This window comes from Stenotrophomonas sp. MMGLT7 (assembly GCF_021168555.1).
Lineage (GTDB): Bacteria > Pseudomonadota > Gammaproteobacteria > Xanthomonadales > Xanthomonadaceae > MMGLT7.
Genome location: NZ_JAJOZS010000002.1, coordinates 390,568 through 485,306, shown reverse-complemented (window position 1 = coordinate 485,306; position 94,739 = coordinate 390,568). Strand labels below are relative to the sequence as shown.

General features: G+C 70.5%; 71 protein-coding genes and 3 pseudogenes. 33 read left to right on the top strand and 41 right to left on the bottom strand.

Going from position 1 to position 94,739, the window contains the following annotated elements; genetic code table 11:
- Window positions 1–97: 97 nt before the first annotated feature.
- Both LRX76_RS04795 and LRX76_RS04790 read right to left on the bottom strand, forming a co-directional pair.
- On the bottom strand, window positions 98–1,609 hold the full coding sequence (locus tag LRX76_RS04795) for a HAMP domain-containing sensor histidine kinase (protein ID WP_231802597.1): 1,512 nt from the start codon (window positions 1,607–1,609) through the stop codon (window positions 98–100).
- Window positions 1,606–2,316, bottom strand: a complete 711-nt coding sequence (locus LRX76_RS04790) for a response regulator (RefSeq protein ID WP_231802595.1) — start codon at window positions 2,314–2,316, stop codon at window positions 1,606–1,608. The genes LRX76_RS04795 and LRX76_RS04790 overlap by 4 nt, the downstream gene beginning before the upstream one ends.
- A gap of 182 nt (window positions 2,317–2,498) precedes the next feature.
- Here LRX76_RS04790 and LRX76_RS04785 point away from each other — a divergent pair, with 182 nt between their 5' ends.
- Window positions 2,499–3,512 (top strand): glycosyltransferase, encoded by a 1,014-nt coding sequence (locus LRX76_RS04785; RefSeq protein ID WP_231802593.1) that lies wholly within the window; start codon window positions 2,499–2,501, stop codon window positions 3,510–3,512.
- Window positions 3,513–3,640: 128 nt separating this feature from the next.
- Window positions 3,641–4,345, top strand: coding sequence for a hypothetical protein (locus tag LRX76_RS04780; RefSeq protein ID WP_231802591.1), 705 nt, complete (start codon window positions 3,641–3,643; stop codon window positions 4,343–4,345).
- Between the two features lie 196 nt (window positions 4,346–4,541).
- On the opposite strand, the gene LRX76_RS04775 is transcribed toward LRX76_RS04780, so the two are convergent.
- The 8 genes and pseudogenes from LRX76_RS04775 to LRX76_RS04740 all read right to left on the bottom strand — a co-directional run bounded on the left by LRX76_RS04775 (window position 4,542) and on the right by LRX76_RS04740 (window position 19,204).
- Window positions 4,542–5,933, bottom strand: a complete 1,392-nt coding sequence (locus tag LRX76_RS04775) for a hypothetical protein (RefSeq protein WP_231802589.1) — start codon at window positions 5,931–5,933, stop codon at window positions 4,542–4,544.
- Between the two features lie 100 nt (window positions 5,934–6,033).
- Complete coding sequence (locus LRX76_RS04770; RefSeq protein ID WP_231802587.1) at window positions 6,034–8,829, bottom strand: TonB-dependent receptor; 2,796 nt, start codon at window positions 8,827–8,829, stop codon at window positions 6,034–6,036.
- 200 nt (window positions 8,830–9,029) lie between these two features.
- Window positions 9,030–11,765, bottom strand: a complete 2,736-nt coding sequence (locus tag LRX76_RS04765) for a TonB-dependent receptor (protein ID WP_231802585.1) — start codon at window positions 11,763–11,765, stop codon at window positions 9,030–9,032.
- Window positions 11,766–11,911: 146 nt separating this feature from the next.
- On the bottom strand, window positions 11,912–12,925 hold the full coding sequence (locus LRX76_RS04760; protein ID WP_231802583.1) for a hypothetical protein: 1,014 nt from the start codon (window positions 12,923–12,925) through the stop codon (window positions 11,912–11,914).
- Between the two features lie 250 nt (window positions 12,926–13,175).
- Window positions 13,176–14,459 (bottom strand): annotated as a pseudogene (locus LRX76_RS04755) (histidine-type phosphatase); the annotation flags it as partial.
- A gap of 141 nt (window positions 14,460–14,600) precedes the next feature.
- Window positions 14,601–17,489: a TonB-dependent receptor gene (locus tag LRX76_RS04750; RefSeq protein ID WP_231802581.1), complete on the bottom strand. Its 2,889-nt coding sequence runs from the start codon at window positions 17,487–17,489 to the stop codon at window positions 14,601–14,603.
- A 165-nt stretch (window positions 17,490–17,654) separates the two neighbouring features.
- Entirely contained in the window at window positions 17,655–18,713 is a 1,059-nt protein-coding gene (locus LRX76_RS04745; protein ID WP_231802579.1) for a FecR domain-containing protein, read from the bottom strand.
- Entirely contained in the window at window positions 18,710–19,204 is a 495-nt protein-coding gene (locus LRX76_RS04740; protein WP_231802577.1) for an RNA polymerase sigma factor, read from the bottom strand. The genes LRX76_RS04745 and LRX76_RS04740 overlap by 4 nt, the downstream gene beginning before the upstream one ends.
- 227 nt (window positions 19,205–19,431) lie before the next feature.
- Between LRX76_RS04740 and LRX76_RS04735 the strand changes: the two genes are divergently transcribed.
- From LRX76_RS04735 to fghA, 4 genes are all read left to right on the top strand, one after another.
- Window positions 19,432–19,707 carry a metal/formaldehyde-sensitive transcriptional repressor gene (locus LRX76_RS04735; protein WP_231802575.1) on the top strand — a complete coding sequence of 92 codons (276 nt, stop codon included), beginning with the start codon at window positions 19,432–19,434 and terminating at the stop codon, window positions 19,705–19,707.
- A 58-nt stretch (window positions 19,708–19,765) separates the two neighbouring features.
- Window positions 19,766–20,875 carry an S-(hydroxymethyl)glutathione dehydrogenase/class III alcohol dehydrogenase gene (locus LRX76_RS04730; RefSeq protein WP_231802573.1) on the top strand — a complete coding sequence of 370 codons (1,110 nt, stop codon included), beginning with the start codon at window positions 19,766–19,768 and terminating at the stop codon, window positions 20,873–20,875.
- 9 nt (window positions 20,876–20,884) lie between these two features.
- Window positions 20,885–21,229, top strand: coding sequence for a YqcC family protein (locus LRX76_RS04725; RefSeq protein ID WP_231802571.1), 345 nt, complete (start codon window positions 20,885–20,887; stop codon window positions 21,227–21,229).
- Between the two features lie 333 nt (window positions 21,230–21,562).
- The gene (gene fghA, locus LRX76_RS04720; protein ID WP_231802667.1) at window positions 21,563–22,390 is read left to right on the top strand and encodes an S-formylglutathione hydrolase; all 828 of its coding nucleotides are present in this window, start codon (window positions 21,563–21,565) and stop codon (window positions 22,388–22,390) included.
- Between the two features lie 427 nt (window positions 22,391–22,817).
- Here fghA and LRX76_RS04715 read toward each other — a convergent pair whose 3' ends face one another.
- A complete protein-coding gene (locus LRX76_RS04715; RefSeq protein ID WP_231802569.1) occupies window positions 22,818–24,221 on the bottom strand; it encodes a PLP-dependent aminotransferase family protein in 1,404 nt (467 codons plus the stop codon).
- Window positions 24,222–24,344: 123 nt separating this feature from the next.
- Here LRX76_RS04715 and LRX76_RS04710 point away from each other — a divergent pair, with 123 nt between their 5' ends.
- Together LRX76_RS04710 and LRX76_RS04705 are read left to right on the top strand one after the other, a co-directional pair.
- Entirely contained in the window at window positions 24,345–25,139 is a 795-nt protein-coding gene (locus tag LRX76_RS04710) for a PhzF family phenazine biosynthesis protein (protein ID WP_231802567.1), read from the top strand.
- A gap of 220 nt (window positions 25,140–25,359) precedes the next feature.
- Entirely contained in the window at window positions 25,360–26,277 is a 918-nt protein-coding gene (locus LRX76_RS04705; protein ID WP_231802565.1) for a DMT family transporter, read from the top strand.
- A 30-nt stretch (window positions 26,278–26,307) separates the two neighbouring features.
- On the opposite strand, the gene LRX76_RS04700 is transcribed toward LRX76_RS04705, so the two are convergent.
- From LRX76_RS04700 to LRX76_RS04680, 5 genes are all read right to left on the bottom strand, one after another.
- A complete protein-coding gene (locus tag LRX76_RS04700; RefSeq protein WP_231802563.1) occupies window positions 26,308–26,646 on the bottom strand; it encodes a hypothetical protein in 339 nt (112 codons plus the stop codon).
- A 77-nt stretch (window positions 26,647–26,723) separates the two neighbouring features.
- On the bottom strand, window positions 26,724–27,665 hold the full coding sequence (locus tag LRX76_RS04695) for a DegV family protein (protein ID WP_231802561.1): 942 nt from the start codon (window positions 27,663–27,665) through the stop codon (window positions 26,724–26,726).
- Window positions 27,666–27,715: 50 nt separating this feature from the next.
- A complete protein-coding gene (locus LRX76_RS04690; protein WP_231802559.1) occupies window positions 27,716–28,342 on the bottom strand; it encodes a DsbA family protein in 627 nt (208 codons plus the stop codon).
- Window positions 28,343–28,622: 280 nt separating this feature from the next.
- Complete coding sequence (locus LRX76_RS04685) at window positions 28,623–29,864, bottom strand: amidohydrolase family protein (RefSeq protein WP_231802557.1); 1,242 nt, start codon at window positions 29,862–29,864, stop codon at window positions 28,623–28,625.
- Between the two features lie 107 nt (window positions 29,865–29,971).
- Window positions 29,972–31,369 carry an amidohydrolase gene (locus LRX76_RS04680; RefSeq protein ID WP_231802555.1) on the bottom strand — a complete coding sequence of 466 codons (1,398 nt, stop codon included), beginning with the start codon at window positions 31,367–31,369 and terminating at the stop codon, window positions 29,972–29,974.
- Between the two features lie 171 nt (window positions 31,370–31,540).
- Between LRX76_RS04680 and LRX76_RS04675 the strand changes: the two genes are divergently transcribed.
- On the top strand, window positions 31,541–32,080 hold the full coding sequence (locus tag LRX76_RS04675) for a DUF924 family protein (RefSeq protein ID WP_231802553.1): 540 nt from the start codon (window positions 31,541–31,543) through the stop codon (window positions 32,078–32,080).
- Window positions 32,081–32,117: 37 nt separating this feature from the next.
- Here the strand turns inward: LRX76_RS04675 and gltS are convergent, their stop codons facing one another.
- Together gltS and grxD are read right to left on the bottom strand one after the other, a co-directional pair.
- Complete coding sequence (gltS, locus tag LRX76_RS04670) at window positions 32,118–33,332, bottom strand: sodium/glutamate symporter (RefSeq protein ID WP_231802551.1); 1,215 nt, start codon at window positions 33,330–33,332, stop codon at window positions 32,118–32,120.
- Between the two features lie 535 nt (window positions 33,333–33,867).
- Window positions 33,868–34,794 carry a Grx4 family monothiol glutaredoxin gene (gene grxD / locus LRX76_RS04665; protein WP_231802549.1) on the bottom strand — a complete coding sequence of 309 codons (927 nt, stop codon included), beginning with the start codon at window positions 34,792–34,794 and terminating at the stop codon, window positions 33,868–33,870.
- 42 nt (window positions 34,795–34,836) lie between these two features.
- Here grxD and LRX76_RS04660 point away from each other — a divergent pair.
- Window positions 34,837–35,604 (top strand): annotated as a pseudogene (locus tag LRX76_RS04660) (polysaccharide deacetylase family protein); the annotation flags it as partial.
- Here LRX76_RS04660 and LRX76_RS04655 read toward each other — a convergent pair.
- The gene (locus LRX76_RS04655) at window positions 35,604–36,389 is read right to left on the bottom strand and encodes an NAD(P)H-dependent oxidoreductase (protein WP_231802547.1); all 786 of its coding nucleotides are present in this window, start codon (window positions 36,387–36,389) and stop codon (window positions 35,604–35,606) included. The pseudogene LRX76_RS04660 and the gene LRX76_RS04655 sit on opposite strands and share 1 nt — an antisense overlap.
- Before the next feature lie 63 nt (window positions 36,390–36,452).
- Between LRX76_RS04655 and LRX76_RS04650 the strand changes: the two genes are divergently transcribed.
- Window positions 36,453–36,899, top strand: a complete 447-nt coding sequence (locus tag LRX76_RS04650) for a helix-turn-helix domain-containing protein (protein WP_231802545.1) — start codon at window positions 36,453–36,455, stop codon at window positions 36,897–36,899.
- A 24-nt stretch (window positions 36,900–36,923) separates the two neighbouring features.
- Here the strand turns inward: LRX76_RS04650 and LRX76_RS04645 are convergent, their stop codons facing one another.
- Genes LRX76_RS04645 through LRX76_RS04635 form a run of 3 tightly spaced genes read right to left on the bottom strand, consistent with a single transcriptional unit; the run spans window position 36,924 to window position 39,543 of the window.
- Window positions 36,924–37,592, bottom strand: coding sequence for a class I SAM-dependent methyltransferase (locus LRX76_RS04645; protein WP_231802543.1), 669 nt, complete (start codon window positions 37,590–37,592; stop codon window positions 36,924–36,926).
- A 50-nt stretch (window positions 37,593–37,642) separates the two neighbouring features.
- Window positions 37,643–38,248, bottom strand: a complete 606-nt coding sequence (locus LRX76_RS04640) for a GDSL-type esterase/lipase family protein (protein ID WP_231802541.1) — start codon at window positions 38,246–38,248, stop codon at window positions 37,643–37,645.
- A 20-nt stretch (window positions 38,249–38,268) separates the two neighbouring features.
- Window positions 38,269–39,543 carry a pyridoxal phosphate-dependent aminotransferase gene (locus LRX76_RS04635; RefSeq protein WP_231802539.1) on the bottom strand — a complete coding sequence of 425 codons (1,275 nt, stop codon included), beginning with the start codon at window positions 39,541–39,543 and terminating at the stop codon, window positions 38,269–38,271.
- Window positions 39,544–39,638: 95 nt separating this feature from the next.
- Between LRX76_RS04635 and rsgA the strand changes: the two genes are divergently transcribed.
- On the top strand, window positions 39,639–40,727 hold the full coding sequence (rsgA, locus tag LRX76_RS04630) for a ribosome small subunit-dependent GTPase A (protein ID WP_231802537.1): 1,089 nt from the start codon (window positions 39,639–39,641) through the stop codon (window positions 40,725–40,727).
- Window positions 40,728–40,871: 144 nt separating this feature from the next.
- Here rsgA and phbB read toward each other — a convergent pair whose 3' ends face one another.
- The 3 genes from phbB to LRX76_RS04615 all read right to left on the bottom strand — a co-directional run bounded on the left by phbB (window position 40,872) and on the right by LRX76_RS04615 (window position 44,368).
- Complete coding sequence (phbB, locus tag LRX76_RS04625) at window positions 40,872–41,612, bottom strand: acetoacetyl-CoA reductase (protein ID WP_231802535.1); 741 nt, start codon at window positions 41,610–41,612, stop codon at window positions 40,872–40,874.
- Window positions 41,613–41,749: 137 nt separating this feature from the next.
- On the bottom strand, window positions 41,750–43,078 hold the full coding sequence (locus tag LRX76_RS04620; RefSeq protein ID WP_231802533.1) for a CitMHS family transporter: 1,329 nt from the start codon (window positions 43,076–43,078) through the stop codon (window positions 41,750–41,752).
- 144 nt (window positions 43,079–43,222) lie between these two features.
- Window positions 43,223–44,368 (bottom strand): porin, encoded by a 1,146-nt coding sequence (locus tag LRX76_RS04615; RefSeq protein WP_231802665.1) that lies wholly within the window; start codon window positions 44,366–44,368, stop codon window positions 43,223–43,225.
- A gap of 237 nt (window positions 44,369–44,605) precedes the next feature.
- Here LRX76_RS04615 and LRX76_RS04610 point away from each other — a divergent pair, with 237 nt between their 5' ends.
- The 4 genes from LRX76_RS04610 (at window position 44,606) to LRX76_RS04595 (ending at window position 48,667) form a co-directional block, all read left to right on the top strand.
- Complete coding sequence (locus LRX76_RS04610) at window positions 44,606–45,295, top strand: response regulator transcription factor (protein ID WP_231802531.1); 690 nt, start codon at window positions 44,606–44,608, stop codon at window positions 45,293–45,295.
- A complete protein-coding gene (locus LRX76_RS04605; protein WP_231802529.1) occupies window positions 45,279–46,670 on the top strand; it encodes a sensor histidine kinase in 1,392 nt (463 codons plus the stop codon). The genes LRX76_RS04610 and LRX76_RS04605 overlap by 17 nt, the downstream gene beginning before the upstream one ends.
- An 8-nt stretch (window positions 46,671–46,678) precedes the next feature.
- On the top strand, window positions 46,679–47,743 hold the full coding sequence (locus LRX76_RS04600; RefSeq protein ID WP_231802663.1) for an ABC transporter substrate-binding protein: 1,065 nt from the start codon (window positions 46,679–46,681) through the stop codon (window positions 47,741–47,743).
- A gap of 267 nt (window positions 47,744–48,010) precedes the next feature.
- Window positions 48,011–48,667, top strand: coding sequence for a response regulator transcription factor (locus tag LRX76_RS04595; protein WP_231802527.1), 657 nt, complete (start codon window positions 48,011–48,013; stop codon window positions 48,665–48,667).
- Window positions 48,668–48,953: 286 nt separating this feature from the next.
- Here the strand turns inward: LRX76_RS04595 and LRX76_RS04590 are convergent, their stop codons facing one another.
- A complete protein-coding gene (locus LRX76_RS04590) occupies window positions 48,954–51,611 on the bottom strand; it encodes a PAS-domain containing protein (RefSeq protein ID WP_231802525.1) in 2,658 nt (885 codons plus the stop codon).
- 482 nt (window positions 51,612–52,093) lie between these two features.
- Complete coding sequence (locus LRX76_RS04585) at window positions 52,094–53,263, bottom strand: porin (protein ID WP_231802523.1); 1,170 nt, start codon at window positions 53,261–53,263, stop codon at window positions 52,094–52,096.
- Between the two features lie 520 nt (window positions 53,264–53,783).
- Between LRX76_RS04585 and LRX76_RS04580 the strand changes: the two genes are divergently transcribed.
- Both LRX76_RS04580 and LRX76_RS04575 read left to right on the top strand, forming a co-directional pair.
- A complete protein-coding gene (locus tag LRX76_RS04580; protein ID WP_231802521.1) occupies window positions 53,784–55,136 on the top strand; it encodes a dicarboxylate/amino acid:cation symporter in 1,353 nt (450 codons plus the stop codon).
- Between the two features lie 152 nt (window positions 55,137–55,288).
- Window positions 55,289–57,580, top strand: a complete 2,292-nt coding sequence (locus LRX76_RS04575; protein WP_231802519.1) for an NADP-dependent malic enzyme — start codon at window positions 55,289–55,291, stop codon at window positions 57,578–57,580.
- 197 nt (window positions 57,581–57,777) lie between these two features.
- On the opposite strand, the gene LRX76_RS04570 is transcribed toward LRX76_RS04575, so the two are convergent.
- A complete protein-coding gene (locus tag LRX76_RS04570; RefSeq protein ID WP_231802517.1) occupies window positions 57,778–59,049 on the bottom strand; it encodes a sugar transporter in 1,272 nt (423 codons plus the stop codon).
- A gap of 200 nt (window positions 59,050–59,249) precedes the next feature.
- Between LRX76_RS04570 and LRX76_RS04565 the strand changes: the two genes are divergently transcribed.
- The 3 genes from LRX76_RS04565 to LRX76_RS04555 all read left to right on the top strand — a co-directional run bounded on the left by LRX76_RS04565 (window position 59,250) and on the right by LRX76_RS04555 (window position 62,360).
- A complete protein-coding gene (locus tag LRX76_RS04565; RefSeq protein ID WP_231802515.1) occupies window positions 59,250–59,447 on the top strand; it encodes a zinc-finger domain-containing protein in 198 nt (65 codons plus the stop codon).
- 476 nt (window positions 59,448–59,923) lie between these two features.
- Window positions 59,924–61,036: a glycosyltransferase gene (locus tag LRX76_RS04560; RefSeq protein ID WP_231802513.1), complete on the top strand. Its 1,113-nt coding sequence runs from the start codon at window positions 59,924–59,926 to the stop codon at window positions 61,034–61,036.
- Window positions 61,017–62,360: an O-antigen ligase family protein gene (locus LRX76_RS04555; protein ID WP_231802511.1), complete on the top strand. Its 1,344-nt coding sequence runs from the start codon at window positions 61,017–61,019 to the stop codon at window positions 62,358–62,360. Before LRX76_RS04560 ends, LRX76_RS04555 begins: the two co-directional genes overlap by 20 nt.
- Before the next feature lie 69 nt (window positions 62,361–62,429).
- On the opposite strand, the gene LRX76_RS04550 is transcribed toward LRX76_RS04555, so the two are convergent.
- Window positions 62,430–63,350, bottom strand: a complete 921-nt coding sequence (locus LRX76_RS04550; RefSeq protein WP_231802509.1) for an LpxL/LpxP family Kdo(2)-lipid IV(A) lauroyl/palmitoleoyl acyltransferase — start codon at window positions 63,348–63,350, stop codon at window positions 62,430–62,432.
- A gap of 66 nt (window positions 63,351–63,416) precedes the next feature.
- On the opposite strand from LRX76_RS04550, the gene waaA reads away from it, so the two are divergent.
- Window positions 63,417–64,733: a lipid IV(A) 3-deoxy-D-manno-octulosonic acid transferase gene (gene waaA / locus LRX76_RS04545; protein WP_231802507.1), complete on the top strand. Its 1,317-nt coding sequence runs from the start codon at window positions 63,417–63,419 to the stop codon at window positions 64,731–64,733.
- Between the two features lie 313 nt (window positions 64,734–65,046).
- Here the strand turns inward: waaA and LRX76_RS04540 are convergent, their stop codons facing one another.
- The 4 genes from LRX76_RS04540 to LRX76_RS04525 all read right to left on the bottom strand — a co-directional run bounded on the left by LRX76_RS04540 (window position 65,047) and on the right by LRX76_RS04525 (window position 68,916).
- On the bottom strand, window positions 65,047–66,426 hold the full coding sequence (locus LRX76_RS04540) for a TolC family outer membrane protein (RefSeq protein WP_231802505.1): 1,380 nt from the start codon (window positions 66,424–66,426) through the stop codon (window positions 65,047–65,049).
- A 17-nt stretch (window positions 66,427–66,443) separates the two neighbouring features.
- Window positions 66,444–67,100: a protein-L-isoaspartate O-methyltransferase gene (locus LRX76_RS04535; RefSeq protein ID WP_231802503.1), complete on the bottom strand. Its 657-nt coding sequence runs from the start codon at window positions 67,098–67,100 to the stop codon at window positions 66,444–66,446.
- 138 nt (window positions 67,101–67,238) lie between these two features.
- On the bottom strand, window positions 67,239–67,898 hold the full coding sequence (locus tag LRX76_RS04530) for a TetR/AcrR family transcriptional regulator (RefSeq protein WP_231802501.1): 660 nt from the start codon (window positions 67,896–67,898) through the stop codon (window positions 67,239–67,241).
- 139 nt (window positions 67,899–68,037) lie between these two features.
- Window positions 68,038–68,916 carry a LysR family transcriptional regulator gene (locus LRX76_RS04525; protein ID WP_231802499.1) on the bottom strand — a complete coding sequence of 293 codons (879 nt, stop codon included), beginning with the start codon at window positions 68,914–68,916 and terminating at the stop codon, window positions 68,038–68,040.
- 142 nt (window positions 68,917–69,058) lie between these two features.
- Here LRX76_RS04525 and leuC point away from each other — a divergent pair, with 142 nt between their 5' ends.
- The 4 genes from leuC to leuB all read left to right on the top strand — a co-directional run bounded on the left by leuC (window position 69,059) and on the right by leuB (window position 73,228).
- A complete protein-coding gene (gene leuC / locus LRX76_RS04520; RefSeq protein ID WP_231802497.1) occupies window positions 69,059–70,507 on the top strand; it encodes a 3-isopropylmalate dehydratase large subunit in 1,449 nt (482 codons plus the stop codon).
- Window positions 70,508–70,575: 68 nt separating this feature from the next.
- Window positions 70,576–71,229: a 3-isopropylmalate dehydratase small subunit gene (leuD, locus tag LRX76_RS04515; protein ID WP_231802495.1), complete on the top strand. Its 654-nt coding sequence runs from the start codon at window positions 70,576–70,578 to the stop codon at window positions 71,227–71,229.
- Window positions 71,226–71,996, top strand: coding sequence for a class I SAM-dependent methyltransferase (locus LRX76_RS04510; RefSeq protein WP_231802493.1), 771 nt, complete (start codon window positions 71,226–71,228; stop codon window positions 71,994–71,996). Before leuD ends, LRX76_RS04510 begins: the two co-directional genes overlap by 4 nt.
- 158 nt (window positions 71,997–72,154) lie before the next feature.
- Window positions 72,155–73,228, top strand: a complete 1,074-nt coding sequence (leuB, locus tag LRX76_RS04505; RefSeq protein ID WP_231802491.1) for a 3-isopropylmalate dehydrogenase — start codon at window positions 72,155–72,157, stop codon at window positions 73,226–73,228.
- A gap of 195 nt (window positions 73,229–73,423) precedes the next feature.
- Here leuB and LRX76_RS04500 read toward each other — a convergent pair whose 3' ends face one another.
- The 5 genes from LRX76_RS04500 to ilvC all read right to left on the bottom strand — a co-directional run bounded on the left by LRX76_RS04500 (window position 73,424) and on the right by ilvC (window position 79,364).
- Window positions 73,424–75,001: a 2-isopropylmalate synthase gene (locus LRX76_RS04500; protein ID WP_231802662.1), complete on the bottom strand. Its 1,578-nt coding sequence runs from the start codon at window positions 74,999–75,001 to the stop codon at window positions 73,424–73,426.
- Window positions 74,995–76,140 carry a threonine dehydratase gene (locus tag LRX76_RS04495; protein WP_231802489.1) on the bottom strand — a complete coding sequence of 382 codons (1,146 nt, stop codon included), beginning with the start codon at window positions 76,138–76,140 and terminating at the stop codon, window positions 74,995–74,997. Before LRX76_RS04495 ends, LRX76_RS04500 begins: the two co-directional genes overlap by 7 nt.
- A 201-nt stretch (window positions 76,141–76,341) precedes the next feature.
- Window positions 76,342–76,611, bottom strand: a complete 270-nt coding sequence (locus LRX76_RS04490; protein ID WP_231802487.1) for an ACT domain-containing protein — start codon at window positions 76,609–76,611, stop codon at window positions 76,342–76,344.
- Window positions 76,595–78,316, bottom strand: coding sequence for an acetolactate synthase 2 catalytic subunit (gene ilvG, locus LRX76_RS04485; protein WP_231802485.1), 1,722 nt, complete (start codon window positions 78,314–78,316; stop codon window positions 76,595–76,597). The genes LRX76_RS04490 and ilvG overlap by 17 nt, the downstream gene beginning before the upstream one ends.
- A gap of 40 nt (window positions 78,317–78,356) precedes the next feature.
- A complete protein-coding gene (gene ilvC, locus LRX76_RS04480; RefSeq protein WP_231802483.1) occupies window positions 78,357–79,364 on the bottom strand; it encodes a ketol-acid reductoisomerase in 1,008 nt (335 codons plus the stop codon).
- A 41-nt stretch (window positions 79,365–79,405) separates the two neighbouring features.
- Here ilvC and LRX76_RS04475 point away from each other — a divergent pair, with 41 nt between their 5' ends.
- Window positions 79,406–79,552 (top strand): hypothetical protein, encoded by a 147-nt coding sequence (locus tag LRX76_RS04475; protein WP_231802481.1) that lies wholly within the window; start codon window positions 79,406–79,408, stop codon window positions 79,550–79,552.
- A gap of 701 nt (window positions 79,553–80,253) precedes the next feature.
- Here LRX76_RS04475 and LRX76_RS04470 read toward each other — a convergent pair.
- On the bottom strand, window positions 80,254–82,872 hold the full coding sequence (locus LRX76_RS04470; protein ID WP_231802479.1) for a TonB-dependent receptor: 2,619 nt from the start codon (window positions 82,870–82,872) through the stop codon (window positions 80,254–80,256).
- Between the two features lie 755 nt (window positions 82,873–83,627).
- On the opposite strand from LRX76_RS04470, the gene LRX76_RS04465 reads away from it, so the two are divergent.
- The 3 genes from LRX76_RS04465 (at window position 83,628) to LRX76_RS04455 (ending at window position 89,811) form a co-directional block, all read left to right on the top strand.
- Window positions 83,628–85,856 carry a winged helix-turn-helix domain-containing protein gene (locus LRX76_RS04465; protein ID WP_231802477.1) on the top strand — a complete coding sequence of 743 codons (2,229 nt, stop codon included), beginning with the start codon at window positions 83,628–83,630 and terminating at the stop codon, window positions 85,854–85,856.
- A 122-nt stretch (window positions 85,857–85,978) separates the two neighbouring features.
- Window positions 85,979–86,881: an AraC family transcriptional regulator gene (locus LRX76_RS04460; protein WP_231802660.1), complete on the top strand. Its 903-nt coding sequence runs from the start codon at window positions 85,979–85,981 to the stop codon at window positions 86,879–86,881.
- Window positions 86,882–86,928: 47 nt separating this feature from the next.
- Window positions 86,929–89,811, top strand: coding sequence for a TonB-dependent receptor (locus tag LRX76_RS04455; protein WP_231802475.1), 2,883 nt, complete (start codon window positions 86,929–86,931; stop codon window positions 89,809–89,811).
- A gap of 296 nt (window positions 89,812–90,107) precedes the next feature.
- Here the strand turns inward: LRX76_RS04455 and LRX76_RS04450 are convergent, their stop codons facing one another.
- Both LRX76_RS04450 and ppa read right to left on the bottom strand, forming a co-directional pair.
- A complete protein-coding gene (locus LRX76_RS04450) occupies window positions 90,108–91,241 on the bottom strand; it encodes an HDOD domain-containing protein (protein ID WP_231802473.1) in 1,134 nt (377 codons plus the stop codon).
- Window positions 91,242–91,383: 142 nt separating this feature from the next.
- Entirely contained in the window at window positions 91,384–91,923 is a 540-nt protein-coding gene (gene ppa, locus LRX76_RS04445) for an inorganic diphosphatase (RefSeq protein WP_231802471.1), read from the bottom strand.
- Between the two features lie 204 nt (window positions 91,924–92,127).
- Here ppa and LRX76_RS18810 point away from each other — a divergent pair.
- The 3 genes and pseudogenes from LRX76_RS18810 (at window position 92,128) to LRX76_RS04430 (ending at window position 94,399) form a co-directional block, all read left to right on the top strand.
- Window positions 92,128–92,601: pseudogene (locus LRX76_RS18810) on the top strand (hypothetical protein).
- A gap of 155 nt (window positions 92,602–92,756) precedes the next feature.
- Window positions 92,757–93,269, top strand: a complete 513-nt coding sequence (locus LRX76_RS04435) for a hypothetical protein (RefSeq protein WP_231802467.1) — start codon at window positions 92,757–92,759, stop codon at window positions 93,267–93,269.
- Window positions 93,270–93,835: 566 nt separating this feature from the next.
- The gene (locus LRX76_RS04430; RefSeq protein ID WP_231802465.1) at window positions 93,836–94,399 is read left to right on the top strand and encodes an adenylate kinase; all 564 of its coding nucleotides are present in this window, start codon (window positions 93,836–93,838) and stop codon (window positions 94,397–94,399) included.
- Window positions 94,400–94,739: the final 340 nt, after the last annotated feature.

Here is a 94,739-nt window from a genome sequence, read left to right as displayed (position 1 = left end):
GGGGCTCTACCGGTAGAGCCCCATCGCGACTGAAGTCGCTCCTACGGACGTTCCTACCTACATGCACGATCGTCCGTGCCCGACAGCCGTGCCGGGCTCACCCCTCGCACGGCAGGCGCACGCTGACGCGCAGCCCGCCTTCGGCGCGGTTGTCCAGTTCGATGGTGCCGCCGTGGGCCAGGGCGACGCCGTGGGCCACCGACAGGCCCAGGCCGATGCCGCCGGTGTCGCGGTTGCGCGAGCTTTCGCCGCGCACGAACGGCAGCAGCAGCTGCTCGCGCTTGGCCGGATCGATGCCCGGGCCGTCGTCGTCCACCCACAGCACCCAGTTGTCGCCTTCGCGCAGCAGCCGCAGGCGCGCGCGCTTGCCGTACTTGAGCGCGTTGTCCACCAGGTTGGCGACCATCCGCCGCAGTCCCAGCGGGTCGCCGACCAGCAGCGCCGATACCGGCTCGGCCAGCACCACGTCCTTGCCGAGGTCGGCCATGTCGTCGACCACGCTTTCCACCAGCAGGCCGAAGTCCAGCCGTTCGCGGCTGCCGGCATGGGACTGGTCGCGCAGGAAATCCAGCGCCGAGGCGATCATCGAGCTCATCTCGGCGATGTCGGCATCGGCCTTGTCGCGCTGTTCCGGCGGCAACGCGTCCAGGCGGAAGCGCAGCCGCGCCAGCGGCGTGCGCAGGTCGTGGGCGATGGCGCCGACGGTCTCGGTGCGTTCCTTCAGCAGGCGGTTGATGCGCGCCTGCATGGCGTTGAACGAATCGATCGCCTGTGCCAGTTCGGCCGGGCCCTCGCGCGAGAGCGGCGGCTCGTCGGGGTTGCGGCCCAGGCGGTCGGCCGCCAGCGAGAAGCGGCGGATCGGTGCGGCCAGCGCCCGCGAGAACCACCACGCCATCGGCAGCATCGCCAGTGCGCCCAGGCCGAACAGCAGCAGCACCTGGGTGCGGATGCCGGCCGCGCCCGGGGCGGTGCGGTGCTCCACCACGCGCCAGTGGCCGTTCGCCGAGCGCATCGCGGCGATGAAGTCGCCGCGCAGCACCGAGTCCGGCTGCAGGTGGAAGCGCGGGCCGAATCCGCCCGGGCCGGGATGCGGGAACGAGGGCCTGCCGGCGCCGGGCTGCGCCCCGGCCGCGGCGGCTTCGGCGGGCGGCACGCCGTCCTGCGGCGGCCGCTGGCGCATCCTCTCCTGCGCTGCCGGCCCGAAGCCCGGCTCGGCAGCCTCCCACGGCCCGCGGGGCTGCGTCTCGGCGCCCTCCGGATGCGCCGGCAGCGGCGGGCCCGGCTCGGTGGTGTAGTAGCGCACCTGCGCCGGATCGATGTTCAGCCACTCGGCCAGGATCCAGCTCATGCCGCGGTCGTCGTAGTAGCCGTCCTTCTCCGGCAGCGGCGGCGGCACCCGGCTGTCGGCGACCGTCAGCCGGGCGTTGGTCGAGGGCGTGCGGCTGGACAGCAGCGCGACCACCTCGGCCAGGGTGAAGCTGGCGTTGCGCAGCGGGGTGCGGGTCAGCAGCAGCGCCAGGCCGATCGCCTGCGCCACCAGCAGGGCCGCGAGCAGCAGGCCGAAGGTGCGCGCGAAGATCGATACGCCGCGGCGCCGCGCCGGCGTCACAGGCGGGTGACCGCCGGCAGCAGCATGTAGCCCTCGTTGCGGACGGTGCGGATCAGCTCGGCGTAGCCGCGGTCGTTGATCTTGCGGCGCAGGCGGCTGATCTGGCTGTCGATGGCGCGGTCGTAGACGTCGGTGTCGCGGCCGCGCGCGTAGTCGAGCAGCTGGTCGCGGCTGAGCACGCGCTGCGGGTGCTCGACGAAGGTGCGCAGCAGCGCGAACTCGCCGTCGGAAAGGTTGATGAACACGCCGGACGGGTCGCGCAGGTCGCGGCGGATGATGTCCAGCCGCCAGCCGCCGAACTCGTAGACGTTGTTGCGGTTCTGTTCCTGCTCGGTGGTGGCCTGGCTGCGGCGCAGCAGGGCGCGGATGCGCGCCAGCAACTCGCGCGGGTTGCACGGCTTGGCCAGGTAGTCGTCGGCGCCCACCTCCAGGCCGATGATGCGGTCGGTGTCGTTGCCCAGCGCGCTGAGCATGATCACCGCCGGCGGATTGCGCTCGCTGGCCAGCTGCCGGGCCGCGCTCAGCCCGTCCTCGCCCGGCATCATCACGTCCAGCACCAGCACGTCGGGACGGCGCTGCGCCATCACCTGGCGCATCTGCACCACGTTCTCGGCGGTCTCGACGTGGTAGCCGTGCTGGCCGAGGAAATCGCCGATCAGGCGACGCAGGTCGGGATCGTCGTCGACCACGAGGACGAAGGGAGTCATCGAACTTTGCGCATCGGTCATGGCAGGGGGGCAATCGCGTGGATAAATGTCGGCACGACATCATAGATCGAACGATTGTCAACGTATGTCGGCACCTGCTGGCACCCGGCAATGACGGGCATCGCGCCGAAAGGCGCGGGGGCGAGGATGGCGCTGTCCCTTCCCGTCCCCATGGAGCCGTCGTGTCCGATTCCCTGCGCATCATCAGCCGCGACAACGGCGTGGGGCTGTCGCGCGACCTGGCGCTGCTGGGCGGGGCGCTGGCCGATGCGGGGCTCGTGGTGGACAGGGTCGGCTTCGGCGGCGACAGGACCGGCGTGCGCCTGCGCGAGGCCGGGCTGTGGGCCCGGCGCGTGCTGCGCGGGAAGGTGGAGACGCAGCTGTTCTGCGAACGGGTCTACCCGCACTGCCTGCCGCTGGCGCGGCGCAACCTGCTGATCCCCAATCCGGAGTGGTTCCTGCCGAAGTGGCTGCCCTGGCTGCCGCGCTTCGAGCAGGTGCTGTGCAAGACCCGGCATGCCGAACGGATCTTCCGCCGGCTCGGCTGCCGCACCCGCTACCTGGGATTCACCAGCGCGGACCGGCTCGACCTGTCGGTGCCGCGGCGCCCGTCCTTCTTCCACCTGGCCGGACGCAGCAGCGCCAAGGGCACGCAGGTCCTGCTGCAGACCTGGCTCCGCCATCCCGAGTGGCCGCTGCTGACCGTGGTGCAGCACCCGCGCAAGGCCGGCACCCCGGTGCGGGCCGGCAACATCGACCACCGTGCCGAGCACGTGGACGATGCCACGCTGCGGCGGCTGCAGAACGAGCACCTGTTCCATGTCTGCCCGTCCGAGACCGAGGGCTTCGGCCACTACCTGATGGAGGCGCTGAGCGTGGGCGCGATCACCCTGGCCACCGCGGCCGAGCCGATGACCGAGCTGGTCACCGCCGCGCGCGGGCTGTTGATCCAGCCGGTACGCCAGGCCGAGGACGGGCTGGCGACGCGCTACTTCGTCGACGCCACGGCGATCGAGCAGGCGGTGGAGCAGGCGCTGGCGCTTTCGGCGGCGCAGCGGTCGCGGCTGTGCATGCAGGCGCGGCATTTCTACGTCGGCAACGACGCCGCGTTCCGCGAACGGCTGGCGAGGCTGCTGGTCGAGGACGGCCGGATCGAGGCGGCCGACGTGGCTGCCGCGGCCGCCATGCATGGATAGGCGGGGCCGGGACGGGCCGGGGGCCTGCCGCCGGTCCTGACCGGTCGGGTTTTTGGTGCGGCCATGCCGGCGCATGTGCCGCGTTGTTGCAATCGGGGATCGTCAACGGGGAAATGGAGATGCAGAACATGACGTCGAAACTGGAACGGGTGCAGGCAAGAGGCCTGCGGCAGGTGGTGGCGAAGGCGGGCAGGCGCGGCATCGCGCTCGGCTGCGCCCTGGTCCTGGCGGGCTGCGCGACGAACGCGTGCCGCGGCGAGTGGGCGGGCCCGGGGCCGCGGGCCCAGGAGCCGCCGCCCGGACCGCCGGGGCCGCCGCCGCACGCGATGCCGCACGATCCGGCCTTCGCCGAGGCGCTGCAGGCCTGCGCGCAGGAACTGGGGCTGCCGCCGCCGCCCGGGCATGGCGAAGGGGAGCGGCCGCAGGCCGCTGCCGACGCCGGCCAGCAGGACCACGGCACGCGGCAGGACCGGACCGGCCCGGAACAGCGGCAGAAGATGGACGCCTGCCTGGCCGGCAAGGGCTTCGAGAAGCCGGCCGGTCCGCCGCCGGGACATCCGCGGCGGCCACCGCACGGGATGCCGCACGACCCGGCCTTCGCCGAGGCGCTGCAGGCCTGCGCGCAGGAGCTGGGACTGCCGCCGCCGCCCGGGCACGACGGCGGGGAACGGCCGCAGGCCGCTGCCGACGCCAGCGGGCAGGGCGCCCGCCCGCGGCAGGACGGGCCCGACCCGGAGCAGCGGCAGAAGATGGACGCCTGCCTGGCCGGCAAGGGCTTCGAAAAGCCGGCCGGTCCGCCGCCGGCGCCTCCGCGGCAGCCGCCGGCCGAGTAGCCGGGCGGCCCGGATCGACCCGGGAAGCCCGGCGCGATGCCGGGTTTCCCGTCCAGGCCGCCCGCGCTGCGAGGCGATCGACAGTGGCGGAGATCCCGTGCCGCGGATACGGCGAGCGGCCGCATCGCGGTGCCGGTCTGCCCCGGTGCGCTGCGCGTGCCCGGGCTACGCGGCTGCCGGCCCCGGCGGCCCGGCTTCAGCCGGCGTCGTCGACATCGACGAAGACCGGATTGGAGTAGAACCACAGGTCCTGCCAGGGATCCTCCCCGGGGACATCGGGCTGCGGCGCGGCTTCGCCGGTGCTGCTGCCGCGGGCACGGACGAAGCCGCCCCCGGCCGGCACCGGCAGTTCCCAGGACACCGCGAGCCACTGGCCGTCGCGGCGCCAGTCGTCGGCGCCGAAGCGCCGGGTCTGCATGTGCGGCGCGCCGGCGTCGCCGGCGCTGCCGACGATCAGTTCCAGGTGATCGAGCGCCGGCCGCTGCCCGTTGTGGTTCGGGGTCGAAGGCTGGCGCACCCGCAGCTGCACCCGCATCGTCGCGTCCGCGGGAACCGCCACGCGCTCGCCCATGCCCGCACCGGGACCGCCGTCGCCGGCCGCGGCGACGGTCAGCTCCATCGCATCGATCAGGTCGCCGGTGACGGCGAACATGCGTCCCTCGCGCAGGCCGTCGAGGATGTCGCCGGCATCGCGGCGCGCCCACACGTAGGTCTTGCTGTACTGGCCGGGGTGGAAGTCGTTGCCGCCCTCGCGCTGGTTCACGTGAGAATCCGACGACGCGGTGATCCACAGGCGGCGGCCCTCCGCCAGCAGCCGGTCCCACACCCCGCCCACCTGCGCGGTCATCTGGTCGAAGCCTCCCAGCGTCGGCGCGGCCGCATTGCGGTAGAGCCCGCGATGGCTGGCTGCGGCCTGGTGGCCGGGGGCGCCCTCGAAGCCCACCATCACCTTCGGCGCGGCATCGTGCCAGGCACGCAGCTCGTCCGGCTCCACGGCGCCCCACTGGCCGATGCCGGTGGCGGTGCGCGCAGGATGGTTGATGAACAGCAGCGGCAGCGGTGCCAGCGTCTTCATGTGCGCCAGCGCGTCGAGCATCAGCTGCCCGTCCTCGCGATCGCCAGGCACCAGGGTCTCGCCGCGGCTGTAGTCGCGTTCGATCCGGACCAGCTGGTCGCGCTCGTCAGGGCCCGGCGCGATGATCAGCGAGGCGTGTTCGCCGGCCGGCACGTTGAACTCCATGCCGTTGAACTGGATCAGTGCCGGGACCTCGCGCCGTGCCTGCACCAGCGCCGGCCAGGCGTTGTCGCGGGTGACCACGGAGTGGCCCGGGCCGCCATGGTCGGTATGCACCATCCAGCTCAGGCCGTGGGCCAGCGCCTGGCGCGCGTTGTCGCTGCGGCTGTACGGCGAATCGCCGCCGCGGATCGGCGTGGGCGGGGTGGTCGAGCGATCCCACTCCACGCTCCATTCGCTGTGGACGTGATGATCGCCGGCCTGCCATTGCCGGCCCTGGTCCTGGTCGGCGGCATGCGCCGGACAGGCCAGGGCCAGCAGCGCCAGCAACGGTGCGGGAAACGTGTTGCGCATCGGGGACCTCGCTTTTCGGAAGGATGGCGGGCACCGGAGGTCCGGGCCGCCGTGGCCCGCCGCGCCATGCGCGCAGCGGGGCGGGGAGTGCCGCCGCGGCTCAGAAATCGGCGCGGATGCCCAGGCTGATGCGGCGGCCGGAGAGCTCGTACATGGTCGGGAACGAGGAATCCATGGTGTAGCCGGTGGTCGCCTCGTTGGTCAGGTTGATGCCCTTCAGGCTGAGCTTGACGTTGTCGGCCAGGCGGTAGCCGAGGGAGAAGTCCACCTGGCCGTAGGCATCGCGATAGATCGGGTACAGGTTGTAGCCGATCGACTCGACGTACTCGCTCTTGTGGTTGTAGGACACGCGGGCGTCGAAGCGGTCGTTCTCGTAGTACAGGGTGAGGTTGTAGGTCTTGTCGGCCAGGCCGGGCATCGGCGTCTTGACGCCGAGGTCGGACTCGCCCGCCAGCGAGCTGTCGAGCATGGTGTAGTTGGCGTTGATGCCGAAGCCCTGCAGCGCCGGGTGCAGCGCGCCCAGCGGCAGCTGCGCGATCAGCTCCACGCCGTCCACCTCGTAGGTTCCCTCGGCGTTGACCGGCTGGTAGACGTCGAAGTCGTAGATGCCGTTGAGGCTGCCGTTGGCGTTGTAGACCGCCACGTCCTCGACCACGCCGGTCAGCGAGCTGACCACCACGCCGTCGATCTTCTTGTGGAAGTACGAGGCGGCCAGCAGCCCGCCGTTCTCCAGGTACTTCTCCAGGCCCACTTCCCACTGCTTGGCGTAGGTGGGCTTGAGGTCGGGATTGCCGTCGGTGTAGCGGAAGGAACTCCAGCTGGCGGTGCGCTTGTAGGCGATGTCGGTCAGCGCCGGGCGCATCATCACCTTGGACGCGGCCGCGCGCAGCAGCAGGTCGCCGGACAGCTCGGCGGTGGCGTTCATGCTCGGCAGCCAGTCCTTGTAGCTGCCGTCCCTGGAGACCGGCGTGTCGGTGAAGCCGGTGCTGCCGTCCGGGTACTGCACGGGGTGGAAGCCGGAGGAGCGCACCGAGGTGTCGACGTAGCGGGTGCCGGCGTTCACCGACACCGGCACCGGGCCGATGTCGAAGCCCAGATCGGCCATGGCGTACAGCGCGGTCACGGTCTCGTCGACCTTGTAGTACTGGCCATCGTCGAACGGCGTCCGGAAGCCGGGGTAGCGGAAGGCGCCGCGCGCGTAGTCGTTGGAGGCCTGCATCCAGTCCAGCCCCTTCAGGCCGTAGCCGCCGCCGGGCACGATGTCGGAGATCGACTGCAACGGGCTGTCCGCCAGCGTGCGCGTGTTGACCCATTCGCTGCTGCCGGCCTCCGGCCCGGTGATCTTGGCCTCGCCGTAGCGGCGCTGCTTGGTCCTGTCGGTGTAGCGGCCGCCGAACTGCAGCGTGTGCAGGGCCGGGAAGAACGCCAGCTCCAGCGACTTGGCGAAGTTCAGCTGCGCGGCGTACTTGTCGTCGTCGACCTTCTCCAGCGTGGTCTCGTACGCCTCGAACAGGTACTTGTCGGGCGCGTCGTACATGTCGATCGTGCCCGGGTCGGCGCTGGGGACGGTCTCGCCGCTGCGCCCGCTCCAGCGGGTGCGCGACGGCGCGTAGGCCACGTGCTTGAGGTTGGACGAATCCAGCGTCTTCCTCGCGCCCGAGTAGCCGGCCATCGCATCCAGCCGCCAGCTGTCGCCCTTCCAGTCCAGGTTGGCGCCGAACTGGCTGTAGTCGGTCTTGCTGATGCTCTCCTTGCCCAGGATCTCGTGCTGGGTGGCCGTGTAGGACACGTCGCGCAGGACCACGATGCCGTAGTCGGACAGGGTCTGCGCGTCGTACTCGTGGATCCGTTCCAGCGTGCTGCGGCTGGACGCCGAGTAGGCCGCCGCGTCGTACTCGTCCTCGGTGCTGTCGTAGCCGCCCAGCATCGCGTCGAAGCTCAGGCTGAAGTTGCTGCTGGGCCGGTACTGGAGCGAGGCGGTGGCGCCCCACTTGTCCTGCTCGTTGAGGTAGACGCGGTCGCCGACCTTATCCTGGAACACCAGCAGGTCGGTCTCGGCGGAGTCCGACGGGTCCTGCACGGTGATCCCGGCGTCGCGCGCCAGCACGTCCACGGCCTGGCTGCTGCGGATGCCGGATGCGCCGAGGAAGCGCGTCAACGGCCGGAAGTTGATGCCGGAGGTCGAATCGGTGCGGTTGCTTCGCCTGGCCTTGGCGAAGGACACCAGCGCGCCCCAGTCGCCCCAGGTGTCGCTGGCCAGGAACGCGAACTTGGGATCGGTCTCCTCGGAGATCGAGTTGTAGGCGCCCTCGGCCGAGGCGACCAGCTTGCGGTCGGGGTAGTCGAACGGGCGCGCGGTGGAGATGTTCACCGAGCCGGCGATGCCGCCTTCCTCGTCGGCCGCGGTCGGCGATTTCTGCACCGTCACCTGCTGGATGATCTCCGAGGCGAAGATGTCGAACTCGACGTCGCGCCCGCCGCTGCCCGACGCGGTGGCCAGGTCGTTGATGGAGACGTGGGTGTATTCGGTCGGCAGGCCGCGCACGTTGACCTTGGTGCCCAGGCCCTTGCTGCGCTCGATGGTGACGCCGGGCATGCGCTGCAGCGCCTCGGCGAGGTTCTGCTCGGGGAAGTCGGCCACGTCGGTGGCGACGATGGAGTCGGAGAAACCGATGTTGGCGCGCTTGATGTCCACCGCCTGCTCCAGGCTGCGGCTGTAGCTGCCGCTGACGGTGATGGTGTCCAGCTGCTGCAGCGCGTCTTGGGACTGGCCGTCCTGGGCCAGCAGCGGCAACGGCGCGCAGACCATCCCGCCGATCAGCAGCTGGTGGATGGCACGGCTCAGCCGGCCGCGCGATAACGCGGGAAGCCGGGCTTCCCGTATGGCATCTCTCATGGTGTGTCCCCAAAAGGAATCGAAGTTGCGGGGGGCATCCATGCCGTCGCGACTGCACGCGCAAGACGCACGGGCGTGGCCACCAGCGGGCCGCGCCCGAAGCTACAGGACGTTTATGGACGTTTTGTTGCGGTGCGGCCGCGGAAGGATGGGGGCGCAGGGACGCCACCCGCGGCGGCGTCCCTGCGCAGGTGCCGGCGCTACAGTTCGAAGCGCACGCCGAGGAAGAACTGGCGTCCGGCCTGGGTGTAGTTGTAGACGCGGTTGCTGCTGTCCACGTACAGGTCCTCGGCCTCGTCGGTGAGGTTGTTGCCCTGCAGCAGCAGCGTCCAGCCGGGGCGGAAGCGGTACTGCAGCGACAGGTCGAGGTAGAGGCTGTCGTTGACGCCGGCCTCGCTGTTGCCGTTGCCGCCGGGCACCGCGGTGACGTAGCGGTCGCGCCAGGTGCCGGACACGCGCGCGCTGAAGCTGTCGTTCTCCCAGTACAGGGTGCCGTTGACGGTGCTGCGCGACAGGCCCGGCAGCAGGGTGCGGGCGATGTCGCCGTCGCCCGTGGTGTCCACGTCGATGCGGGCGTCGGCCCAGGTGTAGTTCATCTGCACGCCGAGGTTGCGCAGCGGGCCGGGCAGGAAGTCGAGCACCTGCTGGTAGGCGATTTCCGCGCCCTTGAGGTGTGTGCCCTCGCCGTTGACCGGGCGGACGAAGCTGAAGGTCTGGTCCGGGGTGACCACTTCCTGGTTGATCAGCGACAGCGGGTAGCCGGAGTCGGTGTAGCTCATCTCGGTGATGGTGGAGACGATGAACGCGTCGATCTTCTTGTAGAAGGCGGCCACCGCCAGCATGCCGCCCTCGTCGAAGTACCACTCCAGCGAGGTGTCGATCGAGTCGGCACGGAACGGGTCGAGGCCGGGATTGCCGGCCGAGACGGTGCGGTTGAGCGAGTTGACGCTGCCGTTGGGCGCCAGCGAGGCCAGCGTGGGGCGGGTGATGTTGCGGTTGGCGCCCAGCCGCCAGACCAGGTCCTGGCGCAGTTCCAGCGCGCTGTTGAACGAGGGCAGCAGGTCGCCGTAGCTGCGATCCAGCGTCACCCACGAGTAGTCCGAGCCGTCGCTGACGAAGCCGCTGCTGGCCAGCCTGGTGCGGCCGTAGCGCAGGCCCAGGTTGCCGCGCCAGCGCTTGCCGCCCAGCTCGCTGTCGAAGTCGAGCTGGGCATACAGGTTCCACGGCTTCTCGTTGACCGACCAGGTGCTGCCGTAGTCCAGTGCCGGACTGTAGCCGGCGGCGCCGAGGGTGGCGAAGGCGTTGTCCAGGTCGGCCACCAGCCAGCCGCGGGGCGCGCCGGAAACTCCGGTGCCGCCGGCGAAGTCGTGGGGCAGCACGGTGGAGATGTCGCCCACCGGGCGGTAGCGCTGGTCGGTGAAGTCGCTGGACCAGTAGGCGCTGGAATAGGTCTGGCTGTGCGCATCGGCGCCGGCCTTCAGGGTCAGCACGTCGGTCAGCGCGTAGCGGGCGTCGAACTTGAACGTGTTGAAGCGGTTGGAGGTCTCGCCATGGCGGATGCGGACGATGTCGAGGAAGTACTGCGACGGATCGGCGATGTCGAAGCCATAGCCCATCACCGGCACGCGGCTGTTGTTGCGGTAGTCGATGCTGAAGTCCTGGTTCTGCGAGAAGAAGAACAGGTTGTTGTCCTTCGGGTTGTCCAGCCGCGAGTCCTGGAAGCCGAGCAGCGCATCCACGTGCAGGCGCTCGCTGACGTCGCTGTCCATCGACAGCACCGCCTGGCGATAGGTGGTGGTGGCCAGGTTCCGGTGGTTGTCCGAGCGGATGTCGACGTTGCCGTAGTCGCCGTAGACGATGCTGTTGCCGGCCACCTCCAGCGCCTTGATGGTGGTCTCGCCGATGCCGCTGTTGTACAGGCCCGGCGCGTTGGCGCGGCTGAAGGAGGAGGCGTCGATGTGGTACTCCTCGCGTTCGCTGCGCATGCGGCCGTAGGCCAGGTCCAGGTTGAACAGGGTGTCGTCGCTGGCCTGGAACTGCAGTGCGCCGGTCAGGCCCATGCGCTTCTGGTCGTAATCGTAGACGTCGTAGCGGTCGAAGCGCGGGTAGAACAGCTTGTCGTCGCCGCTGCCGTTCAGGCGTGCGGCCAGGCCGGCATCGACGCTGTCGGCGACGTTGTCCAGGTTCCAGCCGCCGCTGCCCCAGCGCACGGTGCTGTGGCCGTATTCCACGGTCTGGCGGCGGCTGTAGGCGGCCGAGAACAACGCGCCCAGGCGCCCGTCGGCGAAGGTGTTGGAGAGCAGGACGGCGGCACGCGGGCTGGTCTTCTCGCTGTTCTCCTGGTACAGCCCGCCGGCCGAGGCGGCGAGCTTGAAGCCGGGGAAGTCGAACGGGCGCGGCGTGTGCAGGTCGACGGTGCCGGCCAGCCCGCCTTCGCCGGTCTGGGCGTCGCCGCTCTTGGTGACGTCGATGCGGTTGAACAGTTCGGAGGCGAAGATGTTGAAGTCGAAGCCGCGGCTGCGGTTGGTGCCGCCGCGGGCATCGGTGCTGGTGGAGGTGCTGAGCGCGTCCATGCCGTTCAGGCGCACCCGGGTGAACTCCGGTCCGAGCCCGCGCAGGGAGATCTGCCGGCCCTCGCCGGCGTCGCGGGTGATGGCCACGCCGGGGATGCGCTGCAGCGACTCGGCCAGGTTGGTGTCGGGGAACGAGGCGATGTCGTCGGCGACGATGCTGTCGCGCTGGAGCACCGCATCGCGCTTGAGGTCGGCGGCGCGTTCCACGCTCTGGCGGTAGCCGGAGACCACGACGGTATCCAGGGTGGTGGGATCGGCGGACGTCGTCGACGTGTCCTGCGCCTGCGCGGTGCAGGGCAGGCAGGCCAGTGCGATCAGCAGCGCGCCGGCGAGCGGGCGGCGCTGCAGGGAGGGTCCGGGCATGGAGGAACGGCAGGGGCGGTTCATTGCTCTCTCTGGAAGGAGTGGAAAAGGCGGGGGCAGCCGTGGCGACGGCGGCAGCAGCGGACGCGGGGCCGGACCGGCCGGCCCCGCGAGGCGCCGCACGCGGCATGCCGGTGACGGGACGATCAGGGGATCGCGAAGGAGGCGGGGATGCCGCTGCGTTCCTGGTCGGTACTGACGATGTTGGCGTTGAAGTCCTCGGCCAGCTGGTGCAGCCGCGCGCGGCCGGCGGCGACGTCGGCGCCGGCGCCGCCGGGGGTCTCGTCGTTGACCGAGAGCAGGAAGTTCCGGGCGGCCCAGGCGCGCACCAGCGCCTGCGGGATCTCGCCGCTGTCCAGGCGCCCGGCCTGGATGTCGAATATCACGTTCCACGGCGCGTTGACGCCGTAGTAGTCGGTGCGCGGGTCGCTGGACTGCTTGACCGCGATCGCCGGGAATCCCAGCCGCGCCTTGCCGCTTGCCAGGGCGCTGGCGTAGTCGCGCGGGGCGCCATCGGAGACGGTGCCGGGAATCAGCACGAACATCACCTTGCCACGCAGTTCGCCCAGGGTGGGCCAGTCCTTGTGCGCCAGTGCCTCCTCGGGCGTGGCGTACAGGCTGCCGCAGGCGTCGTCGCGGCACATCAGCTTGAGTGGGGTGAAGATGTCCGCCTCGGGGATGCGCGCACCGGCGCCGCCGCCGGCGATGTCGGCGATCAGGTCGTCCAGGTTCGCCGGCTGGGTGTTGCTGCCGAAGCCGTTCTTGAGCTCCAGCTTGACCAGCAGCAACGGGTGGCCGGGATGGTCGCGGTGGTAGCTGGCGATCGTGTCGATGCACGAGCGCAGGTCCTGGTTGCGTTCGTTGCCGGCCAGTCCGCTCTTGGGGCAGTTGTTGACGTTGGCCAGCGGATTGCTGTGCGAGACGCGCCAGCTGCCGAGGTTGGTCCACACGTCGATCTCGACCATCTGCACGTCGGCGAAGGCGTTGCTGAGGTACTCGTACTCGTCCTTCTTGTCGAAGGTGTTGTGCGAGCCGGCCAGCTGCACGTGGTTGAGCGGGAACAGGTCCAGGTCGCCGCTTTCCGGACGCGTCTGCGCATGGCAGGCGGCGGCGAACGAAAGGCACAGCGACAGCGCGAGTAATGCCGGTTTGGTTTTCATCGGGTCTGCTCGGGTGGTGGGGAAGCGGGACCAGGGCCGGGGACACGCACGAGGCCGACCGGCGCGCAGCCATCGCCGGCATGCGGGGCGAGCGCGACAGGAAGGGACGGGTGACCGCCAGCAGGCGGCACCCGAAGCTATACGACGTTCATGGACGTTTTATTGCCGCCCGGCCCTCATCGCCGTGGCCCGCATCGGCGCTGCCCGCGCGGGGGCGGGCGGCGTCGCCATCGGCCGCGACCGCGTAGGCCGGATCGATGGCGCGATCGAGCGTGCGCGCGAAGTCGGCCAGCGCGCAGTCGAACCGCTCGCTGGCGCTGCCGCAGCCGGGGACGAACACCGTGGCCGAAAGCGGCGGCGCATCCAGGTCCAGCACACGGCGCTCGCGCATCTGCGCCAGGCTCTGCGCGGTGTAGCGCACGCGGACCACGCGGCTGCCGTCGGCGCGGCGCCAGCGCTCGAACACCAGCGCGCCGCCGGGCGCGGTCTGGTCGGGCTGGTAGCCGGGCAGCTGCCAGTGCAGGCCGAGCAGGCCGGCCAGCAGGGTCAGCGTGCCGTCGTGGCCGGACACCACCACCAGCGGCGCGTCGCCGCCGATCGCGGGGTAGGGCGTGGCGGCGGAGGTGCCCTGCAGCAGCGTGGCGAGCAGGCGCGCAGCCAGGTGCGAACTGGCCATGCGCGCCACGTCCGGCGCGCGCAGGCGCAGCGCGAACTCGGCCTGGTGCGGGGCGAACACGCGCAGCAGCATGGCCTCGTCCAGCCCCTGCCAGCCGAGCGCGGCGAAGTCGTGGCCGTCGGCCCAGGCCATCAGCAGGCTCTCGGTGAGGCCGGAGGCGGTGGCGGCGGGGCCTTCGATGCCGGGGATGCCGCGCGGCTGGTCGGACAGTTCCGCCGGCACCGCGTCGAGCCGGCGCTTGCCGGGCGCGGCGTCGGCCGGGCAGGGGCGCTGCGTGCATTGCAGCAGCAGCGCCTGCAGGCTGTCGATCGCATCCTGCTGGGTGGCGTTCCACGCCTGCGCGTCGGCGCCGATGCGCCCGGCCAATGCCGCCCGCGCGAGCGCGGCGGCCTGCGGCGTGTGCAGCGCGGGCGGGCCGTCGAACAGCGGGTCGGAGTCGCCGTCGGCGACGTGGTGCACCCGGGCGTCGCAGCCGGGCGTCAGCGTTTGCGCCAGCGCCTGCGCCGAGGCGATGGTGCGCTGGGTGCGGTTGGCCCAGTAGTAGGCGCGGCCGCAGTCGCCGCGGTCGCCGCGCAGCAGGCCCGATTGCCGGTACAGGGCGTGGTAGTAGTCGCCGAACAGGCGTTCCAGCTGCGCGCCGTTCGCGGTCAGGTGCCCGGCGGGCACGGCGAAGCGCGGCCACGGCCGCAGCGAGAACTCGCCCAGCCGCTCGGGGCTGGACATCGCCGCGCGCACGCCGTGGCGCTTGAGGATGAGCACTTTCTCCAGCGTTTCCTGCGCGGCGGCGGTGCCGGCGAGCGGGAGCAGCAGGGCGAGGGCGAGCAGTGCGCGGGAGAGGGGACGTGAGGGGAAGGGCATCGGTGGGCAGGCTCGGAAGGGAGTGGGCCCCGCAGGAGCGACTTCAGTCGCGATGGGGCTCTACCGGTGAAGCCCATCGCGACTGAAGCCGCTCCTGCGGCGATCAGGCAGCGCTCATGCGGGGATCGGGGGCGTCGTGGCTCAGAAGCGCGCGCGCAGGCCGACCGACCAGGTGCGGCCGTAGTCGGTGTAGCCGCCGAACAGGTGGTTGCCGACGTACTGGCGCTGCACCTCGCCGGTCAGGTTGATCGCGTTGGCGAACAGCGACAGGTTGTCGTTGACCTGCCACGACACGCTGGCATCGAGGCTGCCGAAATCGTCGTTGTCGAGCGTGGCCAGGCCGGCGGTGCCGACCGCGTTGACCACGTCGTCGAGCCAGCTGTAGCTGACGCGCGCGGCGAACGGCCCCTTCTCGTAGAACAGCGTGGCGTTGTAGCTGTTGCTGGCCACGCCCTCGAGCGCGTCGTTGAAGGTGCTGCCGTCGTCGTCGGTGTACAGCGCCTTGCTGTCGGTCCAGGTGTAGTTGAGCTGGATGCCGAGCCCGTCCAGCGGCGCCGGCAGCCCGGCGAACAGCTGCTGGTAGGCCACTTCCGCGCCCTTGACGCTGGCCTTGCTGCCGTTGGTCTTGGAGTTCAGCAGGTAGGTCTGGCCGTTGTACTGGATGTAGGAGTACTGGGTCTGGATGAAGCGCGAGATGTCCTTGTAGAACAGGCCGGCGGTCAGCGCCGAGGTCGTGTCGATGTACCACTCCCAGCTCAGGTCGTACTGCCAGGCCTGGTACGGCTCCAGGTTCGGGTTGCCGCCGCTGGCGGTCAGGATGGTGCCGCTGGAGTTGAAGGTCAGCTTCGACGACAGGTCGGTCAGGTCCGGGCGGGTGATCACCTTGGCCGCGGCGGCGCGCAGCACCATGTCCTCGCGCACGTCCCAGGCGGCGTTGAGCGAGGGCAGCACGTTGCTGTAGCTGCGCTGGTAGTGCACCGGTTCGGCGGCGCTGCTGCCCGACATCGCCGCATGGCCATCGGTGGCCTGGCTGGTGCGGGACAGGCGCACGCCGACGTTGCCGCGCAGCGGGCGTCCGGCCAGGTCGCGCTCGAAGTCGCTCATCACGTAGCCGGCGGCGATCTTCTCCTTGATCGTGTACGAGTTCTGCAGGTCGGCGGCGCTGGGCGTGTTGGCCAGGTCGGAGGCGGCCGGGTAGTCGCCCCAGAACGGCTCCTCGATCGGCGCCAGCCATTCGGTCGGGACGCTGCCGCTGGCGCCGGACAGGAAGTCGCCCACCGGCAGCGCGGTGAAGTAGCCGCCGTCGAAGTAGACGCCGGCGATGCCGCCGGTCTTGACCAGGTCGCGGCGCTGGTAGTCGCGCGAGCGGTCGCGGTACTTCACGCCGGCCTTCAGGGTGCGGAAGAAGCCGCCGTCGAGCGCGCGCTCGGCGTCGAACTGCAGCGCAGATTCCTTGTCCGTCGCGTCGATCGTGCGCCACTCCAGGCGTCGCCCGGGGGTGGCGGCGGCCGAGGTCGGGTCGTAGTCGGCGAAGCCCAGGCTGGGCACGTCGTCGCCGGAGGCGGCGGGCATCGCTACGCTCATGTCCACGCTGTTGCCGGTGATGAAGCGGGTGCGGCGGATCGGGTCCGAGTCCCAGCTGTGCGCGGCGGAGTGGAAGGCGGTACCGGCGAGCGTCCACAGGTCGCCGGTCCACTTGCCGCTGAGGTCGACGGCCCTGTTCTCGTCGGTGATGCCGGAGGTCTCGCGCGAGAGCTGGACCTGGGCGTTGTCGTAGTCGAACGAGGTGATGCCGCCGTCGCTGACCCCGATGTTGCGCATGTTCGCCAGCGAGAAGCTGGTGCCCAGGCTGTACTCGTCGTAGTTGACCTTCTGCCGCGCGTAGAACAGGTCCAGGTCGAGGTCGAGCCGGTCGCTCGGGCGCCACTGCAGCGAGGCGGCCACGCCGGTGCGTTCGCGCTTCTCCAGTTCCAGCGTCGGGCGCACGCCGGTCGGCACGTAGTAGGCGCCCGCGACGCCGGGCACGCCGTCCTCGTAGTAGTCCCAGCTGACCTCGTTGACCCGGTCCTGGCGCGTGTGGCGCTTGGAATGGGCGGCGGAGACCAGGACGCCGAAGGTGTCGTCGGCGTTGACCCAGTTGAACAGCCCGGACACGCGCGGGTCGTTGGCGTCGGCCAGCTCGGGATGGCTGTTCTCGATCGAGCCGCTGAACATCGTCCTGCCCAGCTCCAGCGGCTTGAACGTGCGCACGTTGACGATGCCGCCGATCGCGCCCTCGTCGAGGTTCGCGCTCGGGCTCTTGATCACGTCCAGGCCCGACACCAGCTCGGCCGGCAGGGTGTCGTAGCGGAACTGGCGGCCGGTCTGGCCGGAGGTGCGCACGTTCTCGTTGACCGCCATGGTCTGGCCGTTGAGCGTGGTGACCTGGAAGTTGGCGCCGAGGCCGCGCACGCGCACGTACACGCCTTCGCCGCGGTCGCGCTCGATCGCCACGCCGGTCACCCGCTGCAGCGCCTCGGCGACGTTCTGTGCCGGCAGCTTGCCGATGTCCTCGGCGGCGATCACGTCGACCACGTTGTCGGCGTAGCGCTTGAGCCGGGACTGCTCGCTCAGGCTGCCGGCGTAGCTGCCGGTCACCTCGATCCGCTCCAGCTGCTGCAGCGGCGCCGCCGTCTGCGCGGGCGCGGCGGCGGCGGCCGGGGCCGCGCGCGGCGGCGAGGCGGCCGGTGCCGGCTCGGGCTCGATGGTCACGGTGTCCGCGTTGAGGCGGCGGTAGCGCAGCCCGGTGCCGGCCAGCAGTTGCCGCAGCGCCTGCTCGGGCGGCAGGCCCGCGGCGGTCGCGCGCGTGACCGGGTTGCCGATGGCCTTCGCGTCGTAGACGAACTGCAGCCCGGTCTGGCGCGAGAGCGCGTTGAGCGCGCGGTCCAGTGGCTGCGACGCAATGGCCTCGGTCGCGGCGGCGGGTTCCTGCGCGGCGGCGGTGCCGGCGTGCAGGGCGAGGGCGATCGAGAGGAACAGGATACGGCGCATCGTGGGGTCCGTTGGGTTGTCGTGGAAGGCGTCGGCGGCGAGGGAGTTCGTCCGCACTTGCCTGGACTACGATTGCGCCGGGCGCGAATCGGGCACCGTTTTTCGATGAATTTTTTTTGACAGCGGCCGCCTGGGCCGACGCCGTCCCCTGCGTGAGCCTTTCCGCTACCGGACCTGAGTGGCGCCGGCCCGCGCGGCGCGGCTGCGCACCCTGATCTCGTTCGCCGTCATCGTCGTCTGCAATGCCGCCTGGTCGTCGAGGAAGGCGCGCAGCGAGTCCAGGTCGTCGCCGCGCAGGTTGCCGGTCAGGCGCATCGCGCCGGCCGCCGGGTCCTCCACCACCAGGCGCACGCGATTGAGGCGATTGAAGCGGTCGGCCACCTCGTCCAGCGGCTCGTCGCGGAACACGACGCGGCGCTGCCACCAGCCGGTCATCGCCTCGGCATCCTCGCGGCTCAGCTCGACGCGATGGTCGCGGTAGTCGATGCGCGCGCTCTGCCCGGCGCGCAGGTCGGCCAGCGGCCGTGCCGCGCCGTTGTCGCCGAGTACCCGCACGCGGCCTTCGAGCACGTCGATGCGGGCACGGTCGCGCTGCAGCGCCACGCCGAAGGTGGTGCCGATGTCCTGCACCTGCAGCCCCCCCGCGCGCACCTGGAACGGCCGCCGCCCGGCGGCGACGATGAAGCTGGCCTGCCCGCGCACCAGCTCGACATCGCGCCGGAACGGGCCGAAGCGCAGCGACAGCTCGCTCTCGGCGTCGAGGTGGACCACGGTGCGGTCGGGCAGCTCGAAGCGGCGCGGTTGTCCGTGCGCGGCGACGTAGCGTTCGTCCTGCGGCCAGGCCAGCTGCGTGGCGATGCCGGCCAGCGCCAGGCAGGCCAGCCCCGCGGCGATCGCGGCGCCGCGGCGCAGGCCCGTTCGCCGCGGCTGTGCCGGCGTCGCGCGCGGCCGCAGCGGCAGCGCCACCACGTTGTCGGGCAGCGCCTGCCCGGGCTGGTCGGTGGCCGCCCGGTCCAGGTCGACCGGCATCCCGCGCAGCGCCTCGCCCAGTTCGCCGGCGATCCGGGTGATCGCCAGGTACTCGCGCAGGTGATCGGGCGAGGCCACCAGCCAGTCCATGAACTGCGCCCGCTGCGCCGCGTTCAGTTCGCCCTCGCGCTGCAGCGCGTGCCAGTGCGCGGCCTCGCGCGTGACCAGTGCCGGGTGCGGCCGTGCCTGGCTCACTGCCACGCCTCCGCGTTGCCGGCCAGCGCGCGGCGGCAGGCCGACAGCCCGCGCACCACGTGCTTCTTGACCATGTGCGTGGACACCCCGAGGCGCGCGGCGATCTGCTTGTAGCTCAGGCCGTCGCGGTACTGCATCACCAGTACCGCGCGGGTGTGCTCGGGCAGGGTGGCGAGCAGTTCCTGCAGGCGCCGCTGCCGCTGCGCCCGCTCGGCCGCGTCCTCGACCGCCTCGCCGGCGGCGAGCAGGGTGGCGACGTGTTCCAGTTCGTCCAGCGGCAGCGGCGCCTGCTTGCGCCGCGCGGCCTGCTCGCGCGCCAGGTTCAGCGCCACGGTGTAGAGATAGGCCTCCGGATTGGCGATGGCTTCGCCCTGGGTGCGATGTGCGCGCAGCAGGCGCAGGTAGGTCTCCTGCACCAGGTCCTCGGCCTCGTCGTGGGCGCCGCGGCGGACGAAGAAGCCGCGCAGCACCGAGCGCTGTTCGGCGAACATGCGGGTCAAGCGCCATGTCGACTGCCCCGCCATGCCGCCGCCCCTCTTCCCGTGAACCCGGCGAGGGTAGGCGCGGCATGTGACGCCGGCATGACTCCGGCGGGCACGGCACCTCCGGATACGCCGCAGCGGCTCGCAGCGCTTCCGGGCCGGCGTTCGCGGCCTGCGCTTTCATTTCCCGCGCTTCGAAAATATACTCTACCCCAGTATGGTAACCGGAGGCGGGCGTGCCGCATTCGCCGCAGGAAAAGAAGCGCGTGCTGGCGCGCGTGCGCCGCATCCGCGGCCAGTGCGACGCGCTCGATCGCGCGCTGGAGGCCGGTGCCGCCTGTGCGCCGGTGCTGCAGCAGATCGCCGCCATCCGCGGCGCGGTCGACGGGCTGATGTCGGAGGTGATGGAGGCGCACATCCGCGAGGAGTTCGGCCAGCCGGCCGCCTCCGATGCGCAGCGCGCCGCCCGCGTCGACGAGATGGCCGCGCTGGTCCGTTCCTACCTCAAGTGATCGCTCTTCCACCCCAATCCGCCCGGCGCCGCCGGCACGCTTTACGCAGGAGAACCGCATGAAATCACGCGCCGCCGTCGCCTTCGGTCCCGGCCAGCCCTTGCAGATCGTCGAGATCGACGTCGCCCCGCCCAGGGCCGGCGAGGTGCTGGTGAAGATCACCCATACCGGCGTCTGCCACACCGATGCCTTCACCCTGTCCGGCGACGATCCGGAAGGCCTGTTCCCGGCCGTGCTCGGCCACGAGGGCGCGGGCGTGGTGGTCGAGGTCGGCGAGGGCGTGACCTCGGTCAAGCCGGGCGACCACGTGATCCCGCTGTATACCGCCGAGTGCGGCGAGTGCCTGTTCTGCAAGTCGGGCAAGACCAACCTGTGCGTGGCGGTGCGCGCCACCCAGGGCAAGGGCGTGATGCCCGACGGCACCTCGCGCTTCTCCTACAACGGCGAGCCGGTCTACCACTACATGGGCTGTTCGACCTTCAGCGAGTACACGGTCGTCGTCGAGGTATCGCTGGCGAAGATCAATCCCGGGGCCAACCCGGAGCACGTGTGCCTGCTCGGCTGCGGCGTGACCACCGGGATCGGCGCCGTGCACAACACCGCCAAGGTGGCCGAGGGCGACTCGGTGGCGGTGTTCGGCCTCGGCGGGATCGGGCTGGCGGTGATCCAGGGCGCGCGCCAGGCCAGGGCCGGGCGCATCATCGCGGTGGACACCAACCCGTCCAAGTTCGAGCTGGCGCGCCAGTTCGGCGCCACCGACTGCGTCAACCCGAAGGAGCACGACGCGCCGATCCAGCAGGTGATCGTGGAGATGACCGGCTGGGGCGTGGACCACAGCTTCGAGTGCATCGGCAACGTCAACGTGATGCGCGCGGCGCTGGAATGCGCGCACCGCGGCTGGGGCCAGTCGGTGGTCATCGGCGTCGCCGGCGCCGGGCAGGAGATCAGCACGCGCCCGTTCCAGCTGGTCACCGGCCGCAAGTGGCTGGGCACCGCGTTCGGCGGCGTGAAGGGTCGCAGCCAGCTGCCGGGCATGGTCGAGGACGCGATGGCCGGCGACATCGAACTGGCGCCGTTCGTCACCCACACCATGCCGCTGGACGACATCAACCATGCCTTCGAGCTGATGCACGAGGGCAAGTCGATCCGTTCGGTGGTCCATTACTGAGATAATCGCATGCGCCTGCTCGACCGCTTCCGCGGATCCGGCGCGCCGCAGGCGCGCGAGGCGCTGGTGGACGGCATCGAGCAGGCGCTGCGCGAGTTGGGCTGGGTGCAGGGCGAGGTCGGCGAACCGCTGCGGGTGGATTCGGCATTCGGCGCCGGCGAGATGCCGTTCGAGCACTGGCTGGCCAGGGTGTTCCTGCCGCGGCTGCAGCAGGCGCGGCGCAGCGGCCGCTGGCCGCCGCGCAGCGAGGTCGCGGTCGCCGCCGGCCGCAACCTCGATGGCCAGCCCGGCACCGGTCCGCTGCTGCGGCTGCTGGCGCGGCTGGACGACGACATCAACAACGGCGCGCGATGATCCTGTGCGCCCACGACAAGGCTTTCCGACATGAAGAACATCCAGGTCATCGATGGTGCACAGAACAACGTCTACGACGTCTTCCAGATCGACGACGAGGATTTCGACCTGATCTTTCCGGAAGGAGGGGGCGAGGCCGTCATCGATGACGTGATCGCGCGCGGCCCGGCCGACGTGCTGGACGCGGTGTTCCACCGCCTCTGGTCGCGGCGGGTGCGCAAGGCGGACGACATGGAGATCCACGGCGTCCTGATCTACCAGATCAAGCACCAGGACGGCGAAGCCGAAGCGGCCGGCACCGACGCGCCGGCGCCCGCCGGCGCCGCCGAAGGCCTGGAACGGGTCGAATCGCATGCCTGTTGCGGCGGCCGCCAGGAGGTGTGGTCGCACCGTTCGGCCACGCTGGGCTGCCAGATGCGCTTTGCCGTCTACCTGCCGCCGCAGGCGCAGGCCGGCCGGCTGCCGGTGCTGTACTGGCTGTCGGGCCTGACCTGCAACGAGCAGAACTTCATCACCAAGGCCGGCGCGCAGCGCTACGCGGCCGAGCACGGGGTGATCCTGGTGGCACCGGACACCAGTCCGCGCGGCGACGGCGTGGCCGATGCCGAGGGCTACGACCTGGGCCAGGGCGCCGGCTTCTACGTCGATGCCACGCAGCAGCCCTGGGCCGAGCACTACCGCATGTACCACTACGTGGCTAACGAGCTGCCGGCGCTGGTGGAGGCGCACTTTCCGGCGACCGCGGCGCGCGCCATCAGCGGGCACTCGATGGGCGGGCACGGCGCGCTGGTGATCGCGCTGAAGAATCCGGGCCGCTATCGCAGCGTGTCCGCGTTCGCGCCGATCGTCGCCCCGAGCCAGGTGCCCTGGGGCGAGAAGGCGTTCGCCGCCTACCTGGGCGAGGACCGCGAGGCGTGGAAGCAGTACGACGCGACCGAGCTGGTGGCATCGGCGTCCGAACGCCTGCCGCTGCTGATCGACCAGGGCGAGGCCGACGAGTTCCTCGACGGCCAGCTCCGGCCGCAGCTGTTCGCCGCCGCGGCGACGGCGGCCGGCTACCCGATCACGCTGCGGCTGCAGCCCGGCTACGACCACAGCTACTACTTCATCGCCAGCTTCATCGGCGAGCACATCGCCCACCACGCCGCCGCGCTGCGCTGAGCGCGGCATGGCGCCGTAGGCCGGGACCGCCGCCCGCCGTTCCTGCGCTGGCGTGGGGCGGGCCCAGGCCGGCCGCGCGGCGCCCACGTCGCGTGCCACAGGCAGTCCGGGCCTCCATCGTTGCCCGTGTGCCACTGGTCCGTCATCTCGGCGCTCACGGCAGGTTCCGCGGCGGCGGGCCAAGGCCCAGCCTGTGGCCTGGCGCGGCATGGCGCGCGGCGGGAGCCACGCCCCGCCGCCGCACGAACCCGGGCATCCCCGCGCGTCGGCCGCATGGGGCCGGCCTGCGCCGCGCCTCCTCCCCGCAGGAGCGACTTCAGTCGCGATGGGGTTCTACCGGGAAGGCCTCATCGCGACTGAAGTCGCTCCTACAGGTACAGGAATGGGCGGCCTTGGCGGTGTCTGCGATGGCGCGCCCAGGCCCGCCCTACGCCACCTGCGCGGCGGCCAGTTGGCCGAGCCGGCGCAGCGCCCGTTCCAGGTGTTCGTCCCACGGCAGGCCACAGCTCAGGCGCAGGTGGTCGCGGTAGTCGCCGCGGCTGGAGAACAGCTGCCCGGGCGAGATGCCGATGCCCTCGGCCAGTGCGGCCTCGAACAGCGCGGTGCCGTCGCCGCCGGGCGGCAACTGCAGCCACAGCGACAGGCCGCCGCTCGGATCGCTGCAGCGCGTGGCCTGCGGCCAGTGGCGCTCGATGCCGGCGCGCAGGCGCCGGGCGTTGTCGGCCAGCGCGCGCCGCAGCCGGCGCAGGTGGCGTTCCTGGTCGTGGCGTTGCAGGTAGTCGGCCAGCGCCAGTTGCGGCAGCGCCGGGCTGCCGACCGTGGAGTGGTACTTGGCGCGCACCAGCGCATCGGTCCATTCGCCGCCGAGCAGCCAGCCGGTGCGCAGCCCCGGCGCCAGCGTCTTGGAGAACGAGCCGCAGGTGATCACCAGGCCGTGGCAGTCGAAGTGCCGCAGCGGCGCCGGGCGCTGTCCCGACCACGCCAGCTCGCCGTAGACGTCGTCCTCGATCACCACCGTGCCGTGGCGCGCGCAGCGGGCCAGCAGCGCCTGCTTGTCGGCATCGCTGGCGACGCTGCCCAGCGGGTTGTGGAAGTTCGGCACCAGCACCGCCGCCCGCACCGGCGCGTCCTGCAGCACCGCATCGAGCCGGGCCAGGTCGAGGCCGCCGCCGGGCCGGTGCGGCAGCTCCACCACCTTCAGCCGCAGCGCCGCCACCGCCTGCAGGATGCCGTGGTAGGTCGGGGTCTCCACCAGCACCACGTCGCCGGGCGCGGCGATGCTGCGCAGCGCCAGGGTGATCGCCTCCATCGCGCCGGCGGTGATGACGACCTCGTCCGGGCTCACCGCGGTCGCCAGCTGCGCGTAGCGCTGCGCGATCAGCCGCCGCAGCGGCGGATGCCCCTGCGCCGGGGCGTAGTCCAGCGCCTGGGTCCGGTTGCGCCGCAGCGCCCTCGCCAGCGCCGCCGCCAGCGCGGTGCCGGGCAGCAGCTCCGGGGCCGGCACGGCGGCATGCAGCGGCAGCAGGTCGCGCCGCGACAGCATGTCGATCACCTCGTGCAGCGCCGGGTTGCTGACCGTGCGCGGCACCCGCCGGCGCGGCACCGGGCTGAGCGGCGCCGGCGGCTGCGCACGCACGAAGTAGCCCGAGCGCGGCCGCGCCAGCGCCAGTCCCTCGCGTTCCAGCTGCAGGCAGGCCTGCACCGCGGTGGCGGCGCTGACGCCGTGCGCCAGCGCCAGACGCCGGATCGAGGGCAGCCGCTCGCCGGCGCGCAGCACGCCGGCGGCGATCTGTTCGCGCAGCTGCGCGGCAAGGGATTCGTAGAGCAGCATGCGGGCCAAGGGATCTGTATCGGTCGATTTTCAAGATAACTGACCCTGTACCGCTTGCGCCATGCCCGCCTAGTCTGTGCTTGCCGGCACGCCGCCGGACTTCGCTCCCCCCGGACCTGCGCCATGCGACTCCCGATCGATATCGTCGATGCCTTTACCCGCGAACGCTTCGGCGGCAACCCCGCCGCGGTGGTGGTGCTGGAGGAATGGCTGCCGGCAGCGTCGATGCAGGCGATCGCCGCCGAGAACAACCTGTCCGAGACCGCGTTCGTGCGCCGCGAGGCCGATGGCGCGTTCGCCATCCGCTGGTTCTCGCCGCTGACCGAGGTCGCCTTCTGCGGCCACGCCACCCTGGCCAGCGCGCACGTCATCGCCCGCCGCGGGCTGGCGCCCTTCCCGATCAGCGTGCGAGCCGCCGCGGTGGGCGAGCTGTACGTCTCGCGATTGGCCGACGGCGAGGGTTTCGAGATGAGCTTTCCCAACCTCGCGCCGCAAGCGCTCGATACCGTACCGGACGCGCTGCTGGCCGGGCTGTCGATCGCGCCGCAGCAGGTGCTGCGCAACCGGCAGGCGTACATCGCGGTGTACGCCGACGAACGCCAGGTACGCGACGTGGTGCCCGACCTGGAACGGTTGAAGGCGCTCGCCCCGCTGGACGTGGCGGTCACCGCACCGGGCCGGGACCACGATTTCGTCTCGCGCTACTTCTGGCCGGCCAACGGCGGCAGCGAGGACCCGGTGACCGGCTCGATCCATGCCGCGCTGGTGCCGTACTGGGCCGCGCGGCTGGGGCGCGGCGAACTGGTCGCGTTGCAGGCCTCGGCACGCTCGGGCCTGCTGCGCTGCCGCGTCGAGGGCGAGCGGGTGCATGTGGCCGGCAGCACCGTGCAGTACCTGCAAGGCCACATCGAGGTATGAGCGTCGCTTCCGTCCCCGGCTCCCGTCCGCCGGTGCCGCCGCGCAGGACGGCGCCGCGCGGGGATTGTCCGCGGTGTCCGCATTTCGCGGGCTCGGCGCCGATGGCGGGCCGTGCGGCGCACTGAAGTCCGCCCCATGGCCTTCCCGCGTCATGCGGTGGGGGAGATCGAGGCCCCCGGAGTCTGCGAACGAGCCGGTCTTTCGTAAAGGAGTCGTACCGATGAGTGTTTCCGATCGCGGCACCGCGCGTGCCGCGCTGTGGCAACTGCTGCTGGGCGAGGTGCTGATCGGCTCGGTCGGCGTGTTCGTGCACGAGAGCGGGCAGGATGCGGTCACCGCGGTGTTCTACCGCTGCCTGTTCGGCGGGCTGTTCCTGCTGGCCTGGGGACTGGCGCGCGGCCATCTGCGCGGCGTCGCGGGCGATGCGGTGCTGCTGCGCGGCGCGGTGCTGAGCGGCGTGCTGCTGGTGCTGAACTGGGTGGCGCTGTTCGCCGGCATGGAGCGCTCGTCGATCGGCGTGGCGACCCTGGTCTACCACTGCTTCCCGTTCGTGATGCTGATCCTGGCGGCGCTGTTCCAGGGCGAGCGCACGCGTGCGGCCGATGTCGGCTGGACCGTGCTGGCGTTCGTGGGCGTGGCGCTGTCGGCCGATCCGCTGCGGATTCTCGCCCGCGCCGATGCATCCTACCTGGCCGGCATCGGCCTGGCGCTGCTGGCCGCGCTGCTGTGCGGCGCCTCGCTGCTGCTGTCGCGGCGGGCGGCGCGGCAGCGGCCGTTCGCGGTGGTGACGGTGCAGTGCTGGGTCGGCGTGGCGATGCTGGCCGGCTTCTCCAGCAGCGGCGTGTTCCATGTCGGCGGCCACTGGGCGTGGCTGCTGGGGCTGGGCGTGGTCCACAGCGGCATCGTCTACGTGCTGTTCTACTCGGCCTACCGGCATCTGCCGGTGGCCACGATCGCGGTCGTGGCCTTCGTCTATCCGCTGGTGGTGCTGCTGCTGGACTACCTGGTCTACGGCCATCGCCTGGCCGTGGTGCAGGTCGCCGGGCTGGTGCTGATCGTGCTGGGCACGCTGGGGGTGAACCTGAAGTGGCGCCTGCCGCGGCGCGGCCCGGCGCCAGCCGCTGCCGACGCCGGATGAAGCGCGGCGGCCGCGCGGCGCGAGGCCGGCTCAGCGCACGTTGCGCAGCTCCCAGCCGTTGCCGGCCAGCAGGCTCATGCGGTGCCTGAGGATCTCGCCGGGGATCGAGGTGGTGGCGACCAGGTTGATGCGCAGGTCGTCCTGGCTGCCGGTGACGTTCGCCCCGGCGTCGGTGACGCCCAGCGCGGGGTCCACCTCGTCCGGGTCGGGCTGGCCGTTGCGCCAGCGCTCGAACCACGCCGGGTCGGCGAGCGCGTGCTGCAGCTGTTCGGCGAAGGCGCCGGCGCCATTGGCGGTGAAGCTCAGTGCCGGGTCGCCGCCGCGTGCGCGGGAAGGATCGGGGAGGCTGATGAAGTAGCTGACGGCCATCGTGGTGTCCCTGGTGAACTGCGGCAAAGCCTAGCAGCAGATGCGGTGATCCGTGCGTGCAGGATCGTCGCGCCGGCTCACGGGAAGGCGTGCGCGGCGTCGGCGAAACCCAGCACGATCGCGCCCTTGCCGACGTTGACCATGCCGGTCAGGCTCATCACGCTCTCGAACACCTCCACCCCGTTCTCGCCGCATGCCAGGCGCAGTTCGGCATAGCCGGGCAGGGCGCGCAGCTCTTCCAGGTCGCCGCCGTAGCTCACGCACAGCGTCGGCGTCATCAGCCCGGCCGACACGCGCCTGCCGACGAACTCGAACAGCCTGGCCGCCGCGTTGTCGAAGCCCTTGATCCTGGCCACCGGCGCGGTGTCGCCGCGGTAGCCGTGCAGCACCGGCTTGATGTCCAGGGCCGAGCCCAGCGCCGCGCTCAGCAGGCCGACGCTGCGATCGCCCTTGGCGCGGGCGCGCGCACGCAGGTAGTACAGGTCGCGGCTGATCATGTAGCCGTGCACGTTGTCGGCCAGCTGCTCCAGGCGCTCGCGGATGGCCTGCACGCTGGCGCCGGCCGCGCGCATGCGCACCGCCTCCACCGCCGATACCGCCTGCGCCGCGAACAGGTTGCGGGTGTCGATCACCCGCAGCGCGAACGGGGTGTTGAAGCCGGCCGCCTGGCGGATCGGCTTGTAGTCGTTGAGGATGCCGAAACTGGCCTGGGTGGCGTTGTCGAAGATCGGGCTGCGGGTGCGGGTGATCGTCATGCAGAACACGTGGTCGTAGTCGATCACCAGCCGCTGCAGGAACAGCTCGCGGATCTGCGGGGCGGTGAATGCGATCGTCTCCGCCGCGGCGCCGTGCTCGGCCACCTGCGCCTGCAGGAAGCCGAGCGTGGCCTGCTCGTCGCGGTGGTCGGCCAGCACTGTCTCGCCGATGCGCACGCTGATCGGCAACAGCACGATGCGGTGGCGCTCGATGAAGTCCCGCGGCAGGTCGCAGGCCGAATCCACCACTATCCCGATACGCATCGTTGCCCCCTCCGGCGCTGAGCGCCTTGTCCGAAAAAAGACCGATGACGCTAGGAGCGCGCGATGCCCTCGGGCAACGCCGCCAGGCGCGCCATCTCGCCGTCGTGCAGCAGCCGCGGGTCGTCCAGCACGGCCCGCATCAGTCCGTGCATGTCGTTGCCCCAGAAGAGTTCGCCGTCGATGTCCAGCGTCGGCACGCCGAACACGCCGGCGGCGAGCGCGGCATCGGTGTTGGCTTGCAATCGCGCCTTGACCGCTGGCTCGGCGATGGCGGCGGCGACGTCGTCGATGCCCAGCGCGGCGGCCACCGCCGCCAGGCCGTTGGCATCGCTGCCGTCGTGGCCGTCGCGCCAGATGTGGTCGAACACGGCGGTGATCGCCCGCGGCGTGGTGCCGGCGGCGATGCACAGCCGCAGCGCCGCCAGCGGGCTGAACGGATGCGCCGGCGGGAACCGCATCGCCACGCCGTCGCCGCGGGCCTGCCACAGCGCCTGGCGGTAGGTGAACACCCGCTTGTGCGGGATCTCGGCCGGTCCGCGGATGCCGCGTTCGCGCAGCACCGCGCCGAACACGATCGGTACCGGCTCGATCCGCGCGAACTGCGGCAGCGCCTGCAGCCTGTGCCAGTGCAGGTAGGAGAACGGCGAGACGAAGTCGAAGTACCAGCGCAGTTGCATGGCGGCGGGGCGGAGGGCGGGCAGACAGCCTAGCCGTCCGGCGCGGTGCAGGCATGCCGCGCTGCGGCGAAGCGCGGCGGCGCAACGGCGGGGCCGGTGGACGGCAACGGCGCGGGTGCGGCCGGGCGGGCGGGTGGCTCGCGCAGTCTTCCCGGGCCAGCCATTTGCCGTGCGCTCGATCGTCGTCCTTGCGGCTTTCCGCGGCCGAGGCGCCTCACGACAGCCTGGGCACTGCGTGAGGCGCGGGACGACGGGCAAGGCAGACGCCGGCGTCGGCGGCTCAGGGCTGCGGGTACGCCCGCGGAAGCGGCCCGGCCTGGCGCAGGTAGCGGTCGCGCAGCTCGGTCTGGCGCGAACGCATCGGGATCGCCCGTCCGTCCAGCCACATCGCGACGGCGGCATGGCCGACGTCGAGCGGGTCGCCGTCCCACAGCACCAGGTCGGCCTGCCTGCCCGCGGCGATGCTGCCGATGCGGTCGGCCACGCCGAAGATCTCCGCCGGCACCCGGGTCAGCCCGGCCAGCCCGTCTTCCCACGGCAGGCCGTTGGCCACCGCGTTGCCGGCCAGCTGGCGCAGCTTGCGCGCGTTGTGCGAGGCGTCGCCGCTCTGGGTGAAGCTGACCTGCACCCCGGCCGCGCGCAGCCGCGCCGCGTTCTCCAGGGTGGCGCCGATCTGGTCGAAGTTGCCCGGCAGGTCGGCCAGCGCATCGACCAGCACCGGCACCTGCGCCTGGGCGATCTGCGGCGCCAGCTTCCACGCCTCGACGCCGCCGGCGATGGCGATGCGTACCCGCTCGCGCTGCGCCCAGCGCAGCAGCTGGCGGATGTCGGCGGCGCGGTCCACCTGCACCACGATGCGGCCCTGGCCGGCCAGGTAGCGCGCCAGCACCGCGCGCCCGGCCGGGGTCAGCAGCGCGTGCGGGGAGTCGGCCGGCACCCGTCCGCGCGCCTCGGCCAGCAACTGGTCCAGCAGCATCCATTGCGCCGCGCGCGAGTTGCCGGTGAGTTCGGAGGCGCCCGCGCCCAGGCGCACGAACAGCGCCCGCGGGCCGATCGGATCGGCGCTGCCGTCCAGCCGCACCACGCCGCCCTGGCCGGCGATGAAGGCGCCGCCGGTGGTGGCGCCGAGCACGGTGAAGCCGATGCCGCCGACCCGCGCCACCGGCAGCAGCACCGAATCGGGGTTGTAGGCCAGGGTGGCGTCGAACTCCGGGCGCATCGGCTGTTCCTCCAGCCTGACCGCGCTGTCGACCGTGCTGTCCTCGCCGGAGACTTCCTCGATGCCGATCTCGGTGATGCCGCCGAACAGCGCCGGGGTCAGCGCACGGCCGTTGGCCTCGACCACGGCGGTGCCGGCCGGCGCCGCCAGGCCGGCACCGACCGCGCGCACGATCCCGCCCTGCACCAGCACGTCGGCATGCTGCAGCGTGCCCCGGGCGGTGGCGGTATGGACGGTGGCGTCGCGGATCAGCACATCCTGGGCGGCGGCGTGGCCGGCCGACAACAGCGACAGCAGCAACATCGCCGTCCCCGCGAAGAGCCTGCCCCCAGCGAAGGCGGGGGCGGGGACCCGGCGGCGTTGCCGTGGGTTCGCGTCTTCGCGGCGGCGACGGACGAGGGCGAGGCGGCTCACGGCGCACCTCCCTGGCCGAGCATGAAGTCCGACACCGGCTGCAGCCGGCGGTCGTGGCGGTCGTAGACCTGGGCGCCGTCGATGTAGACCTTCTCGGCCAGCGCGTAGGAGCCGAACGGGTTGCCGTTCCACACCACCACGTCGGCCATCTTGCCGGCCTCCAGGGTGCCGGTCTGCTGCTCGATGCCCAGCGCCTTGGCGGCGTTGCCGGTGAGCCAGCGGATCGCCCGTTCCGGGGCGATGTCGATGCCGGCCTGGCGGGCCGCGGCCATCGTCTTGGCCGCCTCCTGGTTGAGCCGCTGGATGCCTTCCTCCGAATCCGAATGCACGATCGCGCAGCTGTTGGCGGGGCGGTCGACCAGCGCGATGTTCTCCTGGATGCCGTCGAAGGCCTCCATCTTGAAGCCCCACCAGTCGGCCCACAGCGCACCGCACACGCCCTCGGCGGCGAGCCGGTCGGCGATCTTGTAGGCCTCCACGCCGTGGTGGAAGGCGGCGACCTTGAAGCCGAACTCCCTGGCCAGGTCGAGCATGGTGGCCATCTCGTCGGCGCGGTAGCAGTGGATGTGCACGCGGATGTCGCCGTCGATGGCGCCGGCCAGGGTGTCGAGCTTGAGATCGCGCTTGCCGCCGCTGTCGCCGGAACTGTCGTTGTCGCCGCCGCGGCCCCACCAGCGCTTCTTCTGCGCCGGCTTGGCCGGGGTGTTCTTGCGCAGGTACTCGCTGGCGTCGATGAAGGCGGCGCGGTAGCCGGCGACGTTGCCCATGCGCGTGGCCGGGCCGCCCTTCTGCCCGTAGACGCGCTTGGGGTTCTCGCCGCAGGCCATCTTCAGGCCCCACGGCGCGCCGGGGAACTTCATCGCCTGGTAGGTGGTGGCCGGCACGTTCTTCAGGGTGACGCCGCGGCCGCCGACCAGGTTGGCCGAGCCCGGCAGCACCTGCAGCGAGGTGACGCCGCCGGCCAGCGCGGTGAGGAATCCGGGGTCTTGCGGCCACACCGAATGCTCGGCCCAGACGTTGGCGGTGACCGGCGCGGTCATCTCGTTGCCGTCGCTGTGCGCCTTGACGCCGGGACTCGGATACACGCCCAGGTGCGAGTGCACGTCGATGATGCCGGGGGTGACCCATTTGCCGCGGCCGTCCACCCGCGTCGCCCCGGCCGGTGCCTGCAGCGCCGGCCCGACCGCGACGATGCGGCCGCCCTGCAGCAGCACGTCGGCCTCGTCCAGGCGCTGCCCGGTGCCGGTCAGCACGGTGGCGTGCTCGATCAGTACCGGGCCGGAGGCCAGCGGCCGGTAGGTGCTGGGATAGGGGTCCTGCACGAAGCGCGAGGCGGCCGCGGCCGGCCCGCACAGCAGGGCGCCGGCCAGGCCGGCAAGCAACAGATGACGCATCGATTTCCCCGGGTCGCGATGGATGGCGGATACCCTTCCACGCTAACGGCCGCGGCCGCGCTTGCCAAGGGCCGCGCCGGCCGGGGCGTGATGCGTCGCCGCGGGCGCCATCGTTCGATATCGCGCATGCTTGCGGCGAGCACGCGCGGCAAGGCAACCACGAGGATGACCATGAAGCTTGCAGACAACGTCCTGGAATTCTGGCGCAACGCCGGCCCGCAGCGCTGGTTCGCGCGCAACGAGTCGTTCGATGCGAACTTCCGCCAGCACTTCCTCGATGCCCACCATGCCGCCGCCCGCCGCGAGTACGAGGACTGGATGGACAGCGCCGAGGGCGCGCTGGCGCTGCTGATCCTGCTCGACCAGTTCCCGCGCAACTGCTTCCGCGGCAGCGCGCACGCCTATGCCACCGACGGCCTGGCACGGCACTACGCGCGGCGCGCGCTCGATGCCGGCTTCGACGCGCAGGCGGAGCCGGCGCTGCGGGTGTTCTTCTACCTGCCGTTCGAGCACTCGGAGGACCCGGCCGACCAGGCGCTGTCGGTGGCGCTGCACCGCCGCCTGCCCGATCCCGGGGCCGACGAATGGGCGCTGCAGCACCAGGACATCATCGAGCGCTTCGGCCGCTTCCCGCATCGCAATCCCGCGCTCGGCCGCCAGACCACGGCGGCCGAGCAGCGCTTCCTCGACGAGGGCGGATTCGCCGGCTGAGGCGCAGCGGCCGCCTCGGCATCCAGGCGCTGCCGGCTCAGCGCGCCATCACCCCGATCACCAGCGCATTGGCCAGGTCGATGAAGAATCCGCACACCAGCGGCACCACGACGAAGGCGCGCGCGGCGGCGCCGTACTCGCGCGTCACCGCGGTCATGTTGGCGATCGCGGTGGCGGTGGAGCCCAGCGCGATCCCGCCGAAGCCGGCGCACATCACCGCCGCCTCGTAGTCCCGTCCCATCGCCCGGAACACCACCAGCAGCACGAAGGCGACCACCAGGGCGATCTGCAGCGCCATCACCACCGCGATGAAGCCCAGCACCGGCTGCAGTTCCCACAGGCGCAGTCCCATCAGCGCCATGGTCAGGAACATGCCCAGGCAGATGTCGCCGATCAGCGCCAGCCCGGGCTGCATCAGCGGGCGGTTCCACATGCGCCCGCGCCCGTCCGGCGCCGCGGTGTCGGCGACGGCGCGCAGCACGATGCCGGCGATCAGGCAGCCGACGAAGTCGGGCAGGGTGACCGAGGTGGTCGCGATCGCCGCGCCGATGCCGCGGCCCAGCATCAGCGTGAGGTTGAGCCAGAACAGCGCCAGCAGGAAGCCGTGGTAGTCGAGCGCGGTGCCCGGCGTGTCGCCGTGCAGCGCGCCCAGTTCCAGGTCGGCCTTGCCGGACGGCCGTACCCGGTGCCGGCGCATCAGGATGCCGGCGATCGGACCGCCGATCGTGCACGCGGCGATCAGGCCGATCATGTTGGCCGCCAGTCCCAGTTCCTGCGCGCCGGCGATGCCGAGGGTGTCGACGAAGTGGGAACTCCAGGCCAGGGTGGTGCCGACGCCCCCCGTGAGCGAGACCGAGCCGACCATCAGCCCGGCGCGCGGGTCCATGCCGAACGCGCCGGCCACGCCCATGCCGACCAGGTTCTGCAGCACCATGAAGCCGATCGCCAGCGCCGCCAGTATCGCCAGCGAGCGGCCGCCGGCGGCCAGCGTGCGCACGTCGGTGTTCAGGCCGATGGCGGCAAAGAAGTACAGCAGCAGGATGTCGCGCGCACCGAGCTCGAAGGCGACGCTCAGGCCGGCGCCGTAGTACAGCGCGCACACCACCGCGGCGCAGAGCGTGCCGCCGACCAGGGCCTCGGGGATGCTGTAGCGGCGCAGCAGTTCCACGCGCGCGAGCAGGCCCTTGCCGGCGAACAGCAGCAGGATGGCCAGGGTGAAGCTGGTGAAGGCTTCGAGCTGGAGCGGCGGCATGGCGTCGTGTCCGGAATCGGCGGTGTGGAGGGCCCGGCGGGGGTGTGCAGGATGCGTGCGTCGTGAGCGCCGGCGCAAGCGGTCGAGCGCGGATGTCGTGCGCTGCCTTGCGCGGGCAGGGCTGCGATCGCCGTGCTCGCCCGGCAACGAGCCATCGATGCCCGGGCGATCGGCAACCGCGGCGAATGCCGTGCTTCCCATCCCATCCCGTCCGGCCCGGAGGCACGGCCCTGGAGCGTTCGCCGGCCGCGAGCCGGTGGCGCGCAGGTGGCCCCCTTCGACCGCTTCCGCCTTCCGCGCACCTGACTGGCGCCAACTGGCAGTCCTCGTATCGAAACGACCGTCGTCCCCGCGAAGGCGGGGACCCAGTGCCTTGCCGCGGTGCAGGCTCAAGTCGCCGGTGCCCGCCTTCGCGGCGACGACGACTGGAAGGCCGTGGCTGACACTAGACGCCGATCAGGTCCGCGCAAGGCGGCGGCACCGGCGATTCCCGGCAGTCCCCTGCCGGCGGCGGCGAGTGCCGGCCGCTACGGCATCAGTACTTCGGCACGCTGCCGTCCACCTCGTCCGACCAGGCGTCGATGCCGCCGGTGACGTTGTAGACCTCGGTGAAGCCCAGGCCGCGGAAGTGCTCGGCCGCCTGCAGGCTGCGGCCGCCGCGGTGGCACAGGAACGCCAGCGGGGTGTCCTTGGGCAGCGCCTCCAACTGCGCGCGGCCTTCGCCGTCGAGCGTGCTGAACGGCGCGGCCACCGCCGCCTGCGCGCGCTCGTCGGCCGGGCGCACGTCCACCAGGGTCAGCTTGCCGGCCTTGACCTGGTCGTCGGCGTCGCGCGGCGACAGTTCCTGCACCGGCCGCGGCGCGTTGGGGTTGTCGATGGCCAGGCCGCGGCCGCGGATGTCGTCCACCCAGTCGATGGTGATGCCGTCGGCGCGGCGAGCGCTGGCCAGGTCGAACTGCACGCGCAGGCCGTTGGACTCGGCGGCGATGGCGCCGGGATCGGTCGGCGCCAGCTGGAAGTTCGGCTGGAACTGCGCGTCGATCGACAGCGCCAGCGAGGCGCCGGGCGCGTCGGCCAGCGCGCCCCTGAGCATCTCCACCGCCGCCGGGGTGATGGTGATCGCGGGCGGGGTGCGGTCCGGCACCGGCAGCCCGAGCGCCTGGCTCAGCTCGCCGCTCTCGGCCATCTGCAGGATGATGTCGCTGCCGCCGACCAGCTCGCCGTCGATGTACAGCTGCGGGATCGTCGGCCAGTCGCCGTAGGCCTTGATGCCCTCGCGGATCTCCGGGTCGGCCAGCACGTTGACGTGGGCATAGTCCACGCCCAGGCCGTCGAGCGCGCCGACCGCCTTGGCCGAGAAGCCGCACTGCGGCATGCCGGGCTGGCCTTTCATGAACAGCACCACGCGGTTGGAGTGCAGCAGCGATTCGATGCGCGAACGCAGGGCGGGGTCGAGGGACATGGGCAGGACCGGGATGTAATCGGGCCGGTCATTCTACGCGGCATGGCATCATGGGGCATGAGCGCACCGGAAACGCTGCATCGCATTCCGTCCCGGCCGTACCGCTGGTGGGGCTGGCTGCTGGCCTCGCAGCTGCTGGTGCTGGCGGTGTGGTGGGGCGCGGGCTGGCGCTGGGGCCTGCCGGCGCTGCTGCTCTCGCATGCCGCGTTCGTGGTGCCGGTGTTCCTGCCGCGTGCGCGCCTGTACGCGCCGGTGCTGGCGCGGCTGCCGGGCAGCGCGCCGCGGGTGTGGCTGACCATCGACGACGGCCCGTCCGACGACACCTTGGCCATGCTCGACCTGCTCGCTGCCCATGGCGCCAGGGCGACCTTCTTCCTGGTCGGCGAGCGCGCCGCGGCACGGCCTGATCTGGTGCGCGACATCCTGCGTCGCGGCCACGGCATCGGCAACCACAGCCATACCCATCCGCAGGCCTGGTTCTGGGCGCTGGGGCCGCGGCGCATGGCCGCCGAGATCGGGCAGGCGCAGCGCGCGCTGGCCGCCATCGCCGGCACGCCGCCGCGCTGGTACCGCTCGGTGGTCGGCATGACCAACCCGTTCGTCGCCGCGCCGCTGCGCGAGCACGGGCTGGCCCGGGTGGCCTGGAGCGCGCGCGGCTTCGACGGCGTCGACTGCGAGGTGGACGCGACCGTGGCGCGGATCGTGCGCGACCTGCGCCCGGGCGCGATCGTGCTGCTGCACGAGGGCGCGGCGCACGGCCACAACCCGGCGATCCTGCGCGGCGTGCTGCAGGCGCTGCGCGCGCGCGGCTATGCGGCGGTGCTGCCGGAGGCCGGCGCTGCAGCGTGCGGCCATGCCGGCGCGAGCACGCGCCGGCCGTCGCGCAGGCATCCCGACGCGTCCCAGTCGTCCTGAGCGTTGAACGCGATCGAAGGACGCTGGCGCAGATCCTCCAGCGCACGCCGGTAGGCATCCGCCTGTTGCTGCAGGTGCCGCCGCTGCCCGGCGCCGTCGCTGTCCGCGCGCGGCGGATGGATGCCGAACAGCAGCAGCGGTTCGAGCACATCGAAGCCGACGTAGCGCAGGCTGTACAGCAGCGGCCACAGGTGGACCCGGGTATCGCCCTCGATGCCGTCCGCGCCGCAGCGCGCCGCCGGCGAGCCGACCGTCACGCCCAGCAGCGCCCGCTTGCCGCGGCAGACGCCGCGATCGAAGCGGCGCCGGCTGGAATACATCCCGCCGTAGACGAACACCCGGTCGATCCAGCCCTTGAGCATCGCCGGCGCCCCGAACCACCACAGCGGGAACTGCAGCATCAGCAGGTCGGCGCGGCGCAGCCGCGAAAGCTCGCCGGCGACGTCCTCCGGAAGGCTCCCCTGCTCGCAGGCGTGGCGCTGTTCGGCCTGCGTATCGAAACGCCGCCGATCGAGCGGCCGCGGGTAATGCGCGGCCCGCTCGGCCGGGTCGAAGGCCTGCGCATACAGGTCCGACACCTCCACCGTGCCATGCCGCGCGAGCACGTCCATGGCGATCCGCCGCAGCTGTGCGTTGTACGAATCGGGTTCCGGATGGGCGATCAGCAACAGCGAGTTCATGCAAGAATTCCCATGTCCATCAAGCGTGCGGTCCACTCTCGACGGTCCGCACGGGCATGGTCAATGACGCACTTTTCGGTAACCCATGGGTATGGCGTGGCGCACGGCGGATTCCATCGCGGCGATGTATACGATCCGGAGTGCTCGGCGCGCGACGTGCTGGAACTGATCGGCAGCAAGTGGGTGCTGCTGATCCTGCCCCTGCTCGCCGCCGGCCCGCTGCGCAATGCCGCCCTGCAGCGGCGTGTCGGCGGCATCTCGCAGAAGATGCTGGCGCAGACGCTGCGCGCGCTGGAACGCAACGGGCTGGTGGCGCGGACCCGCGGGGAGGACGGCAGGAGGATCGCGGTGAGCTATGCGCTGACGCCGCTGGGAGCGTCGCTGTGGCAGGCACTGGCGGCGCTGGACCGCTGGGCCGAGCACCATTTCGTGGAGCTGGATCGCGCGCGCGAGGCCTACGACCTGAGCCGCGCGGACGGCGACGGCGGGAAGGCCGGCGGGGCGGCCTGAGGGCGATGGCGGGCTGGCGCCGTCTCAGCGCCCGGCCACCACCAGCCAGTTGTTGAACGGGGTGTTGCCGTACAGCGGCGAGAACGTGGCCTGCAGCCCGGCGTCGTCGAGCTGGCGCTGCAGGCTGTCGCGGGTGGGGAAGCTCTTGGGCAGCTCCTGCATCCAGCCGGAGAAATGCGCCAGGAAATCGCTCACGCGGCTGGTGCGGCCGCGCCGGCTGTCGTCGCCCAGGCCGCTGCGGATGACCAGCTTCGCGCCCGGCGCCAGCATGCCGGCGGCCTTGCGGATCAGCCCGGCCTGGACGTCGGCCTGCAGGTACTGCAGTACGTCGAGGATGGCGACGCTGCCGCGGTGCTCGGGCCAGGACTGGCCCAGGTCGACCACGTCGAAGCGGGTGCCGTGCAGTTGCGAGCGCTGCGCGATGGCGACCGCGCGGCGGATCTTGGCCGCGTCGATGTCCACGCCGTGGTAGTCCAGCGCCTGGCCGTCGGCGCGCAGCGCATGCGCCAGCAGGCCCAGGCCGCAGCCGAGGTCGAGCAGCGGCGCGGCGGTGCCGCGCAGCGCCGCCAGCACGCCCGGGTACAGCGGGTCGGTGCGCAGCTTGGTGCGGGTGTAGTAGTAGTCGTAGCGGTTGCCCAGCGGGTGCGCGGGCAGGAACGCGCGGGCGATGGCCTGCGCCTCGGCGGCGTTCATGGGGCGGGTGGCGTCGCGCAATGTCGGTCCTTGGCGGCGGGAGCGGGGGCTCAGGCTAGCGCATCGCGCGCGGCGGGCAAGGCCTGCGATGCCCACAACGCATGCATCGCGGCCGAGGGGTGCAGGCCATCGGCCGCGAGCATGGCCGCCTCGGCGCCGCGTTCGCGGCTGACCGGGGCGATGTCGACGAAGGCCGCGCCGCGCGCGGCGCACAGTGCGGCGGCAGCGGCGTTGAAGGCGTCCAGCTCGGTGGCGATGCGCGCGCGATCGCGTCCCTGCGCGGCGGCGAACGGGGTCACTCCCCAGTCCGGGATCGCCAGCACCAGCACGCGCGCGCCGCGGCCGCCGGCGAAGCCGGTGGCGCGTTCCAGCAGCGCGGCGAAGCCTCGGCGGTAGTCCGCCAGCGCCCGCCCGCGGTACTGGTCGTTGACCCCGACCAGCAGGCTGACCAGGTCGAACGGGCCCCGCGGGGCGGCGGCGTCGATGCCGGCGTCGAGTTCGTCGGTGGTCCAGCCGGTGGTGGCGACGACGAGCGGATCGGCGAGCGGCAGCCCCGCCTGGCGCAACGCCACCGCCAGCTGCCGCGGCCAGCGCCGTGCCGGGTCGATGCCCTCGCCGACGGTGTACGAGTCGCCCAGGGCGAGGTAGCGCAGCACGCGATCGGGCCTTGCGCCGCTCAGGCCACCGCGCTGCGCGGCTTGATCGGCACGACCTTGGTGTTGGCCTCGGCGCGCCGCGCCAGGGCGCGGTCGATGCGGACGAACACCTCGCGCATCACCGCCGCCTCCGGCAGCAGGGTCACCCGGAAGTGGTTGCGGTAGGGCACGTTGAAGCTGGAGCCGGGCACCACCAGCACGCCCTCGTCCTGCATCAGCTCCAGCGCGAAATCGTGGTCGTCGAAGTTGCGCGCGGCCGCGCCGGTCACCGCCGGGAACGCGTACAGCGCGCCGGCCGGGGCGACCAGCGACAGGTGTTCGCTGGCGGCGCAGGCCTCGATCACCGCGCGGCGGGTCTCGTACAGGCGCCCGCCGGGCGCGCACAGCGGCGAGATCGTGTCCGGGCCGTTCACCGCCGCCTCGATCGCGTACTGGCCGGGGACGTTGGCGCACAGGCGCAGCGCGCTGAGCAGGTCCATCGCCGCGCGCAGCTCGCCCACGCGCGCGCCGTCGCCGGACAGCAGCGCCCAGCCCACGCGCCAGCCGCAGGCGCGGTGCACCTTGCTCAGGCCGCTGAAGCTGATGCACGGATGCTCGCCGGCCAGCGGCGCGACCGGCTGGAAGACGGCGCCGTCGTACAGGATCTGGTCGTAGATCTCGTCCACCATCAGCAGCAGGTCGTGCTTGGCGGCGATGGCGACGATGCGCTCCAGCAGCTCGCGCGGGTAGCTGGCGCCGCTGGGATTGTTGGGGTTGATCAGCACGATGGCGCGTGTGCGCGGCGACACCAGCGTCTCGATCTTGCTCGGGTCGGGCAGGAAGCCGTTCTCAGGGTCGCAGCTGTAGTAGACCGGGCGGCCGTCGTTGAGGATGGTCGCCGCCGACCACAGCGGGTAGTCGGGCGAGGGGATCAGCACCTCGTCGCCGGGGTTGAGCAGCGCCCGCAGCGACAGGTCGATCAGCTCGGACACGCCGTTGCCGACGAACACCCGCTCCGGCTCGGCGTCGGGATAGCCGCGCCGCGCATAGGCACCGGCCAGCGCCTCGCGCGCCACCGGCAGGCCCTGCTGGTGGGTGTAGGGATCGGTGCGGTTCATGTCGTCGGCGATCGCGTGCTGCAGGTGCGGCGGCGCGCGGAAGCCGAAGTTGCCCGGGTTGCCGATGTTGAGCTTGATCAGCTTGCGGCCCTGCGCCTCCAGCTCCCGGGCTCGTCGCGCCAGCTCTCCGCGGATTTCGTAGCGGACTTCCGACAGGCGCTCGCGGGTGGCGAGCGGCTTGAGCGACGAGCTTGACATTGGCATGCGGGCCGGGTGGGGCGTGGGACCGGCATGGTAGCCCCAAAAACGCCGCCGCGGCAGGGTGCCGGCCGCCGCCCCTGTAGAATCCGCGCATGAGCCCGCCCGACATCGACTACGCCCGCCTGCGCCCGATCGGCTGGCCCTGGCCCGGCGAACCGGCCGAGCCGGGTTGGCGCCAGCTCATGCAGCAGCATCCGCAGGCGCAGCCGGCGCGGGTGGTCGAGCAGCACCGCAGCGGCTACGTGGTGGCCTCCTCGACCGAGCAGCAGCTGAAGGCCGAGTCGCCGCCGGAATGGCAGCGGCCGCGCTTTCCCTCGCACGAGCGCGCCGCGGTGGGCGACTGGGTGCTGCTGGAGGGGGCGCGCATCGTCGCGCTGCTGCCGCGGCGCACCGCCATCAAGCGCGGCGCCGCCGGCGAGCACTACCACCAGCAGGTGATCGCCGCCAACATCGACACCGTGTTCGTGGTCTGCGGCCTGGACGAGGACTTCAACCCGCGCCGGATCGAGCGCTACCTGCTGCTGGTGGGCGGCGGCGGCGCCGAGCCGGTGATCGTGCTGACCAAGGCCGACATCGCCGCCCGGGCGCAGGACGCGGTGGCGACGCTGGCCGGGCTGGCGGCGCAGCAGGTCGCCGTGTGCACGGTCAACGCCCGCGACCCGCACAGCGTCTCGGCGCTGCAGCCCTGGCTGGGCGAAGGCCGCACCGCGGTGCTGGTGGGTTCCTCCGGCGCCGGCAAGTCCACCCTGACCAACACCCTGCTCGGCGAGCAGCGGATGAAGACCGGGCACGTGCGCGAGAGCGACTCGCGCGGGCGCCACACCACCACCCATCGCGCGCTGATCCCGCTGCCCGGCGGCGCCTGCCTGATCGACACCCCGGGCATGCGCGAGCTCAAGCCCACCGGCGAGGAAAGCCTGGCCGAGGGCGGGTTCGCCGACATCGAGGCGCTGGCCGCGCAGTGCCGCTTCAACGACTGTGCGCACCAGGCCGAGCCGGGCTGCGCGGTGCGTGCGGCGATCGAACGCGGCGAGCTGGACCCGGCGCGGCTGGTCAACTACCTCAAGCTGCGCGACGAGGTGGCCGGCGCCGCCGGCAAGCTGTCGGCGCGGCTGGCGCAGAACGCCGCCGCAAGGCCGCCGGGCCGCAACCCGGGCAAGCGCCCGGGCGGGCGCCGCTGAGGCGCGATGATGGCAGGGGAAGCGGGCGGGAACAGTGCGATGCACGAGCGACGTAGGAGCGACTTCAGTCGCGATGGGGACTTTCCGGTAAAGCCCCATCGCGACTGAAGTCGCTCCTACGGGGGGCCTGCATTCGGCTGCCCCTTATCCCATGTACAGGCCGCCGTTGACCGGGTAGTCGGCGCCGGTGACGTAGGCCGCCTCGTCCGACGCCAGCCAGGCGCACAGCCCGGCCACTTCCTGCGGCTTGCCGAGGCGGTGCACCGGCACCGAGGCGGCCAGGCGGTCGAGCACGTCCGGCGGGAAGCTGCTGATCGCCGCGCTGGCGATGTAGCCGGGCGAGATGGTGTTGACGGTGACCCCGCGCGAGGCCACCTCGTGCGCCAGCGCACGGGTGAAGCCGTGCATCGCCGCCTTGGCGGTGGCGAAGTTGATCTGCCCGATCTGGCCCTTCTGCGCGCTCACCGAGCCGATGTTGACGATCCGTCCCCAGCCGCGCGCGACCATGCCGTCCACCACCTGCTTGCTGATGTTGAACAGCGAGTGCAGGTTGCTGGCGATCACCGCGTTCCAGTCCTCGCGGCTCATCTGCCGGAACAGCACGTCGCGGCTGCCGCCGGCGTTGTTGACCAGCACGTCGATCTCGCCGACCTCGGCCCTGACCTTGGCGAACGCGGCCACGGTGGAGTCCCAGTCGGCGGCGTTGCCCTCGGAGGCGACGAAGTCGAAGCCCAGCTCGCGCTGCTCGCGCAGCCAGGCGGCCTTGCGCGGCGAGTTGGGGCCGCAGCCGGCGACCACGGTGTGGCCGCTGCGCGCCAGCTTCTGGCAGATCGCGGTGCCGACGCTGCCCATGCCGCTGGTGACGTAGGCGATTCGGAGGGTCATGGGTGAACTCCTTCGGAGTTGGGATTGGGGATTAGGGATTGGGGATTGCCAGCCATTCGGCTGCGAAAAGCCGGGATTGGTGGAATCCGCGGGCTGTCGCCAATCCCGGATCCCCACTCCCGAATCCCGGGCGGCCGTCAGGCCGCCAGCGGAAACAGCCCGAACAGCAGCCCGCCGGCCATCAGCAGCAGCGAGATCAGCGTCGCCCACTTCAGGGTGAAGCGCTGGTGGTCGGCGAAGTCGACCTTGGCCAGGCCGACCAGCAGGTAGGTCGAGGGCACCAGCGGGCTGAGCAGGTGCACCGGCTGCCCGGCCAGCGAGGCGCGCGCCATCTCCACCGGGGTGATGCCGTACTGGCCGGCGGCCTCGGACAGGATCGGCAGCACGCCGAAGTAGAACGCGTCGTTGGACATGAAGAAGGTGAACGGCATGCTCGCCACCGCGGTGATCACCGCCAGGTACGGGCCCCAGCTGTCCGGGATCACCGCAAGGAAGCTGCGCGACATCGCCTCGACCATGCCGGTGTTGGAGAGGATGCCGGTGAAGATGCCGGCGGCGAAGATCAGCGACACCACCGACAGCACGTTGCCGGCGTGGTTGACCACGCGCCGGCGCTGCTCGGCCAGGTCGGGGTAGTTGATCACCAGCGCCACCGCGAAGCCGATCATGAACAGCACCGGCATCGGCAGCACGCCGATCACCAGCGCGGTCATCAGCGCCAGGGTCAGGCCCAGGTTCACCCACAGCAGCCGCGGCCGCTTGATGTCCTCGGCGTCCTCCACCGTCGGCAGCGCGTCGCCGTCGTCGGACACGCTCGAATCCAGCCACTGCCCGCCCGCCGGCAGCTTCACCACGCCCAGCCGGCGCCGCTCCTGCAGGCCCAGCCACCACGCCAGCACGAGCACGCCGGCGATCGCCAGGCCCATCGCCGGCACCAGCGGGATGAACACCTCGGCCGGGTCCACGTGCAGCGCGGTGGCCGCGCGCGCGGTCGGCCCGCCCCACGGGGTGAGGTTCATCACCCCGCCGGCGAGGATGGTCACGCAGGTCATGTTGAGCGCGTTCATGCCCAGCCGGCGATACAGCGGCAGCATCGCCGACACCGTGATCATGTAGGTGGTCGAGCCGTCGCCGTCCAGCGAGATCAGCAGCGCCAGGATCGCCGTGCCCATCACGATCTTCAGCGGGTCGCCCCTGACGATGCGCAGGATGGTGCGCACCAGCGGGTCGAACAGGCCGGCGTCGATCATCACCCCGAAGTAGAGGATGGCGAACATCAGCATCACCCCGGTGGGCGCGATCTTCTTGATGCCGTCGAGCATCATCTCGTTGATGCCGCTGCCGAAGCCGCCGGCCAGCGCGAACGCGATCGGCACCGTGATCAGCGCGACCAGCGGCGACAGCCGCTTGCTCATGATCAGGTACATGAAGGTGATGACCATTCCGAAGCCGAGCGCGGTCAGCATGGGCGGGATTCCTCGGGTATCGCGGGGGAGGGGAAACGCTTTTCGCTTTGCTTGTAGGAGCGACTTCAGTCGCGATCGGGCTTCACCGGGAAAGCCCCATCGCGGCCGAAGCCGCTCCTACGCAAGGCGGGAAAGGCAGGCATCTCAGAAATCGAACTGGAAGCGGCCGGTCACCGCGCGGGTGTGGTCGACGGTGGCGCCGGCCAGGCGGTCGCGGTTGCGGCTGTCGATCAGGTCCAGCATCAGCCGCAGGTTCGGCCGCAGGTACCAGTTCGCGCCCAGCGTCCACGACTCGGTCCAGGCATCGATCAGGTCGGGCTGGCCGTGGTAGTGCTGCTCGCCCCACATGCGGTCGTAGCGCAGCGCCAGCTCGAGCGCGCCGTTGCGGTGGCGCAGGTCCTTTACCCGGGCGAAGCGGCCGGTCTTGCCGTCATAGGCGCGCGACTCGCCGGTGACGAACCAGCTCACGAAGCCGTACGCCGACTTCACTGTCGCGCGCTGCGCGCCGTCGTCGAAGCGTCCGCCGCTGAACTCGCCCTGCCACGACAGCGGACCGCGCACCTGGGCGTACTCCAGCGACCACTTGTCGACGTCGGTGTCGCGGCCGTCGGCGAAGCTGGCCAGGGTGATGCGGCTGGCGTCGGACAGGTGTCCGGCCGGGCGCGGGCGTATCTGCAGCGACTGCGCGCCGTTGGCGCCCGGATGGTCGTAGCGCTCGTGCGCCAGCGACAGGCCCAGGTGCAGCACGTCGCCATCGCGCGCGCCGGGCGCCCAGGTGGCGCGGCCGCCGACGGCATCGCCCTTTATGCTGGAGACGTCGATGCTCTCCAGGCTGTAGACACTGGCGGCCCAGGTGTAGTCCCGGCCCGCGGCCTGCCACGACACCGCCTTGCGGTACAGCGGCGCCAGCGTGCTGGCCGCGCCGCCGCGTTCCAGGAAGCTGCCGTAGTTGGAGCCGGTGCGGTCGTCCAGCGAGAAGTACTGCTTGAACTGGCCGATGCTCAGCACGCCGCCGGAGAACGTGCGGGTCAGGTAGACGTCCTTGGCCTCGATGCCCTTGCTGTTGAAATCGTCCTGCAGTCCGGCGAAGTCGCCCTCGATCTTGTAGCCGAGGCCGAAGAACCGGCCGGACACGTCCAGCCAGACCCGGCGGAACTCGGTGTCGTCGGCATTGGGCGCGCCGCGGCCGTCGTTGTCGAAGCGGGCGAAGTCCCAGTGGATGCGTCCGCCGATCTTGGCGCTGACTGGCGACTCGTCGTCGCCGTCGGCCGCGTGTGCGGCGAAGGCCAGGCCGGGCGTCGCGCAGGCGACGACGACGTGCAGGCACAGTGTGCGTATGGCCACATACCCTCCCAGGTGTGCGCAGCAGCGCGCTGCGATGTGGCCGGCAGACTAGGCCGGTGAAGCTGTCATCGACCTGTCAGGGCGGGCGGGAATGGGGAATCGGGAATGGAGAATGGGAAAAACAGGAGCGGCGGCCGCCTTGCCTTTACCATTCCCGATTCTCCATTCCCGATTCCCGGCCCGATGCGCCTGCTGCTGGTAGAAGACAACCCCGATCTCGCCGACGCCATCGTGCGCCGCATGCGCCGCAGCGGCCATGCGGTGGACTGGCAGTGCGACGGGCTGGCCGCGGCCAGCGTGCTGCGCTACCAGAGCTTCGACCTGGTGGTGCTGGACATCGGCCTGCCGAAGCTGGATGGCCTGCGCGTGCTTGCCGGCATGCGCGAGCGCGGCGACGGCACGCCGGTGCTGATGCTGACCGCGCGCGACGGCATCGAGGACCGCGTGCAGGCGCTGGACGTCGGCGCCGACGACTACCTCGGCAAGCCGTTCGACTTCCGCGAGTTCGAGGCGCGCTGCCGGGTGCTGCTGCGGCGCAACCGCGGCCAGGCCAGCGAACTGGTGCAGATCGGCGGCTTCCAGTTCGACAACGCCGCGCACCGGGTCAGCCTCGACGGCGCGGTGATCGAGCTGCCCAACCGCGAGTACCGGCTGCTGGAGATCCTCATCGGCCGGCTCGGCCAGGTGGTGAGCAAGGACGAGATCGGCAACGGCCTGTTCGGCTTCGACGACGAGGCCGGCCCCAACGCGATCGAGCTGTACGTCGGCCGCCTGCGCAGGAAGCTCGCCGCCGCGCCGCTGCGCATCGTCACCGTGCGCGGTTCCGGCTACCTGCTGGAGGAAGCGGCCGGCGGGGATGCCGGTGCCGGCTGAGCGCGCCGGCGTGCCGTCGATCCGGCGCACGCTGTGGCTGTATTTGGGCGTGCTGTCGGCGCTGGGCGCGGTGCTGCTGTTCTTCGCCGCGCGCGACTACGGCCAGCGCGCGGCCAACCGTTCCTACGACCACCTGCTGGTGTCCTCGGCGCTGTCGATCATCGACAGCGTGGCGCTGGTCGACGGCCAGTGGCAGGTGGACCTGCCGTACGCCGCGCTGGACCTGCTGGCGATGGCGCCGGAGGACCGGGTGTTCTACCGCGTGTCCGACGGCGGCGATCGCACCGTCACCGGCTACGCCGACCTGCCGCCGGCGCCGCGCGCCGGCGCCGATGGCGCGCCGCAACTGTTCGACGCGCCCTACAGCGGCGAGGTCGTGCGCTTCGTGGTGGTGGCGCGGCGGGTGTCCTCGGCCTCGGCGCAGGGCGAGGTGCGGGTGCAGGTGGGGCAGACCCGGCGCGCGCGCCAGGCGCTGGCGCAGGACATGGTGGCGCGCGCGCTGCTGGCGATCGGGCTGCTGTCGCTGCTGTCGCTGGCGCTGGTCGGCCTCGGCGTGCATCGCGCGCTGCGGCCGCTGGTGCGGATCGAGCGCGACCTGTTGCGGCGCGAACCGTCCGAGCTGCAGCCGCTGGCGGTGGCGGCGCCGCGGGAGATGGACCAGGTGGTGGCCGCGTTGAACCGCTTCATGGGCCGGTTGGCGGCCAGCAACGAGACCCTGCGCGCGTTCATGGCCGAGGCAGCGCACCAGATGCGCACGCCGCTGGCGGCGCTGCGCGCGCAGGCGCAGCTGGCACTGGACGAGGACGACCCGCGCGAGATGCGGCGCAGCCTGGAGGCGATCGAGCGCAACGCCACCCACATGAGCCGCCTGCTCAACCAGCTGCTCAGCGACGCCAGCGTCATCCATCGCGCCAACCTGCAGCGCTTCGCCGCGCTCGACCTGGCCGAGGCGGTGCACCAGGCGGTGCACGAGGCATTGCCGCAGTCCGCCCCGCGCCCGCGCCTGCAGCTGGCGATCGGCAGCGAGCCGGCCTGGGTGCATGGCGATGCGCTGCTGCTGCGCGAGGCGATCAAGAACCTGATCGACAATGCCTGCAAGTACGGCGGCGACGGTGCGCTGCAGGTGGCGCTGACGGTGCAGGGCCGCGAGTGCGTGCTGACCGTGGCCGACCACGGCCCGGGCATCCCCGCGGCCGAGGCCGAGCGCGTGTTCGAACGCTTCGCCCGCGGCGGCGACGCCCCGGGCGGTGGCGCCGGCCTGGGCCTGGCGATCGTCAAGCGCGTGGTCGACAGCCACGGCGGGCGCATCGATCTTTCCAACCGCGTCGGCGGCGGCCTGGTGGCCACGCTGCGCCTGCCGAGGCTGCACGCATGATCCGACCACTGCCACTGTCGCTGCTGCTGGTGCTGCTCGCCCTGGCCGGCCCCGCCCGGGCCACGCCGGGCGAGGTGAAGCGGTTCCCGGCCCACGCGCCGGCGACCGCGCAGCTGCGCATCCAGGGCTCGACCGACATCGAGGTGTTCGCCGCGGTGATCGCCGACTACCAGCGGCTGCATCCGGCGACCGAGGTCGTCTACGAGGACGTGATCGCCGGGGACATGTATGCCCGCTACCTGCGTCAGGCCGCGGGCGGGGGCACCGCAGACCTGCTGATCAGCGCCGGCATGGACCTGCAGACCAAGCTGGCCAACGACGGCCACGCGCTGCCGCACCGTTCGCCGCAGACCGATGCGTTGCCGGACTGGGCGCACTGGCGGCACGAGGTGTTCGGCATCAGCTACGAGCCGGTCGCCATCGTCTACAACACGCGGCGGCTGCCGTCCGCGCAGGTCCCGCGCACGCGGCGGCAGCTGCTGGACCTGCTGCGCGCGCCGGCGGCGCCGCTGCGCGGCCGGGTCGGGACCTACGATGTCGAGCGCAGCGGCGTCGGCTATCTGTTCGCCACCCAGGACGGCCAGCTCGGCAGCATCGCCGGCGCGCTGCTGGCCGCGCTCGGCGACAACCGCGTGCGCCTGGAGGAGCGCACCGGCGTACTGCTGGACCGGGTCGCCAGCGGCGAACTGCTGCTGGCCTACAACGTGCTCGGCTCATATGCGCAGGCGCGCATCGACGCCGGCGCGCCGCTGGCGATCGTGCAGCCGGAGGACTACACCCTGGTGGCGCTGCGCACCGCGGTGATTCCGCGCGCCGCCGCGCACGCCACCGAGGCGCGGCGCTTCCTCGACTACCTGCTGTCGCCGCGGGGGCAGCAGGTGCTCTCCCGGGAAGCGCGGCTGATGCCGATCCTGCCGCCCGGCGGCGACCCGCGCGGCACGGCGCCGGCGCGCACGTTCCGCCCGATCGCGCTCGGACCGGGCCTGCTGGTCTACCTGGACGCGCTCAAGCGCCGCCAGTTCCTGGATGCCTGGCGCAGCAGCGTGCGGCGCCAGGACGAGCCCCAGCCCTGAGGCCGTTCGCCGCCTCGCCAGCGCCGCTGCACGCCGATCGATCCATCACCGTAGGCGACTTCAGTCGCGATGGGCTTGGATTTGAATCCCCGCACAGGAGATGTGCGGGCTCTTGCAGAGGGAACTGCATAAAGCCCATCGCGACTGAAGTCGCTCCTACGGATGCCCGTGGCGGGGAGCGCGCGCGGCACGCGCCTGCGGCAATGCGCGCGCCGCCACGCTGGCCGCAGGGAGGAAAATCCGCCGCCCGCGTGCCAGACTCGCGGCATGGATGCCTGCACCACCACCCTCATCGTCGCCGACGACCACCCGCTGTTCCGCGCCGCGCTGCTGCATTCGCTGCGCCAGGCCATCGCCGGGGTGCGGGTGATCGAGGCCTCCAGCGCCGGCACGCTCAACGACACGCTGGAGCAGTACCCGCAGGCGGACCTGGTGCTGCTGGACCTGGCGATGCCCGGCGCGCGCGGCTTCTCGGCGCTGCTGTACGTGCGCGGCGAGCACCCGGACGTACCGGTGGTGGTGATCTCCTCCAACGACCATCCGCGGGTGATCCGCCGGGCGCAGCAGTTCGGCGCGGCCGGCTTCATCTCCAAGTCCTCGCCCTCGTCCGTCATCGGCGAGGCGGTGGCGACCGTGCTCGAGGGCGGCACCTGGTTCCCGCCGCTGACCGCCGAGCGTTCCGAATCCGATGCGCGGCTGGCGCAGCGGCTGGCGCAGCTGACGCCGCAGCAGTTCCGCGTGCTGCTGTGCCTGGCCGACGGCCTGCTCAACAAGCAGATCGCCCACGAACTGGGGCTGGCCGAGAACACGGTGAAGGTGCATGTCACCGCGATCCTGCGCAAGCTCGAATGCCACAGCCGTACCCAGGCGGCGGTGCTGGTCAAGGCGCTGGAGCCGGAAGGCGACCCGATCGCGCCGCTGTAGGGCAGGCCCTGGGGCCATGCGTTTCTGGGGCGATGCGTTTCGAGGTTGCTCGAAGGCTGCGCTCCTCAGCACTCCCCATGCGCAGCCGCATAGGACAGGCCTTGCCCACCGCCGCCGAATCCGCCTGCGGCGGGCCAACGGCCGCGCTATGCCTGATGCCTGCGCGACGACCATCTCCCCAGGCCCGGAGGGCGCCGCCCATGGATGGGCCCGCGGACCCCGGCGGCACGACGCATTCGACCGTGCTCCGGGCTCGGCGGCGCGGCGCGGCGCAGCCTGCCGCACCTCACCCCCCCGCAGGCCCGGCCTGCCGCCGCAGCAGCAACTGCGTGATCAGCGCCCGCAGCGCCGGCGGCCGCACCGGCTTGGACAGGAAGCCCCAGCCGCGATCCTGAGCCAGCGCGCGCAACGCCTGGTCCGGCTCGGCGGTGACCAGGATGACCGTGGGCTGCCGCTGCCAGATCTGTTCCAGCCGCGCCTGCACCTGCGGCCCATGCTGCTGGCCCATGCGCACGTCCAGCAGCACCAGGTCGGGGGCGTGGCCGGGCCGCGCCGTGGCCAGCGCCGCCTCCGGCCCGTCGGCCAGCTCGACATCGCACCCCCAGCGCTGCAGCAGGGTGCGCGTGGCCTCGCATACGCGCGGATCGTCGTCGATGCACCACACCCGGCAATGGCGCAGCGGCAGGTCCTCTTCGTGCTCCACCACCGCGTCCGGCACCGCGGCGACGGCCGCCAGCGGATCGCCCAGCGGCAGGCTCACCGAGAACACGCTGCCGTGGCCCAGCCGCGAGCGCAGCCCGATGCGGTGCCCGAGCAGGCGGCCGATGCGCTCGACGATCGCCAGCCCCAGTCCGGCGCCGCGCTCGTTGGCCACGCCGTCGTCGAGCCGGCGGAACTCCTCGAAGATCTCCTGCTGCAGGCTCTCGGGGATGCCCGGCCCCTGGTCGTGCACCTCGATGCGCAGCTGGCCGCCGTCGCGCCGGCAGCCGATCAGGATGCGGCCGCGGCGGGTGTAGCGGATCGCGTTGGACAGGAAGTTCTGCAGGATGCGCCGCAGCAGCGCCGGGTCGCTGCGCACCACCGCATTCGTGGCCACGCGGTCCAGGCGCAGGCCGCGCGAGTCGGCGACGATGCCGAACTCGCGCGCCAGGGTGTCCAGCAGCGGCCCCAGCGCGAAATCGTGCACGTGGGTCTGCAGGGTGCGCGACTCCAGCCGCGAGATGTCCAGCAGGCTGTTGAGGATGCCGTCCTGCGCCGCCAGCGCGGCATCCACGTGGTCGGCGATCTGGCGGCTGTCGTCGTCGAGCCGGCCGCGCAGCGCCGAGACGAACATGCGCGCGGCATTGAGCGGCTGCAGCAGGTCGTGCACTGCCGAGGCGACGAAGCGGGTCTTGTAGCGGTTGGCGGCCTCGGCCTCGCGCTTGGCCGCCTCCAGGTCGCGGGTGCGTTCCTCCACGCGGTGCTCCAGCGCATCGGCCAGCGAGCGCAGTTCGCGCGCGGCATTCTTGTAGCTGGTGATGTCGGCGTAGCTGGTGACGAAGCCGCCGTCGGGCAGCGGGTTGCCGCGGATCTCCAGCACCGTGCCGTCGTCCTTCTCGCTCTCGCGCATGTGCGGGCTGCCGCTGCGCAGGTGGTTGAGGCGGCGCTCGATGGCGGCCTCGATCGAGCCCGGGCCGAGCAGGCCGCGGCGGGCGTTGTAGCGGAAGATGTCCTCGATCGGCCGCCCCACCCGGACCAGCCCGGGCGGGAAGCGGAACAGCTCGACGTAGCGCGAGTTCCAGGCCACCAGCCGCAGCTGCGCGTCGATGATCACCACCCCCTGCGGCAGGTGCTCCAGGCTGCGGCTGAGCCCGCTGTCGGCCTGCTGCGCGGCCTGCACCAGGCTGTCCTGGGCGGTGCGCAGCTCCAGCGCGTGCTGCTGCAGCAGCGTCTCCAGTTCCTCGCGGCTGCGCTGGCGCAGCGCCGAGGTGCGCCTGCGCTGCTGCACGAACAGCGTCAGGAACGACAGCGCCAGCCAGCCGCCGCCGGCGGCCAGCGCGGCGCTGCGGCCGGCGGCGGTGACCGCCGCGGCGTCGTGCAGCAGGTGCAGGTGCCACTGGCTGTCGGCCAGGGTGAGGCTGCGCCACAGCACCGGCGCCGGCAGCGCCGGCAGTTCGAAGCGGACCAGCCGGCCGCCGCTGTCGATCTGCCCGAGCGTGCGGTAGCGCATCGGCCGCAGGGTCTGGCTGGCGTACTGGCGGGTGGCCGCCAGTTCCTCGCGATCGCCCGGCCCCAGCGGCACCAGCTGGCGGTAGCGCCATTCGTCGCGGCTGGCCAGGAACACCACCCCGTGCGAGTCGCTGGCCATCACCACGTCGGGCACGCTCAGCCATTCGCGCTCCAGCGCGGCCAGCTCGATCTTGATGGCGATCGCGCCGATGCGCCGGCCCTGGGCGTCGACGATCGCCTGCGACAGGAAGTAGCCCGGCACCCCGGTGGTCATGCCGATGCCGTAGAAGCGGCCATTGCCGCTGGCCAGCGCCTGCTGCACGTAGGGGCGGAAGCTGTAGTCCACGCCGACGTTGCTGTTGTCCAGGCGCCAGTTGCTGGCGGCCACGGCGACGCCATGGCGATCGATCAGGGTGAGCGTGGAGGAGCGGGTGACGCTGTTGGCGCGTTCCAGCTTCAGGTTGAGGTAGTTGCGCCGCTGTTCGTCCAGCGGCGCCGACAGCGCCTGCAGCAGCTCCGGATCCAGCGCCAGCAGCTGCGGCAGCGTGCGGTAGCGGTCGATGTGCTGCTGCAGCGACTGCGAGTACAGCGCCAGCTGGCGCTGGACCTGCGCGTCCTCCCGCTCCAGTGCATGGCGCTCGCCGAGCCGCCCCGCCGCCCACGTGCACAGGATCATCCCGCCCAGCACCACCAGCGTGGTCAGTACGGGGCGGCGGAAACGCTCGAATGCATACATGCGCCCAGTCTAGGGCGTGACGTCCGGTCCTGAGTACCGGGCCTTTCAGGGCATCGCTTTCAGGTCATCGAAGGCTGCAGGTCGCAACGTTCTCCGCGAGCCGCCGCATAGGTCGGGCGTGGGCCCGCCACGGCGGATTCAGCGGCGGCGGGTCCAGGCCGACCTGTACGAGGCGAGGACCTCCCCGGTACCGCCAGTACCGCCAAGTGAGGGCGAGTCGGGGAATCCCGATAGCCCGTCGGCAGCGTGGTCCGGGTAAGCGAAGCGCACCCGGCAACCCGGCGGACGCGGCGTCCCGGGGCGGCCAGCGGCCCTGCCCCGGGCCACGGCCGGCAGCGCCGCGCCTGCCAGCGCGGGCCGCCGACCGGACGCCGGCGCCGGATGCCGGCCGGCCCCCGCTCGGGATGCAGCCGTCGTCCCAACGAACACGGGCCCCCGGTTTCCCGGGAGCCCGTGCGCAACATCCTTCGGCAAGCCTTGGCTCAGAAGTGGACCTGGGCGCGCAGCTCGAAGACGTTCGGGTCGCGCTTGACGCCCAGGCGCTTGGCATCGACCCAGACGTAGTTGGCCTGGAACTTGAAGTGGCTGGTCAGGTACCAGTTGGCACCGAGCGTCCAGTCGTTCTGGCGGCCGCCCTGGATCACGCCGTCGTTCAGGTCCAGGTGGCTGTAGCGGGCCAGCAGCTCGACCGCGCCGTAGCTCTTGGACGGCTTGATGTTGGAGACGTTGCCGGCGTTGTAGCCGCGCGACTCGCCGGTGATCGCCCAGGTGGCCGAGATGTACTGGCCGTCGGCGGTGAAGTCCGGCAGGCCGCCGGCGCGTTCGGCGTCCAGCCGCAGCGCTTCGCCCTGCAGCGAGAACGGACCCTTGATCCACAAGCCCTCCAGGCCGGTACGGCGGATCTTCTCGACGTTGCCCAGCGCGCCGGTGTCGATCAGGCGCACGTCGGTGAGGCCGGCTTCCGGCTTGGCACGGCCGCGGTAGCTGGGCTCGAAGTGGACGCCGAGGCCGTTGTGCCAGCCGCGCGGGTTTTCGACCGAGGCGGCCAGGCCCAGGTGGATTACGTCGCCGGGGGCCTTGTGCGGGGTCCACACGCCGCGCAGCACCTGGGTGGTGCCCGGGTTGTCGCCGTGCAGGTCCTTGCCGCCGTAGGCGCCGGCCTGCAGCAGGTAGGCGGGACGCTCGAAGGTCCATTCCACGCCGGTGCGGCGGCCCTGGTAGATCGCCTGGATCGGCAGCGCCAGTTCCATGTAGCTGAGCGCGCGCGAGCTGGTCACGCCTTCCATGCCCACCGGCACCTTCATGTAGCCGAAGCGGAACTTGCCGATGTCGCGGCCGAACAGGGCCTTGGATTCCAGGCGCAGGTACACGTCCAGCCAGGTCTCGGACTCGAAGTCGTAGTACACCATCGCGTCGAACACGCCCGCCTTCTTGATGGTGGCGCCGAATTCCTTGCGGCGCATCGCATCGTCGTCCTCAAGCGCGGAATCGCCGGAGAAATCGTTGTAGTCGTAGGCGAAGTTGCCGGTGACGGCGAGCTCGACGTCGTTGGAGGTCTTGTACTTGGTCGGCCAGTCGTCGAAGTTGGCTGCCTGGGCGGAAACGCCGAAGCCGGCCAGTGCGATTGCGGCGGTGATGAGGGAAGGGCGCATTGCGTCATCTCGTCGGTTGAGGTTGCTGTGGGAAGCCGGTGTGGCCGCTCGGGGCCTGCTCCTACCAGATTCCAGTGACGCAAAGGCTAGTCGAGTGCCGCCGGTTTTCACATGACTTCAATCAATATTCGACTAAAGGGTTAGTGCGGCGGCAAACGCCGCCAAATGCCTGCAATTCTTGCTGCAGTGCGTCATGGAATTCCCGCCGAGGCGCGCCCGATGCCTGCCCTCCGGCGTCCCTTCCGGGACGCATCCGCACTCGCGTCCTCCTGCCTGTCCGCGGCCGGGAATCGGCCTTGGCGGCCCCTTCGCCGCATCGTTTGCGGTGGCTGCCGGCAATCCCGGTGCCGGGCCCGGATTCCCCCGTTCCCGCCGTTTCCCGGCGCCCTTTCGTGCCGTGCCCGCCGCCTTGGGATGCCGGCGCGCTTAATACCAATGCGCTATCGGCCCGCCGCCGGGGGAGGGCCACAATGCAGGCCAGTCCGCACTGGCCGGACATCACCGCACCCCGGGAGTTCCCATGCACGTCGTCAATTCGTCTCCGGCGCCGCACCGCCATGTGCCGCTCTACCGCCAGCTCTATTTCCAGGTGGTGGTGGCCATCGTCATCGGCGCGCTGCTCGGACACTTCGAGCCTGCCTTCGCCGAATCGATGAAGCCGCTGGGCGATGCCTTCATCAAGCTGGTGAAGATGATCATCGCCCCGGTGATCTTCCTGACCATCGTCACCGGCATCGCCAGCATGACCCACCTGCGCACGGTGGGCCGGGTGTTCGCCAAGGCGATGACCTACTTCCTGTTCTTCTCCACGCTGGCGCTGGTGGTGGGCCTGGTCGTGGCGCACGTGGTCCAGCCCGGCGCCGGCATGAACATCAACCCGGCCGACCTGGACCAGGCGGCGGTCACCAGCTACGTGGAGAAGTCGCACGAGCTGACCCTGACCGGCTTCCTGATGGACATCATCCCCAAGACGCTGGTCAGCCCGTTCGTCGGCGACAACATCCTGCAGGTGCTGTTCGTGGCGGTGCTGTTCGGCATCGCGCTGGCGCTGGTGGGCGAGCGCGGCAAGCCGGTGCTGACGCTGCTGGAGGCGCTGACCGCGCCGGTGTTCCGCCTGGTCCACATGCTGATGGCGGCGGCGCCGATCGGCGCCTTCGGCGCGATCGCGTTCACCATCGGCAAGTACGGCATCGCCTCGCTGATCAACCTGGCCTGGCTGGTGGGTTCGTTCTACATCACCTCGCTGCTGTTCGTGCTGGTGATCCTGGGCCTGGTCGCGCGGCTGTGCGGGTTCTCGGTGCTCAAGCTGATCCGCTACCTCAAGGCCGAACTGCTGCTGGTGCTGGGCACCTCGTCCTCGGAGTCGGCGCTGCCGTCGCTGATGGAGAAGATGGAGAAGGCCGGTTGCGCCAAGTCGGTGGTGGGCCTGGTGGTGCCGACCGGCTACTCGTTCAACCTGGACGGCACCAACATCTACATGACGCTGGCGGCGCTGTTCATCGCCCAGGCGACCAACATCGACCTCAGCCTCGGCCAGCAGATCATGCTGCTGGCGGTGGCCATGCTCAGCTCCAAGGGCGCGGCCGGCGTGACCGGTGCGGGCTTCATCACCCTGGCGGCGACGCTGGCGGTGGTGCCGGAGGTGCCGGTGGCCGGCATGGCGCTGATCCTGGGCGTGGACCGCTTCATGAGCGAGTGCCGCTCGCTGACCAACTTCATCGGCAATGCGGTGGCCACCGTGGTCGTGTCGCGCTGGGAGAACGCGCTGGACCACGACAAGCTGGCGCTGGCGCTGGACGGGGGCGAGGTGCCCGCCGAGTCCCCGGCCCTGGTCGCCGCCGGCATCGCGGTGGACGACAAGAGCCCGGACTGAGGCGGGCCCGGCGCTGGCGGCGGCGTGCCGACGGGCTGCGCCGCCGCCTCGCGTATGGCGGTCGCTCCCGCGCTGCGACAGTCTGCTCCGGCCGCGTTCGGCCGGCTCGGTTTAGAATCGCGATCCCTTGCTTCCCGTAAAAGACCGCCTCGATGTCAAACGAAGAGTTCAAGCAGGCCGCCCTCGACTACCACCGCCACCAGCCGCCGGGGAAGATCAAGGTCGTCGCGACCAAGCCGATGCTGACCCAGCGCGACCTGGCGCTGGCCTATTCGCCGGGCGTGGCCTATGCCTGCCAGGCGATCGTCGAGGACCCGCAGCAGGCCAGCGAGCTGACCGCGCGCGGCAACCTGGTGGCGGTGATCAGCAACGGCACCGCGGTGCTGGGCCTGGGCAACATCGGCCCGCTGGCCGGCAAGCCGGTGATGGAAGGCAAGGGCGTGCTGTTCCAGAAGTTCGCCGGCATCGACGTGTTCGACATCGAGATCGACGAGCAGGACCCGGACAAGCTGGTCGACATCATCGCCTCGCTGGAGCCGACCTTCGGCGGCATCAACCTGGAAGACATCAAGGCCCCGGAGTGCTTCATCGTCGAGCGCAAGCTGCGCGAGCGGATGAACATCCCGGTGTTCCACGACGACCAGCACGGCACCGCGATCATCGTCGGCGCGGCGGTGATCAACGCGCTGGCGGTGGTCGGCAAGAAGATCGAGGACGTCAAGCTGGCCACCACCGGCATGGGCGCGGCGGGCATCTCCTGCGTCAACATGCTGGTGTCGCTGGGCCTGAAGCCGGAGAACATCCTCGCCTTCGACCGCGACGGCGTGATCCACACCGGCCGCACCGACCTAGACCCGGACAAGCAGCGCTACGCCCGCGACACCGACAAGCGCACCCTGGCGCAGATCGTCGAGGGCGCGGACATCTTCCTGGGCCTGTCGGCCGCCGGCATCCTCAAGCCCGAGATGGTGGCGAGCATGGCGCGGCAGCCGATCATCTTCGCCCTGGCCAACCCCAGCCCGGAGATCACCCCGGAGGAGGCGCGGCGCGCGCGCCCGGACGCGATCATCGGCACCGGCCGCTCGGACTACCCGAACCAGATCAACAACGTGCTGTGCTTCCCCTACCTGTTCCGCGGCGCGCTGGACGTGGGGGCCACCACCATCAACGAGGCGATGAAGATCGCCTGCGTGCACGCGATCGCCGCGCTGGCGCGGCGCGAGGCCTCGGACCTGGGCGCGGCCTACGGCGGCGAGACGCCCAGCTTCGGCTCGGAGTACCTGATCCCGCGCCCGCTCGACCCGCGCCTGCTGGTGGAGCTGTCCTCGGCGGTGGCGCAGGCGGCGATGGATTCGGGCGTGGCGACCCGGCCGATCGACAACATGGCCGCCTACCGCGAGAAGCTGAGCCAGTTCGTCTACCGCTCCAGCCTGATGATGAAGCCGGTGTACGACCGCGCCCGCAGCGACCGGCAGCGGGTGGTGTACGCCGAGGGCGAGGAGGAGATCGTGCTGCGCGCGGTGCAGATCGTGGTCGACGAAGGCCTGGCCTTCCCGATCCTGATCGGCCGCCCCGACGTGATCGAGGCGCGCGCCGAGCGCATGGGGCTGCGCATGAAGGCCGGCGTGGACTACGAGATCACCAACATCCTCGACGATCCGCGCTTCAACGACTACTGGCAGTACTACCACGCCCTGACCGAACGCCGCGGCGTCACCGTGGCCGCGGCCAAGAACCTGATGCGCTCGCGCCCGACCCTGATCGCCTCGGTGATGGTCGCCCGCGGCGAGGCCGACGCCCTGCTGTCCGGCGTGGTCGGCCGCTTCCACAAGAAGCTCGGCTACGTGCGCAGCGTGCTGCCGCTGGAGCCGAAGGTCAGCTCGACCTCGACGATGACCGGCGTCATCAACCAGAAGGGCGTGTTCTTCTTCGTGGACACCCACGTGGAGGACGACCCGACCGCCGAGCAGCTGGCCGAGGCCACCCTGCAGGCCGCCTACCGCATGCGCCTGTTCGGCATCGAGCCGAACGTGGCGCTGCTGGCGCACGGCAACTTCGGCAGCCACGACTCGCCGTCGTCGCAGAAGATGCGCCAGGTGCTGCAGATCCTGCGCCGGCGCAGCCCGAGCCTGAACGTGGACGGCGAGATGCAGGGCGACACCGCCTGGGACGAGGCGCTGCGCCAGCGGATCATGCCCAACACCACGCTCAAGGGCCGCGCCAACCTGTTCGTGCTGCCCAACCTGGAGGCGGCCAACATCGCCTTCAACCTGGTGCGGGTGTTCACCGACGGCGTGACCATCGGCCCGATCCTGATGGGCGTGTCCAAGGCGGCGCACATCCTCACCACCAGCGCGACCCCGCGCCGCGTCCTCAACATGACCGCGATCGCCGCGGTGGATGCGCAGATCCGCAAGCAGCGCGAGGCCGAGAAGGCCGGCTGACAGCGGCGGTAGCCTAGCTCCCGCTGCGGCGGGAGCCCGTGAGCGTTGCCGCGGCCGTCCGGGAGGAACTTCCCGGGTGGGCGCAGCGCCCCCGGGCATGGAGCCGGTGCGCGATCCTCCCCCGGGTGCGGCCTTCGGCCCTGCCCGGGTCAACGTCGTCGCACCCCGGGATTCGCGAGCCGGTTGCGCAGGGCCGGTCAGCGCGGGGCCGTCTCGTGCCTCTCGCGCCAGCGGCGCCATATCCCGGGCGGCGCATCGGCGTGCGGGCGCGGCACGCCCGGCGCCACCGGCATGCCCACGTCCGGGCGCCGGCGCACGATCCAGAAGCTGATCAGCAGCCCGATGATGGTCATCGCGCTGCCGACGATGCCGACGTCGCGCAGGCTCAGCCGATCGCTGACCTGGCTGCCGAGCAGCGCACCGCCGCCGATGCCGATGTTGTAGATGCCCGAGTAGATCGACATGGCCACGTCGGTGGCCTCCGGCGCGCGTTCCAGCACGCGCGCCTGCATCGCCAGGCCGAACACCAGGATCGCCATGCCCCAGACGCCGCACAGCGTGACCAGCATCCAGTACTCACTCACGGCGGCCGTGGCCAGTGCGAACAGGCAGGCCGCCACCAGCGCGATCGAGCCGACGAACATGACGTTGGAGCGGCGTGCGTACCAGCGTCCGAACAGGATCGTGGCGGGGATGCCCATGCCGCCGAACACCAGCAGCAGGATGGTGGTCTCGCGCGCGGTCAGCCGGGCCACCGTCTGCGAGAACGGCTCGATGTAGCTGTAGGCGGTGAAGTGCCCGGTCACCACAGCGATGGTCAGCAGGTACAGGCCGATCAGCACCTTGCGGCGGAACAGGATGGGGAGGCTGGCCAGCGAGCCGACCTTCTGCGAGGGCAGCGGCGGCAGCAGCAGGCGCAGGGCGATCATCACCAGTGCTGCCACCGCGCCGATCGACAGGAAGGTGATGCGCCAGCCGATCAGGTCGCCGATCACGCGGCCGGTGGGGATGCCCAGCACCATCGCGATCGAGGTGCCGGCCGCCAGCAGGCCCAGTGCCTGCGCCTGCTTGCCCGGCGGCGCGATGCGCACCGCCAGCGAGGCGGTGATCGACCAGAACACGGCATGCGAGAAGGCGATGCCGATGCGCCCGGCGATCAATAACGGGAAGCTGTTGGCGAAGCCGCAGACCACGTGGGCGGCGATGAACAGCACCAGCGTGCCCATCAGCAGGTGCCGGCGTTCGATGCGGCGGGTCAGCAGCATGAGCGGCAGCGAAGCCAGCGCCACCACCCAGGCATAGATGGTGAGCATCAGCCCGACCTGCGTCACCCGCATGTCGAAGCTGGAGGCGATGTCGCTCAGCAGTCCGACCGGGACGAACTCGCTGGTATTGAAGATGAAGGCGGACAGGGCGAGCGCATAGACGCCGCCCCACGCGCGCCGGTTCGCATGGACGGATTGCTGCATGGGAGAGGAAGGCCGGGAGAACGGGGGGGGGGGGGGAGGACCGCGGCGGTGGCGTCCAGCAGGGCCGACTGCAGCCGCCATGCCGCTGCGGCGAATTGTAAGCCCGACGGCGGTGCCCGGTGTCAATGCCCGTGAAGGGCGCGGCCGCGCGTGCGCACGGCTGCTAGAATCGTGTCCACATCTCCACCATCGCGCCCACCATGAGCCATACCGCCACCGCGCCCGCCAATACCGAGAAGCGCTATACCGTGCATCGCAGCGACCTGCCGCTGAGCTGCCCGACCCCGGAAATGGCGTTGTGGAACTCGCATCCGCGCGTGTACCTGCCGATCGAGGACGAGCCCAGCCACGAGGCGCAGTGCCCGTACTGCGGCGCCGTGTTCGTGCTGGCGGACTAGTGCCGCGTTAACGCTCGAATGCCGGTCGTGACTTCGCATCGGTCGCATCCAACTCCTTCGAAGTTCCCATGCCCGGTATGGAACTGTCGCCCCCAGGCATGGAAGCGAAGGCTTCCGTCCGCTGACGCGGCCGGGTTCACCCTTCTGGAAAGCGCCAAAAGAAAAGGAACCAAACAAGAACGCTTTCCCTGCAAGGTCAGGAGCCTACGCCTGACGGGCTGTCGGTATTTCCCGGCTCGCCCTCCCTGGCTCGGTCGGAACATGCCCGATCGCGGCAGGCCACCCATCCATGGGCGGCGCCCTACGGGTCTGGACAACTCCTCCTCGCTCACACTCGTCAGCAACAGCGTGGCGAACCCGGGTGCCCCGCTTTGCCCCCTCCCTTGCGAAGCAGGGGAGGGCCGGGGAGGGGTGCCGTTGCCTTGGCTACCCATGCACGACCGATGTTTGAACATTGGTACGCGCCCTGACGTCTTATGCGCCGCCTGACCGTGGTGCAGCTGCTGCCGGCGCTGCAGTCCGGCGGGGTCGAGCGCTCCACCCTGGAGATCGCCGAGGCGCTGGTGCAGGCCGGGCATCGCGCCGTCGTGGTGTCGGCCGGCGGCCGCCTGGTCGAACCGCTGCTGGCCAGCGGCGCCGAGCACGTGCGCCTGGACATCGGCCGCAAGTCGCTGCTGACGCTGCGCCACGTCGGCGCGTTGCGCAGGCTGTTCGCCGACCTCGGCGCCGACATCGTGCACGCGCGCTCGCGGCTGCCGGCCTGGCTGGGCTGGCATGCGCTGCGGGCGATGCCGGCGACGCAGCGGCCGCGCCTGGTCACCAGCGTGCACGGGCTCAACTCCCCCGGCCGCTACAGTGCGGTGATGACCTACGGCGAGCGGGTGATCTGCGTGTCGCAGACCGTGCGCGACTACGTCATGCGGCACTACCCGCGCACCGACCCGGCACGGCTGCGGGTGATCCCGCGCGGCATCGACGTGGACCGCTTCCCGCGCCGGGCATGCCCCGACCCGCGGGCCCGCGCCTGGGCCGCCACGCAGGCGCCGGTCCTGTCCGGCGCCGGTCCGTGGCTGCTGCTGCCCGGGCGCGGCACCCGGCTCAAGGGCCATGCCGACGGGCTGCGGCTGCTGGCGGGGCTGCGCGGACAGGGCATGGATGCGCGGCTGTGGCTGCCCGGCGCCTGCGAAGCCGGGCGCGAGGACTACCTGCGCGAGCTGCTGGCCGAGGCCGGCAGCCTGGGCATTGCCGACGCGGTCGCCTTCACCGCGCCCACCGCGCGCATCGCCGAGGCCTACGCCGCCAGCGACCTGGTGCTGCAGCTCTCGCGCAAGCCGGAGGCATTCGGCCGTACCGTGATCGAGGCGCTGGCGGTGGGCCGGCCGGTGCTGGGCTGGAACCATGGCGGCGTCGGCGAGCTGCTGGCGCAATTGCAACCGGCCGGCGCGGTGCCCGCGTTCGACGAGGCGACGCTGCTGGCGCGGGCGCGGCAGCTGCTGGTGCAGCCGCCGGCACTGCCGGCGGTGATTCCCTACACGCTGCAGAACATGCAGCGCGCCACCCTGGCGGTCTATGACGAACTCCGGCACTGACGCCGCACCGGCCGCCGGCGCCGGGCCTGCCGCGGGCTGGCGCTGGGCGCCGGCCTGGGTGCTGGCCTACGTGGCGATGTGGCCGGCGCCGGGCATCGCCGAGGGCCTGCTCTCGCTGGGTGCGCTGCTGGTGCTGGCGAAGTCGGTGGCGGGGCGCCTGCGGCGGGAGGCGCCGCTGCTCGACGGCGCGGCATGGCGGCTGGCCAGCGCGCTGTTCCTGGCCTACTGGCTGCCGCAGCTGCTGTCCGCACCGGACGCGATCGACGGCGGCCGCGCCTGGGGCAAGGCCGCGCTGGGCCTGCGCTACCTGCCCTTCGCCTGGCTGGTGGCGATGGCGGTGGCGACCCCGCCGCTGCGCCGCCTCACCTTCGGCGGGCTGGCCGTGATCGTGGCGGCTTGGTTCGCCGACGGCCTGCTGCAGGCGCTGTCGGGGACCAGCGCCTGGTTCTGGTCGCTGGACCAGCTGAAGTGGGCGATCAGCGGGCATGGCCTGTGCACGCCGGCCGAGGTCGCCGCGGCCGATCGCCTGAGCGGCTTCCTGGGCCCGTGCAACCTAAAGCTTGGGCAGGTGCTGGCGAGCATGTCGCCGTTCCTGCTGCTGCCGGTGCAGCGGCGCTGGGGCGCGTGGGCATGGCTGGCGGTGGCGGCGCTGGCCGGCATCGTCATCGTGCTGGCCGGTTCGCGCGCCTCGTGGATCACCTATGCGCTGGTGCTGCTGCTGTCGGGCTGGCCGCTGCTGGGCTGGAAGCGGCTGCTGGCGGTGGCCGTGGTGGCGGCGCTGGGCCTGGCCGGACTGGTGGCGGTGTCGCCGCAGCTGCAGCAGCGCGTCCAGCGCACCACGCTGGCCTTCGCCGATGGCGGCATGGACCAGGCGCTGTCCGGCCGCGGGCAGATATGGGGCGCGGCGGCGTGCATGATCGCCGGGCACCCGGTCAATGGCGTGGGCGCGCGCGGCTTCCGCGAGGCCTTCCCGGCCTGCGATCCGCTGCACGGCAGCGGCCCGGCCTGGGGCGAGGGACCGGCGCTGCATGCCCACCAGCTGGTGCTGGAGATCCTCAGCGAGACCGGCATCCTCGGCCTGCTGCTGTGGCTGTCCGGCGCCTGGCTGGCCTGGCGCGCGTGGCACCGCGCCGATGCCGCGGCGCGCGAGCGGGCGCGGCCGACGATGCTGGCGCTGGTGGTCACCGTGTTCCCGTTCAACACCCACCTGGCGTTCCATTCCAGCTTCTGGGGCGGCGTGCTGATGCTGCTGGCCGGCCTGTATGCGGGGGCGCTCAAGGGCTGGAGCGCCGGGATTCGGGATGACCAGCCATTCGGCTGTTGAAAGCCGGGATTGGAGATTCGTGAAAAGCCGGAGCTCGGCTTTTGCCAATCCCCAATCCCGGCCCCACCGCTACTCGTAGAACCGGCTGCGGCCGCCGGGCTGGCGCTTGAAGCGGCGGTGGATCCACAGGTACTGCGCCGGCGCCTCGCGCACCATCTGCTCGATGGCGGCATTGACCCGCGCGGTGTCGGCCGCCACGTCCGCCGACGGGAAGTCCTGCAGCGGCGGCGCGATGCGCAGGATGTAGCGCCCGCCCTCGCGGCGGTGGAAGTACGGCACCACCGCGCAGCCGGTGATGCGGGCGAACTCGTGGGTGGCGGTGATGGTGGCTGCCGGCATGCCGAAGAACGGCACGAACACCGTGTCCTTGCCGCGCATGTCCTGGTCCGGCGCATACCACAGGAATCCGCCGCGCTTGAGGTGGCGCAGCGCGCCGCGCACGTCCTCGTTGGCGAACATCGCCTTGGCGTAGCGAAGCCGGCCGGCCTTGACCGCCCATTCCATCACCGGGTTGCGGTAGCGCCGGTACATGCCGGCCAGCGGCACGTACTGGCACATCAGCCGCCCGCACATCTCCAGGGTCATGAAGTGGCCGGACACCAGCAGCGCGCCGCGGCCCTGCTGCTGCAGGGCATGCAGGTGTTCCAGGCCCTCGACCTGCACGCGCGGGCGGATCGGCGCCAGGCTGCCCCACCAGGCGCGCGCGAACTCGAACACGCCGATGCCCAGCGCATCGAAGCTGTCGCGCAACAGCCGCGCGCGCCAGGCATCGTCCTGCTCCGGGAAGCACAGCTTCAGGTTGGCCTCGGCGGCGCGGCGGCGCGTGCGCGCCAGGCGCAGGGCGATCCAGCCGACGCCGCGGCCGAGCGCGCGCTGCAGCAGCCACGGCAGGCGCGCGGCGACCACCGCCGGCAGCAAGGCCAGGAACATGGGCCAATGGCGCGGCTGCAGCAAGGATGGGCGGTGTGCGGTGGAGGCGGATTCGGACATGTGCCGATTCTAAGGGAAGCCCGCGCGCACCGATGCCGGCGCCGCCGCATCCGCTATCCTTCACCGATGCGCAAGGACCCCGTCGAATGGATGCTGCGCGGCCTGTATTCGGCCGTGCTCTATCTGCTGCTGCCGATCACCATCTACCACCTGGTTTGGCGCGGCTTCCGCGTCCGCCAGTACTTCCAGCGCTGGGACGAGCGCTATGCCGCCTACCAGCAGGCGCGCGGGCAGCCGCGGGTGTGGCTGCACGCGGTGTCGGTGGGCGAGGTCAACGCCGCCGCGCCGCTGGTCAACGCGCTGCGCGCCAGCCGCCCGGACATCCGCTGGGTGATCACCACGATCACCCCGACCGGCTCGGAGCGGGTGCGGGCGCTGTGGGGCGAGCAGGTGGACCACGTCTACCTGCCGTACGACGTGCCCGGCGGCGTGCGCCGCTTCCTGGAGCACTTCCGCCCGCGACTGGGGCTGATCCTGGAAACCGAGCTGTGGCCCAACATGCTGTTCGGCTGCCGCGACCGCGGCATCCCGGTGTACGTGCTCAATGCGCGGCTGTCGGCGCGCTCGCTGCGCGGCTACCGCATCCTGCGCCCGCTGATCGGGCGCGCGCTGCGCACGGTCAAGTGCGTGGCGGCGCAATCGCGCGAGGACGCGGCGCGGTTCGTCTCGCTGGGCGCGCGGCCGGCGCAGGTGGTGGCCCTGGGCAACCTCAAGTTCGACATCGCCGTGCCAGAACACTTGCAGGCGTTCGTCGAGCAGTTCCACCTGCATGTGCCGCCGTCGCGGCCGGTATGGATCGCCGCCAGCACCCACGAGGGCGAGGAGGAGGCGGTGATGCAGATCCAGCGTCAGCTGCTGCAGCGCTGGCCGCAACTGCTGCTGCTGTGGGCGCCGCGCCACCCCGAGCGCTTCGCGCGGGTGGAGGGGCTGGCACGCGACCAGGGCTGGAGCGTGGCCACGCGCACCGCGCAGCAGTGGCCGCAGCCGCAGACCGAGGTGTTCGTGGTCGACACGCTGGGCGAGCTGATGTCGTTCTACGCCTGCGCGCAGGTGGCCTTCGTCGGCGGCAGCCTGCAGCCGATCGGCGGCCACAACCTGCTGGAGCCGGCGGCGGTCGGGGTGCCGGCGGTGACCGGGCCGCACCTGCACAACTTCGCCGAGATCTCGCGGCGCCTGTCCCAGGCCGGCGCCATCACCCTGTGCGCCGACGTGGCCGAGGTGGTCGCCGCGCTGGACCGCCTGCTCGCGCAGCCGGAGCTGCGCGGGCGCATGGCCGCCGCCGGCTGCGCGCTGGTGGAGAACGGCCGCGGTGCGCTGGCGCGGACCTTGGAACTCATCGCGGCCGATCTGCCGCAGCCGCATTCACCGGAGCCGGTGCGGTAGGAGCCGTTGGGCGGCAAGGCCGCCTGCGCGGGCCGATTCCGTGCAGCACGTGACCCGGGTGAATGCGGCACACCCGCGGCCGAACATGGATCGGCTTCACCTTCCTGGCCCGGGTGCGGTCCTCGGCCTTGCCCGGGCACGCGCTTCCGAATCGCTTGGCATCGGCGCCCCGGTCGCCCAGGACCCGGGGCCATTCCCGTGGCGGCCCATCCGCCCACGATCTGGGGGCATCGGCAAAAGAAAAAGGAGCGGACCAAAGGCCCGCTCCTCGAATGGATACCGTGCCGACAGGCACGGCCCGGTCCGGCCGGTGCTACTGCAGCGAACTCGGATCGGGCAGCTTGGCCTCGGCTTCATCGGTCAGCAGCCGGTTCACGTCCTGCACCTGGGCGATGTCCAGCGTGCCGGTGGCCTGCGCCAGCAGCAGGCGGTTCTGCAGGAAGGTGTACTTGGCCTGGGCGTAGTTCAACTGCGCCGAGAACAGCGTCTGCTGGTTCTGAACCACGTCCAGCACGGTGCGGGTGCCGACCTCCAGGCCGACCTCCGAGGCGTCGTACGCCGCCTGCGCCGACACCACCGCCAGCCGCCGCGCCTCGACCTCGCTGATCCCCTGCACCACGGTCTGGTAGTAGTTGCGGGTGTTGCGGTCGAGCGCACGCTTCTGCTGCTCGTAGGTGTCCTGCTGGATGTCGCGCTGCGCCAGCGCCTGCCGCACCGCCGACTGGGTGGCGCCGCCGGCGAAGATCGGCACGCTCAGGGTCAGGCCGATCTGGTTGCTGTCGATGTCCAGCCCGCTGGTGCTGACACCGGTACCGGTGCCGTTGCCGCTGGCATCGCCCCAGCTGTTGCTGCGGCCCACGCTGCCGCTGAGGTTGAGGGTCGGGTAGTGCCCGGCGCGCGCGGCCGAGACGCTGGATTCGGCAGCCTGGACCTGCAGCTCCTGCGCCTTGAGCTCGGGGTTCTGGGCGACGGCATTGGCGACCAGCTGGTCGACGTTGCTGTAGTCCGGCGGCAGTTCCGGCCGGAAGTCGTCCGGCAGCGCCTTCAGGTTGCGCACCGGCTGGCCGGTGATCTCGGCCAGCGCCTGGTAGGTGTCGGCGAGGGTGTTGCGGGCGGTGATCGTGTCCGCACGCGCCTGGTCGTACTGGGCGCGGGCCTCGTGCACGTCGGTGATCGGCGCCAGGCCGACCTCCAGGCGCTTGTCGGCGTAGTCGAACTGCTTCCTGGCCGCCGCCTCGTTGGTCTGCGCCGCCACCAGCGACTCGATCGCGACCAGCACGTTGAAGTAGGCCGCGGAGGTGCGCACGATCAGGTCGTTGTTGGCCGAATCCAGGCTGAAGTCGGCGGCCTTGCTGATGTCGCGCTGCGCACGCACGCGGGCGAACTGGCTCCAGTTGAAGATCGTCTGGCTGCCGTTGATGCTGTAGCTGCGGCTCTTGGAGGTGCGGGTGCCGGCGATCCCCTCGTACTCGGTGCGCGAGCGGCTGATCGAGGCGCTGCCGTCCAGCTGCGGCAGCAGCGCGGCGCGGGCCTGGACCTCGCCCTCCTTGTTGTACAGCCGGGTCGATTCGGCCGAGGCCAGCTGCGGATCGCCGTTGCGGGCCATTTCGTAGACCTGCAGCAGATCGGCGGCGTTTGCGGCCATCGGGGAAAGCGCGGCAGCCAGCGCGAGGACGAGGGATCGGCGGATCATGGGGCTTCCTTGGGCAATCAGAAGTGGAACTGTGGGGTGGGGGCGGCGCCCCGCAGATAGGCGAGATCGGTTTCGAACAACGATTCGGTGAGCGCGCCGTTGACATCGTTCCTCACCAGCAGTGCTTCCATCGCCGGCTCGCGGCCCTGCACGACGAACAGGCGGCCGCCCGGGCGCAGCCAGGACAGGAAGCGCTCGGGGATGGTGTCGACCGCCGCGGTGACGCATACCGCGTCGAAGCGGCGCTCGCTCTGCCAGGCCAGCGCGTCGGTGGTCTCGATGCGCACGTTGCTGCCGATGCGCGCCGCGTCCAGGTGGGTGCGTGCCGAGGCGGCCAGTTCAGGCTCGATCTCCAGGCTCACCACCTCGCGCGCCAGCGTCGCCAGGCAGGCGGTGGCGAAGCCGCTGCCGGTGCCGATCTCCAGCACGTCGTCGCCCGGCTGCAGTTCCAGCGCCTGCAGCATGCGGCCTTCGACCACCGGCTTCATCATCTTCTGGCCATGGCCGAGCGGGATCTCCAGGTCGGCGTAGGCCAGGGCCTTGTAGGCCTCCGGCACGAAGGCCTCGCGCGGCAGCCGCGCCAGCACGTCGAGCACGCGGATGTCGAGCACGTCCCAGGGACGTACCTGCTGTTCAACCATCTTTTCGCGGGCCTGGGAGTAGTCGATCGTCATGGCAGTGGAGGTCCAACGCGGTGGGGCAGGCATTTTAGCCGGGGCAGGGGCCATTGGCGTGCGGTCAAGCATCGCCGCCGCGGCGGCGGCGGCGCAGTGCCGGAAGTCATCGCGACCACCGCGGCGGCCGTGGCCGGCTCAGCGCGGCGCATAGGCGCGCAGGAACAGGTCCACGCTGGCGTGGATGTGGGCAGCGACGTCGGCCTGGCTGGGGCAGCAGCGCAGCCCGCACATCATCATCGGGTGCAGTTCGCCCTTGAGCAGGCAGAAGAACTGCGATGCCGCCAGCGGCAGGTCGTCGATCTGCAGTTCGCCCAGCGCCACGCGCCCGGCCAGAAAGTCGGCCAGCGCCTGCTGGATGCGCTGCGGGCCGGCCTCCCAGAACATCTGGCGCACGAAGCTGTCGCCGATGTCCGGCGCCAGCATCATGCGATGGGTGGCGATCGCCGCCTCGCTGCTGATCATGGCGAAGAACGCCTGGCCGATGCCGACCAACTGGTCGCGCAGCGGTCCCTCGAACTCGTGCTCGAACAGGTCGTCGGGCATCATCTCCTGGCACTGGGCGCGGATCGCCTCGGAAAACAGCGTCTCCTTGTCGCCGAAGTGGCTGTATACGGTGAGCTTGGAAACGCCGGCCATCGCCGCGATGCCATCCATGCTCGCGCCGGCGTAGCCCTGCTCCATGAACAGCGACTTGGCGGCGCTGAGGATCGCCGCGCGCTTGCCCAGATCCTTGGGACGGCCGGGGCCGCTGCTCCTCGCGGCGCCTTTGGCTGGGGATGGGATCGGGGCGGACATGCGATCAATACTAGACCATTGGGTTCTATATTTATAGCAAGCCCTGGCGCGGCCGCCCCTCCGCCTGGCCTTTCCGTAGGAGCGGCTTCAGCCGCGATGGGGCTCTACCGGGAAGGCCCCATCGCGGCCGAAGCCGCTCCTACACGGGTTCGTGGTCCTGCTGCAGCAGGGCGATGAAGGCCTGGGCGGCGCGCGACAGGGTGCGGCCGCCATGGGTCACGTAGCCGAGCTGGCGCTCCAGCGCGACCCCGGGTAGCGGCAGCGCGATCACCTGCGCATCGAGCATGCTCTGCGGCAGCACGCTCCAGGCCAGGCCCACCGAGACCAGCATCTTGATGGTCTCCAGGTAGTTGGTGGTCATGCGCAGGCCCGGCGCCAGCCCGCGTTCGGCGAACAGCGCGGCGACGATGCCGTAGGTGAAGGTGTCCGGCTCGGGCAGCACCGCCGGGTGCGCGGCGATGTCCTCCAGCGTCACCCGCGGTTGCTGCGCCAGCGGGTGGTCGGGGGCGACCACGAACTGCAGGCGGTCGCGCCAGACCGGGGCGGCGCGCAGCGGCGGCCGGGTGTCCGGCCCCAGCGTGGTCACCGCCAGTTCGACCTGGCCCTGCAGCACCGTGGCGTAGGCCAGCTCCGAGTCCAGGAACTGGATGTCCAGGGCGGCCTGCGGGTGCAGCGCGATGAAGCGGCGCAGCAGTGCCGGCAGGCGGTGCAGGCCGACGTGGTGGCTGGTGGCCAGGCTCAGGCGCCCGCCGATCCCGCTGCCCAGGTTCTCCAGCACCCGCCGGGTGTCCTCCAGTTCGCCGAGGATGCGCCGCGCGCGCGGCAGCAGCGCGTGCCCGGCCTCGGTCAGCACGACCTGCCGGCCCAGGCGGTCGAACAGCCGTGCCTGCAGTTGCGCCTCGAGCAGGGCGATGCGCTTGCTCACCGCCGGCTGGGTCAGGTGCAGGTGCCCGGCCGCGGCGGAGAAGCTGCCGTTCTCGGCGATGGCGACGAAGGCGGCAAGGTTGGCGAGGTCCAATTCAATTCCTGATTTTCATCCAATGGATGAAAAATATGAATTTGTTTTATCGATGGCAAGCCCATAGCATGGCCGCTCCAGCTCCGGCGGGCCTGGATATCGCCTCCCGCCGATCGCCAGACCGATTCGGGAACACGCATCCATGGCCGGCAAGACCCTGTACGACAAACTGTGGGAGATGCACGAGGTCAAGCGCCGCGACGACGGCTCCTCGCTGATCTACATCGACCGCCACATCCTCCACGAGGTGACCTCGCCGCAGGCGTTCGAAGGCCTGCGGCTGGCCGGGCGCAAGCCCTGGCGCATCGACGCCAACATCGCCACGCCCGACCACAACGTGCCGACCACGCGCACCGAGCGGCTCGGCGGGCTGGTCGCGATCGCCGACCCGGTCTCGCGGCTGCAGGTGCAGACGCTGGACGAGAACTGCGAGGACTTCGGCATCCTCGAGTTCAAGATGAACGATGCGCGCCAGGGCATCGTGCACGTGGTCGGCCCCGAGCAGGGCGCCACGCTGCCGGGCATGACCGTGGTCTGCGGCGACTCGCACACCTCCACGCATGGCGCGTTCGGTGCGCTGGCGCACGGCATCGGCACCTCCGAGGTCGAGCACGTGCTGGCCACCCAGTGCCTGGTCGCCAAGAAGATGAAGAACATGCAGGTGCGGGTGGAGGGCGAGCTGCCGTTCGGCGTCACCGCCAAGGACATCGTGCTGGCGGTGATCGGCCGCATCGGCACCGCCGGCGGCAACGGCCACGCGCTGGAGTTCGCCGGCAGCGCGATCCGCGCGCTGTCGGTGGAAGGCCGCATGACCATCTGCAACATGGCCATCGAGGCTGGCGCGCGCGTGGGCATGGTGGCGGTGGACGAGAAGACCATCGAGTACGTGCGCGATCGCCCGTTCGCGCCGAAGGGTGCCGACTGGGACGCCGCGGTGGCAGTGTGGAAGGACCTGGTGTCCGATGCGGATGCGCACTTCGACACCGTGGTGGAGCTGGATGCGGCGCAGATCAGGCCGCAGGTCAGCTGGGGCACCTCGCCGGAGATGGTGCTGGCGGTGGACCAGAACGTGCCGGACCCGGAGCGGGAGACCGATCCGGTGAAGAAGGACTCGATCAGCCGCGCGCTCAAGTACATGGGCCTGGCCGCCAACCAGCCGATCACCGACATCCGCCTGGACCGCGTGTTCATCGGCTCGTGCACCAATTCGCGCATCGAGGACCTGCGCGCGGCCGCCGCCGTCGCGCGCGGGCGCAAGGTCGCCGCCAGCGTCAAGCAGGCGCTGGTGGTGCCGGGCTCGGGCCTGGTCAAGGCGCAGGCCGAGGCCGAGGGCCTGGACAAGGTGTTCATCGAGGCCGGCTTCGAGTGGCGCGAGCCGGGCTGCTCGATGTGCCTGGCGATGAACCCGGACAAGCTGGGCAGCGGCGAGCACTGCGCCTCCACCTCCAACCGCAACTTCGAGGGCCGCCAGGGCGCCGGCGGCCGCACCCACCTGGTCAGCCCGGCGATGGCCGCCGCCGCCGCGGTGAGCGGGCATTTCGTCGATGTGAGGCAGTTACGGGATTCGGGATCGGGGATTGGGGATTCGTAACAGCGACGTTCCCGCAAATCCCCGGCTTTCCCAATCCCCAATCCCCAATCTCAAATCCCGGCCCTTCCATGAAACCCTTCACCACCCACACCGGCCTGGTCTGTCCACTGGATCGCGCCAACGTCGATACCGACCAGATCATCCCCAAGCAGTTCCTCAAGTCGATCAAGCGCACCGGCTTCGGCCCCAACCTGTTCGACGAGTGGCGCTACCTCGACGTAGGCGAACCCGGCAAGGACAACGGCGCGCGGCCGCTCAATCCGGACTTCGTGCTGAATTTCCCGCGCTACGCCGGCGCCAGCGTGCTGCTGGCGCGCGAGAACTTCGGCTGCGGCTCCTCGCGCGAACATGCGCCGTGGGCGCTGGACGAATACGGCTTCCGCGCGGTGATCGCGCCCAGCTTCGCCGACATCTTCTACAACAACAGCTTCAAGAACGGCCTGCTGCCGATCGTGCTGAAGGACGAGGAGGTCGATGCGCTGTTCGCGCAGTGCGAAGCCGCCGAGGGCTACCGGCTCACCGTCGACCTGCAGGCGCAGGCCGTGACCCGGCCCGACGGCGTGCAGTACCGCTTCGAGGTCGATGCCTTCCGCAAGCACTGCCTGCTCAACGGCCTGGACGACATCGGCCTGACCCTGCGCGACGCCGACGCCATCGGTGCGTTCGAGGCCGGCCATCGCCAGCGCCAGCCGTGGCTGTTCGGCGCCGGCAGCCGCGCGTGACCGGTCGCGCTTCGCACGCGCAGGTGGTGCAGGCGCAGTTCGGCGAGCAGGCCGGCGCCTACCTGCACAGCGCGGTGCACGCGCAGGGTGCGGAGTTCGCCGAACTGCAGGCGGCGCTGGCCGCGCAGCCGCGCTCGCGCGTGCTGGACCTGGGCTGCGGCGCCGGCCATGTCGGCTTCCACCTGGCACCGCTGGCCGGCGAGGTGGTCGCCTACGACCTGTCGGCACAGATGCTCGAGGTGGTGGCCCGCACGGCCGCCGAACGCGGCCTGGACAACCTGCTCGTGGTGCGCGGCGCGGCCGAGCGCCTGCCGTTCGCCGAGGCGGAATTCGATCTCGTCGCCAGCCGCTACTCGGCGCACCACTGGGGCGACGTCGGCCAGGCATTGAGGGAGGTGCGGCGGGTGCTCCGGCCCGGCGGCACCGCCGCCTTCATCGACGTGATCGCGCCGGGCACGCCGCTGCTCGATACCCACCTGCAGGCCATCGAGGTGCTGCGCGACGGCAGCCATGTGCGCGACTACTCGGCGGCCGAATGGCTGCGGCTGGCCGGCGAGGCGGGCCTGCAGGTGCAGCGCCTGCAGCGCCAGCGGCTGCGGCTGGAGTTCGCGTCCTGGGTCGAGCGCATGCGCACCCCGGAGGTCTTCCGCCAGGCGATCCGCGCGCTGCAGCAGGGCGCGGGCGCGGAGGTGCGCGACTACTTCGAGATCGCCGACGACGGCTCCTTCAGCACCGACGTGCTGGTGCTGTGGACCGGCCGCGGCTAGGCGGCGATCCATGCAACGCTCCATTCAACGATTCGCGTAGGAGCGACTCCACGTGGCCTCCGGGCCATCAGTCGCGATGAGGCCTCACCGGTAGAGCCCATTCGCGACCGAAATCGCTCCTGCCAAAGCAACAGCTTCATACCTGCAAGGAAACATCGATGAGCAAGCAGATTCTGGTTCTCCCCGGCGACGGCATCGGCCCGGAGATCGTGGCCGAGGCGGTGAAGGTGCTGCAGCGGATCGACGCGCGCGACGGCCTCGGCCTGGAACTGGTGTTCGACGATCTGGGCGGCGCGGCCTACGACCGGTACGGCAGCCCGCTGGCCGACGAGACGCTGGAACGCGCGCGCGCGGCCGACGCGGTGCTGCTGGGCGCGGTCGGCGGCCCGAAGTGGGACACGATCGATCCGGCGCTGCGCCCGGAGCGCGGCCTGCTGAAGATCCGCTCGCAGCTGGGCCTGTTCGGCAACCTGCGCCCGGCAATCCTGTACCCGCAGCTGGCCGGCGCCTCCACGCTCAAGCCCGAAGTGGTCGCCGGCCTGGACATCCTGATCGTGCGCGAACTGACCGGAGGCATCTACTTCGGCCAGCCGCGCGGCAACCGCGTGCTCGACGACGGCCAGCGCCAGGCCTACGACACCCTGCCGTACGGCGAGGGCGAGATCCGCCGCATCGCCAGGGTCGGCTTCGACATGGCGCGCCTGCGCGGCAAGAAGCTGTGCTCGGTGGACAAGGCCAACGTGCTGGCCTCCAGCCAGCTGTGGCGCACGGTGGTCGAGGAAGTCGCCAGGGACTATCCGGACGTGGCGCTGAGCCACATGTACGTGGACAACGCGGCGATGCAGCTGGTGCGCGCGCCCAAGCAGTTCGACGTGATCGTCACCGACAACATGTTCGGCGACATCCTCTCCGACCAGGCCTCGATGCTGACCGGCTCGATCGGCATGCTGCCCTCGGCCTCGCTGGACGCCGACGGCAAGGGCATGTACGAGCCCTGCCACGGCTCGGCGCCGGACATCGCCGGCCAGGGCATCGCCAACCCGCTGGCGACGATCCTGTCGGCGGCGATGATGCTGCGCTACAGCTTCGCCCAGGCCGCCGCCGCCGATGCTATCGAGCATGCGGTCGGCAAGGTGCTCGACCACGGCCTGCGCACCGCCGACATCTGGTCCGAAGGCTGCACCCGGGTCGGCACCGGCGAGATGGGCGATGCGGTGGTGGGGGAGCTTTAGGGGGAGGGATTGGGGATTCGGGATTGGGGATTGGCAAGAGCCGGTCACCGCTCCATCCGATCCTTCCCGCGAAAACGAAACGGCCGGTGGAACACTCCACCGGCCGTTTTTCTTGCGTGTGTCGAGGGCAGGACTACCGAAGATCGACGAATCCGCTCCTGCGAATCCCCAATCCCGAATCCCCAATCCCCGCCCTCAAGCCACCGCCACGCCGCTGTCGCTGTGCGCCGCCGTGGTCTGCCGCAGCAGCCGGTTGGCGACGTCCAGCCAGGCCAGGGCGCTGGCCTCGATGATGTCGCCGCTGGTGCCGCTGCCCTCGTAGGCGGTGCCCTGGTGGGTGACGCTGAGGTTGGCCTCGCCGCGGGCGTCGGCGCCGATGCCGACGCTGTGCACCTGGTAGCTGTCCAGCGTCAGCTGCACGCCGGTGGCGGCGGCCAGCGCGGCGAACAGCGCATCCACCGGGCCGTCGCCTTCGGCCGTCTCGCTCACGCGCTGGCCGTCCGGATCGGACAGCTCGACCCGCGCGCTGGCGCGCTGGGCGGTGTCGCCGTGCTGGCCGACGTTGCTGACCGTCATCGACGACAGCCGGTAGCCCTGGCTGTCGCTGGCGTCCTGCATCAGCGTCTGCAGGTCGGCGTCGGTGACCACGCGCTGCTGCTCGCACAGCGCCTTGAACTGCTCGAACACCAGCTTCAGCTCTTCCTCCTCCAGCCAGTAGCCCAGCGCGCGCAGGCGCGCCTCGACCGCGGCGCGGCCGCTGTGGCGGCCCAGCACCATCTGCGAGGACTCCCAGCCCACGTCCTCCGGGCGCATGATCTCGTAGGTGCCGCGGTGGCGCAGCATGCCGTGCTGGTGGATGCCCGACTCGTGGGCGAAGGCGTTGGCGCCGACCACCGCCTTGTTGCGCTGCACCGGCATGCCCACCAGCCGCTGCAGCAGTTGCGAGGTCGGCACGATGCGGCGGGTGTCGATGGCGGTGTCCTGCGCGTAGAAGGCGTTGCGCACCTTCAGCGCCATCACGATCTCCTCGATCGCGCAGTTGCCGGCACGCTCGCCGATGCCGTTGACGGTGCACTCGACCTGGCGCGCGCCGCCCTCGACGGCGGCCAGCGAGTTGGCCACGGCCAGTCCCAGGTCGTCGTGGCAGTGCGCGCTGAACACCACCCGCTCGGCGCCGGGCACGCGGGCGATGATGCGCGAGAACATGCCGCGGATTTCCTCCGGGGTGGAGAAGCCGACGGTGTCGGGCAGGTTGATGGTGGTGGCGCCGGCGGCGATGGCGACCTCGGTCACCTCGGCCAGGAAGTCCTCCTCGGTGCGGGTGGCGTCCTCGGCCGAGAACTCGACGTCGTCGACGTAGCCGCGCGCCATCGCCACGTGCTTGCGCACCGACTCCAGCACCTGTTCCTTGTTCATGCGCAGCTTGTGCTCGCGATGCAGCGGGCTGGTGGACAGGAACACGTGCAGGCGCGGATGCGCGGCGGCCTCCAGTGCGCGCGCGGAGGTCTCGATGTCGGTCGCCAGGCAGCGCGACAGCACCGCCAGGGTGGTGCCGCGCAGCTCGCGGCCGATCAGCGCCATCGCCTCGCGGTCGGACTGCGAACTGGCGGGGAAGCCGGTCTCGATGATGTCCACGCCCAGCTCGGCCAGGGCGCGCGCCATCACCAGCTTCTGCTGCGGCGACATGCTGCAGCCCGGGGATTGCTCGCCGTCGCGCAGGGTGGTGTCGAAAATTCGGATTCGCGGGGTCTGGGAGTTGGAAGTGTTCACCAGAGGGTCTCCTCTACTGCGGTGGCGTTGGCGGCGATGGGGAAGGCGGAAGCGGCCGGGCTGGCCATTTTCGGCGATTGTGGGGGCGGGGCGGTACTGGACGATGACGGCGCGGACGATGGCGGCGAAGCCGGGCGCTCGCGGTTGCGCCGGCGCGGCTTGCGCGGCGGCCGCGGGCGCACCTCGGAGAGCAGGCGGGCGAGCACCAGGGCGTCGATGTTGCCGCCGGAGACCACCGCGCACTTGCGCTTGCCGGCGACCCGGCGCCCGGCCGCCAGCGCCAGCGCGCCGGCGCCCTCGGCGATCACGTGCTCCTCCAGCGCCAGCCGCACCAGCGTCTCGCGCAGCTCGGCCTCGCGCACGATCACCACGTCGTCGAGCAGGCTGGTGCACAGCCTGCGGGTGATGAAACCGGGGATCTTGACCTTGACGCCGTCGGCCAGGGTGGCGACCGGGTCGATCTCGCGCACGTCGCCGCGGATGGCGCGGGCCATCGAGTCCACTCCCTCCACCTGCGCGCCGACCACGCGCACGCCCTGCGACTTCAGCGCCAGCGCCACGCCCGAGGCCAGGCCGCCGCCGCCGATCGGCACGATCACCACGTCCGGGGCGTGGTGGGCGATCTCTATCCCGATGGTGCCCTGGCCGGCGATCACGTCCGGATCGTCGAACGCGGGCAGGAAGCGGTAGTTGTTCTGCGCGGCCAGCTCGCGGGCGAAGGCATAGGCCTCGTCGTAGCTGTCGCCGTGCTGGCGCACCGTGGCGCCCCAGTGGGCGACGCCGGCGATCTTGGTGGCCGGCGCCCCCATCGGCATCACCGTGATCGCCTGCATGCCCAGCCGGTAGGCCGACCAGGCCACGCCCTGGGCGTGGTTGCCGGCCGAGGCGCAGATCACCGGGCGCTCGTCGCCGCGCTCGCGCGCGGCCAGCATCGCGTTCAATGCGCCGCGCACCTTGTACGAACCGGTGCGCTGCAGGTTCTCCAGTTTCAGCCAGACGCCGAAGCGCTCGGCATAGTGCAGCGGCGTCGGCGACAGGTAGCGGCGCAGGCGGGCCTGCGCGGCCAGCACGTCGGCCACGCTGACGCGTACGTCGCCTACGTCGCTTTCCTGGGTGTCGCCGCCGCGGCCCGCGTCAGCCATGACGGCGCGACCGCGGAGCCGGGAGCGCGCTCCCGGGAACGAAGGCAGGGCAGCGGCGAAGAAGCGACCTCCGTGGAAGAAGACTCCTCCGTGCCGCGCCGTCCCGGCGCGCGGCCGTGCTGCCGGCGCGCACCGGGCCACCCGGGCAGGAGGCGATCGACCTTGCGCATCCCGCATCCCGCATCCCGCGTCCCATCGCGTTCATGCCGCCACCCCCTGCACCTGCGCCGTCGCGGCGACCTCGGTGACCTGCACCGATACGCAGTCGTAGACCTTCTCCAGCTGGTGGCGCAGGGTCTCGCCGGAGCGCTGGCCATCGACCACCAGCGCCACGTGCCAGCGGCCGCCGTCGGCCGCCGAGGGCTGGCCGTTGATCGAGACCGGCCGGAAGCCGCGCCGCTCGGCGGTACCGATCACGCGCAGCAGCGCGCCCTCGCTCGGCTTCAGCACCAGATCAAGCCGGTATTGCATGGCCGGCCTCCTTCTGCACGTAGGCGGGATTGCTTTCCAGCATGGTGCTGTTGGCGGTGTTGGGCGGCACCAGCGGCCAGACGTTGGCGCGCGCGTCGATGGCCACGTGCAGCAGCGCCGGGCCGGGCTGGGCCAGCAGGTCGGCCAGGCCGTCCTCGACCTCGCTGCGCGCGGTGATGCGCTTGGCGGGGATGCCGAACACCTGCGCCAGCGCGGCGAAGTCCGGGTTGTCGGACAGGTCGATCTCGCTGTAGCGCTCGGCGAAGAACAGCTCCTGCCATTGCCGCACCATGCCCAGCGAGGAATTGTCCAGCAGCACGATCTTCACCGGCAGCCGGCAGCGGGCGATGGTCACCAGCTCCTGCACGTTCATCATGAAGCTGCCGTCGCCGGACACCAGCACCACGGTGCGCTCGGGGCAGGCGAACTGCGCGCCCATCGCCGCCGGCAGGCCGAAGCCCATGGTGCCCAGCGCGCCGCTGGTCAGGTGGTTGCGCGGATGGTCGAAGCGGCAGTGCTGCGCCACCCACATCTGGTGCTGGCCGACGTCGCAGGCGATGACGGTGTCGGCCGGCGCCACCTCGCTCAGGCGCTTGAGCAGCGCCGGCGCGTAGATGTCCTTGCCGGGTGCGTCGTAGCGCGCGCCGAACTTCTCGCGGTTGCCGGCACAGCGCCTGTTCCAGTCCTCGCAGGTCGTCCTGGCCGCACCCAACGCGCGCAGCCCGGCCGCCACGTCGCCGCGGATGGCGATGTCGGCCTGGCGCAGCTTGGAGATCTCGCAGGCGTCGGCGTCCAGGTGGATCACCCGCGCGAACGGCGCGAACTCGCCCAGCTTGCCGGTGGCGCGGTCGTCGAAGCGGGCGCCGACCACCACCAGCAGGTCGCTCTCCTGCACCGCCATGTTGGCCGCACGGGTGCCGTGCATGCCCAGCATGCCCAGGTACTGAGGATGCCCGGCAGGCAGTGCGCCCAGTCCGCGCAGGGTCAGCACGGTGGGGATGCCGGTGGCCTCGACGAACTGGCGGAACTCGTCCACCGCATCGGCCAGGGCAATGCCGCCGCCGCCGTAGATGACCGGCTTCTCGGCACCGGCGATGGCGGCGATGGCCTCGGCCAGCCTGGCATCTTCCGGTGCCGGCGGCGGCGCCACCGCCATTGGCTGGTGCGCCGGCAGGTGGCCGGCGTCGGCCACCTGCACGTCCTTGGGCAGGTCGATCAGCACCGGTCCCGGACGGCCCTCGCGGGCGATGCGGAACGCCTCGGCCACCACCTGCGGCAGGTCCTCCACCCGCCGCACCAGGAAGCTGTGCTTGACGATCGGCAGGGTCATGCCGAACACGTCCAGCTCCTGGAACGCATCGGTACCCAGCAACGGCGTGCCGACCTGGCCGGTGATGCACACCATCGGCACCGAATCGAGCATCGCGTCGGCGATGCCGGTGACCAGGTTCGAGGCGCCCGGGCCGGACGTGGCCACACATACGCCGACCTTGCCGCTGGCGCGCGCATAGCCGTTGGCGGCCAGTGCCGCGCCCTGCTCGTGGCGTACCAGGACGTGGCGCAGCTTCGAATCGACCAGTGCGTCGTAGAACGGCATGATGGTGCCGCCCGGGTAGCCGAACAGGGTGTCGACGCCCTCGGCTTCCAGGGCCTGCGTCAGCCAGCGTGCGCCGTTGCGCGGCCTGGCTTGTGCGGAGGTGTTCATTCGGTGGCGACCTTCTCGGTAGCGGGTGGGGGTGCAGCGCTTACGCGGCCTTCTGGCCGTTGTCCGACGGTTGCGCGGCGGCCTGTTCCTGCAGCCACACCATCTTGGCGCGCAGCCGCTTGCCGACCTGCTCGACCGGATGCTCCAGGTCGGCCTGCTTGTACTTCTTGTAGTTCGGCAGCCCGGCTTCGTACTCGGCCACCCAGTTCTTGGTGAAGGTGCCGTCCTGGATGTCGGTCAGCACGTCCTTCATCCGCGCCTTGACGCTGGCGTCGATCACCCGCGGGCCGCTGACGTAGTCGCCGTACTGCGCGGTCTCGGAGACGAACTCCAGCATGCGGGTGATGCCGCCTTCGTAGAACAGGTCCACGATCAGCTTCAGCTCGTGCAGCACCTCGTAGTAGGCGATCTCCGGCTGGTAGCCGGCTTCTACCAGGGTCTCGAAACCGGCCTGCACCAGCGACGAGGCGCCGCCGCACAGCACCGCCTGTTCGCCGAACAGGTCGGTCTCGGTCTCTTCCTTGAAGGTGGTCTCGATCAGGTTGGCGCGGGCGCCGCCCAGGCCTGCGGCGTAGGCCAGAGCCAGCGCCTTGGCCTTGCCGCTGCGGTCCTGGTAGACCGCCCAGATGCACGGCACGCCGCGGCCGATCTCGTACTCGCGGCGTACCAGCGCGCCCGGACCCTTGGGCGCGACCAGCACCACGTCCAGGTCCTCGCGCGGCTCGATCATGCCGAAGTGCACGTTCAGGCCGTGCGCGAACAGCAGGCAGGCGCCCTGCTTCATGTTCGGCGCCAGCACCTCGTTGTAGAGCTTCTTCTGCACCATGTCCGGGGTCAGCACGGCGACCAGGTCGGCATTCTTCACCGCCTCGGCCGGCGTCTTCACCACGAAGCCGTCGGCCTGGGCCTTGGCCTCGGTGGGGCCGCCCGGGCGCAGGCCGACGACGACGTCGAAACCGGACTCGCGCAGGTTGAGCGCATGCGCGCGGCCCTGGCTGCCGTAGCCGACGACGGCGATGGTGGGTTGGGGCTGGTCGTTGCTGGTCATGATCGATGTTCCTCGGGGAAAGGGAAAAAAATCAGCCGGCAGTGAAGGCACTGGCCGGCTGGAGGGGGAAGCGTCTCGGGGCGGCAGCGCAGGCAGCGGCCATCGCGCCCTGGCGGGCGGTGCTGCTGGCTTTGCGGGTTGTCGAAGTGGTGTGGTTCATGTCATTCGAAACTTTTCTGCATCCCTGAAACGCGAAACCCCGCGCCGTTGCCGGTGCGGGGTCTTGATCGAAGCTCGTGTGTCTGTCGCTTACACGCTGGATCGTCCCGCACCGGTTGGCGAGCTAATAAGTACGAGGACGAGGATCGACGCGGCCGCGCCGGCGCCGATGGGCGCGGACAGGCGGGCGTTCGAGGTGGCGTTGCGGTGCGACATGCGGGGCAGGAAAGCACGGCGGGTTTTCCTTGTCAACCCTGGCCCCGCGCCGGTGCGTGGTTTCATCCGTGACCAGCGCGCAGCCCTTGCCGGCAAAGCATGGTTGCGGCGGAAACGGACTGCACGCCGACGGGGCGGCGGCGCGGGTCCGCTCGATTGCGCGGAGATTGCGTCGCTTTGGCAAAAAAATAGCCGCCGGGGTCAGCCGGCGGCAGGGGAGAGAGAGATGGATTCTTGTTGTGGCGATACGGTAGCCCGCCACCTGTGCGGGGCTATGTCGCTGCATTTGCGGTGTGTTGCGTGATTGCCATGCTCGACGACATGCGCTTGTCGATGGCCACGGACAGTCATGGCGGAGCATCGAGAGGGTAGGTTGGCTGAGCAGTTCCCGGTTCGGCACTCGTCGGCATCGCACTTTAGAGACCGATGCCAAAGAAAAGGGCCGCGTTCGGGAATCCGAAGCGGCCCTCCAAGGAGGCCCCGGCGTTGGGCGCCGGGACTCTTGTGGTGCGTATCAGAAGTTCTGCGTATAGCGCAGGTATAGCTGACGACCGTAGCCGTTGTAGAGGTAGTTATTGAAGTTTGTCGGCGAATAAGCCGCGTCGTACACCGGCGCCTTGTCGGTGAGGTTTCGCGCACCCACGGAAATGGTGCCGTTCCACGGCGCGTTGTAGCTGACCTGCACGTCATGAGTGATGTAGGCGCCGCCGCAACGCTTGGTGTAGCCCCATTCCTTCAGTTGCGAGCAGCTGTAGGTGCCGTCGTAGTAGGTGACGTAGTAGCCGGGCTCGTAGCCGATCGCGTTGATCGTCCAGGAGAAGCTCCAGTCGCCCAGATCCCAGTGCGTGTTGAGGTTCGCGCGCCACTCAGGGTAGCCATCGGTACCGATGTACTCGTCCTTGCCGTCCAGTCCGGCGATGGTATAGCTGTGGGTCCAGGTACCCTGCAGGTTCGAACTCAGGCGGCCCCATTCACCGAGGTCGAAGCGGGTGCGCAGGTTGAGGTCGATACCGTCGGTCTCAACCTGGCCTTCGTTGCCGTAGCCGGCGTACACGGACTGGATCGAACCGTCGGTATTGCGTACCACGTAGAACTGCTCGGGCAGGTACTGGCCCAGGGCGGTGCGGTCGAGGATGGTCTGTGCGTCGTACCACTTGATCTGGTTGTTGATCCGGATCTTCCAGTAGTCCAGGGTCAGGTTGGCCCAGGACACCGGATCCCAGGCCAGGCCCACGCTGAACTGCTTGGACTCTTCCGCCTTCAGGTCGGGGTTTGCGATGTGGTAGGCGTTGATCTGGACCGAGCTCGATGCATCCAGGCCGTAGGCCTCCGCGGTGGCTGCATCGGTGACGGTGTCGGCCGAGAACGCGGACTGCTGGTAAAGCGCCGGCAGCGTCGGGGCACGGAAGCCTTCGCCGTAGGATGCGCGCAGGGTCAGTGTGTCGATCGGCTGGTAGCGCAACGAGATCTTGGGCGAAGTGGCGTCGCCGAAGTCGGAGTAGTGGTCGTAGCGCAGGGCCAGGTCGGCGGACAGGTTGGAGAGGAACGGCAGGCTCCACTCGGCGTAGGCCGAGGTGAGGTTGCGGCTGCCCCACGCCGAGTTGCCGGACGAGCCGCCGACATTGCCCGCGGCCGACTGCTGGTCGTAGATGTCCTGGTAGTCGTGCTTGCTGTACTCGGCACCCAGGGCCAGGGACGAAATGCCGCCGGGCAGGGAGAACAGGTCGGTGTTGAGCAGCGCGTTGACTTCCTTCTGCTTGTAGTAGGCATCGCGGCTAGTCGTGGTGCGCATCGCGTCGAGCACTTCCTCCGAGTTCGAGTAGGGATCGAACGCGTTATAGGCGCCGGACTCGAAGTACTGCTCGGCCACGGGAATGTTGACGTAGTTGTAGCCGATTATGGTGGCGCGAGACTCGGTGGTGCGCGCGCCGAACTCGACGCTGGTGCTGTCGGTCAACTGGCCATGCAGGCTGAGGTTGACGTCGTAGGCGTTCTCGTCGGTGTAGGTCAGGCGGTTGCCGAGCGCGGCAAAGCGGTGCTTGATGTAGGCGTCCTGGCCGGTGGTGTTGTTGGGACTGTCGGCCGAGACATAGATGCTCTCGGGTACCGGCGCGTACTGGCTGGTGCTCTGCTTCTTGTTGACATAGATATCGGTTTGCAGCGTCCAGCGATCGCTCAGGTCGTACTCCGAGCGCAGGAACAGGTTCTTGTTCTTGATGCTGGCGGTATCGGCCATGTCGCCGACGTAGTTGTAGAGGCAGCTGGTATTGCCGCTGCTGCTGGTGCTCTCGTAGAAGTTGGTTCCCGAGCAGCCGCCCGGGACCACGCTGCTGCCGTTGGTGTAGAGGTTGGCGCCGGGAATCGTGCTTCCGTCGGCCGCGGTCAGTACACCCAGGTAGTTGTTGGCGTAGGACGAGCCGGCCACCGTGTCGGACCATGGGTAGTCCGAGACGTAGCTGATCTTCTGGTTGGTGTAGGAAATGCCGCCGAGGATGCGGCCGCGATCACTGCTGGTACCGAACAGGATCGAGCCTTCGGACGCGTCGCCGCCGTAATGGTTGTCGGTCACGCCGCTGCTGACCTGGAAACCTTCGAAATCCTTGCGGGTGATGATGTTGACCACGCCGCCGATGGCGTCGGCGCCGTAGATCGCCGAGGCGCCGTCGGTGAGGATCTCGATGCGTTCGACTGCCGCGGTCGGGATCGAGCTCAGGTCCTGGCCTTCACCGGTCAGTGGCGAGACCGCCGAGCGGCGCCCGTCGATCAGGATCAGGGTACGGCCTTCACCGAGGCCGCGTAGGCTCAGGCCGGCGAACGACTGGGCGGAACTTCCCGAAGTGGGGGTGAACGAACCGAAGGAGTTGAAACTGGAGCTCTGCAGCAGGTCGGCGACGGTGTTCTTGCCGCTGATCTCGATGGCCTGGCGGTCGAGGACGCTGACTGGGAGCGCTCCTTCGACCTCGGCGCGCTTGATGCGCGAGCCGGTGACCTCGATCTTGTCGAGCGTGGTGGGTGCGTCCTGCTTGACTTGGGTCTCTTGAGCCTGTGCAGAAATGGCTTGGAACATCGCGATGCCCAATGCAGCAGTCAACAGGCCGTGCTTGTGACTGACGATATGGCGTGGCTTTTTCATGGTGCGCAGATCCCTGGATTGATGGGCGCCGTCGTTCACGGGGTTAATGCCCCTTGAACGAAGACTTGACAGGAATCTAACGAGCGCTTTTTTTGCCGGTTTTTCGCCGATTGCTTGGCTGTGACAAATGTTACGTGTTTGTGACGGCGTCGATGTCGCGGATGACGTGCTGCGATAAGCGCTGATTGGGGATCTGATTCGTGGAACCCGTTGATTGGTATGAACCACCAACGCCTCTAGTGCCTAGAAGAGCGATCGCCTCGTTTGCGTCACGAGTTTGCCGGAGATTGACCGGACTGAATTTTTTGTCGAAGCCTGTCCCTGGGCGACACTTCAGCCTGCGCCTTCAGTCTTGCTTAAGGAATGGGTGACTAGGAACCGCCTGCCAAGTCGATGCGTGGCACTGACACCGGCAAACGCAGGACTGGCAAGGGCCCGCTCGTGGCGAGCGGTCCGCAGCAAAAAAGAAGCGCGCCAGCTGGCGCGCAATCTTGGTGCTGTTTATCGGAAATCGTCGGCGAGAGAGAGGGCCTGATGTCGCACCGCAGTTATGCGGGAACAATGCATAGGCTAAAATTTCGCCATTCGCCGCGCCTGTCGCATCGCGTCGCGAAGCTTTGCGGACTTTGGCGTTTTGCCGATGCCCTCGTTCCGGCGTGCCGGATGTCTGAATTGGAATGTCTGTCGCCGGTATGCCGCCTGCTGGAGAAAAGTCGTTGCCCGGTGATCGCGTGCGGATCGGATGCTGCACCCTCGTGGTTTCGCTGCGCGAGGTGCATGACCCCGAAAGACGGCGGCCGATCAGGATCACGCCCAAGGCGGTGGGGGTGATCCTGGCGCTGGTGGCCCGGGCTGGCCGGGTGGTGTCGCGCGAGGAACTGTTCGCCGAGGTGTGGCCGGACACGATGCCGACCAACGACGTACTGACCCAGGCCATCGCCCAGCTGCGCAAGGCGTTCTCCGGCGACGGCGGCGATCCGGCGAGGCAGCTGTACATCGAGACGATCGCCAAGACCGGGTATCGCCTGCTGGCGCCGGTCCACTGGCTCGCGGACCAGGGCGACGGCGAGGGCGATGCCGGGGACGCGGGCGTCGCGGCGGAGCCCGCAGCCGTGGAAGCCGCTACGGCGGCACCGGTGAAATCCAACGCCCGTCCCGCCGGCCGCCTGTACCGGAGCTTCCTGGTCGCGGCGGCGGCGTCGCTGGCCCTGTTCGGGGCCCTGTTGCTGGGCGTGTACCTGTGGCGCTTCGTGCACGCCACGCCCGGGTCGCCGGAAGGGCCGGAGCGACCGTATCGGCTCATCGTTTCGGAACTGGGCTTCGAGACCTCGCCCACCATCTCGCCGGACGGGCGCATGGTGGCCTATGCCTCGGAGCTGCCCGACGGCGCCGGTTCGCTGGTCAAGCTGCAGGCCAGCGACAATGCGCGTCCCCGGGTTCTCAGCCAGCCGCCGCCGGGATGGCGCGACCATGCTCCGGCTTGGTCGCCGGACGGCAGGCGCATCGCCTTCGTGCGCTCCGGCGACCAGGGACGTTGCGAGGTCATCGTGGTGCCGGCCGAAGGGCTGGGCGAGGAACGTTCGGTGGCCTCCTGCACGGGCACGTGGATGCTCGGCTTCGATTGGACGCCGGACGGGCGCGGGCTGATCTTCGGCACGATGGCGGGGATGAACGCCGCCTCCGGCCTGCGCATCCTCGACCTGGACAGCGGGCGCTGGCGTGCGCTCGACTACCCGGTGGCCGCCGGCGATTTCGACTACGCGCCCCGGTACTCGCCGGACGGGAAGTGGATCGGTTTCGTCCGCAACCCCCAGTTCGGCGACCTGTGGCGGATCCCCGCCGAGGGCGGGGCGGCCGAGCGGCTCAGCCACGAGAGTGCGCAGATCAATGGCTGGAACTGGTTGCCCGGTGGCGAGCAGGCGGTGATCGGTCGCAGCGTGGGCAGCCAGTCGCGGCTTTACCGGCTGGACGTGCAGCAGCAGCGGTTGCGCGATTTCGGCCTGGACGATGCGCAGAGTCCGGCGGTGGCGCAGGCGACGGGGACACTGGCCTTCGTCAGGCGCCAGGCCCAGTTCGGACTGTTCCGCGTGCGCCTGGGGGAGGATGGCGAGCCTGCCGGCGCACAGCGCCTGTTCCCGTCGCTGGGGCGCGACCTGCAGCCGGTGCTGGCGCCGGACGGCAGGCAACTGCTGTTCGCCTCCGACCGTTCCGGCAGCTATGCCCTGTGGTGGGGAGTGCCGGCGTCCGGGGATCCGCCGCGGCTGATCGAGAATTTCAGGCCCGATACCGGGCAGCCGCCGGACTGGTCGTCCGACAGCAGTTCGTTGCTGGCGCTGGGCCAGGTCGCCGGCGAGGAGCGCGGCATCTACCGGATCGTCCCGGGCGCGGGAACCGTGCAGCGGTTGCCGGTTCCGATGGAGCAGCCGCTGCAGGCGGTCCACGGCGCTGGTGCGGACGAGGTGCTCGTGGTCGGCAGTTCCGGCGGGGGGCGGGCGGAGCTGGCGCTGTTCGACAGTGCGGCCACGTCGTGGCGCCGGTTGGCCGCCATCGACGATGTCACCCAGGTCCGCTACGACCGCCAGGGAAAGCGGGTACTGTTCACCCGCGCCGACCGGCCGGGGCTGTGGCAGGCCGATGCGCGGCTGTCTGCCGGCAGTGTCCGCGAACTGGAGGGGGCGGTGCCGTCGCTGTGGCGATTCCGCAACTGGGCGGTCGGGGCCTCCGGTGCGATCGACTACCTCGACTCGGTTCCCGGATGCGGTGCCCGGCTCAGCCGTGCCGGCGCCGGGCGGGCGCAGCCGGCATGCCTGGATGCCCACCGCAAGGCGGCCGAGAACGGATTCAGCAGCGACCCGGCCAGCGGCGACATCTACCTGGCGATGGCGGTCCAGGACGGCACCAACATCGGCGTCATGCCCCTGCCGGAAGAACCCCAGGGGGCGTGGGTGGGCATCATCAACTGGTTGTCTGGAAAGGAAAAATAGGCTTCACATGTTTTTCGTGGCGGGATCGTCCGGATTTCGTCGCAATGTCCGGGGAAATTCCTGACCCGAGCCACCACATCCGGCAAAACGTTCGGCCAGATCCAGGCAGGCGGGTGAGCGTGATGAGCAATGTGGTGTGGGCCGATCGTGGTCAGAGGGTGGCCGTGGAGGCCGAAGCGGCGGAGACGTCGCAGCCGGCGTGCATGGGGGTGGCGCGGCTGGGCAGCCTGCAATGCGCGACCGGCATGTTCACCGTCTGGATCCAGTTGCGCGGCACCGGGTGGATCGAGTCCCGGGAGGGACGCTTCCGCCTGCGTGGCGGGGAGTGGATAGCGTTCGACAGGGAGTCGCGCCCGTTGGTGCAGGCCGATCGCAATGCGTTCTGCATCGGTCTCAACCTGGATGCCGAGGCGATGAAGCTGCTCGGCAGGCTCACCGATACCAGTCTCTATACCGGCCGCGGACGGCTGCAGAGCAGCGAGGCGCGGGTGGCGCTGCGGCTGTGGCGCGAGGCTGGCGCACTGGACGAGGCCATGCTGGGAATGCAGCCGGTACTGCTGTACCTGGCCTCGCTGCAGCGCGATTTCGGCCATCGCGTGCAGCGCTGCCCGGGGCGCTCGCGCAACCGCAAGCGCCAGGTGTTCGGCCGCCTGCAGCGCGCGCGCCTGTTCCTCGAAGGCAACAGCGACCGCATCGTCCGCATCGGCGAGCTGGCCGCGCTGACCAATTTCTCCAGCTGGTACTTTTCCAAGACGTTCCAGGGGCTGTACGAGGAAAGCCCGCAGGCGCTGTCCGCGCGCCTGCGGCTGGAGCGCGCCGCCGACCTGCTGCGCGACACCGACATGATGATCGGCGAGGTGGCCGCGGCCTCCGGCTTCGACAACTGCTGCAGTTTCGCCCGCGCGTTCCGTGCCCATTTCGGCGTTGCGGCAAGCACTTACCGCAAGGCCGCGGCTCGGCTGACGCCAGATTCGGCAAAGCCAGCGGACGCGGCACGCAAAGCAGGGGCGTCGACCCGGCCGTAACTTGCGAAGGGCGTTTAACGCGTCAATAACGAACTTTGGAGAGATAGATGAACCTTCGCATTCCCGCAGTGCGGCTGGGCCTGTTGCCCGCCGGCATCGCGATCGCGTTGACCCCGGCCTTTGCCGTGGCGCAGGAGACGTCCACCACCCCGGAAACCACCAATCTCGATCGTATCGAGGTCACCGGTTCGCGCATCCGCCAGGCCAGCCTGGAAACCGCGCAGCCGGTCATCGCGCTGCAGCGCGCCGACATCGAGAAGCAGGGCTACACCAGCGTCGCCGACATCGTGCAGAACCTGGCCGCGACCGGCTCGCCGGCGATCAGCCGTGCCGATGCGCTGTCGTCGGGCGAGGAAGTGGGCGGCCAGTACGTGAACCTGCGCAACCTCGGTCCCGAGCGCACGCTGGTGCTGCTCGACGGCAAGCGCATGGGCGTCAGCTCCGGCGGCTACACCGACCTGGCCTCGATCCCGACCTCGATGATCGAGCGTGTGGAAGTGCTGACCGACGGCGCCTCGGCGATCTACGGTTCGGACGCCATCGCCGGCGTCATCAACGTCATCACCCGCAAGAACTTCGATGGCCTGGAAGCCAGTGCATACGTCGGCCAGTTCGGCCAGGGCGATGGCCAGAAGGAACAGTACAACTTCGTCTACGGCACCACCACCGATCGCGGTTCGCTGACCCTGGGTGCCGAGTACAGCAAGGAAGATCCGGTCAATGCCAAGGATCGCCGCTACAGCGCCTACCCGAACGGCTACCGTCATCCGTTCCCCGTCGGCGACGAAGCCAACGGCTGGAGCGCCGCCAGCAACAAGGGCATCCTGGTCGACAGCGACGACAACTGGTACACCCTGAACGACGGCGGTGACCCCTCCAACATCGCCGACTACCACGAGACCGGCCTGGGCGACTACACCAACGCCAGCCAGCAGATGTTCCTGCAGACGCAGATCGAGCGCCGTTCCGTGTTCGCCAACGGCAGCTTCGACCTGACCGACAACGTCCGCGCCAAGGCGGACGTGCTCTACACCCACCGCGAGACCCTGCAGCAGATCGCCGGCTATCCGTACCAGTCCGAGGTCTACGGCACGCCACTGGCCGCCGACAGCATCTACAACCCGCTGGGCACGGAGGCCAACTACATCCGCCGCACCTCCGAGGTGCCGCGCCAGACCCGCTCCGAGCTCGAGACCTTCCGCTTCAGCGGCGGACTCGAAGGCTCCTTCCAGTTCGGCGACAACTACTGGGATTGGGACGTCGGCTACATCTACAACCAGAACAAGGGCACCAAGACCGGAACCGGCAACCTGTTCATCCCGAACGTCGAGAACGCGACCGGCTCGTCGTTCGTCGATGCGTCGGGCGTGGCCCGCTGCGGCACGGCGGACAACGTCATCGCCGGCTGCACGCCGTGGAACCCGCTGCTGCCCTACGGTGCGACGGGCGCCGGCTCGCTCGCCGACCCGGCCCTGCAGTCCTACCTGTTCCTGCCCAGCCACGACACCTCCAAGACCACCACCAAGGTCTACAGCGCCAATCTCAGCGGCACCCTGGCGGAGCTGCCGGCCGGTGCACTGGGCATGGCCGCCGGCTATGAGCACCGCAGCGAGGACGCGAGCTACGAGCCCGACGCGCTGCTGCAGTCCGGCCTGAGCACGGACCTGGCCGGTGCCCCGACCAAGGGCGGCTACTCGCTCGACGAGTTCTACCTCGAGTTCAACGTGCCGGTCCTGGCCGACCTGCCGTTCGCCAAGGAACTGTCGCTGGACGTCGCCGGTCGCTATTCGGACTACGACACCTTCGGCGACACCACCAACAGCAAGTTCGGCCTGAAGTGGCGTCCGATCGAGGACCTGCTGGTGCGCGGCACCTATGCGACGGGCTTCCGTGCGCCGACCGTGTCCGACCTGTTCGGCGGCACCTCGCAGACCTACGACAACTACACCGATCCGTGTGATTCGAGCTTCGGCGCGGCGGCGCGCAACCCGTCCGTGGCGCAGCTGTGCGCGGCGCAGGGCATACCGGCCGACTTCCGCCAGATCACCTCCGGCGGCGCCGTGTCCACCGGCCCGGGCACCCAGTCGTACAACGCGTTCGAATCCGGCTCCAATGATGCGCTGCTGCCGGAGACCTCCAAGTCGTACACCCTGGGCCTGGTCTACAGCCCCAGCTTCGTGAGCGGCCTGGACATCAGCCTGGACTGGTGGAAGATCCACATCGACGACGTCATCGCCGGCGAGTCGGTGACCTCGATCCTCAACCAGTGCTACGTGCAGAACATCGCCTCGGCCTGTGATCGCTTCACCCGCTCCACGGGCGGGCGCGACATCAACCAGGTCGACAGCGTGACCCGCACCCTGATCAACGGCGGCTATCAGGAAACCGCCGGTTACGATCTGGCAGTGCGTTACCGCCTGCCCGAGCTGGCCATCGGCAACTTCGTGGTGGACTGGAAGACGACCTACGTCGACTACCTGGAGTACAAGCGCGACAACGAGGCCGAGACGCCTGTCGAGCAGCGTAACGGCTGGGCGAGCAGCGACTGGGGTTCCAACTTCCGCGTGCGTTCGAACCTGAACGTGGATTGGAGCTTCGGCAACTTCGGCGTCAACTGGGGCGTGCGCTACTACTCCGGCGTCAAGGAAGCCTGCGTGTACGATCTCGACGGCGGTGCGGAGTGCAACATCGCCGACTTCGTCTCGTCGTACACCCAGGTCCAGCCGTCGCGCAAGGTGGGGTCCAACACCTTCCACGACCTCCAGGTCCGTTACAACGCGCCCTGGGATGCCACCATCTCGCTGGGTGCCAACAACGTGTTCAACCACGAGGGCCCGCTCATGTACAGCCAGCCGAACTCGAACTTCGCCTACAACGGCAGCTTCGATATCGGCCGCTTCCTGTACATGAAGTACACCCAGCGGTTCTGATCGCCGTCTGGTGAAATGCAGTACCGAAAGGCGGGCCGCAAGGCCCGCCTTTTTTGTGCTCTCCATGTACCGGCCTGCGGCATGCAGTTCGGCAGCCGCCTCGGCATGCCGAGGACCCGGGCAGGGGCCACCATGCCCGATCGGCGTGGGACAGACCTACGCTGGTGCTGCGTCGGCGACGAGGAACGCCGCGCATGGCAATGGCATGGCGGTCTTCTTCATTGCGCAAGGGCTTCTTCGACCCGGCGGGAGATCACCGGCGGACCGGTCACGGCCCGGCGGTCCGGGCCGGCGGTTCAGGCGTCGGAAGCGGCGTGGCCGGCCAGTTCTTCGGCCAGCTCGCGCCAACCCTGCAGCCTGGGCAGCACGCCCACCCTGGACAGGTACTGCTCGTCCACCGGGGTGCCATTGACCAGGGCGGTCGCCACGTGCACGGCGCCGGTGACCCAGAAGCTGCGGGTGCTGGAACGCTGCGGCCGCAGCTGGAAGGCGACCGCTTCGATGATCGGCATCGGCAGGCCCCACAGTCCCAGCAGGTAGCCGCCGGCCTCGGCATGGCCCGGGCGGAGATCGTCGTCGCCGGCGCTCTCGGTGCGTTCGTTGCGCATGCCCGGCAGCAGCAGGCCGATGTCGGCCAGCAGCGCGGCGGTGGCGCCGAGTTCGGCGCTGGACTGGGGCAGCATCTTCGCCGCCAGCCTGGACGCGATCAGCGCTCGCCGCTGCAGCGCCTGGCGCTCGGCGCCGGAAAGCGATTGCACCGCGAACACCTCGCTGGCCAGCACCAGGTCGCGCAGCGTGGCGATGCCCAGCCGGGTCACCGCGCCGCGCAGGTCGGAGACGGTGCGGCCGTTGGAGAAGAACGCCGAGTTGCACAGCTGCAGCACCTTGGCCGCGATGGCCGGATCGGCGGCGATCAGCTTGGCGATGTCGGCCGCGTTGCTGTCCTCGTCCTCTTCCAGCGCATGCATCAGGCTCAGGTACAGATGCGGCGGGGACGGAAGCTTCTCGATCCGGCCGATGGCGGTGCGCAGCCTCGCGTCGCCGAGCATCTCGCGCAGCTCTTCCAGGCTGGACACCGCATCCAGCAGCACTTCCGGTGCCAGCGGCATCGGCAGGAAGCGGTGCGCCACGCCGATGATGCGTGCCGGCGGGGTACGCTGGCTGTGTTCGTTCTCGATCAGCGCGATCCGGCTGGTGGCAGGGCGCAGCGTGCGTATCTGCCCGAGCACGGTGGCCGGGGTGATGTCTGGCAGGGCGGGGGCCACCACGACCACGTCGAAGTCGCTGGTCGCCACTGCCGCGATGGCGCTGTTGCCATCGGCAACGACCTGCAACTGCCCGTCGAAGTCGCCGATGTAGTCGGCCATATCCGGCGGCAGGTCACGGCTGTCGCCGACAAACAAGATGCGCAAGACGGTATTCCCCTGCATGGCGGGCACGGATTCACCGGCCCGGATGTCACCGGCCAATGTACCCAAATGCCGGGCCGATGTTCATCGCCGCGGGGCGGAAACGTGATTGGCGTCTCCCGCGGACGGGGACGGGGCGCGTGGCCCCGTCCCCGGCAGGACGTCAGGCCTCGAGCGAGGAGCCGTAGCGCTCGATGGAATCGAGCAGCACGCGCTTGGCCTCGTCGGCGTCGCCCCAGCCGTCGAGCTTGACCCACTTGCCCTTTTCCAGGTCCTTGTAGTGCTCGAAGAAGTGGCCGATGCGCTCGAGCCAGTGCGCCGACACCTGGTGCAGGTGCTCGACGTGCGCGTAGCCGTTGAAGATCTTGGCCACCGGCACCGCCAGCAGCTTCTCGTCGCTGCCGGCCTCGTCGCTCATGCGCAGCACGCCGACCGGGCGGCAGCGGATCACCGAGCCGGCGATCAGCGGCAACGGCAGCACCACCAGCACGTCGACCGGGTCGCCATCGCCGCACAGGGTGTTGGGCACGTAGCCGTAGTTGCAGGGATAGCGCATCGGCGTGGACAGGATGCGGTCGACGAAGATCGCGCCGGTCTCCTTGTCCACTTCGTACTTGACCGGCTCCGAGTCCTTGGGGATCTCGATGACGACGTTGATTTCGTCCGGCGGGTTCTTGCCGGAATTGACCAGTTCCAGGCCCATGCGCTAGCTCCGAAGCTTGCAGTGAGTATAGGGGCCGCGATTCTACGCGTTTGGCTGTTGCGCTGCAGTGCGACGGGCCTTGTCGGTGTTTGCCGACGCGCCCGACCGGCCTGTTCCGGCCGGGTGCGGGGGAGACGGCCGACAGCGGACGACAGGCCGCCGGCGAGAAGCTGGCGGTGTCCGACCCCCATACAGGAGCACGTCATGAAAAGGATCCTACTCGCCGCCCTGCTGGCCGCGCAGGCATTGATCGCCGGACATGCGGCGGCACAGCCGGAGTACGTGGATGCGATCGACTATCCCGGTAACGCGGATGGCTGGGAGATCTTCCACGCACTTGAACGCCGCCTGTTCCTCGATTTCGAGCAGATCTGTGGCGATACCTTCTGCGAAGGGGAATTCAGCGACTACCGGCCGTTGCGCTACCGCTGATCGGTCGAGCGTGGTACGGGCACGCTGGGGCAGTGCGTATGGACGTTCGCCGCCAGCGAGATAGGCGTCGCGCCGCGAACCGGACGGTTGCTGGCGGACACCCGGACGTGGCGCTGTCCGACTGCATTGCCGCAGGGGATCACCCTGGCCGCGTTCCACCAGGCGCTGTCGGTGCCGCAGCCTCTGTTCGAGCCGTTGCCCGGCAGCGGCAAGGCGATATACGAGAGCCTGATCGATTGCCTCTAGCCGGGGGAGGGGGGCGAGGACGCGTGCCGGCAGGTTCGACGCTGCCGATGATGATGGCCGGGTATGCGGCCGTCATCTCGCGGCAGCGGGCCTTGGCGCCGCATTCATGTATGCCGTGACAGCCTGCCGGGCATCGATCCGCTGGAGTGCACGCCATGACCATTCGTCTTCCCGCCGGCCTGGGCCTGCTCGCGCTGCTGTCGCTGCCCGCGTGGGCAGCCGAGCCGACGCCGGAGCTGCAGCGTCCCGTCGGCACCGCGCAGGCAACCGGTGCGGTGCATACGCTGCGGCAGATCCCCGAGGCCTGTGCGCGCCTGGAAGGCGTGTTCACCGGCGAGGCCGCGCAGCCCTACAAGTTCGCGGTGGTGCGCACCAGCGAGACCTGCCAGCCGCGGGCGCGCTTCGTCGACTTCGACAAGGCCAGGCCCAGCGAAGGCGACGGCTGGAAGTTCAACGACCTGATCCGCGTCCCCAGCGCGGCATGCCCGAGCCAGCAGGCCGTGGTGAGGGTGTGGCGCAAGCCTGCTGCCGCCGCGCCGCAGCTCGACGGCCAGGGCCAGTCGCGCATCTACCTGGAGGAAGCGAAGAAGCAGGCCGCCGCCGGCAAGACCGCGCAGATACCGATGTATGCCGCGCAGATGACGGTGGAAGGCAAGGCTTGCCGCTGATGCGCGAGCGGCGGCGGCTTCGTCCGCCGCCCCTGAGGTGGCGGAAGCCGCCCGGGCTGCTCCTGCGGTCCGGCCCAATACTCGCGCCATCTTTCGGCCTGTAAGTGTGGCTGCAGGCGGGCGGATCGTCACGAATCCGGCCGCGCTCGGCGAACTCCTCGCCTCTCGAATTTTCTGCCTTCCAGGCTTCCAGGGCCGTCGCGCCGGATACGATCGGACGCCGCCGCCGGATCGGGCATGGAGCCGTTTGCCGGCGGGCACGCGACGCGATCATGGCCCGGGGACCCGGGGAATTGCGCAGTAGAACCGGGCTCGCTCGGCGGCCGAGTCCGAAGCCGGCAGTGCCTGGACAGGCCCGGTTCCGCGGCCGGGCAGGGGGCGTCATCGGGATAATCGGGTGCGGGAAAGCCGGCTGGCGACGTCTTCGCCACGGCTTCCGGTTCTCGACGGTGCGCTGACGGGACATTACCCGGATGCGGTAAGCTGAGCATCGTGCGGTCGGACGCGGTCCCCCTCTGGGTGGGGCCGCCGGCCGTTTTTGATCTTTACTTACAGGAGTTAGGTTGATGCGATTGGTTCTGTTGGGACCGCCCGGTTCGGGCAAGGGCACCCAGGCGGCCCGCCTCAAGGAAAAATTGCAGGTTCCGCACATTTCCACCGGCGATCTGCTGCGCGCCGAAGTGGCTGCCGGAAGCCCGCTCGGCCTGCAGGCCAAGGAAGTGATGGCACGTGGCGATCTGGTCTCCGACGAGATCCTGCTGGGCATGCTGGAATCGCGTCTCGGCCGCGAGGATTGCGCCAAGGGCTTCATCCTCGACGGCTATCCGCGCAACCTGGCCCAGGCCGATGCGCTGGACGGCCTGCTGGCCAAGATCGGCCAGCCGCTGGACGCGGTGGTGCAGTTGGACGTGCCCACCGACCTGCTGGTCGAGCGCCTGGCAGGGCGCGCAAAGGCCGAAGGCCGTGCCGACGACAATCCCGAATCGGTACGCAAGCGCCTGCAGGTCTACGACGACTCCACCGCGCCGGTGATCGGCTTCTACGAGAAGCGCGGCGTGCTGGCGCACGTGGATGGCGTGGGCTCGCTCGACGAAGTGCTGGCGCGCATCCTGGCGGCACTGGGCCACTGACGCGGCCAGGTCGTGGCGCGCCGCCAGTCGCGGCGCGCCGACCGCAGCGGCTTCGCGCCGGGTCCATGGACGGCAGCCCCGGTCCGGGGCCACGACGATGCCCCGTATCCGCTCGACGGATACGGGGCATCGCGCTGAATGGAGCCAGCGGAGAGCTTGCTCAGGGCTCCGCAGCGTGAGCAACCTTCTGGGGACGGCCTCTTGGGGAGTAGGACCGATCGGGTCTGCTGCGGCTGGCGGGGCAATGATGCGCCGTGCCGGCGCTCTTCGATATCGGGGGATCTCCTACCTCGAGTGGGGGAATCCCCGCGTCGACGGCATCGCTGCATGCGATCGCCGC

Excerpts from the sequence above, each read along its gene's own strand:
- LRX76_RS04725 (WP_231802571.1), top strand. The coding sequence starts at position 20,885 with ATGCGCCTGCTCGACCGCTTCCGCGGATCCGGCGCGCCGCAGGCGCGC.
- LRX76_RS04540 (WP_231802505.1), bottom strand. The coding sequence starts at position 66,426 with ATGATCCGCCGATCCCTCGTCCTCGCGCTGGCTGCCGCGCTTTCCCCG.
- LRX76_RS04715 (WP_231802569.1), bottom strand. The coding sequence starts at position 24,221 with ATGCTGCTCTACGAATCCCTTGCCGCGCAGCTGCGCGAACAGATCGCC.
- LRX76_RS04680 (WP_231802555.1), bottom strand. The coding sequence starts at position 31,369 with ATGCGTCATCTGTTGCTTGCCGGCCTGGCCGGCGCCCTGCTGTGCGGG.
- leuC (WP_231802497.1), top strand. The coding sequence starts at position 69,059 with ATGGCCGGCAAGACCCTGTACGACAAACTGTGGGAGATGCACGAGGTC.
- LRX76_RS04775 (WP_231802589.1), bottom strand. The coding sequence starts at position 5,933 with ATGCGCAACACGTTTCCCGCACCGTTGCTGGCGCTGCTGGCCCTGGCC.
- LRX76_RS04455 (WP_231802475.1), top strand. The coding sequence starts at position 86,929 with ATGAACCTTCGCATTCCCGCAGTGCGGCTGGGCCTGTTGCCCGCCGGC.
- LRX76_RS04780 (WP_231802591.1), top strand. The coding sequence starts at position 3,641 with ATGACGTCGAAACTGGAACGGGTGCAGGCAAGAGGCCTGCGGCAGGTG.
- LRX76_RS04435 (WP_231802467.1), top strand. The coding sequence starts at position 92,757 with ATGACCATTCGTCTTCCCGCCGGCCTGGGCCTGCTCGCGCTGCTGTCG.
- LRX76_RS04460 (WP_231802660.1), top strand. The coding sequence starts at position 85,979 with ATGAGCAATGTGGTGTGGGCCGATCGTGGTCAGAGGGTGGCCGTGGAG.
- LRX76_RS04430 (WP_231802465.1), top strand. The coding sequence starts at position 93,836 with ATGCGATTGGTTCTGTTGGGACCGCCCGGTTCGGGCAAGGGCACCCAG.
- LRX76_RS04610 (WP_231802531.1), top strand. The coding sequence starts at position 44,606 with ATGCGCCTGCTGCTGGTAGAAGACAACCCCGATCTCGCCGACGCCATC.
- phbB (WP_231802535.1), bottom strand. The coding sequence starts at position 41,612 with ATGACCCTCCGAATCGCCTACGTCACCAGCGGCATGGGCAGCGTCGGC.
- LRX76_RS04770 (WP_231802587.1), bottom strand. The coding sequence starts at position 8,829 with ATGAGAGATGCCATACGGGAAGCCCGGCTTCCCGCGTTATCGCGCGGC.
- LRX76_RS04570 (WP_231802517.1), bottom strand. The coding sequence starts at position 59,049 with ATGCAGCAATCCGTCCATGCGAACCGGCGCGCGTGGGGCGGCGTCTAT.
- LRX76_RS04695 (WP_231802561.1), bottom strand. The coding sequence starts at position 27,665 with ATGCGTATCGGGATAGTGGTGGATTCGGCCTGCGACCTGCCGCGGGAC.
- LRX76_RS04685 (WP_231802557.1), bottom strand. The coding sequence starts at position 29,864 with ATGTTGCTGCTGTCGCTGTTGTCGGCCGGCCACGCCGCCGCCCAGGAT.
- LRX76_RS04765 (WP_231802585.1), bottom strand. The coding sequence starts at position 11,765 with ATGCCCGGACCCTCCCTGCAGCGCCGCCCGCTCGCCGGCGCGCTGCTG.
- LRX76_RS04575 (WP_231802519.1), top strand. The coding sequence starts at position 55,289 with ATGTCAAACGAAGAGTTCAAGCAGGCCGCCCTCGACTACCACCGCCAC.
- LRX76_RS04555 (WP_231802511.1), top strand. The coding sequence starts at position 61,017 with ATGACGAACTCCGGCACTGACGCCGCACCGGCCGCCGGCGCCGGGCCT.
- rsgA (WP_231802537.1), top strand. The coding sequence starts at position 39,639 with ATGAGCCCGCCCGACATCGACTACGCCCGCCTGCGCCCGATCGGCTGG.
- leuB (WP_231802491.1), top strand. The coding sequence starts at position 72,155 with ATGAGCAAGCAGATTCTGGTTCTCCCCGGCGACGGCATCGGCCCGGAG.
- LRX76_RS04730 (WP_231802573.1), top strand. The coding sequence starts at position 19,766 with ATGAAATCACGCGCCGCCGTCGCCTTCGGTCCCGGCCAGCCCTTGCAG.
- LRX76_RS04750 (WP_231802581.1), bottom strand. The coding sequence starts at position 17,489 with ATGCGCCGTATCCTGTTCCTCTCGATCGCCCTCGCCCTGCACGCCGGC.
- LRX76_RS04620 (WP_231802533.1), bottom strand. The coding sequence starts at position 43,078 with ATGCTGACCGCGCTCGGCTTCGGAATGGTCATCACCTTCATGTACCTG.
- LRX76_RS04580 (WP_231802521.1), top strand. The coding sequence starts at position 53,784 with ATGCACGTCGTCAATTCGTCTCCGGCGCCGCACCGCCATGTGCCGCTC.
- LRX76_RS04495 (WP_231802489.1), bottom strand. The coding sequence starts at position 76,140 with ATGGCTGACGCGGGCCGCGGCGGCGACACCCAGGAAAGCGACGTAGGC.
- LRX76_RS04675 (WP_231802553.1), top strand. The coding sequence starts at position 31,541 with ATGAAGCTTGCAGACAACGTCCTGGAATTCTGGCGCAACGCCGGCCCG.
- LRX76_RS04585 (WP_231802523.1), bottom strand. The coding sequence starts at position 53,263 with ATGCGCCCTTCCCTCATCACCGCCGCAATCGCACTGGCCGGCTTCGGC.
- leuD (WP_231802495.1), top strand. The coding sequence starts at position 70,576 with ATGAAACCCTTCACCACCCACACCGGCCTGGTCTGTCCACTGGATCGC.
- waaA (WP_231802507.1), top strand. The coding sequence starts at position 63,417 with ATGCGCAAGGACCCCGTCGAATGGATGCTGCGCGGCCTGTATTCGGCC.
- LRX76_RS04605 (WP_231802529.1), top strand. The coding sequence starts at position 45,279 with ATGCCGGTGCCGGCTGAGCGCGCCGGCGTGCCGTCGATCCGGCGCACG.
- LRX76_RS04635 (WP_231802539.1), bottom strand. The coding sequence starts at position 39,543 with ATGTCAAGCTCGTCGCTCAAGCCGCTCGCCACCCGCGAGCGCCTGTCG.
- LRX76_RS04590 (WP_231802525.1), bottom strand. The coding sequence starts at position 51,611 with ATGTATGCATTCGAGCGTTTCCGCCGCCCCGTACTGACCACGCTGGTG.
- LRX76_RS04655 (WP_231802547.1), bottom strand. The coding sequence starts at position 36,389 with ATGAACTCGCTGTTGCTGATCGCCCATCCGGAACCCGATTCGTACAAC.
- LRX76_RS04560 (WP_231802513.1), top strand. The coding sequence starts at position 59,924 with ATGCGCCGCCTGACCGTGGTGCAGCTGCTGCCGGCGCTGCAGTCCGGC.
- ilvC (WP_231802483.1), bottom strand. The coding sequence starts at position 79,364 with ATGACCAGCAACGACCAGCCCCAACCCACCATCGCCGTCGTCGGCTAC.
- LRX76_RS04490 (WP_231802487.1), bottom strand. The coding sequence starts at position 76,611 with ATGCAATACCGGCTTGATCTGGTGCTGAAGCCGAGCGAGGGCGCGCTG.
- LRX76_RS04740 (WP_231802577.1), bottom strand. The coding sequence starts at position 19,204 with ATGTTCGCCGAACAGCGCTCGGTGCTGCGCGGCTTCTTCGTCCGCCGC.
- LRX76_RS04710 (WP_231802567.1), top strand. The coding sequence starts at position 24,345 with ATGCGACTCCCGATCGATATCGTCGATGCCTTTACCCGCGAACGCTTC.
- LRX76_RS04595 (WP_231802527.1), top strand. The coding sequence starts at position 48,011 with ATGGATGCCTGCACCACCACCCTCATCGTCGCCGACGACCACCCGCTG.
- LRX76_RS04535 (WP_231802503.1), bottom strand. The coding sequence starts at position 67,100 with ATGACGATCGACTACTCCCAGGCCCGCGAAAAGATGGTTGAACAGCAG.
- LRX76_RS04450 (WP_231802473.1), bottom strand. The coding sequence starts at position 91,241 with ATGCAGGGGAATACCGTCTTGCGCATCTTGTTTGTCGGCGACAGCCGT.
- ppa (WP_231802471.1), bottom strand. The coding sequence starts at position 91,923 with ATGGGCCTGGAACTGGTCAATTCCGGCAAGAACCCGCCGGACGAAATC.
- LRX76_RS04690 (WP_231802559.1), bottom strand. The coding sequence starts at position 28,342 with ATGCAACTGCGCTGGTACTTCGACTTCGTCTCGCCGTTCTCCTACCTG.
- LRX76_RS04650 (WP_231802545.1), top strand. The coding sequence starts at position 36,453 with ATGACGCACTTTTCGGTAACCCATGGGTATGGCGTGGCGCACGGCGGA.
- LRX76_RS04550 (WP_231802509.1), bottom strand. The coding sequence starts at position 63,350 with ATGTCCGAATCCGCCTCCACCGCACACCGCCCATCCTTGCTGCAGCCG.
- LRX76_RS04470 (WP_231802479.1), bottom strand. The coding sequence starts at position 82,872 with ATGAAAAAGCCACGCCATATCGTCAGTCACAAGCACGGCCTGTTGACT.
- LRX76_RS04700 (WP_231802563.1), bottom strand. The coding sequence starts at position 26,646 with ATGGCCGTCAGCTACTTCATCAGCCTCCCCGATCCTTCCCGCGCACGC.
- LRX76_RS04565 (WP_231802515.1), top strand. The coding sequence starts at position 59,250 with ATGAGCCATACCGCCACCGCGCCCGCCAATACCGAGAAGCGCTATACC.
- LRX76_RS04645 (WP_231802543.1), bottom strand. The coding sequence starts at position 37,592 with ATGAACGCCGCCGAGGCGCAGGCCATCGCCCGCGCGTTCCTGCCCGCG.
- gltS (WP_231802551.1), bottom strand. The coding sequence starts at position 33,332 with ATGCCGCCGCTCCAGCTCGAAGCCTTCACCAGCTTCACCCTGGCCATC.
- grxD (WP_231802549.1), bottom strand. The coding sequence starts at position 34,794 with ATGTCCCTCGACCCCGCCCTGCGTTCGCGCATCGAATCGCTGCTGCAC.
- ilvG (WP_231802485.1), bottom strand. The coding sequence starts at position 78,316 with ATGAACACCTCCGCACAAGCCAGGCCGCGCAACGGCGCACGCTGGCTG.
- LRX76_RS04760 (WP_231802583.1), bottom strand. The coding sequence starts at position 12,925 with ATGAAAACCAAACCGGCATTACTCGCGCTGTCGCTGTGCCTTTCGTTC.
- LRX76_RS04530 (WP_231802501.1), bottom strand. The coding sequence starts at position 67,898 with ATGTCCGCCCCGATCCCATCCCCAGCCAAAGGCGCCGCGAGGAGCAGC.
- LRX76_RS04790 (WP_231802595.1), bottom strand. The coding sequence starts at position 2,316 with ATGACTCCCTTCGTCCTCGTGGTCGACGACGATCCCGACCTGCGTCGC.
- LRX76_RS04705 (WP_231802565.1), top strand. The coding sequence starts at position 25,360 with ATGAGTGTTTCCGATCGCGGCACCGCGCGTGCCGCGCTGTGGCAACTG.